Origin of the sequence: Zhouia amylolytica (assembly GCF_900116365.1) — a bacterium.
Taxonomy (GTDB): domain Bacteria; phylum Bacteroidota; class Bacteroidia; order Flavobacteriales; family Flavobacteriaceae; genus Zhouia; species Zhouia amylolytica.
This window is the reverse complement of the sequence record NZ_FPAG01000008.1, coordinates 115,343-230,685: the sequence shown is the minus strand read 5'-3', so window position 1 is coordinate 230,685 and position 115,343 is coordinate 115,343. Positions and strand designations below refer to the sequence as shown.

Annotated in this window: 97 protein-coding genes and 1 tRNA gene (2 of these 98 running past the window's edge); 31 read left to right on the top strand and 67 right to left on the bottom strand. The window is 36.1% G+C overall.

Going from position 1 to position 115,343, the window contains the following annotated elements; all coding sequences use genetic code 11:
• Both BM361_RS14410 and BM361_RS14405 read right to left on the bottom strand, forming a co-directional pair.
• Positions 1-23, bottom strand: the 5' portion of a protein-coding gene (locus BM361_RS14410; RefSeq protein ID WP_074979761.1) for a TIGR00266 family protein. It extends 778 nt beyond the left edge of the window; only the first 23 of its 801 coding nucleotides appear in the window; the start codon lies at positions 21-23; the stop codon falls past the left edge of the window.
• Positions 24-344: 321 nt separating this feature from the next.
• Entirely contained in the window at positions 345-770 is a 426-nt protein-coding gene (locus tag BM361_RS14405) for a DUF4442 domain-containing protein (RefSeq protein WP_082436071.1), read from the bottom strand.
• Positions 771-987: 217 nt separating this feature from the next.
• On the opposite strand from BM361_RS14405, the gene BM361_RS16895 reads away from it, so the two are divergent.
• From BM361_RS16895 to BM361_RS14385, 4 genes are all read left to right on the top strand, one after another.
• A complete protein-coding gene (locus BM361_RS16895; protein WP_074979759.1) occupies positions 988-1,458 on the top strand; it encodes a DUF4870 domain-containing protein in 471 nt (156 codons plus the stop codon).
• A gap of 63 nt (positions 1,459-1,521) precedes the next feature.
• Complete coding sequence (locus BM361_RS16890) at positions 1,522-1,866, top strand: PadR family transcriptional regulator (RefSeq protein ID WP_038262085.1); 345 nt, start codon at positions 1,522-1,524, stop codon at positions 1,864-1,866.
• Positions 1,859-3,589 carry a PspC domain-containing protein gene (locus BM361_RS14390; protein ID WP_074979757.1) on the top strand — a complete coding sequence of 577 codons (1,731 nt, stop codon included), beginning with the start codon at positions 1,859-1,861 and terminating at the stop codon, positions 3,587-3,589. The genes BM361_RS16890 and BM361_RS14390 overlap by 8 nt, the downstream gene beginning before the upstream one ends.
• Before the next feature lie 30 nt (positions 3,590-3,619).
• A complete protein-coding gene (locus BM361_RS14385) occupies positions 3,620-4,348 on the top strand; it encodes a head GIN domain-containing protein (protein ID WP_074979755.1) in 729 nt (242 codons plus the stop codon).
• 76 nt (positions 4,349-4,424) lie between these two features.
• On the opposite strand, the gene BM361_RS14380 is transcribed toward BM361_RS14385, so the two are convergent.
• The 3 genes from BM361_RS14380 to BM361_RS14370 all read right to left on the bottom strand — a co-directional run bounded on the left by BM361_RS14380 (position 4,425) and on the right by BM361_RS14370 (position 6,983).
• Positions 4,425-5,012 carry a YceI family protein gene (locus BM361_RS14380; protein WP_139226729.1) on the bottom strand — a complete coding sequence of 196 codons (588 nt, stop codon included), beginning with the start codon at positions 5,010-5,012 and terminating at the stop codon, positions 4,425-4,427.
• Positions 5,013-5,106: 94 nt separating this feature from the next.
• Entirely contained in the window at positions 5,107-6,378 is a 1,272-nt protein-coding gene (locus tag BM361_RS14375; protein WP_074979751.1) for a hypothetical protein, read from the bottom strand.
• 23 nt (positions 6,379-6,401) lie between these two features.
• Positions 6,402-6,983: a YceI family protein gene (locus BM361_RS14370; RefSeq protein WP_074979749.1), complete on the bottom strand. Its 582-nt coding sequence runs from the start codon at positions 6,981-6,983 to the stop codon at positions 6,402-6,404.
• Positions 6,984-7,249: 266 nt separating this feature from the next.
• On the opposite strand from BM361_RS14370, the gene BM361_RS14365 reads away from it, so the two are divergent.
• Entirely contained in the window at positions 7,250-8,260 is a 1,011-nt protein-coding gene (locus tag BM361_RS14365) for a dipeptide epimerase (protein ID WP_074979747.1), read from the top strand.
• 68 nt (positions 8,261-8,328) lie between these two features.
• Here the strand turns inward: BM361_RS14365 and trxB are convergent, their stop codons facing one another.
• Complete coding sequence (gene trxB / locus BM361_RS14360; RefSeq protein WP_038262066.1) at positions 8,329-9,297, bottom strand: thioredoxin-disulfide reductase; 969 nt, start codon at positions 9,295-9,297, stop codon at positions 8,329-8,331.
• Between the two features lie 200 nt (positions 9,298-9,497).
• On the opposite strand from trxB, the gene BM361_RS14355 reads away from it, so the two are divergent.
• Positions 9,498-9,947, top strand: coding sequence for a hypothetical protein (locus BM361_RS14355; protein WP_038262063.1), 450 nt, complete (start codon positions 9,498-9,500; stop codon positions 9,945-9,947).
• 41 nt (positions 9,948-9,988) lie between these two features.
• On the opposite strand, the gene BM361_RS14350 is transcribed toward BM361_RS14355, so the two are convergent.
• The 9 genes from BM361_RS14350 to BM361_RS14310 all read right to left on the bottom strand — a co-directional run bounded on the left by BM361_RS14350 (position 9,989) and on the right by BM361_RS14310 (position 18,747).
• Positions 9,989-11,338 (bottom strand): Gfo/Idh/MocA family protein, encoded by a 1,350-nt coding sequence (locus tag BM361_RS14350; RefSeq protein WP_074979745.1) that lies wholly within the window; start codon positions 11,336-11,338, stop codon positions 9,989-9,991.
• A gap of 27 nt (positions 11,339-11,365) precedes the next feature.
• Complete coding sequence (locus tag BM361_RS14345) at positions 11,366-12,310, bottom strand: formylglycine-generating enzyme family protein (protein ID WP_175496588.1); 945 nt, start codon at positions 12,308-12,310, stop codon at positions 11,366-11,368.
• A 148-nt stretch (positions 12,311-12,458) separates the two neighbouring features.
• Positions 12,459-13,841 carry an MBL fold metallo-hydrolase RNA specificity domain-containing protein gene (locus tag BM361_RS14340; protein ID WP_074979740.1) on the bottom strand — a complete coding sequence of 461 codons (1,383 nt, stop codon included), beginning with the start codon at positions 13,839-13,841 and terminating at the stop codon, positions 12,459-12,461.
• A complete protein-coding gene (locus BM361_RS14335) occupies positions 13,841-14,671 on the bottom strand; it encodes an ATP cone domain-containing protein (protein ID WP_074979738.1) in 831 nt (276 codons plus the stop codon). The genes BM361_RS14340 and BM361_RS14335 overlap by 1 nt, the downstream gene beginning before the upstream one ends.
• A gap of 21 nt (positions 14,672-14,692) precedes the next feature.
• The gene (locus BM361_RS14330; protein WP_083425964.1) at positions 14,693-15,100 is read right to left on the bottom strand and encodes a hypothetical protein; all 408 of its coding nucleotides are present in this window, start codon (positions 15,098-15,100) and stop codon (positions 14,693-14,695) included.
• Between the two features lie 135 nt (positions 15,101-15,235).
• Positions 15,236-15,841, bottom strand: a complete 606-nt coding sequence (locus BM361_RS14325; RefSeq protein WP_074979736.1) for a nucleotidyltransferase family protein — start codon at positions 15,839-15,841, stop codon at positions 15,236-15,238.
• Entirely contained in the window at positions 15,834-16,859 is a 1,026-nt protein-coding gene (locus BM361_RS14320) for an XdhC family protein (protein WP_074979734.1), read from the bottom strand. The genes BM361_RS14325 and BM361_RS14320 overlap by 8 nt, the downstream gene beginning before the upstream one ends.
• A gap of 354 nt (positions 16,860-17,213) precedes the next feature.
• Positions 17,214-17,390 (bottom strand): histone H1, encoded by a 177-nt coding sequence (locus BM361_RS14315; protein WP_038262043.1) that lies wholly within the window; start codon positions 17,388-17,390, stop codon positions 17,214-17,216.
• 322 nt (positions 17,391-17,712) lie between these two features.
• Positions 17,713-18,747, bottom strand: a complete 1,035-nt coding sequence (locus tag BM361_RS14310) for a LacI family DNA-binding transcriptional regulator (protein ID WP_074979733.1) — start codon at positions 18,745-18,747, stop codon at positions 17,713-17,715.
• Positions 18,748-19,003: 256 nt separating this feature from the next.
• On the opposite strand from BM361_RS14310, the gene BM361_RS14305 reads away from it, so the two are divergent.
• The 3 genes from BM361_RS14305 to BM361_RS14295 are packed head-to-tail and all read left to right on the top strand — an operon-like array spanning position 19,004 to position 23,489.
• Entirely contained in the window at positions 19,004-20,482 is a 1,479-nt protein-coding gene (locus tag BM361_RS14305) for a xylulokinase (protein ID WP_074979731.1), read from the top strand.
• Between the two features lie 2 nt (positions 20,483-20,484).
• Positions 20,485-21,810, top strand: a complete 1,326-nt coding sequence (gene xylA / locus BM361_RS14300) for a xylose isomerase (protein ID WP_074979729.1) — start codon at positions 20,485-20,487, stop codon at positions 21,808-21,810.
• Between the two features lie 11 nt (positions 21,811-21,821).
• The gene (locus BM361_RS14295; protein ID WP_074979727.1) at positions 21,822-23,489 is read left to right on the top strand and encodes a sodium:solute symporter; all 1,668 of its coding nucleotides are present in this window, start codon (positions 21,822-21,824) and stop codon (positions 23,487-23,489) included.
• 65 nt (positions 23,490-23,554) lie between these two features.
• Here BM361_RS14295 and BM361_RS14290 read toward each other — a convergent pair whose 3' ends face one another.
• The 11 genes from BM361_RS14290 to BM361_RS14235 all read right to left on the bottom strand — a co-directional run bounded on the left by BM361_RS14290 (position 23,555) and on the right by BM361_RS14235 (position 35,722).
• Complete coding sequence (locus tag BM361_RS14290) at positions 23,555-24,610, bottom strand: sialidase family protein (protein WP_074979726.1); 1,056 nt, start codon at positions 24,608-24,610, stop codon at positions 23,555-23,557.
• Positions 24,611-24,705: 95 nt separating this feature from the next.
• Entirely contained in the window at positions 24,706-24,846 is a 141-nt protein-coding gene (locus BM361_RS14285) for a helix-turn-helix domain-containing protein (protein ID WP_082436070.1), read from the bottom strand.
• Positions 24,847-25,030: 184 nt separating this feature from the next.
• Positions 25,031-25,396: a hypothetical protein gene (locus tag BM361_RS14280; protein WP_038262024.1), complete on the bottom strand. Its 366-nt coding sequence runs from the start codon at positions 25,394-25,396 to the stop codon at positions 25,031-25,033.
• A gap of 6 nt (positions 25,397-25,402) precedes the next feature.
• Positions 25,403-25,822 carry a GreA/GreB family elongation factor gene (locus BM361_RS14275; protein WP_038262262.1) on the bottom strand — a complete coding sequence of 140 codons (420 nt, stop codon included), beginning with the start codon at positions 25,820-25,822 and terminating at the stop codon, positions 25,403-25,405.
• 17 nt (positions 25,823-25,839) lie between these two features.
• Positions 25,840-27,114, bottom strand: coding sequence for a Glu/Leu/Phe/Val family dehydrogenase (locus BM361_RS14270; RefSeq protein WP_038262259.1), 1,275 nt, complete (start codon positions 27,112-27,114; stop codon positions 25,840-25,842).
• A 336-nt stretch (positions 27,115-27,450) separates the two neighbouring features.
• Positions 27,451-28,776, bottom strand: coding sequence for a sigma-54-dependent transcriptional regulator (locus tag BM361_RS14265; RefSeq protein ID WP_074979724.1), 1,326 nt, complete (start codon positions 28,774-28,776; stop codon positions 27,451-27,453).
• Positions 28,773-29,867 carry a sensor histidine kinase gene (locus tag BM361_RS14260; RefSeq protein WP_074979723.1) on the bottom strand — a complete coding sequence of 365 codons (1,095 nt, stop codon included), beginning with the start codon at positions 29,865-29,867 and terminating at the stop codon, positions 28,773-28,775. The genes BM361_RS14265 and BM361_RS14260 overlap by 4 nt, the downstream gene beginning before the upstream one ends.
• 89 nt (positions 29,868-29,956) lie before the next feature.
• Entirely contained in the window at positions 29,957-33,610 is a 3,654-nt protein-coding gene (locus BM361_RS14255; protein WP_074979721.1) for a metallophosphoesterase, read from the bottom strand.
• Positions 33,611-34,127: 517 nt separating this feature from the next.
• On the bottom strand, positions 34,128-34,943 hold the full coding sequence (locus BM361_RS14245; RefSeq protein WP_074979717.1) for a mechanosensitive ion channel family protein: 816 nt from the start codon (positions 34,941-34,943) through the stop codon (positions 34,128-34,130).
• A gap of 21 nt (positions 34,944-34,964) precedes the next feature.
• Complete coding sequence (locus tag BM361_RS14240; protein ID WP_074979715.1) at positions 34,965-35,147, bottom strand: hypothetical protein; 183 nt, start codon at positions 35,145-35,147, stop codon at positions 34,965-34,967.
• Between the two features lie 2 nt (positions 35,148-35,149).
• A complete protein-coding gene (locus BM361_RS14235; protein WP_275126004.1) occupies positions 35,150-35,722 on the bottom strand; it encodes an RNA polymerase sigma factor in 573 nt (190 codons plus the stop codon).
• 326 nt (positions 35,723-36,048) lie between these two features.
• On the opposite strand from BM361_RS14235, the gene BM361_RS14230 reads away from it, so the two are divergent.
• From BM361_RS14230 to BM361_RS14190, 9 genes are all read left to right on the top strand, one after another.
• Positions 36,049-36,720, top strand: coding sequence for a TetR/AcrR family transcriptional regulator (locus BM361_RS14230; protein ID WP_074979713.1), 672 nt, complete (start codon positions 36,049-36,051; stop codon positions 36,718-36,720).
• Positions 36,720-38,417: a peptidase domain-containing ABC transporter gene (locus BM361_RS17265; protein WP_074979711.1), complete on the top strand. Its 1,698-nt coding sequence runs from the start codon at positions 36,720-36,722 to the stop codon at positions 38,415-38,417. Before BM361_RS14230 ends, BM361_RS17265 begins: the two co-directional genes overlap by 1 nt.
• Positions 38,398-39,750: an HlyD family secretion protein gene (locus BM361_RS14220; protein WP_074979709.1), complete on the top strand. Its 1,353-nt coding sequence runs from the start codon at positions 38,398-38,400 to the stop codon at positions 39,748-39,750. Before BM361_RS17265 ends, BM361_RS14220 begins: the two co-directional genes overlap by 20 nt.
• Positions 39,750-41,159 carry a TolC family protein gene (locus BM361_RS14215; protein ID WP_074979707.1) on the top strand — a complete coding sequence of 470 codons (1,410 nt, stop codon included), beginning with the start codon at positions 39,750-39,752 and terminating at the stop codon, positions 41,157-41,159. The genes BM361_RS14220 and BM361_RS14215 overlap by 1 nt, the downstream gene beginning before the upstream one ends.
• Positions 41,160-41,530: 371 nt before the next feature.
• On the top strand, positions 41,531-42,367 hold the full coding sequence (locus tag BM361_RS14210) for a universal stress protein (protein ID WP_038261993.1): 837 nt from the start codon (positions 41,531-41,533) through the stop codon (positions 42,365-42,367).
• A gap of 311 nt (positions 42,368-42,678) precedes the next feature.
• Entirely contained in the window at positions 42,679-43,329 is a 651-nt protein-coding gene (locus BM361_RS14205) for a dienelactone hydrolase family protein (protein ID WP_074979704.1), read from the top strand.
• Positions 43,330-43,334: 5 nt separating this feature from the next.
• Complete coding sequence (locus tag BM361_RS14200; RefSeq protein ID WP_074979702.1) at positions 43,335-43,964, top strand: phosphoribosyltransferase; 630 nt, start codon at positions 43,335-43,337, stop codon at positions 43,962-43,964.
• 97 nt (positions 43,965-44,061) lie between these two features.
• Positions 44,062-46,449, top strand: coding sequence for a phosphoenolpyruvate synthase (gene ppsA / locus BM361_RS14195; protein ID WP_074979700.1), 2,388 nt, complete (start codon positions 44,062-44,064; stop codon positions 46,447-46,449).
• 8 nt (positions 46,450-46,457) lie between these two features.
• Positions 46,458-47,489, top strand: coding sequence for a zinc-dependent alcohol dehydrogenase family protein (locus BM361_RS14190; RefSeq protein WP_074979698.1), 1,032 nt, complete (start codon positions 46,458-46,460; stop codon positions 47,487-47,489).
• 20 nt (positions 47,490-47,509) lie between these two features.
• Here the strand turns inward: BM361_RS14190 and BM361_RS14185 are convergent, their stop codons facing one another.
• Positions 47,510-48,265, bottom strand: a complete 756-nt coding sequence (locus BM361_RS14185; RefSeq protein ID WP_074979827.1) for an SDR family oxidoreductase — start codon at positions 48,263-48,265, stop codon at positions 47,510-47,512.
• Positions 48,266-48,423: 158 nt separating this feature from the next.
• On the opposite strand from BM361_RS14185, the gene BM361_RS14180 reads away from it, so the two are divergent.
• Positions 48,424-49,260 carry a universal stress protein gene (locus BM361_RS14180; RefSeq protein ID WP_074979696.1) on the top strand — a complete coding sequence of 279 codons (837 nt, stop codon included), beginning with the start codon at positions 48,424-48,426 and terminating at the stop codon, positions 49,258-49,260.
• 57 nt (positions 49,261-49,317) lie between these two features.
• On the opposite strand, the gene BM361_RS14175 is transcribed toward BM361_RS14180, so the two are convergent.
• Positions 49,318-49,998 (bottom strand): hypothetical protein, encoded by a 681-nt coding sequence (locus tag BM361_RS14175; protein ID WP_074979825.1) that lies wholly within the window; start codon positions 49,996-49,998, stop codon positions 49,318-49,320.
• Positions 49,999-50,219: 221 nt separating this feature from the next.
• On the opposite strand from BM361_RS14175, the gene BM361_RS14170 reads away from it, so the two are divergent.
• Positions 50,220-50,660 (top strand): nicotinate-nucleotide adenylyltransferase, encoded by a 441-nt coding sequence (locus tag BM361_RS14170; RefSeq protein WP_254785840.1) that lies wholly within the window; start codon positions 50,220-50,222, stop codon positions 50,658-50,660.
• Between the two features lie 367 nt (positions 50,661-51,027).
• Positions 51,028-51,723 carry a Crp/Fnr family transcriptional regulator gene (locus BM361_RS14165; protein WP_074979694.1) on the top strand — a complete coding sequence of 232 codons (696 nt, stop codon included), beginning with the start codon at positions 51,028-51,030 and terminating at the stop codon, positions 51,721-51,723.
• Positions 51,724-51,787: 64 nt separating this feature from the next.
• On the opposite strand, the gene pfkA is transcribed toward BM361_RS14165, so the two are convergent.
• Both pfkA and BM361_RS14155 read right to left on the bottom strand, forming a co-directional pair.
• The gene (pfkA, locus tag BM361_RS14160) at positions 51,788-52,774 is read right to left on the bottom strand and encodes a 6-phosphofructokinase (RefSeq protein WP_074979691.1); all 987 of its coding nucleotides are present in this window, start codon (positions 52,772-52,774) and stop codon (positions 51,788-51,790) included.
• A 396-nt stretch (positions 52,775-53,170) separates the two neighbouring features.
• The gene (locus BM361_RS14155) at positions 53,171-53,917 is read right to left on the bottom strand and encodes an LOG family protein (RefSeq protein ID WP_074979689.1); all 747 of its coding nucleotides are present in this window, start codon (positions 53,915-53,917) and stop codon (positions 53,171-53,173) included.
• Positions 53,918-54,254: 337 nt separating this feature from the next.
• Between BM361_RS14155 and BM361_RS14150 the strand changes: the two genes are divergently transcribed.
• Positions 54,255-56,201, top strand: a complete 1,947-nt coding sequence (locus BM361_RS14150) for a M1 family metallopeptidase (protein WP_074979687.1) — start codon at positions 54,255-54,257, stop codon at positions 56,199-56,201.
• Between the two features lie 96 nt (positions 56,202-56,297).
• Here the strand turns inward: BM361_RS14150 and BM361_RS14145 are convergent, their stop codons facing one another.
• From BM361_RS14145 to BM361_RS14115, 7 genes are all read right to left on the bottom strand, one after another.
• On the bottom strand, positions 56,298-57,926 hold the full coding sequence (locus BM361_RS14145; RefSeq protein WP_074979686.1) for a sulfatase family protein: 1,629 nt from the start codon (positions 57,924-57,926) through the stop codon (positions 56,298-56,300).
• A gap of 28 nt (positions 57,927-57,954) precedes the next feature.
• Positions 57,955-59,937 carry a glycoside hydrolase family 97 protein gene (locus tag BM361_RS14140; protein WP_074979684.1) on the bottom strand — a complete coding sequence of 661 codons (1,983 nt, stop codon included), beginning with the start codon at positions 59,935-59,937 and terminating at the stop codon, positions 57,955-57,957.
• Positions 59,938-60,084: 147 nt separating this feature from the next.
• Positions 60,085-61,683: an arylsulfatase gene (locus BM361_RS14135; protein WP_083425961.1), complete on the bottom strand. Its 1,599-nt coding sequence runs from the start codon at positions 61,681-61,683 to the stop codon at positions 60,085-60,087.
• An 18-nt stretch (positions 61,684-61,701) separates the two neighbouring features.
• Positions 61,702-63,330 carry a discoidin domain-containing protein gene (locus BM361_RS14130; RefSeq protein ID WP_139226727.1) on the bottom strand — a complete coding sequence of 543 codons (1,629 nt, stop codon included), beginning with the start codon at positions 63,328-63,330 and terminating at the stop codon, positions 61,702-61,704.
• 156 nt (positions 63,331-63,486) lie between these two features.
• The gene (locus BM361_RS14125) at positions 63,487-64,308 is read right to left on the bottom strand and encodes a discoidin domain-containing protein (RefSeq protein WP_074979680.1); all 822 of its coding nucleotides are present in this window, start codon (positions 64,306-64,308) and stop codon (positions 63,487-63,489) included.
• 16 nt (positions 64,309-64,324) lie between these two features.
• On the bottom strand, positions 64,325-66,199 hold the full coding sequence (locus tag BM361_RS14120) for a RagB/SusD family nutrient uptake outer membrane protein (RefSeq protein WP_074979678.1): 1,875 nt from the start codon (positions 66,197-66,199) through the stop codon (positions 64,325-64,327).
• A 12-nt stretch (positions 66,200-66,211) separates the two neighbouring features.
• Positions 66,212-69,370, bottom strand: coding sequence for a SusC/RagA family TonB-linked outer membrane protein (locus tag BM361_RS14115; protein ID WP_074979676.1), 3,159 nt, complete (start codon positions 69,368-69,370; stop codon positions 66,212-66,214).
• Between the two features lie 278 nt (positions 69,371-69,648).
• Here BM361_RS14115 and BM361_RS14110 point away from each other — a divergent pair, with 278 nt between their 5' ends.
• Positions 69,649-73,809 (top strand): hybrid sensor histidine kinase/response regulator transcription factor, encoded by a 4,161-nt coding sequence (locus tag BM361_RS14110; protein WP_074979674.1) that lies wholly within the window; start codon positions 69,649-69,651, stop codon positions 73,807-73,809.
• A gap of 23 nt (positions 73,810-73,832) precedes the next feature.
• Here the strand turns inward: BM361_RS14110 and BM361_RS14105 are convergent, their stop codons facing one another.
• The 13 genes from BM361_RS14105 to BM361_RS14045 form a co-directional block, all read right to left on the bottom strand.
• Positions 73,833-74,540: a GDSL-type esterase/lipase family protein gene (locus BM361_RS14105; RefSeq protein WP_083425959.1), complete on the bottom strand. Its 708-nt coding sequence runs from the start codon at positions 74,538-74,540 to the stop codon at positions 73,833-73,835.
• A gap of 7 nt (positions 74,541-74,547) precedes the next feature.
• Positions 74,548-75,939, bottom strand: a complete 1,392-nt coding sequence (locus tag BM361_RS14100) for an alpha-L-fucosidase (protein WP_074979822.1) — start codon at positions 75,937-75,939, stop codon at positions 74,548-74,550.
• Between the two features lie 112 nt (positions 75,940-76,051).
• Positions 76,052-77,119, bottom strand: coding sequence for a glycoside hydrolase family protein (locus tag BM361_RS14095; protein ID WP_074979669.1), 1,068 nt, complete (start codon positions 77,117-77,119; stop codon positions 76,052-76,054).
• Positions 77,120-77,274: 155 nt separating this feature from the next.
• Positions 77,275-77,502 carry an SHOCT domain-containing protein gene (locus BM361_RS14090; RefSeq protein WP_074979667.1) on the bottom strand — a complete coding sequence of 76 codons (228 nt, stop codon included), beginning with the start codon at positions 77,500-77,502 and terminating at the stop codon, positions 77,275-77,277.
• A 55-nt stretch (positions 77,503-77,557) separates the two neighbouring features.
• A complete protein-coding gene (locus tag BM361_RS14085; protein WP_139226726.1) occupies positions 77,558-78,034 on the bottom strand; it encodes a hypothetical protein in 477 nt (158 codons plus the stop codon).
• 263 nt (positions 78,035-78,297) lie between these two features.
• Positions 78,298-79,746, bottom strand: a complete 1,449-nt coding sequence (locus BM361_RS14080; protein ID WP_074979664.1) for a carbon starvation CstA family protein — start codon at positions 79,744-79,746, stop codon at positions 78,298-78,300.
• A 26-nt stretch (positions 79,747-79,772) separates the two neighbouring features.
• Positions 79,773-82,340: a hypothetical protein gene (locus BM361_RS14075; RefSeq protein WP_074979662.1), complete on the bottom strand. Its 2,568-nt coding sequence runs from the start codon at positions 82,338-82,340 to the stop codon at positions 79,773-79,775.
• A 106-nt stretch (positions 82,341-82,446) separates the two neighbouring features.
• On the bottom strand, positions 82,447-84,204 hold the full coding sequence (locus BM361_RS14070) for a RagB/SusD family nutrient uptake outer membrane protein (protein ID WP_074979660.1): 1,758 nt from the start codon (positions 84,202-84,204) through the stop codon (positions 82,447-82,449).
• A gap of 12 nt (positions 84,205-84,216) precedes the next feature.
• Positions 84,217-87,627 carry a SusC/RagA family TonB-linked outer membrane protein gene (locus BM361_RS14065; RefSeq protein ID WP_074979658.1) on the bottom strand — a complete coding sequence of 1,137 codons (3,411 nt, stop codon included), beginning with the start codon at positions 87,625-87,627 and terminating at the stop codon, positions 84,217-84,219.
• A 172-nt stretch (positions 87,628-87,799) separates the two neighbouring features.
• Entirely contained in the window at positions 87,800-88,966 is a 1,167-nt protein-coding gene (locus tag BM361_RS14060; protein WP_074979657.1) for a FecR family protein, read from the bottom strand.
• Positions 88,967-89,114: 148 nt separating this feature from the next.
• Complete coding sequence (locus BM361_RS14055) at positions 89,115-89,705, bottom strand: RNA polymerase sigma factor (RefSeq protein ID WP_074979655.1); 591 nt, start codon at positions 89,703-89,705, stop codon at positions 89,115-89,117.
• A 394-nt stretch (positions 89,706-90,099) separates the two neighbouring features.
• On the bottom strand, positions 90,100-92,328 hold the full coding sequence (locus BM361_RS14050) for a TonB-dependent receptor (protein ID WP_074979653.1): 2,229 nt from the start codon (positions 92,326-92,328) through the stop codon (positions 90,100-90,102).
• A gap of 104 nt (positions 92,329-92,432) precedes the next feature.
• Positions 92,433-92,864, bottom strand: coding sequence for a hypothetical protein (locus tag BM361_RS14045; protein WP_139226725.1), 432 nt, complete (start codon positions 92,862-92,864; stop codon positions 92,433-92,435).
• Positions 92,865-93,252: 388 nt separating this feature from the next.
• Between BM361_RS14045 and BM361_RS14040 the strand changes: the two genes are divergently transcribed.
• Entirely contained in the window at positions 93,253-94,533 is a 1,281-nt protein-coding gene (locus BM361_RS14040) for a hypothetical protein (protein WP_074979649.1), read from the top strand.
• A gap of 1,523 nt (positions 94,534-96,056) precedes the next feature.
• Here the strand turns inward: BM361_RS14040 and BM361_RS14035 are convergent.
• The 14 genes from BM361_RS14035 to BM361_RS13965 form a co-directional block, all read right to left on the bottom strand.
• Positions 96,057-96,851, bottom strand: a complete 795-nt coding sequence (locus tag BM361_RS14035; RefSeq protein ID WP_074979820.1) for a cation efflux transmembrane domain-containing protein — start codon at positions 96,849-96,851, stop codon at positions 96,057-96,059.
• 1 nt (position 96,852) lies between these two features.
• Entirely contained in the window at positions 96,853-99,036 is a 2,184-nt protein-coding gene (locus BM361_RS14030; RefSeq protein WP_074979647.1) for a TonB-dependent receptor, read from the bottom strand.
• A gap of 66 nt (positions 99,037-99,102) precedes the next feature.
• Positions 99,103-99,513, bottom strand: coding sequence for a Fur family transcriptional regulator (locus BM361_RS14025; RefSeq protein WP_074979645.1), 411 nt, complete (start codon positions 99,511-99,513; stop codon positions 99,103-99,105).
• A gap of 51 nt (positions 99,514-99,564) precedes the next feature.
• Complete coding sequence (locus BM361_RS17170) at positions 99,565-99,771, bottom strand: GDCCVxC domain-containing (seleno)protein (protein ID WP_074979643.1); 207 nt, start codon at positions 99,769-99,771, stop codon at positions 99,565-99,567.
• A 3-nt stretch (positions 99,772-99,774) separates the two neighbouring features.
• Positions 99,775-100,377, bottom strand: coding sequence for a mercuric transport protein MerTP (gene merTP / locus BM361_RS14015; protein WP_074979641.1), 603 nt, complete (start codon positions 100,375-100,377; stop codon positions 99,775-99,777).
• Between the two features lie 11 nt (positions 100,378-100,388).
• Entirely contained in the window at positions 100,389-100,760 is a 372-nt protein-coding gene (locus BM361_RS14010) for an ArsR/SmtB family transcription factor (protein ID WP_074979639.1), read from the bottom strand.
• A 283-nt stretch (positions 100,761-101,043) separates the two neighbouring features.
• Entirely contained in the window at positions 101,044-102,063 is a 1,020-nt protein-coding gene (gene mobB / locus BM361_RS14005; protein ID WP_074979637.1) for a MobB family relaxase, read from the bottom strand.
• A 3-nt stretch (positions 102,064-102,066) separates the two neighbouring features.
• Positions 102,067-102,630 carry a BfmA/BtgA family mobilization protein gene (locus BM361_RS14000; protein ID WP_074979634.1) on the bottom strand — a complete coding sequence of 188 codons (564 nt, stop codon included), beginning with the start codon at positions 102,628-102,630 and terminating at the stop codon, positions 102,067-102,069.
• Between the two features lie 640 nt (positions 102,631-103,270).
• On the bottom strand, positions 103,271-103,606 hold the full coding sequence (locus tag BM361_RS13990; protein ID WP_074979630.1) for a single-stranded DNA-binding protein: 336 nt from the start codon (positions 103,604-103,606) through the stop codon (positions 103,271-103,273).
• Positions 103,607-103,974: 368 nt separating this feature from the next.
• Positions 103,975-104,337, bottom strand: coding sequence for a hypothetical protein (locus tag BM361_RS13985; RefSeq protein ID WP_139226724.1), 363 nt, complete (start codon positions 104,335-104,337; stop codon positions 103,975-103,977).
• Positions 104,312-104,668, bottom strand: a complete 357-nt coding sequence (locus BM361_RS13980) for a hypothetical protein (protein WP_074979626.1) — start codon at positions 104,666-104,668, stop codon at positions 104,312-104,314. Before BM361_RS13980 ends, BM361_RS13985 begins: the two co-directional genes overlap by 26 nt.
• A 9-nt stretch (positions 104,669-104,677) precedes the next feature.
• The gene (locus BM361_RS13975; protein ID WP_074979624.1) at positions 104,678-105,028 is read right to left on the bottom strand and encodes a hypothetical protein; all 351 of its coding nucleotides are present in this window, start codon (positions 105,026-105,028) and stop codon (positions 104,678-104,680) included.
• 5 nt (positions 105,029-105,033) lie between these two features.
• On the bottom strand, positions 105,034-106,113 hold the full coding sequence (locus BM361_RS13970; RefSeq protein WP_074979622.1) for a hypothetical protein: 1,080 nt from the start codon (positions 106,111-106,113) through the stop codon (positions 105,034-105,036).
• Between the two features lie 18 nt (positions 106,114-106,131).
• On the bottom strand, positions 106,132-106,449 hold the full coding sequence (locus tag BM361_RS13965) for a hypothetical protein (RefSeq protein WP_074979620.1): 318 nt from the start codon (positions 106,447-106,449) through the stop codon (positions 106,132-106,134).
• A gap of 133 nt (positions 106,450-106,582) precedes the next feature.
• Between BM361_RS13965 and BM361_RS13960 the strand changes: the two genes are divergently transcribed.
• Positions 106,583-106,990 carry a helix-turn-helix domain-containing protein gene (locus BM361_RS13960; protein ID WP_074979618.1) on the top strand — a complete coding sequence of 136 codons (408 nt, stop codon included), beginning with the start codon at positions 106,583-106,585 and terminating at the stop codon, positions 106,988-106,990.
• A 149-nt stretch (positions 106,991-107,139) separates the two neighbouring features.
• Here BM361_RS13960 and BM361_RS13955 read toward each other — a convergent pair whose 3' ends face one another.
• Together BM361_RS13955 and BM361_RS13950 are read right to left on the bottom strand one after the other, a co-directional pair.
• Positions 107,140-108,384 carry a site-specific integrase gene (locus tag BM361_RS13955; protein ID WP_074979616.1) on the bottom strand — a complete coding sequence of 415 codons (1,245 nt, stop codon included), beginning with the start codon at positions 108,382-108,384 and terminating at the stop codon, positions 107,140-107,142.
• A 225-nt stretch (positions 108,385-108,609) separates the two neighbouring features.
• Positions 108,610-108,684 (bottom strand) — tRNA-Pro (locus BM361_RS13950).
• Between the two features lie 157 nt (positions 108,685-108,841).
• Here BM361_RS13950 and BM361_RS13945 point away from each other — a divergent pair.
• Positions 108,842-109,954: a PQQ-dependent sugar dehydrogenase gene (locus BM361_RS13945; RefSeq protein ID WP_074979614.1), complete on the top strand. Its 1,113-nt coding sequence runs from the start codon at positions 108,842-108,844 to the stop codon at positions 109,952-109,954.
• Between the two features lies 1 nt (position 109,955).
• On the opposite strand, the gene murQ is transcribed toward BM361_RS13945, so the two are convergent.
• On the bottom strand, positions 109,956-110,768 hold the full coding sequence (gene murQ / locus BM361_RS13940) for an N-acetylmuramic acid 6-phosphate etherase (protein ID WP_038261682.1): 813 nt from the start codon (positions 110,766-110,768) through the stop codon (positions 109,956-109,958).
• A gap of 73 nt (positions 110,769-110,841) precedes the next feature.
• Here murQ and BM361_RS13935 point away from each other — a divergent pair, with 73 nt between their 5' ends.
• The 5 genes from BM361_RS13935 to scpA all read left to right on the top strand — a co-directional run.
• The gene (locus BM361_RS13935) at positions 110,842-111,918 is read left to right on the top strand and encodes an anhydro-N-acetylmuramic acid kinase (protein WP_074979612.1); all 1,077 of its coding nucleotides are present in this window, start codon (positions 110,842-110,844) and stop codon (positions 111,916-111,918) included.
• 43 nt (positions 111,919-111,961) lie between these two features.
• Positions 111,962-112,573 (top strand): uridine kinase, encoded by a 612-nt coding sequence (udk, locus tag BM361_RS13930; protein WP_038261677.1) that lies wholly within the window; start codon positions 111,962-111,964, stop codon positions 112,571-112,573.
• A 23-nt stretch (positions 112,574-112,596) separates the two neighbouring features.
• The gene (locus BM361_RS13925; RefSeq protein ID WP_038261675.1) at positions 112,597-112,917 is read left to right on the top strand and encodes an FtsB family cell division protein; all 321 of its coding nucleotides are present in this window, start codon (positions 112,597-112,599) and stop codon (positions 112,915-112,917) included.
• Between the two features lie 98 nt (positions 112,918-113,015).
• Positions 113,016-114,383, top strand: coding sequence for a methylmalonyl-CoA mutase subunit beta (locus tag BM361_RS13920; protein WP_074979610.1), 1,368 nt, complete (start codon positions 113,016-113,018; stop codon positions 114,381-114,383).
• A 47-nt stretch (positions 114,384-114,430) separates the two neighbouring features.
• A protein-coding gene (scpA, locus tag BM361_RS13915; RefSeq protein WP_074979608.1) for a methylmalonyl-CoA mutase crosses the window boundary here: on the top strand, positions 114,431-115,343 show its 5' portion. It continues 1,208 nt past the right edge of the window; only the first 913 of its 2,121 coding nucleotides appear in the window; the start codon lies at positions 114,431-114,433; its stop codon lies off the right edge, out of view.

Sequence of the window (115,343 nt, the reverse complement as noted above, 5' to 3'; positions counted from 1 at the left end):
AAATCAATTTCGTGTGCTGTCATGTTTATTATTTTAAAGTTTATAATCAATTAGTCAACAAAAAAGCGACGGTGTTACACCGAAGCCCATATCAATACACTATGGTGATGGACTTTTATTTTGTTATTGTAAAACATATAGGTAATAAGCCTGCAAAAAATTTATGCTCAGTAACATGTAAAACAACTTACAAAATACATTACCCATCGACTCATTAACATTATAAATGTTCTGTTATACAGAATAAATGTATAAAATCATTTAATACAGGAATAGAGCGTTAACCAACACTTTTAACGCCTTTTTGAAAACTATGACTATTTTTAAATTAAATCCCTTTCCCCCTACTTGTTGGTTTTAGCCTTTAGCGTCCACTCGAAGTTAAAGGTTGATACCACATCGCCATTTTCATCCACACCTATGGATTTCATCCAAATGGTCTGACCTTCTCCAGTTTCAATTGCTTCCTTAATGGCGGTATTTACCAATTTTCCATCTTTACAAGTAAACGTAATTCTTCCTACTGCCTTCTTTGAAAAATTAGCGTTCATATTTAGAACCAACATTGAAATCGGCTTTTTATTTTCTTTTATTTGGTTCATAACTAAGACACCTGTGGTCATTTCTGCAGCCATTCCCTGGACGGCCCAAAACATAGATTTGAATGGATTTTGATTAATCCACCGATGTTTCACACGTACTTTGCAATGAGATTCATTTATTTCTTTCACTCTTATACCACATAACCAGGCTGATGGCAATTTAAACATTGTAAAAGTATTTAGTTTACTCGGAGTCATAGTCTATTTGGAATATTTCGTTGCTCTAATGTATTGAATTTAATTGAACTAATTATCATCTCTAAAATCTTAATATTTTGTTAAATTTTAGTACTTTGTTTTGCATAATACCTTCTTTTAGATATATATTTGCATAAGAAATTAATAGGTAAACCATAAAACAATAAATTCAATCAATCAAAAACTAATGAACTCATCAATCACTAAACATCAAAAAACCTTGTCAGCTATTATCCACCTGTCGACATTTTCGAAGTATTTTATTCCTTTCGGGAACTTTATTCTTCCATTGATACTTTGGACTTCGAATAAAAATGATTCCGATTTTGTGGATTACAATGGCAAACAAGCATTAAATTTTCAGATCAGTATCCTATTATACAGTTTAGCGCTTGGAGCCATTTCTGTTATAATAGCATTATTCTCAGCATGGGAGTTCGTTCATTTCGTTGATATATTTGAACACAACACGCATCAAATCGATATAGATTTGGATAATATCTTTCATCTAGGTAGTGGTTTGTTTTTTATTGGCATCATTGGCAGTTTACTTCTGGGACTTTTGGTCCTGGATGTATTTTGTACCATTTTGGCTACCATTAAAGCTAAGGATGGCATAGCTTATAAATACCCGTTAACTATTAATTTTTTAAAATAAATTCATCAATCACAACATCATCAATCAAAAAACGAACAGTTTAACTTAAAGCATTATGAAACCATGAATATAGAAAACACAAAGGCACAAATGCGAAAAGGGGTACTGGAGTATTGCATCTTATCCATTTTAAAAGGCGAAGACAAATATGCTTCAGAAATATTAAGTACTCTTAAAGACGCAAAGATGCTTGTGGTAGAAGGTACCATATATCCGCTGCTAACAAGATTAAAGAATGCTGGATTACTCAGCTATCGCTGGGAAGAATCTACATCTGGTCCACCTAGGAAGTATTATTCTTTAACCGAAAACGGTAAAATCTTTTTAAAGGAACTAAACAATACGTGGAACGAATTACGAAACGCTGTAAACCTAGTAACTAGCCATAAAACTCACGACAATGAATAAGACAATAAACATAAATCTTGCAAACACGTTTTTTCATATAGATGAAGACGCTTACGCAAAACTTCAGCGATATCTTGAAGCAATAAGAAGGTCGTTTACTGACTCTGAAGGACGCGATGAAATTATAGCTGATATAGAAGCGCGTATAGCTGAATTATTCACAGAACGTCAGCAACACGACCGCCAGGTAATTTCAACCAAAGAAGTGGATGAGGTTATAACTATCATGGGACAACCGGAAGATTATCTTGTAGATGAAGAGATCTTTGATGATGCTCCTAAGGCTAAGGCTAGAACTAGAGGCACACATAAAGAACAGAAGAAACTTTACAGAGATACTGACAACAAATACATTAGTGGTGTTTCCTCTGGTTTAGGACATTACCTAGGTATAGACACCATTTGGATTCGACTATTATGGATCTTACTAACATTCGCCTCAGGCTTCACTTTTATATTTGTTTACGTACTGTTTTGGGTGTTAGTTCCCGAAGCAAAAACAACCGCCGAGAAATTAGCTATGACCGGGGAAGAGGTAAACATTAGTAATATTGAAAAAAAAATTAAAGAGGGTTTCGATAATGTTGCCGACAAAGTTAAAAATGTAGACTATGAAAAAGTAGGGACGAAAGTAAAAAGTAGTACAGACACCTTTTTCGATGCAATAGGAAATGTCTTTATGTTCATATTTAAGATTTTCGCAAAACTCATTGGTATATTATTGCTAATCATTTCAGCATCTACATTAATAGGGTTATTTATTGGATTATTCACCGCGGGCACTATAGACATGTTTGGTATGGGACAACCTTGGATGGAATTTGTTCAGGCATCAGTAGAAGCTCCTATCTGGTTAATTTCAGCCATGATGTTTTTTGCGGTAGGCATCCCTTTCTTTTTCTTGTTTTATTTAGGCCTAAAAATCCTCGTAAGTAATGTAAAGTCAATTGGAAGTATTGCAAAGTTTACTTTACTTGGTTTATGGATTATTTCGATTATCGGTTTAACAATTTTTGGACTAAAAACCGCTTCGGTACACACCGTTACAGGTAGTGAAACAATTAATGAAGCTTTATTCACGGATCCAACCGACACATTGGTAGTTGAAATGGTTGTTGCAGAAAACATCGATAACAGATATTACCGTAATTCAGATTTCGACATCATCAGAGATGGCTCTGAAAGAAAGATATACTCAGAAGACGTACACTTTCAGGTTAGATCCACCACAGATTCGGTTGCTACCATCAAAGTAATAAAAGAGTCTCATGGAATGAACTATGACGATGCTAATCGAAATGCAACAGCAATTGAATACGATTACTCAATATCCGGTAATACCTTAAAACTGAACAACTTTTTAACAACCGATTACGCTAATAAATTTAGAGATCAAGAAGTGAACATTGTCATTTATATCCCAGAAGGAAGTACCATATACTTTGACAAAACAACGAAGCGAGGTATAAGCCGAATGTATAATAACGATCAAGGATTTCATAGTGGATATGCAATATCAGAACATTACTGGAGAATGAATGATGACACACTGGAATGTCTCGATTGTGAGGAGAATGATGATGTGAAGGAGGAAGAAAAAGACACTGTAATTAACAAAATTAAAATTGATGCCAAAGGCATTGATATCAATGTAAAAGATAAAGCAGGAGACTCATTTAAAATGAAAGTGGATGAGTCTGGTGTTCAAATTAAATCAAACTAATCAATTCATCAATCAAAAAACAAACAGATCATGGGAACTTTAATTAAAGTATTAGTAGTAGCTATTCTATCAATACTATTGTCATCATGTCAATTCGATTTAAATTTAGGATCGGGAGAAAAAGGAAATGGCAATGTCGTTAATGAAGATCGTGTTGCTTCAGAGTCATTTACAATAGTAGATGCATCGGAAGGACTTGATGTTGTCATTATTCAAGGAGATAACACTTCTGTTAAGGTTGAAGCTGATGAAAACATCATTAACCTTATACAAACAGAAATCAGTAATAACAGATTAAAAATACATACTTCATCACCAGTAGGCTGGGCTAAATCAAAAAAGGTCATTGTCACTTTACCGATTGTTACGGCCCTAGAAAGTTCAAGTGGTGCTGATATTGAAGTGGAGGGGGAATTAAACTCAGACCATATAAAACTCGATGCCAGTAGTGGTTCAGATATTCATGTTACTTTAAAAGCAAATAAAGTAGAAGCCAGTACGAGCAGTGGTGCAGATATTAAGATCTACGGTTCAACCGAAAGCCTTTATGCGAATGCCAGTAGCGGAAGTGACATTAAAGCAAGTAATCTAACGGCACTAAATGCATATGCCAAAGCAAGTAGTGGTGCAGATATTAGTGTAAATTGCACGGAATTACTTGATGCGAAATCTAGCTCCGGAGGTGATATTCACTATGACGGAAATCCCAAAGTCATAGATAAAAAGGGATCCTTTGGAGGTGATATCCAAGGAAATTAAAACTATAGCCAACCAAGTAAAAAAGGTTGAACCATATCTGGTTCAACCTTTTTGATTTTTGAATATAATGAAGCGTTTAAGTGTCTTTCAGAATGAGTCGAAAATCAATATTTATAATATCATCCACTTTAATAATACCAAACATTTTTTTCGGTGGTTCCAGTTTAAAATCACTGATGTTCAATTTTAGAACCCCTGAAACCTTTAAGTTATTTCCATTCAATTTTGTAATACCAACCGGCACTCTATAAGACTTGGTTATCCCGGCAATCTTTATATCAGTTAAAACATCTGCTTCAGTCCCTCCAATATTTAACACCTTATCTATCTTTAATAGAATTCTTGGATGTTGGTCTGATTTCACCAAAATATTAAAATCACGGTTAATGGGTTTACTCCCACAATCAAAACAATTGTTATCCAATTTTAGAACTGTTTGTCTGAAATCTAAACTTTTTTGATTTTTTTGATACACAACTGTTATAGGACCCGTTAACTTTTCAATCTTATAGTTACATTCAAACCTATTTATATTAGTTGACCCTGAAATTGTCAATTCACTCTCGTTAGCTATTTTCACAACCTTTTCATTAAATAATGCGGGTTTTAAAGTTGTAAAAGCCATTCCAAAATAAATTATTGGGAGTAAGAGTAAACTTTTCATAACTGTTAATTTACAATTTTCTGGGGAGCTCCGCAATGCCTAAAGTATTGCGGAGCATCTATTTAAAATTAAGTGGATTTGACTAATTCCATTTTTAGAAACTAATAGCAGCCTCAAGAACAAATCCGTTAAATTTACCATCCTCAAGAAGATCTCCAGTAGGATAATCGTTGTAGTTCTGAGTTACATATTCTGCTTTCATTAGTATATTCTTTGTCATAAACCAACCTCCTCCAACATTGAATCTGTTGATTGACACATCATCTCCACTTGCCAATTCAGCATTCACTGTATTGTATCGAGTTCCGATATAAAAGTTTTCAGAATTTCCGAATCTGTATAATAATTCACCTGCGTATTGTTGAGTATTTCTTCTATCAGTCTCCCCTAGGGCTTGTCCATTAGTTAATTCAACGGTTCCGAAAAATTCTAATCCGCCATATTTTAAGAATGGATTGAACATGATGGCAGTAATTTTATTTTTAAATCCAGGATCAAAACGGCTTGCTCTAAAATTATCGCCTGAAGCCCCTTCTGCTTGCATAACATTGTAGTATCTGGCACCAGCTCTGTCTGCTGTATAAAGATATACACTTGGAGCATATCCTGTGTTATAAAGTGAACCGGTTAATCTGAATCTAAAATCTTCATTAATTTGCTTGTCATATCCAAGTTTGGCTAAAAATGCAGCACCACCTGTTGTACCGTTAGATTCTTTTACACTTTGGTTTAGTTTACCGTTACTGAATCCTAACATTCCAAACCAAGGACCTCTGAAATAGTATACCTCTGCTCCAACCTCTGTTGTAAATGAATCCATAATCAAGTTACCTACGAATGGATTGTATAAAGACATTGAGTTATCAGATCTTCTAAAGTGGGCATCGCCATAGTTGTTCTCCATATGTCCGATTTTAATTCTCATATGGTCCATTAAATCACTGGCAAAACCTTCTTTTATGAAATCCAATTTGTCAATTTGAAAATACCCTCCTTTTACATAAGGTTCATGGTGGTGTCTAGATGATAAATAGGTTCTTAAATGCATTCTTACACCATCATAAAGAGCTACATCCAAATCAAGATTTGCAGTCGCCAGGTTAAAATTGCTTCCAATTTCTTGCAATGGTACCGTTCCTGAATTTTCATTATCTAAAGCTTGGAATTGTAAAGTTGAAGATCCACCAATTCTTACGTGTACTCCATCAAAATTTGAAGTACTATTATCTTTTACGGCTTCAAAATCATTAATACCTCTTTGATCGGGTTGTCTAAAATTGTCTAAATCACGATTACTCTGGGCATACATATTGACACCTGTAAATATGAGCACAGCAATGACTAAATTCTTGATAATTGATTTCATAGATGTTTAATTTTTAATTTATACTATTCGGTTAGGGTTGTTTTTATTTTTATTGTTACTTCATCACCTGTTGTTATTGTTCCAAATAAGGCTGTAGGTGGTTCAATATTGTAATCTGTCATCTTTATTTTCTTGGAACCAGTCAATTTTACAGTTCCTGCATTAATTTCCATCTGCAAAGGCAAGGTGATGCGCTTTGTGGTCCCGGAAATGGTTAAATCCCCTTCAAGTTTTACGTCATACTTGTTATTTCCTTTTGCAGTGGTTTCTTTTACTTTAATCAGGTTAAACTTTATAGTTTTATACTTTTTAGCATTTAAAGCTTTATAAGTATTTTTATCCATCCCAGACTTTCCACTCTTCAGACTTTCTGTTTCAACACTGAAATTTAATTTCGCAATTTCCGCATTGTCAATGGACTTAAAAGTTATTACTCCCGATTGATTTTCTGCCTTAATTTCCCAATCATGTATATTTGAAGTTCCTTCAACAATTAATGCTGAGGTCTGTTTTGCAACTTTGTATTCTTGAGCTACGCCCAAATGAACTCCCATGATCAAACAGAAAAGAATTAATAACTTTGATATGCTGCTTTTGTACTTCATGACTCTAATAGATTTATGTATTATTTACACTACAAAGATTTTCATAATGCGTGAAGGAAAAGATGATATTTGTCAGTAATATGATAGAACTGATATATGTCAGTTTACCCATGTTTTAACAAATTCAGGTTTGTTTTATTCAAAACTTAACTATGGAAGATTACGTACAGCTAATCCAAAATAAATTTAATACTCTAAATCAACAAGTTGGATGATAGAACAATAATTTTAGCTATCTTCCTTAATCAAAAAGAAGTACTCTTTTCATGGAAATTGTTTTAAAAAAATATGTTTTAGAACTAAAAAATACATTTGGTATTTCAAGGCAATCACGCGATTATCAAGAGAGTTTAATAGTATGTTTAAGTTTAAATGGTAAAACTGGTTATGGTGAAGCAGCTGCTAATTCCTATTATCATATTACAGTTGATGAAATGATCGAGGAATGTGGTTCTTTAAAAAACGATCTGGAAAATTACAACTTTTCAACTCCCTCTGATCTGCACAATTGGCTTAGTTCAAAAAATCTTTCGAATTTTTTAAGGTGTGCCATAGATCTGGCAGCCTACGACCTCTATGGTAAATTACAGCAAAAACCCTTGTATAAAATATGGAACACCTCTATTGATAATTATCCAATTACAAACTATACCATAGGAATAGCCCCCATTGAGGAAATGATTGATAAAATGTTAAGCTTCCCATGGCCTTTATATAAAATTAAATTAGGGACTAGTAATGATCTGGAAATAGTTGAAACACTAAGAAAGTATACAAAAAGTACCTTTAGAGTCGATGCAAATTGTGCCTGGGATGCAGAAGAAACTATTTATAACTCGAAGAGTTTAAAAAAACTAGGAGTTGAATTTATAGAACAGCCGTTGGAAGCTTCAAATTGGACAGGCAATAAAAAAGTATTTAAAGAAAGTGCTCTGCCTATCATTGCAGATGAAAGCTGTATAACCGAAAACGATGTTGAAAAATGTTATGGACATTTTGATGGAATTAACATCAAACTTACCAAATGTGGAGGACTTACCCCTGCCCTTAGGATGATAAAAAGAGCCCAAAAACTAAAATTAAAGACGATGGTAGGATGTATGACTGAATCTACTGTTGGAATATCAGCCATAGCGCAACTCCTTCCTCAATTAGATTACGTAGATATGGACGGGGCAATGTTACTTAAAAATGATATTGCTAAAGGAGTGCAAATCACAGACAATGGAAAAGTTATTTTCCCCTCCCTGGGAGGAAGTGGAATCAGCTTACTTTAATTATTAAAAAAGTCGCATTTGATTTAAATCAAATGCGACTTCATATGTTATTCGGTAAAACTTATAAATTATCGTTCAACTTCTTCGAAAGACTCTTTAGCGGCCAAATACCTTTCTGCGTCAAGGGCAGCCATACATCCAGTTCCAGCAGCTGTTACCGCCTGCCTGTATACATGATCAGCAGCATCCCCTGAAACGAACACACCTTCTACATTCGTCTTTGATGTACCTGGTTCATTTATAATATAACCCGTTTCATCCAAATCTATATAACCCTTAAAAATATCTGTATTTGGCTTATGTCCAATTGCAACAAAAAATCCGGTAGCTGGTAATTCTTGTGTTTCTCCAGTAACATTATTCTTTACTCTAACTCCGGTTACCACTTGTCCATCTCCTAAAACCTCATCGGTTTCAGTATTAAACATAATTTCTATATTCTGGGTATTTCGAACTCTGGCTTCCATAATTTTAGAAGCTCTGAATTCATCTCTTCTCACCAACATGGTAACTTTTTTACAAAGCTTCGATAAGTAATGTGCTTCTTCGCAAGCTGAATCTCCAGCTCCAACAATTACAACTTCTTGGTTTCGGTAGAAAAATCCATCACATACAGCACATGCCGAAACACCACCACCTAGTTTAAGATATTTTTGCTCAGAAGGCAATCCTAAATATTTAGCAGATGCCCCTGTTGAAATAATTACGGTGTCACAATGTATTTCCTTAGTTTCATTAACCCAAACCTTATGGATAGGTCCGGAAAAATCAACTTTAGTAATCCACCCGTCTCTAACATCAGTTTCGAAACGCTCAGCTTGATTTCTCAACTCGACCATCATTTCAGGCCCTGTAATACCCTCAGGATACCCTGGGAAATTTTCAACTTCATTGGTAGTTGTTAATTGACCCCCCGGTTGAGAACCTTGATATAAAACAGGTGACATGTTAGCTCTGGCAGCATAAATAGCCGCTGTATATCCCGCAGGACCAGAACCTATTATAAGACACTTAACTCTTTCAATTACTTCAGACATAATTTAAATATTTACTATCTCGGACAAAAGTAACTTTTTGGTTTATATAGCAATGTTAAAAGTTATTAAAAGTTATTATTTCATTATTGAAAACAACAATCATAGATAAAATTGCTACATCCAAAATTTAAAGTTTAAACAAAAATTCCGTAAATTTAAGAGAATAACACGCTGATAATGAACACTAATAATATATCACTATGAAAAATTACCTATTACCATTTATCATCTTAAGCGCACTGTTTCTAATTAGTGCCACAAGTCCAAAAATTCAACCACAAAACCATACGCTCGAAGGAGCTTGGGAACTCATAAGCTTTTATAACTACAACGAAGACAATGAAATTTCTGATACCGTTCCAACCTCTGAAGGTTATAGACAAATAAAAATGTATCAGGCCGGTAAGGTAATGTGGACCCGTTATGTCCCTAAAGACTCCATTGAATGGTTTGGATATGGATCATACACCAACACAGATAGCGAACTAGTCGAAACTTTAGAATACGGTTCTAATTCTATGATGAGAATTATTGATACACTAAGAGTATTTAAATTTGAGCTGGTATTAGGAAAGGAGCACTTTACACAAATTACGGTAGATGATGATGGGCAACGCGTTTTTTCTGAAAACTATAAACGTCTTAATTGAGAAAAAAGAAGGGATAAGGCTTGTACCTTATCCCCATATACCTACATTACCTTCGTTTTACCAGGTGAAGGAATTATATAAGTTCCATCAGACGTTGGCTTAACCGGAGCTTCAGAATTCCAGTCTAGATTGTCAGGCACCAAAGCTAAATCAGAATTTAAGGCTTCCTCCCATTTAATTACTTTCCCTGAATAAGTAGCCATTCTTCCCATTATCGCAGTCATGGTACTTTTTGCTCCATGTTCTGCATCCGCTATTACGCCGCCATTTCGTATCGATTCAAATAATCTGTTGTGTTCTTGTTGATAGGGATTAGGATCATTGAAACCGGCATATTTATAGACCTCTTTTCCATCTAAGCCTTTAATATAGGTTGCCCCGGCATCATTTGTTTCTATAAATCCTTTCGTCCCTTGAAATACCTCTCCAACCTTATACATCGTACCAGGTTGATGACGACATTGACTTGAAATAACCGCTCCATTGGCATATTTAAACTCTACAAAATGATGATCAAAAATCTCTCCATATTCTTTTCCTGTTCGTACCTGGCGTCCACCCATTCCCTGTGCAGAAATCGGAAAATCTCCGACAAACCAGTTTGCAATATCAATATTATGAATATGTTGCTCCAAAATATGATCTCCGCATAACCAATTAAAATAATACCAATTACGCATTTGATATTCCAATTCAGTTTGCTCTGGCTTACGCTTTCGAACCCAAACACCTCCTCCGTTCCAATATACCTGCCCTGATACTATCTGACCAACTGAACCCTCTGCTATTTTATTGGCCATGTCAATATAATTATTTTGGTATCTACGCTGCAATCCTACCACAACGTTTAGCTTCTTCTCTTTCGCCAACCTCGCTGTTTCCAATACTTTCCTTACTCCAGGAACATCTGTTGCTACGGGCTTCTCCATAAACACATGCTTCCCTGTTTTAATAGCATATTCGAAATGTTGCGGTCTAAAGCCTGGAGGGGTAGTTAAAATAACCACATCTGCCAAATCCATCGCTTTTTGAGCAGCATCAAAGCCAACAAATTGATTTTTCTCTTTTACTTTTATCTTTTTTGTTTCCTTAAATTCTTTAGATAAATTCCTTAAACTTGATTGCAATCTATCTTCAAACGCATCTGCCATCGCTACAAGTTCTACATTATCATCTGCTTTAAGTGCCTGGGCAGCAGCTCCAGTACCTCGTCCCCCACAACCAATTAGAGCCAATTTTAGCTTTTTATTATTAAGGACATTAACCATACCATGCATTTGCGACATAGGCAACATCATCCCTCCTAAAAGAAGAGAAGTATTTTTACAAAAAGTTCTTCTGGAGTTTCCCTCCGATAGTTTAGATAAAATTAATTCATCACTTTTGCTCATAATTTAATTGTTATAGTGGTTAATATTTTATTCGATCTCTTTAGGTCCCCAAAATTTTTCGTAATCTTTCGTATCAGGCACCTCTTTAACTCTAACGATCCTAAATCCAACATGTGGTGCGTCTGTATGCCACCATTTACTTTTCGGAAATTGAGGATCCCTGCGCTTCCATTGATCTGTAGAAGCCAGACGGAAAGCACTGCGTAACGCGTTGGGCTCATCTATCCATGAACCACCTCGAACTACTGTAGGATATTCATCTTCCGGGAAGATAATCGGATCATCAACCTTCTTCTTTTTAAACTTTTTATATGCTTCTTCCTGGTATCCGTCTAAAACCAATTCTGCTACATTTCCGTGCATATCATACAATCCCCATGCATTTGGTTCCTTTTGTCCCACTTTATGATAACTTCCACCACTATTACTCTGATACCAGGCATGGTCATCTAATTTTTCATTAGATGCACCAAAAGAATACGCTGAATTTGTACCTGCTCTACAGGCATACTCCCACTCAGCCTCGGTAGGCAGTCTGTAGAAATGTCCTGTTTTTGCAGAAAGCCATTCACAAAATTTAGATGCGGCCAGCCGCGTAACATTTACAATGGGTAAACCACTCCCTGTACCCATTCCCATACTCATATCAACATAAGGAATTGTAGCGCCAGAAATAGCATCTATGTCTACTGACACTTCCGCTTCCTCCGAAATGCTTCCTACATTATCAATCTCTCTGTTCAAATACAAATAGAATAAATCCCATGTAATTTCATATTTAGACATCCAAAATGAAGTAATTTCAACTTCATGGCTGGGAGATTCATCATCTTTTGCGTTAACATCTTTTGAAGAACTGCCCATCTGAAATACCCCTCCCGGGATTGACATCATATCTATTTTTAAATCAGAACCTGAAATATCCTGAGTGTATCCATCAGGATTTTGTGCAAACGAGATATGGCAAAACATTAAAAAAATTAATAAAGAGAGTGTAGTTTTAAACATTTTGTTAGTAGATCTTAGATTAATCAAGATCTAAAAATGCACTTTTTTTGCCAAAAAAGCAATTATTCAAAAGAATACCACTTAATTAGAAAAGAAAAAGATATTTTTCACATTACGAATCAATCGATAAAGATACAGATTCATATAATTTAGGTATATAAACGTTATACTGATACCGTTTATGAATTTCAGTTTTTAGCACTTTCATAGCTCCCTCTTCTCCATGAACTAAGAAAAGCCTTTCGGGTTTTTTTTCAAGGTTGGACAACCAATTAAGAAGCTCGTTTTGATCTGCATGAGCAGATAAAGAAGATATCGATTCAACTTTAGCTTTCACAGGATAATATTTCCCAAAAAACTTAAGCTCCTTTACACCTTCCTGTAAAGCCCTCCCACGAGTACCCTCTGCCTGAAAGCCAACTAATAATATAGTAGTATTTTCCTCGTCAATGAGTTGTTGTAAATAAGTCAAAACTCGCCCCCCGGTAACCATTCCACTTCCTGCAATTATAATTTTGGGCTGTTTATTGTCGATAACCTCCCATGTTTCGCGGTAGGAGGAAACAAAATTCACATGATGAATCATAGCTTTAAACTCTGAAACATTTATCTTATGCCAATTATCGTAATTTAGGAAAACATCCAACACCCGATCTCCCATAGGGCTATCAACAAAAATAGGAATGTTAGGAATTTTATTTTTTTTATACATTCTCCAAAGAATAATAAGCAATGTTTGAATTCGTTCTACTGCAAAACTTGGTATTATAAAATTCCCCCTATTATAAATAGTTGAATTAATGAGATCTACCAACTTATTTTCCACAGGCTCTCTGGAGTGCAATCGGTCTCCATATGTTGATTCAAGAAACAAGTAATCTGCTTTTTCAGGTTTCTCCGGAATATCAAGCAATACATCCTGTTCCCTTCCTACATCTCCTGAGAAAACAAAATACTTCCCATTTATAACTAGCTCCACAAAGGTTGCTCCTAAAATATGACCGTTATAACGAAATCTCACTGAAACTTGCTCAGCGAGATTAATCCAATTATTCTTTGGTTGAGATTGAAATAATGAAAGTGTATTTCCCACATCCTCCAGAGTATATAAGGGTAAGGCCGGATGATGTTTAGAATAACCTTCCTCATTAGCCTTTTCTGCTTCTTCTTCTTGTATTTTTGCGCTGTCCTCAAGAATTATCTTGGCAATTGCTAAAGTTGGTTCCGTGCCAAGTATTTTACCTTGAAAACCTTGATTAACGATCTTGGGTAAATAACCTACATGATCCAAATGACCATGAGTTATTAATATATAGTCTATAGAGCTTGCATCAAAAGGTAAATCCTTCCAGTTCTCCTCACGCAATAGCTTTTCACCCTGAAATAATCCACAATCTACCATAACAATACAGTCATCGAGCTCTATTAAGTATTTCGAGCCTGTAACTGTTTGAGCGGCACCATAAAAATGGACTTTGACCTTATTAGTTTTCATCAATCACATAACTGTTTCATATCAGAAATAATCCGTTCCTTCCGTTCTTCAGAAATACCTAGATGATCTAACATAAATTCTTGGTTAATTAAATCACGACATAGCACAATTCCGTGTTCCAGAAGAAAATCTTTTTCTCTCCCGGATAGTAAAGAAGAACAAGTAACCGGATGCAAGCCAAGACGGTTAATTCTATCCTTTAAACTGTTTTCATTTGGATAGTCCCAACTCATTAAATATAACCCGGCACAAATACCAAATTGAATTGCATCAGTAGTAAATCTAGTGTTCGTAACAACCCAACCCTCCCTTAAGGTTCGGTCATCTTTCCAGGTGGCTTTAACATCATTGTACCGTGAATGAATATAAAGAGGAACTTTAACATTACATTTGTTAGTACGGTCAGAGTGAAATTTGCATTCCACTAAATACCCCGAATTATTCTTAAATGCAACAACATCAATTTCATGATCTACACAGGCTCCTTTAACAATCAACCCTACCGAGCACTCATAACCCGAATAAGTAAGAATTCCTGCTATAAACCGTTCAAAGGGAAATCCGGTCGGTCCTAATTCATAAATTGCTTTTTTCAATTTATATTTCGATGCATATACCTCCTTATTTTTTTTTAACATCGCATAGGCACGATTATAAATTTCTTCGGTGGTTATACCCGTATATAGCTCATCGTAAACTGTATCTACTATTTTAGAAATCAGATCGTGTCCTGCCCCTGTATGCTTTAAAGAAGCTCTAAGCTTATCGAACGAAAAATTTACTACTTCACCTGATCTTTTCTGAACCTTAAAAACTTTTTCAGTTTCCATACCAAAAGGATTAATTACCTTTTAGGAGTTATAATAGTCATTCACTAATGCCATAATTTGGTTTTCGGTCATACTATCAGCCTTCTCTACGCCTTTAATTTTGGAAGCCATAGATTTGTAATGGCTCTGTATATGTTTGGCTAATTTCAAATTAGTATCAGCAGGACCAAACAAAGCTATAGCATCAACATTCTGTAATTTTTCAACTATATCATCAAAATACCTTTTTAACTGATGCTTTTCTCGTTCTGAATATTTACTATCCTGAACCACATCTTGAGGCCCCCATTTATTTTTAGATCTCGATCCGCCTACAGGATGAAAATTTTCAACTTCAGAATTAACAATTTCCATACTCCTTTCTGTACCTTTTAGGTAAACAACATATGCTTTCATTTTGTCAACCCATATACCAATATTCGTTGCCATAATCTTAAGGATTTATAATTAAACATTTATTCGTGAATTTTTAATAGAACTACCAAACCAAAATTAAAACATCTTAACTGTTTTTAGTATGACATTCCTCACCTAAAAACAACTAAGTCTTTATTTTTCATCAAGTTACAACTTAACAGAATGATTTAAAAATTTTTGATAATCTTCAGGAGTATCTAAGTCATCCAGTAATCCAATTTCATCAATAACTTCGATATGATCACTATTAATTTCCTTCAAAAAATGCTTAGCCCCTTTATCACCACTTAACTGAGTTAAGCAACCAAAATACTTTAAAGGAAATAGTACGGGAACTCCATTACCACTTTTGTATTTAGAAGCGATTATTTTAGAAGGATCTTCCTTGAATAAAGCAATAAGTTTATTTATATATTTAAAATCAACTTTTGGTTGATCACCTAATATTAGTAGTAGACCACTAATTTCCTCTTCTAATGAAGAAATTTGTTCAACCCCAACAGCAATACTCGTTCCCAATCCATCTTGCCATTCTGAGTTATACAAAATCTTTACGCCATTCGGCAATCCGGTATTTTCAATCTCCTTCGCATATGCACCTAACACACAAAATACTTTTTTAGCGGAAGATTTTAAAGCATTTTCTATAACGGTATTAATAAGGTTTTGTTTTCCTAAAGACAATAACTGTTTAGGCTCACCCATTCGGGAAGAACTACCGGCTGCCAATATAAGGATTGCTACATCAGTCAATTTTACTAATTTGATTTGATTTCAATTTCTTAAGCGAATAGGATTCCTTGTTTCTTGTTACACTCAAAATTTCGGATAATATTGAAATTGCAATTTCTTCAGGAGTCTCAGATCCTATATTTAACCCCGCTGGACTACAGACTTTCTCTAAAAATGAAAATGAAATATCGGGTATGTAATTTAATAGCTCATGTTGAAGTTGCTCCCACCTTTTGAAAGAACCTAGCATTCCCAAATAACAAAATTCTTTTTCATGCAACTTAATTAGATATTGTAAATCAGTTACAAAATTATGATTCATTAATACCACCGCTGTTTGCATATCCAAATCAGTTAAATCGATCATTTCCGGATTCTCCGCCAGTACTCTGGTAGCTCCGGGAAAATCAGAGATTGACTTTGGATCCTTAATAGATGAAACAACGGTTACCTCCCATCCCAATAACGAAGCCATGGTACAGAGCTTAACCGCATCATGCTCAGCTCCCAGAATTAATAATTTGAATCTTGGCTTGAACGACTGTTTGAAAAGATCATTATCCGAAATGGAAATTTGTTCCTTGGAAAACTTAAAAGATTGCTGATCCGAAAAGGACAATACCGATCCAAAATCTCCGGTGATTTCCTCTTCTTGCCTTTTGAAATAAGAAGTTATTTGAAATGAATTTCTTGCCTCCATTTGAATTAAGAATTCAAAATAAAACGATTTCGAAACATCAAATGGTTCTATGAGTATGTATAAGACACCTTCACATCCAAGCCGATAACGACCATCATAAGTAATCACTTTTGATCGGTTAGATTGAAAAACACTTTGAGCTCTCCTGCATATTTCCTTTTCTACACATCCTCCACTTACAGCTCCAGTAAAATTTCCATGTTCATCTATTAACATGCGTACTCCTGGCTTTCGATAAGAAGATCCTTCTAAATGCACTACCGATGCTAAAACACATTTAATGCCATTTTCTTTTTTATTTCGGGCTATTTTAACCAGTTGAAGAAACTCGTGAGTCATACTTAACCATCTAAAATTATATCACCCTAAGATAGTAATATTAAACCATAATTATGAAATAATAAGAAATTGAGAGGGAAAAGATCAAACTCCCGAAAGGTAATAACCTTAAATTAAAGGAAAAAAAATACGGGCGCAATGTTTACCCAAACTTACCCGGCGCCCGTATAGAAGTGAACATTAAATCTATTCGGTTCGAATATAGTATTTCAAAATCAATGAGCATGCCTCTGTATCGATGAAATGCACAAATTTTAGATTAAAATATTAAAAGCCTTTGATTCGTTTAATTGAAGATTCAAATAACGTGGTTAGTTTAAAAAAAAAGCCGGAATTTAAATTCCGGCTTTTTAATTATTTTTTAGACTCTTCTACAGAAACTTTTCTAAACTCTTTAAAAAGTTTACTTAATTCAAGAGCAGATTTACGAGCCCTTGTTCCTGCAGCTTTATTTCCCTTTTCAACTTGCAATGCTGCTTCACTTTTAAAAGTCTCAATTTCCGAGTCAATCTTTTCTAATAAATCTTTCATGTAAATACGTGTTTTAAATTTTTATAGTGCGAAAATAAATTTATTTAGCATTCTTGAGAGTTGAATCTAAAAGAATTCTTCAACAATATTAGTAGGCTTGGAGCTAACTATTTTATTATCAAAAAAATATTAAAAAAAATAATACCCCAGACAACTCCATATTTATCCCTATCTACTTCAAGCCAGCTAAAATATTAAGTTTCTTAAGGCGTTTCAGGCCTTAAAATAGCTCGTAACACATCAACTACCTTACCAATAAAAGACATGTTTATAAAATACGTCTTCAAAAATTAACACCATAAAAATGTCAAATGAGTACTTCTTAGAAGTTCAAGGGTTTTGTAGATTCCCTTATTACAAGAGATGTTTTCAGTTTTTGAGTGGAAAACTCCTCCATACTATCCTCTTTGTTGTTTTCAATACGTTGTATCAGTTTGTGGGTCGCTTGCTCTCCTATAAATTTCCCATGTTGACTAACAGAAGTAATTCTTGGAGACACATATTGCGGAAGTTGACCATTTGTAAAACCAATTATAGATAAATCCTCTGGAATTTCATACCCCAAAGACATCGCTATTTTCATTGCATTAATTGCACTAAACTCTTCTAGGCCTAATATCCCATCGACTCTGTTTCTTGTTAAAAGTGCCCTTACCTCAGCTTCAAAAAGTTCTTCTTCAAATATTTTAATGATTAAGTTTGGATTAGGTGAGAGTCCATTTTTCTCTAAAGCTGTCAGATACCCTTTGAGTCTTTGTTTACCTATATTTAAATTATCAAGAGGCGAAATAATTGCTATATTCTTACATCCGGTTCTAATCAAATGTGTTGTAGCCTCAAATGCACCATTAAAGTCGTCAATAATCACCTTATCACATGCAACCAAATCGGTTACCCTATCAAACATAACAATAGGGATGCCGTTGTCGGCAAACGACTTTAAATGTTCATAATCCCCAGATTTTTCCGTCCCTTCAGATAGTGATATCAATAACCCGGATACCAAACCTCTTTCCAGTATTTCAATGGTATTCTTTTCTTTTGCCAATGACTCATTTGAAATGCAACTGATTAAATTATAACCATTTTCATTAGCAACCTTTTCTATCCCACTAAAAACTTGAGCAAAAAAATAGTTGAGTATGTTGGGTATGACCACACCTATCGTCCGATTGTCTTTCTTCCTAAGGTTTCGAGCATAAGGGTTAGGGCGATAGTTATTACTTCTTGCATACTCCTTAATTTTTGCTTTAAGTGCAATGCTAATATCATGGCTATCATTTAGTGCCTTCGATACCGTTGAAATCGAAACATTAAAATGCAGTGCTATATCCTTTAAAGTAATCGATCTTTTCACATGTTAAATATAAAATTTCTAATTGAAACAACTAACCCTACGCTCTTCATTCCATTTTTTACTCAACCGATTTAGTAAACGACCTTCTCAACCCTACAAACAAACACAATTTACTAATTAACAGCACCCTAGAGTTAATCTCAAAACAAAATACCATCAAATTAAAATCACCTTAAATAGTTACCATAATCTCATTTTAGTAGCATTAATTCTACTTATATAATAATTTTATAAGGAATTTATTGAAATACACATAATGTACGCAATTGGATACGATATAGGAAGTTCATCTATCAAAGCAGCCTTAGTTAACCTCAAAACTGGTAAATGTGAGACGATAGTTCAGTTACCCGAAAAGGAAATGGATATTATAGCTAAAAAAATCGGGTGGGCCGAGCAAAATCCGGAAATCTGGTGGCGATATGTATGTCAGGCAACGAAACTTATTTTGCAAAAAACTAAAATCAACCCAAATAACATCACGGATATCGGTATTTCTTATCAAATGCATGGCCTTATTACATTAGATAAAAATGGAAATCCTGTTAGAGATGCAATAATTTGGTGTGATAGTAGAGCCGTTGATATTGGACAGAAAGCTTTAAACGACTTGGGATCGGAAAAATGCGCTTTGAACCTTCTGAATTCACCAGCTAATTTTACTGCATCCAAACTCCGATGGGTAAAAGAAAACGAACCTGATAATTTTTCTAAGACATTCAAATTCATGCTGCCTGGTGATTATATAGCCTATAAACTATCAGGTAGTATGCAGACAACAGCTTCAGGTTTATCAGAAGGAATTTTATGGGATTTCAATAATAATTCCATAGCCGGCTTTTTATTGGATTATTATGGAATTCCCGAATCAATGATTCCTGAACTAGTTCCTACCTTCTCCAGTGCCGCTAAAGTTTCTAAAAAAGGCGCTGCGGAGACCGGACTGGTTGAAGGAACCAGAATAAGTTACAGATCGGGCGACCAACCTAATAACGCTTTATCATTGAACGTATTTAATCCAGGAGAAACCGCAGCTACAGGTGGTACATCCGGAGTTGTTTATGCAATAACAGATCAACTGTCTTCAAAAGAAATAACACGAATAAACAGTTTTGCTCATGTTAATCATTCAGCCACAGAATCCCGCATCGGGAAACTCTTAAATATCAATGGAGCAGGAATTTCGTTTAAATGGTTGAAAAGTATTTTAAATATTGATGATTACACTTTAATGAATCAGGAAGCCTCAACTTCTGAAATTGGAAGTGCTGGCCTATGTTGTTTTCCTTTTGGGAACGGCAGTGAACGCATGTTTTATAATCGACAAGTACATGGACACTTTCATGACATAAACTTTAATATTCATGACAGATCGCATTTAATACGAGCTACACTGGAAGGGATTGCATTTTCATTTGTATACGGTATGGAAATTTTAAAACAAGAAGGTGTAAGTATGGACATACTAAAAGTGGGAAATGATAATTTATTCAGATCGGAAATATTCTCCAATACTATCGCTCATACTGCCAATATTCCAATTGAAGTCTACAATACAACCGGAGCAATTGGTGCTGCCCGGGCTTGTTTAATGACCATCAGCTCATATGACGAATTCTCTGAAAAAATAAAAGCAAATGATTATATAAAAACTTACAACCTACTAGCGCCTAATATTCCCTATAAGGACGCCTACGAAAACTGGAAAAATAAACTTACTAACATACTTAAATAACTATTATGAGTACAAGTAACAAGAACTACTTTAATAATATTTCACATATTCCTTTCGAAGGTAGAGAATCTACAAACCCTCTGGCATTCAAATATTATGATCCGGAACACGTTGTAGCCGGAAAAAAAATGAAAGACCATTTTAAATTTGCAATGGCCTACTGGCATACTCTCTGTGCAGATGGAACCGACCCCTTTGGTGCACCGACCTTATCTCAACCATGGAATAAAAGTTCAGATCCAATTCAAAGAGCATTCGACAAAGTTGATGCAGGTTTTGAATTTCTAACCAAAATGGGATTCGAATATTACTGCTTTCACGACGTAGACCTGGTCGATGAAGCACCATCCCTTTTGGAAACAGAAAAACGCCTGGAAAAAGTTGTTGAATACCTAAAAAGTAAGCAAAAAGAAACTGGCATAAAACTACTTTGGGGCACCTCTAATTGCTTTTCTCACCCTCGGTATATGAATGGAGCAGCAACGAACCCCGACTTCAAGGTATTAGCCAGAGCTGGAGCCCAGATTAAAATAGCAATGGATATTACAAAAGAACTTGGAGGTGAAAACTATGTCTTTTGGGGAGGTCGCGAAGGTTATATGTCTTTACTCAATACTGACATGAAAAGGGAGCTAGATCATATGGGACAATTTTTATCCATGGCAAGAGATTATGGTCGCAGTCAGGGTTTTAAAGGAAACTTCCTGATTGAACCTAAACCAATGGAGCCCACTAAGCATCAATATGACTTCGATAGTGCAACCGTAGTAGGGTTTATTCATGAACATAATTTACAAGAAGATTTTAAAATAAATGTAGAGGTGAATCATGCTACCTTGGCTCAACATACTTTTCAACACGAATTACAGGTTGCTGCAAATGCTGGCCTCTTGGGAAGTATCGATGCCAATAGAGGTGATTATCAAAATGGCTGGGATACAGATCAATTTCCAAATAATGTTCTGGAAATCACCGAAGCCATGTTAGTATTTCTACAAGCAGGAGGCTTGCAGGGAGGCGGTGTAAATTTTGATGCCAAAATCAGAAGAAACTCTACAGATCTGGAAGATCTGTTTTTCGCACATATTTCAGGGGCTGATGCTTTTGCCAAAGCCTTGCTGGCGGCAGATGCGATTTTACAACATTCACCCTACCAAAAAATGGTTTCAGATAGATACAGTTCTTTTGATTCAGGAAAAGGAAAAGAATTTGAACAAGGAAAATTGAACTTAACTGAACTTTACAATCTTGCCCATGATTTTGGAGAACTTGAACCAAAAAGCGGTAAACAAGAACTATTTGAAAGTATCATCAATCAATACGTATAAAATAGAAACATATGCAATCATACTTAGAAACCGCTGACTGGATAGTTTTAGGAATTTACCTATTAGCACTAATTGGCGTTGCTGTTTGGGTAGTTTTACAAAAAAATAAGAATACCGAAGATTACTTTTTAGCGGGAAGAAATGTTGGCTGGTTTGTAATAGGCGCCTCCATTTTTGCTTCGAATATAGGATCCGAACATGTAGTAGGTTTGGCAGGTACAGGTTTTGAGTCCGGAATGCCTATGGCGCATTATGAATTACACGCCTGGATTGTACTCTTATTAGGATGGTTATTTCTTCCATTTTACATTCGAAGTGGTGCCTTTACTATGCCCGAATTTCTCGAGAAAAGATTTGATAGCCGTTCCAGATGGTTCCTGTCTGTCTTTTCCTTGGTGGCCTATGTACTTACGAAAGTATCAATCACTATTTATGCAGGTGGTATTGTAGTTTCAGAGTTATTAAGCATACCTTTTTGGTATGGTGCCATTGGTATTGTGATATTTACAGGTCTTTATACTGTAATTGGAGGAATGAAAGCTGTTATATACACCGAAACATTGCAAACCATTGTCCTGATCTTAGGTTCATGTATTATAACTTATTTGGGACTTCAGGAAGTTGGTGGATGGAGTCAGCTAACAGAAACGGTTAGAATTAATAGTCCTGAACATTTTAACATGTGGCGACCAATGAGCGACCCCGATTTCCCATGGACCGGATTACTTTTCGGAGGCACCATAGTGGGGATTTGGTACTGGTGTACAGATCAGTATATTGTACAACGAACCCTGGCTGCACATAACTTAAAGGTAGGACGCAGAGGGGCTATATTTGGAGCCTATCTTAAGCTTTTACCTATATTTATTTTTCTCATTCCGGGCATCATTGCATTTGCACTATCAATCCAAAACCCGGAAATTTTTGGTTTAGAAAAAGCAGATCGAGCATTCCCGATGCTGGTCACCAAATTGCTGCCTGTTGGGTTAAAAGGCCTTGTAGCCGGTGGATTAATGGCTGCACTTATGAGTTCATTAGCTTCCGTATTTAACTCGTGCTCTACTATTTTTACAATTGATATCTATAAAAAACTTCATCCGGGAAAAAGTGAACGTCAACTACTCTCCATTGGTAAAATTGCAACAGCAATTATAGTACTATTGGGTATTATATGGATTCCTATTATGCAAAAAATAGGTGGTGGAGTTATGTATCAATACCTGCAAAATGTACAGTCGTATATTGCCCCGCCGGTAACAGCAGTATTTCTGTTGGGTATTACATGGAAAAGAGTGAATTCTAAAGCTGCAATAACCACTCTTATGGTAGGATTGTTTCTCTTAATACTTCGTTTGGGGTCAGAGATTTATTTTCAACAAGATATTTTACAATTCAAAAGCACGGGATCTCATTCCGCCTCTGGAATATTATATGGCTTTGCATCGATAAACTTTGCACACATGGCCATTTTTATGTTTATATTTTCTGTTATCCTATGTATTTCAATCACACTGCTCACAAACCAACCTAACTACCAATTAATTAAAGGATTATCTTTCGGAACACTTTCACTCGAGGATAAAAAAATCACGAAATCAAGTTATGGCACTATCGATATAATACTATCCATAATTCTCGTAATAATAGTGATTTCAATTCTTTCATATTTTACAGGCTAGAGGAAGGTATCAATTAACTAAATATTATAAAGGCCTCTTGAACTTATAGAGGCCTTTTCAATAAATTATTCCTTCTGGGAATTTAAATTTAATACCACATGTTTGATTTTGGTTCTGTTATGAGTATAAGTTATAAATACATTACCATTGTTCATCTGAATTATAGCAGGATAACTATACTCCCCATCCTCTTTCTCCTCTAGGGTATAAATATTTTGCCAGACATCACCATCTTTTGAATAGGCTAATTTTAATTCATTCCTGCCTTCCCACCAGTCTTTACCGCTAACCATAGGATTGTATACTAATAAGTGACATCCATTTTTCAGGGTTACCGCATCAATTCCAGAGTTAGGATTTGCTACAGTGGTCTTTTTAAGATGAGACCAGGATTCACCTCCATCGAAACTTTCACTTTCCAAAAGTACATTTTGATCACTGCGGATTAAAGCTTTAATACTACCTTCATTCAATTTTAATAATGTTGGCTGAATTGCCCTGAAGTCAGACTTCTGATCTACCAATACCTTCTCCCAATGATAGCCCCCATCTTTAGAAATTTCCATATGTACCTTCCAAACAGCTCCATCTTCAGTACTCGATGGACTTACTATAGTCCCATTTTCAAATTGGAATGGCTTATTCTTAATTGGTCCCAAAATACCCTTAGGAAGTTTTTTGCTTTCCGTCCATGTTTTTCCTTCGTCCTGCGATGTTTTATACATTCCCCACCAATCACTAGGAGATGGCCCTACTTTATAAAACAAAAATAAAACGCCGGATTTGTTTTTAAATAAAACCGGATTCCATGTCGGATATCGATGGGTATCATCTACAAGGCCATCAGCTACTTTTACTGGTTTTGTCCAGGTTGACCCATCGAAGACAGCGGTATAAATACTAACATCTACATGCCTCTCGTGGGTACCACCAAACCATGCGGCCATAATTGTACCGTTTTTAAGCTCAACAACGGTAGAGGAATGACATTGGGGAATTGGAAAATTATTATAAATAAATCCCTCTTTTAAAATTTTTACTTCCGGTAGTATCTCAATCTCTTGTGCCTGAAAAAATTGAGAAAAAGCAATAAATAATAGTGATAATAAGTGTTTGTTCATCCTCGAATATAAACATTCACGGAATATTTACGGCATCCACTGATGTAAAATAACAAATATCAGTTGCTGTATTAAACAATCAATATAAAACCCTATTACCCATAAGTAACAATCCAATGGTATAAAGTTTTTTTATCGATGTCAAATTTCTTGGCGATAGCCTGAATACTTTTACCATCTTTATTTTCCTTAACCATTGCTAATATTTCATCCATAGTATATGGTTCCTTTTTCATAGAAGACTAATTTCTTGGTTTGGTTTGGTTCATGTAATTTGTAAAAAAATACCGGGGCCCTGTAATTGAATATGAAGAGATAGTATACCCAATAAACTACTGATTTATAGAACTTTTTAAAAAAGACCCCGGCTTGATGGTAATTCAAAACAACTTTAGTCACTAACCTAAAACTAACTCTCGCCTAGAGATTACCAATTACTTTATTTTTTAATCGTTTATACTTATCGACAGTTTCATGATATTTTTCTCTTATCGACTCGTGATGTTCTTTATAAAAAACATCACAATCCACATCCTGACACTCCTTCTGCCCTTCCAGAGTAAAACGATAGTTATATAAAGCACTTATATCGCTTCTGTTTTCCTCCAAATAGGCATCAAAAGAATATTCCAGGGCATGCTCAACAAGATATTGTTGTGCAATGTCTTTTAAAGTCATTAGTTCTTTAGCTATAAATTCTAAATGCTCAATCCAATTAGAGACTTCAGTATAATCTTTTCTAATCCTATCTATTTCAAAAGAGTCCTCTGTATTTAAAATATTCATTGTCTTTTATAAAATAATATTTGCATCAATAAATCCTGAAGGCTGCTTAACTTCCGTGATAGTAATTTGCTTTGACCCACCTGGAAATTCCCAATCAATGATGTCTCCTTTAGCATATCCAATTACTGCGGCTCCCATAGGCGTTAAAATCGATACTTTATTGGTTTTAAAATCACCATCACTCGGCATTACAAGGGTAAATTGCTTTTGCCAACCATCAGTTGAGGCAACAGTGATTACTGAATTAAAACGAATAACATCCTCTGGCATAAATTCCTCGCTGTAAACTAAAGCGGTTGTTAGTTCCTGCTTTAATCTGTATATAGATTTACCACGAGCATCTTCTTGACCATAACCTGCCGTATTTAAAAGACGTTTCAGAATTACAAACTCCTTTTTTTCTATAACAATACCCTCATATTTCATAGCTACTTTTTTATATATCATGGAAATATACCACGTTGAATATAGGCTCTTTCAATTCGCTCAATCGCAATGCTAAATGCAGCATTACGCATACTAATATTTCTTTCTTGAGAAGTATCCCATACATTTTCAAAAACCGTTCTTAATTTCTTTTCTAGCTTCTCAAGAACCTCATCTAACAACCATAACTCGCCATTCCTGTTTTGCAACCATTCAAAATAACTGGCAATAACACCTCCTGAATTACAAAGAACATCCGGTATGATCTGAACCCCTCTTGCTAAGAGCATTTGCTCTCCTTCATAATTAGTTGGTCCGTTAGCTCCTTCAGCTATTAGATAGGCCTTGATTTTATCAGCATTCTCATCAGTAATTTGATTTCCCAGTGCAGCTGGTATACAGATATCAGCACTAATTTCAAAAAACTGATCCTGAAGCAAAGTAGAGGCTTTTGTATAACCCTTAATCATCCCGTCATTACTTTTGGAATAATTCAATAAATCCTCAACATCTATACCCTCTTCATTAGAAATAGTAGCATAAGCATCCTGCACACCTACTAAATGTGCTCCCTCCTTTTCTAAAAAATAAGCTGCCCAGTATCCAACATTTCCAAATCCCTGAACAATAAATTTTTTCCCGCTAAGGTTTAGGTTATTCTTTTCCGCCCAGAATTTTATATTTAAAAACACACCGTATCCTGTTGCCCTGTCTCTTCCTTCCAAACCTCCTGAACCAACTGGTTTACCCGTTACTACATGTTGATTTTTAGATCTTTCCGACGGCGCTTTAGTAGACATATACGTATCAGCTATCCATGCCATAGTTTGCTGATTGGTATTAACATCAGGTGCAGGTATATCGTGCTCAGGTCCTATATTTTCCCCTAAAGCATAGGTAAACCTTCTGGTAATTCGCTCCAGTTCAGCTTGTGAATATTTTGACGGATCTATTTGAATCCCCCCCTTAGCACCACCATAAGGCAATCCGGCCAATGAAGTTTTCCAAGTCATCCACATGGCTAAGGCCTTTGCTGCATCGATATCTACCGTTGGATGATACCTTAGCCCTCCTTTATATGGACCTAAAGCATTATTATGCTGTACCCTGTATCCTGTAAATATCTCAACATCTCCATTATCCATTTTCACTGGAAAACGTATAATTAATTCATTATTAGAAATACTTAGAATCTTTCTAATATTCGGATTTAAATTGATCTGATCTGCGGCAGTATTGAATTGCTGAATAACATTCTCAAACATGCCTTTCTTTTTCTCTTTTGTAACCATTTCAATAATTCTTTTATTCAATTTGTTTTAAGTAGTATGTGTCTAATTGTTCTCGACTTCTGAATTAAATTCACTACATGACCAAATCATTCCTTTCCCTTGAATAAACACACAATCAGAAAAGTTGGTACAGGTAGCACAAATGTTAATTTGATTTTGCATGGCCTTTAAAAATTATTTCTATGTATAAGGCAAGCTATATGCCATAAAGAATAAAACTCAGTCACAACAAAATTCAAACAACTGAAAAACAGATGTTTGAGTGTTATTTTATTTTTAGGAAAGAATCTTGTTGTGGGGATAATTTCCCCAGGTGGGGAGATTTCCCCCTATAAACTATTGTATTTTTTGTCGTAGTGTTTTACGATCTATTTGAAGAATTTCAGCGGCTTTGGTCTTATTATTATCGACTGCAGCCAAGACTCTTAAAATATATTCCTTTTCCATTTCTCTTAAAGGCAACCATCCTTCTTGTGAAAAGTTAATTTTATATTTAAGATGATCCGGAAGATCCATTACCTCAATTGTTTTATCACACATAATAATAGCTCTCTGAACAACATTCTCCAGTTCGCGTATATTACCAGGCCAATCATATCTTTCCAGAACTTCCAGCGCAGCTTTTGATATTGGTGTAATTCGGTCTTTATACTCCGGACCATATTTTTTAATAAATCTATCCACCAATAAGGAAATATCAGACTTACGCTCCCTTAAGGGTGGTACATTAATTTGTACCACTGATAAACGATAGTATAGGTCCTCTCTAAATTCATTTTTTGCAATTAATTCCTTCAAATCACTATTAGTAGCGGCAATAATGCGCAAATCAACTTTCTCTACCTTTTGTGATCCTATTCTGGTAATTTCTTTCTCTTGAAGTGCTCTTAAGAGTCTCGATTGAACAGCTAAAGAAGCATTACCTATTTCATCCAAAAATATAGTTCCATGATTTGCAGCCTGAAAAAAACCTTGCCTGTTCTCATCAGCACCGGTAAAAGCTCCCTTTACATAACCGAACAACTCTGATTCCAACAAATTTTCAGGAATAGCCCCACAGTTTACAGCAATAAATGGTGCGCGGGAAAACTTACCGGAGTAATGAATGGCTCTTGCTACGAGCTCCTTACCGGTACCACTTTCACCATTAATAAAAATTGTAGCTTTGTTGTCCTTAACACGATCGATGATTTCAAAAACTTCTTTAATTTCCGAGGATTCACCGATGAGCTCCCCATAATTCGAACTCGAACTAAAATCTCTGGGCTTACTGCTAGTTTTTATCTTTTTACTGCCTTTAAATGATTTTAAGACAGCTTGCTTTAATTCTTCATGTGTAAATGGTTTTACCAGATAATCTATAGCTCCTGATTTAATAACATTCAAAGCATCATTTACAGATGGATAACCTGAAACTACTAATATTGGAATTAACGGATAATTTTCGGCAACATACTTAACTAATTCATGTCCGTCTATTCCGGGCATCTTTAAGTCTGTAATGAGTAAATCAATATCCGTTTCCCGCAATATGGCTACTGCCTCTTTCACAGAAATAGCATTATAGGTATGATAATGAAGCGACTGTAAATGTCTTTGCAACATTTCAAGTATATTTACATCATCATCAACGATAAGTATATTTTCTCTCTGTAAACTCATGAATTACTTTTTGGGAAATCAACCACAAAAATAGTTCCTTTTGGATGATTCTTCCGATATGTAATAGAACCTTGGTGACTTTTTATTATTCCATGAACAACGCTTAGACCTAAACCCGATCCTTCACCTACCGGCTTCGTCGTGTAAAATGGATCAAATATTTTTTCCGCATCAGCAATTATACCCGGCCCTTCATCGCTAATAAGTAGTTGAATATTTTCTGGATACTCTTCCAGGGTTATTTTTATAAACCCTTGCTTGGGAGAAAAATAAATGGCATTGAGAACAAGGTTAAAAATAACCTGGGTCAATTGAATCGTATCAACCTTCAAATAGATACGATCATTATTGTGATCGAATTGATGTCGAATTTCTTTTTTGGCAAAAACAGGCTTCAAAAGCTCAATGGCTTCTTCAATAACCGGAACGATATTTACCTCATCTTTTTGCTGTGGCATTTCGCAGGCAAAAAACATGAGCTTTTTTACAACCTCCCGAGAAAAAATTGCACTATTGATTATCTTGTCCAGATCAGAGATCAAGGCTGGTTCATTTTGTATTCTGTTTTTCAAAAGCTCTGAATACCCTAATATGTTTGCTAAAGGTGTATTGAGCTCATGAGCAATTCCAGCGGTAATTTCTCCTAAAATACTTAACCGATCATTTCGCTCGATCTGTCGCTGAATCTTTTGCTCATTTTCTTTGATTTGTTTTCGCTCAAGAACATTGCCAATCTCAATACCTATATTCTGAAGCAAAAGGGCCTCTTCAGGAAGAAAATCTGCCAAAGTGTACAACTCCGACGGATAGAAAACGGTAATGGCTCCTTCAACTTTATTAAAAACCTTTATTGGCATTTGTTGGAAAACACTCGAACTACTAAATAGTTCAGTTTTTACCTGATAGTCTCCAGTTTTTATTTCTACACTGGTATCCTCAGGATACCTCCAGGCTTTCTTTACACAAAATGCTATAGATACAAGAGAAGACTCAATATCATTATAATTAGCATTTGCCACGATCGATGTTACCTCATATAAACAGGTAAGTTCTTTAATCCGTTCTTTTAATTTTTCCTCCGTTGAAGTCATAAAACAAGTAGGGTATACTGTTAGACAAAGATACGCCCTTAATTTAACCAAAAAACATTAAGATCGTAATCAGATGCTGTGATCATCAATTAGAATCCAAATCCTAATGAAAAGGCAATTCGCATTCCATCCGAAGAATCAAATACACCCAAATTGGCCGTAATCATTTCTGTTGCATTCATGAAAAAACCGCCCCCATAAGAATTATGCCATTTACTTGATTCATCATCTTTCAACCAAATTCGTCCATAATCAAACGAACCATAAATACCCACACGTACAGGCACTAAAGCTGTTTTCACCTGACTAAAACTATATCTTAGATCTGTATTTTGATAAACGGAATTTTTACCAGTAAATCGTTGATTCCGATACCCTCTTAAACCATCTGTTCCTCCTATCGAAGCTGCCTGATAAAATTCGTAATCATCTCCTAATATGAAATGTCCTTTCATTCGGGTTCCTAAAACCAGTTTTCCTGAATGTTCTACCTTTTGAACCAATACCAAATCAGGAATCAAATACCCAAAACCACGATCGTTCATATCAAGGTTCTTTTTATAACCTGCTTCCAAATGAAACTTAATTCCATTGGTAGGATATGCCCTGTTGTCATAATTAATAAAATCATATTGGGCATGCACCCCTGCATACTGTACTTCGTCAAATAAGTAGACGGGTAATACATTGATTTCAGAAATAAATCGATTCTCAGTATCATCTACCTCAATAGATTCATAATTAATCCCTAATGTTACCTTAGAACCGCGTTCTGAATTCCATATAAGTTGTGGCATTAGACGAAATGTTCGAGTTTTAACCCGATTATAATCAAGCCCGAGTTCATCGTCAGGGTTTCCGGTTTCATTACCAAAACCAAAAAAGTTAAGAGTAAAATTCGGACTGTTAAATTGGGCTTTAATACCCAAATTAAATTCACCCAATACATGAGCAAACTCTCCGGAATAATTAAGCTCATATCCATTGGTAGCAAAATAATAAGCTGCATTAAATCTATGTTGCGAAGTAAATGGGTTTCGCTCAAACCCAAAGGTAGTATAGGTGTCAACGAACCCTAATTTTAAACCATCATCAGGATTAGCCCCCAATAAGGGAACAATCTGATTCGTATTTGCTTTAAGCTTCTTGTAATTATAAACATTAGTCTCATAATCATCCGTTAAAATCACCTTAGCTTTGGTAGCATTATCGAGATTGTTTTTTTTTGATTTGTAATCATAAATTACAATTTTCCTCCCTTCTTCAACCATATAATCATCATTATTCTGCCCACCAATCAACCGTATGGTTATATGCCGGTTCTTTCCCTTTACGACAAAAGTGTCATCATCATCTAATCCATAAATCCATAATTCTTTAGTTTGTCCAGGATCATATTCCTTATGATGAAATCGATCTTTGATAGTATCATCTTTCTTTCTAAATATGGAAACGGCCACATTACCATTGTCCAGAGCGGATATCTCTATATAATCATCTTTATTGGTACCCGTAATAACTCCATACTTACTAATTAACTTATAATAACGGTTGGCTATTTTCTGCAAATTAGCCCTTCGTTGCCTGAGCAATTCTTTAATTTCAAGTACCGTCTCATCTTGAACCTCTGAAGGCATAAAGGCCATGGCTTCTTCAATAACCTCATCAGTAACATTCTCTTCTATAAACCTTACCTGAGCATCCCATACTTCTTTACCAATATCTGTTAAAAACGCCATGTCCAAAGGATAAGGTTCCATATTAACTCCTTTTACATCTTTAAGATCCGGACTATACTTGCGTAATAATCGTGCAGCTGGAATTAAATTTACTCCAACCCCTAACATAAGTCCATCCGACATTTTAGAAAAGGCCTGATCCCGGTCTCGTGGCAGTGGTCTGTAGACCTTTTTACCAGCTTCCTTAAACTCCATCCACCTCCATTGATCATGGTGTCTGTCCCAGTCTCCAATCAACATATCAAATAATCGGGCTCTTATGTAATTAGTCTGATCAATCACAACATCTTCATCCGAATGTATCTCTTTAATCACATCAAGAGTACTGATTATGTCTCCTGTGAAATTTCCTTCAGCCAAATGTAAATGCCCCTCCGAAGCATGTTCCTCCAAAAGATAAAGCTCATTCCCAAATTCAGAATTAAAGTTCCCCAAGGCCGGTTGTTTTGGCACATAAAACAACTGTGGATTAAGATGATAAACACCAGCAGCATCAGACAAAGTTGCTATGGTAAGCGGGGCATAAGGATGTGAACCTGTAAAAACATACTCAATTAGCTTTTGCGTTTCTGTATGTTCATATTGCCCCTTCAAATAATTATCACTGAACACCGCCGCCTGAATATATTGGGTTGCACTTTTTCGAACAGCCCTCATGACGAATCGCTTTCCTTCAGAATCTTCGAAATGTAATGATTTAGATTGTGTCCCGCCCCCTTTCCTTGTTGGTTTCAATCCACCATATAAAGTATCTAACAATACTGTTTTAGCCTTAACCGGGGTACTAAAATATTTACTGTATCTGTCACCCCAGAAAAATTTATATAATTTAGATTTCGAAGTCTCTTCCTTACTATATACTTCTGAAATAACAGAATCCTGATACTGTTGTGGAAAATCAAAAGTAGAGGCTTTTGTTGATTCCTTAATTTGTCTTTCAAATACTATAGAATTTGTACTACCGTCAATAAACCTTAGATCTATTGAGCCATTCTTGTACATGGTCATCATAGCGTAACCATGGGCAGGATACCCAAAATCTTGATTATTTCGCTTCCTTACCGGAGTACTTTTAGAACCCGATCCACTGACAACCTGTTTTAAATTATCAGAAGCGATGTATTGTAAACTATGTTCATGTCCTGAAAGAAAAATCACATTCTCATTGTGTTGTGCCGCAGTAATTAATTTTTTACGCAAGTCATTGTAAAAACGGTTAGACATATCAGCATTCACAACTCCTGTGGTGGTTCTCAACACATTCTTTAAGGTTCCTAAAATAGGAATTGGCTTTAAATGGTCATTAAAAGAATAACTTCCTCCATGAGGTCCATTACTATACATGGGATGATGAATAGCTACTAATGTAGTCTTACCACGTGCCTTCTTAATTTCACTCGTAAATTCATCTAAAAAATGATCTCGTGTCTTTATTTCACATTCATCATTAATGGTAGGATGCCGATCCCAGTTAGTGATATACCAGTGAGAATCGACAATTAACAGTACTGTTTTATCATCGATATTCACCTTTTCGATGGGACAACCATTCTCTGGTAAAAAAGAATCTTTTCCTAATGCATCCTCTACATACTTTTCTTGTCTTTTTAACCCCTTAACACCACTATACCAATCATGGTTTCCAGGAATAAAGTACACACTGCCGGGAAATTTTTTTGCTGCATCAGTTTGAAGCTTCAAGGCCAATTCCGCTTGATCTCTTTCTGGATTATCATCTCCAGGAAGTCCATCCGGATAAATGTTATCACCTAAAAATATCAAAAAATCCTCCTTAGATGCCGATGCAAATCGCTCTGTCATCGCTAGTAATGCTTCAGGTTCTTTCCCGTTTTTAGGATAACCCGCATCGCCTATAAGATAAAAGGTATGGGCTATTTCATCATAATGATCAACATGATTATTAGAATCCTTTTCAGCGTTAATCTTATAAGTGGCGCATGATGATAGGATAAAAAGTACCAATACAATTAAAAAACGTCCCATAAAAAAATGTTTAACCAACCTTAAAAAATTAGAAGTTCCCAATGTCAGAAATACGAATACTTTTAACAAGAGAGTACCTTATTTTATATAAAGTTACATCAAAAAAAGAAAGTAGCGGAAATTTCGTAAAAACTGTAATTGAATGGCTCATAAAAAATAAGGCCCAACAAACGCTGGGCCTTAAACCAAATAAACCAAACTACATAGTTATAAAACCATGTACTCTTAAATATTATAAATACGAAGTAAAATCTTTTTGTTTTATGATATCAATACTTTGCATATTCAAATATCTCTCTTTTAGTCTTCTATAATCAATAACGCTTTTTATGCTAAAAACAATCAAAATAATAAGTCCTGTTATTTGTAGTAATGATACTATTAATAAGATTGCGTTTTCCAAGGGCTTTAGTTTTTTTAATTCTCTTATATCTATTAAGACACAAAAAAGTAGAATTGGTCACATTGTTATAAACTTTATTCTAACAAATTCCTCAACACACAATGAATAAACATATTAACCTTCTAAAATCTCCACTTTCTTACTGGCAACCTGTTTAATTGGGTATACTGTTTTTTGATTATTGCTCATCAACACCAAACAAATATTATCAATGGCTATAATTTCACCCTCGACATTATCTATCTTTATTCGCTGACCAATTTGAAAGTTCTTTCTTGAGTAAAAGCCAAGCAAAAGCCTAAGAATAACATCTCTCGATCCCAGTCCCAAAGCTAAAGTGAAGGCCAACAAAAAAGCACCCATAATTAAAAACATGTTATTAGTAATAACACTCGTATCGATTCCAGCCTGACTCAAAGACATGATTGCAACAATCACAAATAAAATATAAAAAACAATCTGACTTATGGCTTTTGAACCATTCAAATCAAATGCCTTAATAAGACTTGCCAGGGCATTTCGGAGGAGTCCGGCTCCATAAATTCCTAAAACAAATATTAGAATGGCACTAAAGAATTTTGGAAGATAGGCTATTAATTTTCCGATCTCATTTGATATCATTGTTAATCCAAGCATGTCAGCCCCAATAATTACAAAAACCAAAATTAAAAACCATTTAGCAAAGAATAGAATTACTTTGGTTGGCTCTAATTTTATCGTTGATAATAGAATGGGATTATTTTCGTAAAACTTTTTAGCCAAATCATCTATACGCGTTAATTTCAATGACTTTTTAATCACAAACAATATCATTTTCAATGCAAGCCAGCCAACAATAATTAGTACAATCCCACCTATTAACTTGGGGGTAACTTCATAAATACTCTCTAACAAATTCTCTAATAATCTTAAATCAATGGTAGTTTTCATTATCTAACAGGTTTTACTGGATTAATTATTTTTATTTCTTCTGGCAATCATTAATAGTTCTTCCAAAGACTCTGGATATTTAACAGCAAATAAATCGGCCATGTCTAGAGTCAACTTAATCATGGCAACATCGCTCATTACCTTATCCTTAATTACTTCAGGTAATTTCTCGTTATGTATTACTTTCTTAAAAGGATTTTCCATAACTAAAGATTTTTATAGATTTCAATCAATCGGCTCTTGGCCCTACTCAAACGCATCTTAACTGCACTCTCTCCAATATCTAATGATTCTTTTATTTCTTTAATACTAAAATCATCCTGATATTTCATCAACAATATCATTTTGGCATCAGGGTCTATTAACTTTAGAGCCTTCTCCAACTTATCCGATTTAAGATCAAATATATCTTCATCACTAATCTCAACAGACTCGCCGGAAAAGTACCCCATCTCTTCTGAGCTTATAAATTTCTCTTTACGTTTCTTGAGTTCCCTTTGTACATAGTTGACACAAAAATTATATGTAAATGAATACAGCCAGGTGGAAAATTTAGATTTACCCTTAAAAGTTCTCAACTTAACGAATAAGTGTACAAAGACATCATGAGTGAGATCTTGGGCTTCCTCAGTTGATTTTGAAAAACTCAGGCATTTGTTATATACAACATCAGCATAACGATCGTAAAGTACAGCAAATAAATGTGTGTTATTCGTTTTAACAATGCGGCCTACAAGATCTTCATCCGTTAAATTCTTATCAATTTTTGCTTGTTCCAAACTTATGGATTATTAACATAGTGCTATCACTATATTTTGACACATAAGATTTAATTAAGTCACTTTAAGAAAAATATTATTTGGGTAGGGTATGAACGATTAGTCCAAGATATCTAAAATTCCTTTCATTTAATTTTTAAGTATTGAAGCGTCTAAAAGCAGTAGGCTGCTTAATCCCTGAATTGGCATTTGGAAAAACACATGCTTATCTATTTAATAACAAATTTTCATAAAACTATCATAAATTTAATAGTAATACTATTATTGATAAGACTATTACTTTTATTTCTAAAGGAATTGTATTTTATTTGCAAAAAAAATGAGCCATGAATACACTATTACGAGACTTAAAAATTTCAATTAATGAAGGTATTTATCTCAAAGATCCTCAAAGTACAGATCTTGGAAGACGAATTATTCAACATTCAATAGAATTAATAGATGAAATCGGATTTGAAGATTTCACCTTCAGGAAGCTGGGGAACAGAATTAAGTCTAATGAAAGTTCTTTATATCGCTACTTTGAAAATAAACATAAACTCTTGGTATACCTCACCTCATGGTACTGGGGATGGAAAGAATATCAACTTGTATTTACAACAAATAGCATATCCGACCCCAAAAATAAGTTAATTAAGGCCATTGAAGTACTTAGTGAAGTTGTTAAGGAAGACGACAAATTTGAACACATAAACGAGGTAAGTTTAAATAATATCATTATTAATGATTCCGCTAAATCATTCCTGACAAAAAACGTAGACAAAGAAAATAAAGAAGGGTATTTCCAAACCTATAAAAGACTGGTGAACAGATTAAGAGAAATGATTTTAGAAGTAAATCCTAAGTACCCTTATCCTAGTTCATTGGCCAGTAATATAATTGATGGATCAATTCATCAACACTTTATCATCACCCATTTTAAATCCCTTCATGAATACGAGGAGTATAAAAAACCATCTGACTTTTTTGTTGACATGGTTGATAAAATTTTAAATTAATGGAAGAAAATAATTCTCAAAAACTAAATACCTGGAAACGACTTACTGGTTTATTAAAACTGGATAAAAAAGATTTCCTGCAAATTCTATACTATGCGATCCTGGCGGGGTTACTTAGTCTCTCTGTTCCCCTGGGAATTCAGGCGATTGTTAATCTGATACAAGGCGCCAGAATTTCAACCTCGTGGATTGTCTTAATACTGTTGGTAACACTCGGTGTTTCCTTTGTTGGAATATTCCAGTTGATGCAGGTTCGAATTTTGGAAAATATTCAACAAAAAATATTTACCAGAGCGTCTTTTGAGTTTTCATATCGTTTTCCAAAAATCAAAATGGAACAGCTCAAAAATTTCTATCCGCCAGAACTGGCAAACAGATTTTTTGATGTACTTACTATTCAAAAAGCATTACCAAAGATTATATTGGATTTTCCTGCAGCCCTGGTACAAATAATTTTCGGACTGATTTTACTGTCGTTGTATCATCCACTCTTTATAGTTTACGGTTTCCTAATGGTGTTTCTTATCTATGTGGTATTTCGATTAACAGCTAAAAAAGGACTGGCAACGAGCATTGTAGAAAGTAAGTACAAATATAAGGTCGCTCACTGGTTTCAGGAGATTGCCAGAACATTGGTGAGCTTTAAAATTTCCGGTAATACCAATCATGCGATAAATAGAAATGATGAACTTGTCTGTCATTACCTTGACGCCAGAGAAAGTCATTTTAGAATCATACGGATTCAATTTATCTTAATGATAGGATTCAAGGTATTGGTCACCGCAGGATTGCTAATTATTGGTGGAATTCTGGTGCTGAATCAACAAATGAACATCGGCCAATTTGTGGCGGCAGAAATTATAATTCTCTTAATTATTAGCTCTGTTGAAAAAATGATCACAGGTCTGGAATCATTTTATGACATACTAACCTCGTTAGAGAAACTTGGTCAGGTGGTTGACAAAGAACTCGAAAGTCAGGAAGGTGAGGCTCCGTTTGCCATAAATCAACCTATATCTATTCAACTTCATAATGTAGCTTTCAAAGGCTTTAATAATAAAACGATCCTGGAAAATATTAATCTAAAAATAAACCCTAATGACAAAATACTTATTCAAGGTAAAAATGGCTCTGGAAAGTCCACGTTATTAAAACTAATAGCTGGTCTTATAGAACCCTCAAGAGGAGATATATACCTGAATGATATATCTAAACATAGTATTAATCTCAACCATTACAGGGCTCGTTTGGGTCAATCCCTTAGTGAGGAAACACCTTTTGAAGGTACCCTCTATGACAATCTGACCTTTGGAAATAAAGACATTACTACAGAAGAAATACATTGGGCAATTAAAAACATGAGGTTACTTGATTTTGTAAGGAAATTGCCTGATGGGTTAAACACTGTACTTTATCCTGAAGGTTTGGGCATTCCTTATTCTGTATCAAAAAAGATAGTATTGGCCCGAAGTATCCTTAGAAAACCTGCTGTACTTATTTTGGACGATCCACTAGATCAAATGGATTTTGAAGAAGAAAAAGGAATTATTGAGTTTTTATTTAGTAAAGAGCACAATTGGTCAATCATCGTAACTAGTAGAGACCCGATTTGGGAAAAATACTGCAATCAGGTTTTCGAACTTGATAATGGAATATTAAACAAAACATCTGGAAGTCATGTTGAATATAACGCATAATGCTTTAAATGAAAAGGTCGACCTTCGAAACTTCAAAGCTGGTAAAAAGGTTTTGAAAGATCGAAAGTACAAACCATTTAACAGGTTTGTGATCATACTTAGCATCCTGGCTATTATGATCCTTTTCATACCTTGGACACAAACCGTCTCAGGAGCCGGATACGTTACGACATTAAAACCAAATCAACGTCCACAAACCATTCAATCACCAATCCCTGGAAGAATTGAAGAATGGTTTGTAAGTGAAGGTGATTTTGTAAAAAAAGGAGATACCATCTTATTCATATCCGAAGTAAAACAGGAATACTTTGATCCAAACCTAATAAATCGGACAGAGCAACAATTAGATGCAAAAAAACAATCTGTAGGATCCTATGAACAAAAAATAAAATCGTTAAGGTCTCAGGTGAATGCTTTGGTTACCGAGAAAAATTTGAAGCTAAAACAAGCTAAAAATAAAATTGAGCAAACAAGGCTAAAGTTGGTTAGTGACAGTATCGACCTCGAAGCTGCCAAAACCAATTTGTCCATTGCCGAAAGTCAATACAATCGTACAGAACAACTTCAAAAAGAAGGGTTGAAATCCGTTGCAAGTGTTGAAGAGAAAAAACTTAAGCTTCAGGAGACTCAGGCTAAATTAATTTCACAAAAAAACAAACTTCTGGCAAGCCGCAATGATTTGATTAATGCAGAACTCGATATCAGCAGAATTTCAGCTGCCTACAACGACAAAATAAGTAAGGCTGAAAGCGATCGTGCAACAGCCGAAACAGACCGATTTCAAACCATTGCAGATGTTAGTAAATTAGAAACCTCCTATGCTAATTATCAAAAAAGGAATGATCTGTACTATGTAAGAGCCCCACAGTCTGGTTATATCAATAAAGTTCTTCAAAGTGGAATTGGGGAAACATTCAAAGAAGGAGAAAAATTAGTGAGCATTATGCCCGCTGATTATGATATAGCAGTGGAAACTTATATCAGCCCAATCGATTTACCACTCCTTCATTTAGGAGAGAAGGTGAGAGTTCGTTTTGATGGATGGCCGGCAATAGTATTTAGTGGTTGGCCAAATATATCTTATGGAACCTATGGAGCTAAAATTGTTGCAATAGAAAATTATATTAGTGAAAATGGTAAATACCGTGTTTTACTCGCTCCTGATGAAGAAGAACAGGAATGGCCTCAACAAATGCGTATCGGAGCCGGAGCCAGCACCATTGCGTTATTAGAAAATGTGCCTATCTGGTATGAATTATGGCGTAAATTAAATGGCTTTCCTCCAAATTATTATACCCCAAAAAGTTCACAATCTGAAAGCAAAAAAGGTTAATGAAAAAACTATTATTGATAATATCTGTACTTTGTTTCTTCCCATGGCCTGTAATGGCACAGACCAAGGATACGCTATACTTGGGTTTTGAGGAATACCTACAATTAGTTAAAGCTTACCACCCCATCGTAAAGCAGGCAAAACTTATAGACGAAACTGCAAAGGCTAAACTTCGTAAAGCCAGAGGCTCCTTCGACCCAAAAATAGAGGGAAGCCTGGCTAAAAAACAATATAAAGATCAAAAGTATTACGAACTTCTTAACACCAGTTTTAAAATCCCAACCTGGTTTGGTGTTGAGCTTAAAGCAAGCTATGATAAAAATTCTGGTGCGTATTTAAATCCTCAAAACACCCTGCCGGACGACGGTATGATAACCGCTGGAATCGCCATCCCAATAGGCCAGGACCTTTTGATTAATGAAAGAACAACAACCCTTAAACAAGCTAAACTATATCAGGAACAAGCTAAATTCGATCAGGATATAGCTATTAATGAAATCCTTTTTAATGCAGCTATAACGTATTTTAATTGGCTACAAACTTATACTGAGGTAAAAATATTTAAGAGTTTTACTAAGAATGCCGAAGTAAGATTAAAAGGTGTTGTTCAGAGCTACAATGCAGGTGATAAACCTGCCATAGATACCGTAGAAGCAGGTATTAGTCATCAAAAACGTTTACTTGAGCTGGAGCAGGCCAATTTAAATTTGAAAAAGGCTTCCCTAAAGTTGTCTGGTTTTTTATGGGCTGAAGAGAATACACCTATTGAGCTCAAGGAGAACATCTACCCAACAAAAGTATCACATGATCAATTAGAGGAGGTCCTTGAAACCAATCAGGTTTTACAATCAGAAAACATTGAAAATCATCCCAAAATTAAATCTCTTGGGTTGAAGATTGAATCCCTGGAATATGAAAGACGATTAAAACTAAATAAATTATTACCGGATATAGATCTTCAGTATAATTTTTTAAACGGAAGTAATCAGTGGGATTATTTTATAAATGATAATTACAAGATAGGCGTTCAGGTTAGTGTTCCCCTTTTTTTAAGAAAAGAACGAGGAGAATTAGAGCTTGCAAAACTGAAAAAAGCAAATGCTAAGTTCGATTTGATCAACACGGAAATTATTCTGGAAAACAAAATTAAGAGCATATTGATTGAAATCAATACGCTCAAAAAGCAAATAGAGCAAATGCAGCTCCTAGTAAAAAGCCATCAAACAATGGTGAACGCAGAAAATCGCAAATTTGAATTAGGCGGTAGTAGCTTGTTCCTGATAAACACGAGAGAGAACAACCTAATAGAAGCCAATATGAAACAGATTCAACTAAACAATAAATTATTAAAACTTCAAGCTGAATTATTCAGAGTGTGGGCTATCATACCTCAATTTACAGAAGGCTGAAGACCCCATTGAATATTCTCAAATATCTTGATTACAAAACACAATTAGTGTAGCAGCTTCAACATACCCTTCAGCAAGTAATTGATCGTTTAAATCACACCCTTTTTGATGATGTTAATGTTTGGAACTATACTTAAATTTATATATTAAGCAGGGACTATACTATTTTTGAAAAGCATTACACTTTTATAATATAAAAACAGCACCTGGAACCTAGAAGTTTACACTTCTTGCGTCACAATATTTTCCAACCCCCTCATACCAAAAACACACAACACACTTAAAATCAGCTAACTATATGATTTAAATCATAGTTATAAGAAATTGAAGGTTGTAATTTTAAACAGCATTAAACTTATAAATAATAGATTATGAAACGTGTTTTATTACCAACCGACTTCTCAGAAAGTGCCTGGAATGCGATTCATTATGGTTTGAAACTTTTAAAAGATGAAGAATGCCATTTCTGTTTACTAAACACTTTTGACGTTTTATATGCTTCAAATTTGGTTAGCGCCAACCAGGTGAGCCCTGCCTTTGATACAGCCATGAGCGTAAGTCAGGCTTCATTAAAAGAGACTTTACACAAATTAGAACTTTTAGAGAATCCTAACCACAGTTTCGAAATAATATCCAGAAACAATTTCTTTTTAGATGCTGTTAAAGATGTGGTGGAAGAAAAAAACATCGAATTGATCATTATGGGAACTAAAGGATCCCGAAATAATAAAGGAGTAGGATTTGGAAGCAATGCCGTATTAGTGATTGAAAAAGTAACAAAATGCCCGGTATTAGTAATTCCAAAAAAGTCTAAATTTTATGGATTCAAAGAAGTTATTTTACCATCCTCCTATGAAGAAGCCTATACTGACGATTCGTTAAAACCAATCAAAGATATAATTACAAGATATCAATCGAATATCAGAATTCTGCATATTCGGGAAAAAGACGAATTATCAGAAGAACAAAAAGCTAACAAATTTGCACTGGAAGATCAATTAGAAGGTTTGCATTATACATTCCATGCTTTATCTAATATTGATCCAGCCATGGGAATTAAATGCTTTACTGAGAGCATGCAAGGTGATTTAGTGGCACTAATAAGTAAAGAACATAGTTTTTGGTCAAGATTTAAAGAGTCTCTAACCATTAAGAGTGTTAATTATCATCCAAAAGCTCCACTATTGGTAATACACCAGGCATCATAAATTTTCATAAAAAAGCAGGGGCTTTAAAAACCCCTGCTCCACAGGAAATGTAAATTCATTTTTTTCTCGGTGTAAGGTCAACTCAGTAGTCGACAGTACGCTTTTCCATTTCAAAAATGCATTTACTCTCCTGAAAGAATCATTTATTTAATCACAACTTAAAACCAAATCAAATATAATATCAAAACGAAGTTTCAACTATGACAATTATCAATAACAAAGCATTTTTTTAAAATAATTTCCTAATGGTAAATGCATCCTCAATTTTTACGAAGCTGGCTTTATTTTATCAAACTTTTTAAAATTCAATTATGCATGCTGTTAACCAAAAAAATATTCAAATTCCGGTAAATGGTATTAGTCTCCCAGGAATCCTGACTCTGGTTAGCAACCCAAAAGGGATTATTATATTTTCACACGGAAGTGGTAGCAGCAGGCTAAGTCCACGAAATACTTTTGTTGCCAATGAATTGAACAATAACGGATTTGCTACCCTGCTATTTGATTTGCTAACCGTTGAGGAAGATGCCATATACGAAAATAGATTTAACATTGACTTGCTTACTGATAGGTTGGTTATCATCACCAGGTGGATACAGCATCAAGAAGAAACTTCTAAACTACCCATTGGGTATTTTGGAGCAAGTACAGGCGCTGCTTCAGCTTTAAAAGCCACCGCCTTATTAGGTACCGATATTCGTGCTGTGGTCTCTCGGGGAGGTAGACCGGATTTAGTTTTGGACGCTGAACTTAATAATGTAAGATCACCTGTATTATTAATTATTGGCAGTCTGGATCACACGGTAATCAACTTAAATCAAAAAGCTTTCCGTGCAATCAATGGAATTAAGAAAATAGAAATCATTCCCGGAGCAAATCACCTATTCGAAGCCCCGGGAAAATTAAAGGAAGTAACCAAACATGCCACTTATTGGTTTACTAATTATGTACCTAAAGAATAGTTGTTATGTTTAAAAACAGAATTGAAGCCGCAACAATGCTCGCAGAAAAATTACTGTCATATAAAGAGCGGCCGGATACTATCATCTTAGCCATTCCTAGAGGTGGAATACCCGTAGGAGCAACCATTGCAAAAATCTTACAACTACCAATGGATATTGTATTAACTAAAAAAATAGGACATCCATACAACCCGGAATTTGCAATTGGAGCCTTAAGTTTAGAAAGTGTTGTATTAGGTAAAGATGCCGAAAATGTATCCAAGAATTATATTGATAATCAAATAATTCATTTACGCGAGAATTTGCAAAAAAGATACGACACGTATTATCAAGGCTTAAAACGAAAAACATTAACCAATAAAACTGTTATTTTAACAGATGATGGAATCGCTACCGGAAATACCATTATAGCTACAATTAACCTGATTGCAAAAGAACGCCCTTCCAAAATAATAATAGCAGTACCTGTGTCCTCTATTTCCGCTTTCAATAAAATCAAGAATACACCTCATGTAGATCAAATGATCGCCTTAGAGCAGCCCGCTGACTTTTATGCAGTAGGTCAATATTACAAAGATTTCAGTCCGGTTAAAGACAGTGAAGCCATCAAACTTTTCAAAGAATTTTCAAATTAGTTATAACAAACACCCTATGGAATGACATCCCTCATTTTAATCACAAATCATTGAAAGTAAATTAGTTACTGACAAAATTCATTTAAAAACAATAATAATGAGCCTCAACATAAAAATGTTCAAAGACATATTGTTAAGCGATATAGCAAGTGTAGGTGGTAAAAATGCATCATTAGGTGAACTTTACAATGAGTTATCGGAAGAAGGAGTGAATGTACCAAATGGCTTTGCGACTACAGCAGCGGCCTATTGGAATTTTTTAAGCGAAAATAAAATAAACAAAAAACTTGAAATTACTCTAAAAGAACTTGATAGAATAAATTACTCCAACCTATCCGAAATTGGTGCTAAGGCTCGTCAACTTATTTTAAATGGTCAGTTTTCAAATCAATTTAAAAACGATATCATCAAAGCGTATCATGATATTACCGATAATAAGCAAGCTATTGAAATGGCCGTTCGAAGTAGTGCAACGGCAGAAGACTTACCCAATGCCAGTTTTGCCGGACAACACGATAGTTTTCTGAATATGAAGGGGAATGACCAATTATTAATTACCGTAAAAAAATGTTTTGCCTCCCTATATACGAATAGAGCTATTAAATACCGTGAAGATAATGGATTTAAACACGAGGATGTAGCCCTCTCTGTTGGAGTTCAAATAATGGTTCGTTCTGATAAAGGTTGTTCGGGAGTAGGTTTTACCTTAGATCCTGAATCTGGATTTGATAAGGTGGTATTACTTTCAGGTGTTTGGGGCCTGGGTGAAAATATGGTACAGGGAACGGTAAACCCAGACGAATTTATAATACATAAACCTACACTACTAAAGGGTTTCTCAGGTATTATTCAAAAAAAACTGGGACTAAAAGAAAAAACCATGATCTATGCAACCTCCCAAGATCAGGCTTCCACTATTAACATAGATACTCCCATTCAAAAACAAAGTGAATTTATATTGTCAGATGAAGAAATAAGACAACTGGCTCATTGGAGTATCTTAATTGAACATCATTACCAAAAACCCATGGATATCGAATGGGCGAAAGATGGAAATAATAATGAATTATACATCATTCAAGCCCGCCCGGAAACGATTCATAAAAGTCAACAAAAAACGACCTATACCAGCTATAAATTAAAAGAAAAAGGAAAAATGCTGGTCAAAGGGAATGCCATTGGACGAAAGATTGTCCATGGAAAAGTTAGATTGCTGTCTTCCCCGGCTGAAGGATACAAACTACAAACAGGAGACGTTATCGTTACTGATGCAATTACACCAGATTGGGATCCCTTATTAAAGAAAGTAAATGCCATAATCACCAATAAAGGCGGACGAACAAGCCATGCTGCTATTGTAGCGCGTGAATTAGATGTGCCGGCTATAGTAGGATGCATAAATGCCACAGAGGTTGTAACAGATAATCAGGAAATTACAGTCTCATGTGCCTCTGGACATACCGGATATATTTACCCGGGCATTATACCTTTTGAAGAATCTCATCTTGATTTCTCAACCATTGATAAACCTAAAACAGAAGCGAAACTAATTCTCTCAGACCCCGATAAAGCCTTTGAGTTATCATTCTATCCAAACGATGGGGTAGGCCTGTTAAGAATGGAGTTCATAATTACCCACCTCATCAAGGTTCATCCCATGGCATTAATTGCATTTGAAATTATAAAAGATGAAGCTGCAAAACAACAGATCAAAACTATGACAAGCAGCTATAATTCTAAACGAGAATATTTTATCGATAAACTTTCTAAGGGAATTGCAACAATTGCTGCTGCCTTTTACCCAAAAGAAGTGATAGTACGCTTAAGTGATTTCAAAACAAATGAATACGCAAATCTTATCGGAGGAAAGCAATTTGAACCCTCTGAAGAAAATCCTATGCTGGGTTTTCGTGGAGCCTCTCGCTACTATAGTGACGCTTATAAAGAGGGATTTAAACTCGAATGTCAAGCCATTAAAAGAGTTCGTGATGATATGGGGTTTACTAATTTGAAGGTTATGGTCCCCTTTTGCAGAACTCTTAGTGAAGGTAAAAGGGTCATTGAAATCATGAAAGAGAATGGCCTTGAACAAGGACAGAACCAATTAGAAATCTATTGTATGCTTGAAATTCCTGGCAATGTAATCCTGGCCGAAGAGTATGCCGCCATTTTTGATGGTTTTTCAATTGGCTCCAATGACCTTACCCAATTAACCCTAGGAGTAGATAGAGATTCAGCTCTGATATCCGATCTCTTTAATGAAAATGATCCTGCAGCCAAAAAAATGATTGCTATGGCCATTGCAAAAGCGAGAAAATCTCATACTACAATAGGCTTATGTGGACAAGCTCCAAGTGATTATCCTGATTTTGCCAGGTTTTTGGTCCAATCTGGTATTAATAGTATATCCTTTAATCCCGATGCATTGATACAAGGAATTCAGAACATTAACAAAGCCGAGGCGATTACACTTAACAAAGAATAACTTAGCATATGAAAGCAATGATCCTAAAGGAACTCACCTCCCTGGAAGAAAACCAAAACCCCCTGGAACTGGTCGATATACCAATCCCGGTTCCAAAACCCAATGAGCTGCTCATTAAGGTTTCATTTTGCGGGGTATGCCACACGGAGTTAGATGAAATTGAAGGACGAACCCCTCCTCCCCGATTACCCATAATACCCGGACATCAGGCAATTGGTGTGGTTGAAAAAATTGGACGCGATTGCTCCAAGTTCAAGGTCGGTGATCGTGTAGGTGTAGCATGGATCTATAACGCTTGTGGTACATGTTGGTACTGTTTAAGTGGACAAGAAAATCTATGTGATCACTTTCAGGCTACAGGAAGAGATGTTAATGGTGGCTATGCTGAGTATATGACTGCCAATGAAAAACATACCTACAGTATTCCATCCAATTTAACTGCCCCTGATGCCGCTCCATTATTATGTGCTGGAGCGATAGGCTATCGATCTTTATTACTAAGTGGTGTAAAAAACAATCAAATTTTAGGACTTACAGGATTTGGTGCCTCCGGACATTTGGTAATGAAATTAGTAAAACACCTTTATCCACAAACAAAAGTTTATGTTTTTGCACGTAATGAATCTCAGAGAAACTTTGCAAGATCAATGGGAGCAGAATGGTGTGGCGATATCACAGAAAAGGCCCCCGAAAAAGCCAATGCTATCATCGATACGACCCCGGTGTGGAAACCTGTGATCGAAGGCCTTGATAACCTTCAAAAGGGAGGGCGTTTCATTATTAATGCTATCCGTAAGCAAAATACAGATAAAGAATATTTACTCAAACTTTCTTATAAAAAACACATGTGGATGGAAAAAGAAATTAAAACTGTTGCTAACATTACAGGTAAAAATGTAGACGACTTTTTAAAAATAGCAAGTATTGCAGCCATTAAACCTACCAATGATATCTATCCCCTAGAGCAGGCAAACGTAGCACTCCTTAAAATTTATAAAGGAGCGTCAAAAGGTTCAAAAGTCCTGCAAATCAACCCATAGAAGTTACTTTTATTTGGTTCCTACTGAGCAAGCCACCCTCCGTCTACTGCCATGGCATGACCTGTTATGAAAGATGCAGCATCAGAACAGAGAAAACAAACGGCTTCCGCAACCTCCTCCGGAAGGCCCATTCTTCCAACAGGTTCCAAATTTTCAAACTTCTCCTCCTCCTCTTTTATTTTTCCGGTTACACGATCTATCATTGGGGTTTTAATTACGCCTGGACAAACTGCATTCACTCGAATACCTTCTCTTGCATATTCTAAAGCAGCAGTCTTTGTCAAACCTATAATTCCATGCTTGGAAACAACATAAGCAGGCATTCCCATAAAACCCATCATTCCAGCAACCGAAGATGTATTCACTATCGAGCCTTTCTTTTGTTTCAACATAAATGGAATTTCATACTTCATACATAACCAGATCCCCGTCAAATTTATATTCAAAACCTTATTCCAGTTTATAACGGTGCAATCAGCAGTCTTAGCTTGTTCTCCCTCGACACCAGCATTATTGAAGGCAAAGTCCAATTGCCCGTAAACCTCAGCTACCCTGCCGATCATAGCTTTTACTGCATTTTCATCAGCTACATCACATTCAATAAAAATAGCTTCTCCTCCCAACTTTTTAATAGAATTCAAAGTTTCATCATCCTTTACACAATCCACAAGAACCACCTGAGCTCCTTTTTGTGCAAAAGCCACCGCAGTGGCCTTTCCTATACCAAAACTGCTTCCTGTAATTAAAGCCACTTTATTTTTAAAAAGGAGTTCCATTATCATTTTATAAAAGACCAATTTAATCCGACTAACCAAAAATTAAAATGACTAAAAAAAGGCTCTGGAATGATTTAAGTCACCTCAACAAAAACTACAATACCGTAATTTTATTAAGCTGAATTACAGATAAATAAACGTATAAAATAATTATTCCCATGAAACGAGTTTTATTACCAACTGATTTTTCAGATGGCGCATGGAATGCCATTCAGTATGCCGTAATGTTATTGCAGCATAAGAAATGTACATTTTATATTCTCAATGTTTTTTCAGTCCCCTTTACAACAGCCAACATGATGGCTCCAGAACCCGGAAACCCGTCATACGATGAAGCCTCAAAGAAATCCAATGAGAAATTAAAAATCATATTAAAAAAATTGAAGTCCAAAGAAAATCCCAGACATCATTTCATCCTGGAGTCAAAAAATAATTTCCTTATAGATGCCATAAACAACATCGTAGAACAAAATGCTATTGATTTGATTATTATGGGAACAAAAGGTGTAAAAAATATTAAAGGTACTTCATACGGCAGCAATGCCGTTGCTGTAATGGAAAAAACAATGAATTGTCCGGTAGTCGTTGTTCCTGAAAAAGCTAATTTTAAAGGGCTAAAAGAAGTTGTATTCCCAACATCATACGAATTTGCCAGTAAAAGTGGAGAAATAAAAACCTTTATTGATTTCATCAAAGACTATGAATCTACAATTAAGGTCTTACATATCAATGAAAATGAAGAATTATCCAACACTCAAATTGAAAACAAAAAACTACTCGAAGAAAAACTTAGTGGTTTGGAATATACAGTTCATGCCCTTACAAATATTGAGCCTGCATTAGGAGTAAGTTGTTTTGCTCAAAGTCGGGAAGCCGACCTTATAGCACTGGTAAACAGAAAACATAGCTTCTTTTATAGACTGATGGAAAAACAAACATTAAAAGGTATTAGTCATTACAGTAATATACCTCTTCTGATAATGCATCATTCATAATTAATTTCATCTGTTTAAAATTAAACATAAGAAGCTCGAAAGGCATTTAACTTCAAATCAATTTCCTTTGCTCACAAGTATACCCTCTTTTTCAAGGGCTTTTACCATGTTTTCAACATAGTCATTAACACTAGACCCTAGATCCTGAGGATCCACCATATCAAAATTTGCAACCCAGACTAGGGAAGATTCGCCTGAAAGTGGATTTAAATGAAACAAAGAAGATTCTATATGATAAACATTATATTTTTCATAATAACCCGGATTGTAATAAATATCCTGATAAACGAAATAATACCCTTTAAATCTCCTCCAATAATAATCCGTCTTGGCGTACCCTTCACTATAAGCTTGCCTTTCATCAACACCTCTTACCGCAGTTACCAGTATTGCATCAAACTCCTGATCTAATAAATTGTCAATTTCTTCTTGAATCTGTAACTCCGATTGCTTATTTTCTATAAACCTTTCCGGAAAAATTAAAGTACTTGTACTTGCTAAAATGCCCCTTAATCTGAACTCATTTGCCAGCTTATCTTCAAATATCATTTGTGCAGTTAAATTAGGGGTAACACCAATGATTAAAATTTTTTCGGGAATGTATTTCTGGTAAGATTCATTCCTCCAACTACCTGTCATTTTCACTGAAGAACAGTTAAGAAATAACAAAGTCAAACTAATCAATATTAGATCCTTATAATACCTGATAAGTTGCCGTATTTTAAAAGAGCTATTCATAATCCCCATGGTTAAATGAAGTGAATTCTTGAAATCTAAATTACAACCGACAAACTGATAATAAAATGACTAACATCACTTATTAAATAAAACTTCCTTCATCACTAGATCATAAAACATTAATCATTACTCAGACGATATAGATCATTCTTTTCAACTAGAAGGTTAGCTAATTTTGAAATGATACTTGAAAACTTTTTAAGTACCTAAAACCTGGAATCATGAAAAAATTATGGAGCTGGATGATCATTGCAATCGTTGGTTGTATGACCACAACATGGGCACAAGACATTGAACTATCTGAAGTGGTAGTAAGTGCTGTTAACTATAAATACCTTCAAAGTATTGGTTCTGAAGATGCGGCTATTCCAGTAAAATTACTGGAAGAAAAAGTAGCGCATTACGACCTTAAAGGTTCAGAATTATACAGTGATGAATACGACACCTACACCGTTTCATTTTACATCCCACAAGGTACCATTGTGGCTGTTTATGATAAAGATGGTAATATTATTAAAACCATTGAAAGGTTTAAAAATATTAACCTCCCTAAAGAGGTAAATCAGGCATTGTATAAAAGATTTCCCGGATGGACAGTAAAAGGAGATGTATACAGGGTGAGTTATCGACAGGGACAAGAGGTTTCTAAAAAAATATATTAATTGAAACTGGAAAATGGCGACCAACTCATTAAAGTGAAATCAGATGAGAAAGGTAATTTCATGTAATATAAACACAAAGGGTGTTTTTTTAAGAAGTCTCTTTTCCTAACCATTGAGGCGATACAAAAAATTTGAACACTTATTCAAATAATATCAAAAAACATCCTTTTCATATCATCCTTTCTTATGAAACCATATCGATATAATTCAAATTTCGACCACATCAACAAAATCGATCGAATTCGTTTCAACAACCTCACTTTTAGTAATTTAAATCAAGACAACATGAGATATATCATTTTCACCAATGATAAAAATCACTACTTTCCAGTTAATTAATTAAAGTGCCATTAAAAAACAAGTAGTGATGTGGAAAAGTGACGTATTTGCAGTTAATGGACAAAGTTCTCCATTGACTAAGGCCGTTAATTGGAACCTGGTTGAGGATATCGATGATATACTTCATTTTAAAAAAGGACAGTATATCTATTTCCAGGGCAGCTCTCCTCAGGGAATTTTCATAATAAAAAATGGAACTGTAAAAATTAGCAGAAATGCTTGTAATGGGAAAGAATTTGTAGTCAAAATAGCCTCAGATGGTCATATGTTCGGCCATATCAGTTTATTAAATCACAGTCGATATAATAATTCTGCAGTAGCACTAGAAGATACTACAGTCCTATTTATTCATAAAACTAATTTCTTAGAAACTATTAAAAAACAGGAAGGTCTGTTCGAACATTTTATACAACAGTTATGTTCCCATATTATCAAAATTGAACAAAAAGCGACCAACATGGCGTATAAACCTGTTAGAGGAAGGCTTGCACAACTATTATTATCACTAGATAATCAGTTAAACAATGATAGTACAGATGAAGAAATACCACATAGTTTATTTATGACCAGGGCAGACATGGCTGGATTAATCGGTACAGTCAAAGAAACGGTAAACAGAATCCTTTCGGAATTTCGACAAGAAGGTATCATAGACACCAATGGTACCAAGATTTATATCTTAAATGCCCAAAAACTTTTAGAAATTTCACATCTATATGATTAACAGATGTAGCTGACAAGAAAAAAATATTGTATAAGTCAGCCTTTAAGAATATTTCATGTTATTTTCATGAAGTCATGATTTCCAACAACTTCAAGGCTTTTTCATTTAGAGACATGCTCCTTCTCCCAACATCCTTTAAAGGTATAGTGATAATTTCTTGTCTTTGAAAACCAACCATTACATTTTTAGCACCCTTATTTAAAAAGGTTACAGCCATATTACCTAATTGAGTTGCCAGAATACGATCAAAGGCTGTAGGAGATCCACCGCGTTGTATATGACCTAGAATGGAAATTCTGATTTCCTTATTCCCTAAATAGTTCGTTATTTCCTCTGCCACCCTTCTTGCACCACCGGTTTCATCACCTTCAGCAACAATTAAGATTAATGAACTTCTCTTCTCATGCCAATTTCGTCTCAGATTATCTAGTAAATAAACATGATCCATATGAGTCTCTGGAATCAAAATTCCCTCGGCACCTGTCGCAAGACCAGTTCCATAGGCTATATATCCCGCGTCACGACCCATAACTTCTACAATAAAAATACGATTATGGGACTCTGCAGTATCACGTAGTTTATCCACTGCTGAAACAGCCGTATTTAAAGCCGTATCATAACCAATGGAATAATCGGTACCCGAAATATCATTATCTATTGTTTTGGGAATTCCAATAATGGAAATGTCATTGTACTCCTTTGAAAAAATGCTAGCTCCCTTCAACGACCCGTCACCTCCAATAACAATTAAATGATCTATGTCCTTTTGTTTTAGTTGCTCATATGCTAAAAGTCGACCTTCCTTAATCTTAAATTGTTCACTACGAGAAGTCTTTAAAATGGTCCCTCCTAAGTGTATGATGTCATTTACATCAGTAAGGTCAAGTTTCATAACTCGTCCGGTAATTAATCCCTCATAACCATCTCGAACTCCTAAAACGCTATAGTTATAATATATCGCAGTCCTTACAACAGCATTGATACAAGCATTTAAACCCGGAGCATCCCCGCCGGAAGTTAAAACAGCTATTTTTCGTTTTCTCTGCTCCATTTTTACCAAAGTCTCAAAAACAATTTGTCAGATACAAACAGTAAGCGGGAATTCGTAAATTCCCGCTTAACTTAAAATCTCACTTTTAAGTATGATTTTAAACTTCAAGCTACTGTTATTATGGCTTTATCATCCAACCATAGTGTTTTCAGAATCTAACTAAGAATCATAAGACTTATTCCAATAAGTGCAAAAACAACACCTAAGTTTCAAAAATCAATATAACACCTAGCCTGACTAAGAGTTAGTCAACCTTTTATCCCTAACTTGATACTATCAAAGATAGGTGTCAGAATAACATGAATACAATGACATTCATTATATACATTAGTGATTCTGATCATTCTAATACAGTGATTTTATAAATTTAATTTCGTAAAGATTACTTTGATGTTATTACGTCTCGCCAAACCACCATTTAGGCTTCGCAGATTTCTCCTTTAGATCATACTTCTTAATTGCAAACTTATCGATATGTCTTATTAAATCATCCACAGAATCAGTTACAAAAAGTAGCTCTCTGTCTTTTTTGCTGATACTCTCCTCCTCTTCCATACGGTGAATATGGTGGCATAGCTCTTTGTGATAATCAGAATCAAAAATAACCACAGGAAAATTTTCAATTATTTTCGTCTGTATGAGCGTAAGAGACTCGAAAAGTTCATCAAGAGTACCCATCCCTCCGGGCATTACCACAAAGGCATATGAATATTTGACCAAAATAACTTTACGAACAAAAAAGTAAGGGATATTAATCCATTTATGTAAATATGGGTTAGGAATTTGCTCTAACGGTAACTTAATATTACACCCTACAGATTTTCCTCCGGCCAGATAAGCCCCTTTGTTCGCTGCCTCCATGATCCCCGGGCCACCTCCGGTCATTACTGTAAAACCCATTTTAGCCAAAGCTGCTCCAATGTGCTCAGCATTCTTGTAATGCTCAGAATCTTTATTAAATCTTGCAGAACCAAATATGGTCACACAAGGCCCAACAAAATGCATCGCCCGGAAAGCTCTTATAAAATGATATTGTACCCGGAAAGAAAACAACAACTCCCTCAATCGGGATAAAGGACCTCTAACAAATAATGATTCGCTGGATACAAGGGTTTTCTTCGGTATGGTATTCATTTTATTCATATCAGCGCGAATTAAATGATTTCAACAACTAAGTTATTTATAATCAACCTGATTCTCAATGACATTTATCCATGCTTTTTATTTCATTCAATTTTGGGGATCCCGGCAAGAAATCTTCAACAATAAGAAGTGAAGTACCGATAATCAAAGTAGTACATAAATCATTTAATTTTCAACCCTCATCTAAAATTTAACCGATGGCCTATAGACAATGAATGATTCGTCTAAAATAAGGTGATTTTTGATCAAAATATGTTAATGAGGTAGGTCTTCCTTCTTAGTCTTTACAAGAAAGCTTAATTTGTGTGCCAACAAATATTATTAATAATTAATCCATATGAAAAAGATAGTAAGTAGAGCTATTGTTGTCTTGCTCCTTTGGCCCCTTTTGGGTATAGGACAAGAAGTGGTTAAAAACAATCAGCAAGATTTTGATCCCATTATGTATAGGCAAGGATCGGCATATAGAGCGGCATCCGGAGAGCCGGGACCTGAATATTGGCAAAATGAAGCCGATTATAAAATCGATGTTTCCTTAAATGATGTAACACATACAATTTCTGGAGAAATAAAACTAACCTACACAAATAATAGTCCCCAAGACTTAGATTACATTTGGCTATACCTATCCCAAAATCGATTCAAGAAAGAATCCAGAGGAACGCTTACAACTCCTATACAAGGAAACAGGTATTCTGGTGATACCGATAAAGGCTATACGTTCTCAGACCTTAAGGCAAAAATAGGACGAAGTGAAGCCCTCAATTCCTACATAATTACAGACACCAGAATGCAGGTCACATTAGACAAACCAATACCTGCAAATGGAGGGGTTGCAACTATTAGCATGAATTTCTCCTATGAAATTCCGGAATCTGGAATGGATAGAATGGGACAACAAAAAACTAAAAACGGAATTATCTATTCCCTGGCGCAGTGGTATCCGAGGGTTGCTGTTTATGACGATGTTAAAGGATGGAATACCGAACCTTACTTAGGGGCTGGAGAATTCTATTGCGAATATGGCGATTTCGATTATAAAATTACTGTGCCTTACAATCATATCGTGGCTGGGTCAGGTAAGTTACTCAACGAAAAAGAAGTAATGACCAAAACGCAAATAAACAGAATGCGCCAAGCAGAAAAAAGCCAGAAATCAGTTTATATAATTACACCTGAAGAAGTAACCGACTATGCAAATACACGTCCTAAACAAAAAGGAACAATTACATGGCATTTTGCAATGGAAAACACCAGAGATGTAGCTTTTGCTTCTTCAAAAGCATTTGTCTGGGATGCCGCAAAAATTGAGCTTGCCAGTGAGAACAAATGTGTCGCACAATCTGTGTATCCAATTGAAGTTTCTGGTAATGATGCCTGGGGACGCTCAACAGAATACACCAAAGCCGCCATAGAACACTATTCTAACAAGTGGTTTGAATACCCATATACCAATGCCGTTAATGTTGCTTCGAATGTTGGGGGAATGGAATATCCCGGACTCAGCTTTTGTAAAGTAACAGCAAAAACTAATGGCCTTTGGGGAGTTACCAATCACGAGTTCGGACATAACTGGTTTCCAATGATCGTAGGATCAAACGAAAGACTATACCCATGGATGGATGAAGGATTCAACAGCTTTATCAATACCTATGCCCACTTAGAGTTTAACAACGGAGAGTATAAAGGCAATGCCAGAAAACCAAGAGCCAACTTAACTTATTTTTCTAAAAAAACGAGAGAAGGTATTAATACGTACCCTGACATTGTGGATACCCGAAATTTAGGAAATACGGCATACTACAAACCTGCTTTAGGACTCTATATGTTAAGAGAATATATTTTAGGTCCGGAACGTTTTGACTATGCATTCAGAACCTACATTAAAAACTGGGCTTATAAACATCCGCAACCTTCAGACTTTTTCAATGCCATGGAAAATGCTTCGGGTGAAAATTTAAATTGGTTTTGGAGAGGATGGTTCTATGGTAATGGGAATATTGACCTCGCCATAACAGGTGCCCATAAACAAAATGGAGGGTATATCATATCCTTAAGTAACCTTGGTGAAATACCAATGCCCGTACATATGAAAATCTTGTTTGAAGATGGAACCAATAAAACCCTGGTGATGCCGGTAGAAATTTGGCATCGAGGAGATACCTGGAATTATTTTTATAAAACAGATCACGAAATAAAAAGCATCCAGATAGATCCCGAAAGGCTTATACCTGATATCAATAGTGCTAACGATAGTTGGCCATCAAATTCTTCAGGAAATTAATAAATACATAAAAGAGGCTTCTAATAGAAGCCTCTTTTTGATTTTAACTTTAAATATCCCCTGCTTTCAATTCATATTATTACAGATATAATTCAGTTATTCATTAATTTTAACTTGTTCTGAAGAAGCCTTCAACGAATCGAGATTCTGAAAATCGGAATCATTCACCCAACTCCATACTAAACTTGAATCTCCCTCCATATAACGTGAATAAAAATGCACACCTCTTTTATCAGCATATTTATAAGAGTCAAACACATCTCCTTGCCCTGATACTCTCGGATCACTTTGTTGTTTCAATCGATCAAACAACTCCGCTTTAAGACGTTCCTTAGAAGAATTATAATCAGTGTTACTAACAAGATTTTCTATACAACCCGGATCTTTGGAGAGATCATAAAATTCCTCTTGGGGTCTTTTTCCGAATGACAACTTCCAATATTCCGTTAAACTTCCATCTTCAATTTGATTCAATATAACCGTTTTGGTAGCCCCCCCATCCACATTCAAATATCCGGTCTCAGGGTTCCCAGCTGGCCATCTGTCAGTTTTAAAATTATGAAGATATAGGAAGTTATCTTTTATGATTCCTCTAATTGGATAACCCTGATCATCGGGCCTACCTACATCATGCCTTTCCTTCCCTATCAACACAGTATTCCTGGTAGAGTCAATAATCCCTTCCTCTCTGGCATAAAAAATATCGCCAAGACTCTTGCCCGTTAATGGCTTCATACCTGTGTCATTCACATCTACTCCAGCAAGTTCAAGGAAGGTAGGCGCAAAATCAATAAAACTAACTACATCGTCAATTTGCCTTCCTTTATACTCGATACCTTCTTGCCACATGATAGCAAGTGGTAAATGGTTAGAATATTCATATTCTTGTCCTTTTACTCTGGGAAAAGGCATACCGTTATCAGACGTTACAACAATAATCGTATTACTTAATTCTCCAGCCGCTTCCAGCTTATCGATCATTTTACCTAATTGTTTATCAAAATATTCGATCTCATAAGCATAGTCCAGTAAGTCAGTTCTAATCGAATCGTTTTTAGGCCAAAATTCAAATATTTCCGAGTCTTCTATATCATTAAGTTTTTTATTTCCTTTTGCAATACCGGATCCATATTCATAAGACCTGTGAGGTTCCCAACCTCCATACCAAAAGAAAAAAGGTTCTTCTCCTTTTTCACTCAAAAATTCATTAAAGTTTTCGGCATAATCCGTAATACTTATACCAGAAGTAGGAGGCGATAGTACGTTCTCATTATAAGATTGAACTAACAGATCTCTTTTCGTACCATCCTCATTAAATGCACGTCCGGGAGCCCATCCTTTTCCAGTATAACCCACTTTATATCCATTTTCAGCTAAAACTTCCGTAAACACCTTAAACTTCGTCGGGAAATAAGCCCAATGATTTCCCGCTTCCTCCAGTTGCCATGAATTTCTCCCCGTCAAAATGTTCGCTCTTGAAGGACCGCATTTAGCATTGGGTGTATAAGCCCTGTTGAATAAGATCCCATTATTAGCCACTCTGTCAAAGTTAGGAGTATGAACCCAGGTACAACCATAGGCAGACATATGCTTGTAAGTAGCATCGTCCATGATTGCGAACAAAATATTAGGGGATTTAACTAATGGTTTTTTCGCTTGATTGCAACCAACAAAAACAAGAAGTAACGATAAAAAGAAAAATAACCTTCGAATTGAATTTAACATGATCTATTTAATTTATGATTCTTAAGATTTACTTTTTCTTTATGATAGCAGACCATCCGCCTCCCTTGGCTAACTTAGCTGTTATAACTGTTTGATTATCAACTTCAACTTTTTCCAACACATAATCCTCGGCATAAGTTCCTGCATTCAATCCATCTTTGTAAATTAAGGCCTCATAAGTACCCTCTTGTAGAAAAGAAAAGTCTATTTTAAGGTCTCTTGAGTTCGTATCAGTCATTGCTCCAACATACCAGTCATCTCCATTTTTTCGGGCAACGGCTATATACTCACCGATTTTTGCATGAAGAACTTTTATCATGTCCCATGTAGAAGGTACCTGTGTAATATAATCCGTAGTTTCCTGTTCCTTCATATAAGCACTCGGCGTATCACAATACATTTGAAGTCCACTTTCAAAAACCATGTACATAGCTACCTGATGCGCTCTTGTTCCAATACTCACAGGACGTTCGAAACTAATATGATGGTTTTTCAGGTGTGCGTTCCTCATAGCACCTGGCGTATAATCCATAGGCCCTACTGCCATTCTTATAAAAGGTAAAGTTACATTGTGCGTTGGTGTTAAATCTTGCGACCATTTATTGTGCTCGTTCCCTTTAACCCCTTCATAACTGATCACATTCGGATAGGCACGACGTAGTCCGGATGGTTTATAAGCCCCATGAAAATCAACTAGTAATTCTCGCTTAGCACATTCAAGAGCGATTTGTTCATAAGAATTAACCATATACTGATCCGCACGTTGCATAAAATCAACTTTAATCCCTTTTGCTCCCCATCCAGCATAAGTATCTAATATTTCTTTCATATTTTCATCCAAAGGTTTCCATAAACACCATAAAATAATCCCTACTCCTTTTTGTTCTCCATAACGGATAAGCTCCTTAACGTCCATATCAGGATTAAAATCCAGGATTTCAGTAGTAGACTTAGTCCAGCCTTCATCCAGTATCACATATTCAATTCCTTGCTTCGAGGCAAAATCTATAAAGTACTTGTACGTGGCCGTATTTAATCCAGACTTAAAATCCACATTAAATACATTATTAGCATTCCACCAATCCCAGGCTACACGGCCAGGCTTTATCCAATCTTCATTTTTTAATTTACTTGGAGACGAAAGCTTCAACACCATATCCTGCTCAATGAAAGTTGCATCGTTCTTACTGATAACAAAAAATCGCCATGGAAAATTTCTTTTCGCCTTTGTTTTAGCTATATAAGGATGTTCTTCAGTAATAATCACATTTCTATCTATGCGGTTTCCCGGTTGGGGTATTGTTTTAGCAACAGCCTTCGGAAACTTAGTTATAAGGCTATTTCCTTTATTCCCGTTTAAAAACATATTCGGATAATCATAGACATCCGCTTCCGAAAATAGAATATGTGTTTGATCGTCATTTTTAAAAAACACTGGTAAAGAACAAAACTCACCATTAGATAGCGTATCGACCTTGGTGGGTATATAAGATCTTTCATAATGCGAATAGGTCGACTTTTCTAACGGAAACAATGAAGTGGTTTCCGGGTTAAAGCTAATTTTCATAGTCTCATTCTTAACCACAGCTTCATTCCCTTTTAGCCCCTTAAATCGATAGGCAACTCCCTCATTATATACTCTAAAATCAATGGCAAAACCTTCTTTGAATTTCAGGGTTAATTGATTGTATTCATCTTTAACAACTTTATTTTTTAATGGAACAACCACTCCAAATTCACTCTTAACATCCTCAGTAGTACTAGACTTTAATTTAGAATTATTCCCCCACTGAACACCATTAACCTCCATTCCAATGACTACCTGAGGAATAACCACAGCCCCGTTCTTAGAAACAGACCAGCTTAACTGATGCTCATTTGTTATAGAAATTACGGTTTCCCTATCTGGTGAACTTACACTATAATTCTGGCCCAACATGGTATATGGTAATAGTAAACCAAGAAATAGGATATGAAATCCACAGAACCTCCTATTTTTCATTCTTTTCATTTTATTAATGTTTATTTTAATTTATAATTCAATCTGATTCTAATATTTTAGTTGATTACTGCATTTGGAAAACATGTCCATCCCAAAAGGAATGGACATGAATTCACTAACAAATCAACTATTCACAAACCATATTTTCACATCCATTTATTGATCTTTTATCAAAAGACTTTCAGATATTAATGGTATGGAAAATACTTTTAAGTCCGGTTCTTCATATTGTTCATCAAAAAGTTCAACAGCCTTAGCTACAATATCGGGATACTTCTGAGCGACATTATATCGTTCCGCTTTATCCTGACCTAAATTGTACAATTCCAATGTTGGTGCTTTTTGATCGTTTAGATGCTGTCTCACAAGTTTCCAGTCATCCATCCTGATGGCAGCCTGACCTCCATATTCTGGATAAGCCCACATTAAAAATTCATGTTCCAATTGCGACTGTTGATCCCCATATAAAGTAGGCAAAAAGCTGATTCCATCTGACTCTGGCATTTGAAAACCCAATAGATCGCCCAAGGTAGAGGCAAGATCATATTGAATAGAAACATGATCCGTTTTTGTTCCTGCTTTAATCCTTTTTGGCCATGTTGCAATCATCGGAACCCGAATACCTCCTTCATATACAAATCCTTTCCCTCTTCCAAACTCACTTTTAAAAGGCTTCGCACTATCAAAATAAGTTGGCTCTGCACCTCCGGCAAAAGATGGTCCGTTATCCGAAGAGAAAACAATAAGAGTATTTTCGTACAATCCTTTACTCTTCAAATAAGAAACCAATTTTCCAACGTTTTCATCCAAATAAGAAATCATTGCTGCATAGGTCGCATGAGGGTTTTTACTTGGAAAATACCCCTTCTGTCCTAAATAAGGCTCCTCATCTCCAAACTTTTCAACATAATAATTTACCCAACGTGCTGGTGCCTGAAGTGCGACATGTGGCAATGGTGTTGCCCAATACATAAAAAATGGTTGATCTTTATTTTGATTAATAAACGAAAGAACCTCATCAAACATAAGATCCGGACTGTACAAACCCTTATTAAATTGCTCGTAACTCTTAGCATCATACGGACTTGCGCCTTCTTCCAATTTTGTACCAGGAGGAATAGTATCATTTTTTAAATATACCCGTTTATCGTTTTTATATAAATGAACAGGATAATAGGTATGTGCTTGCCGCTGGCAATTATATCCATAGAAAAAATCAAAGCCCATTTTTGTTGGTATCGCATCCGTATGAGGAGCTCCTAATCCCCATTTTCCAACCATACCAGTTTTATATCCCTGCTCCTGAAGCATCTTAGGAAACAAAACAGTTTTTGATGGAATTGGCCGCTGCCCCTCTAAAGTTGAATCAGCGATAGCTGCTTTATAATTCCAAACGTCACCTCGCTCTTTCCATCCGTCATTCCCCCTGATAAAAGAATGCCCCGAATGCTTTCCAGTTAGCAATGAAAATCGCGCGGGAGCACATACTGGGGCACTACTGTAATGCTGTGTAAAAAGCATCCCTTCCTTTGCTAATAAGTCAATGTTTGGCGTTTCAATAAATTCCTGTCCATATACCCCAAGATCACCATACCCGAGATCATCAGCCAGAATGTATATAATGTTTGGCTTACTGCCTTTAGCTGCTGCACCATTATTTACTGATTTTACATCTTTAGAAATTCCCCCGGTACAGCCCACAAATACAACTGCTATGAAATATAAACAACTAAGATTTTTAGTACTGTTCAACATAATTTTTTATTTAATCTTTTAATAAGCTCCTATTTCAGCTAATGCACACGTATCTTTCTCATACGTAGAGTTTACTGTAATCTTCAAAAACCTAAAAGATTGTTCAGTATCAAAAATATTGTATTGTTTGTTTACTAATTGATATAAAGCATACTCACCCAATTGAGTCCAGGTTGATCCATCCGTACTAACAGCCACCTCATAATCTTTTACATGTACTTTTAAAGGTCCGTCATTTGCAGCATCAGTCTGCTGTCGTTGTACAAAGGTCAACCCCTTGACTGTCATAACTGCTCCCATATCTATAACGAAATTCTGTGGTAAGGTAGAAGCCGGGTCAGTCCATTTACTGTGCCAGAAAGTCGTAATATCGCCATCTATCAAGGCTTCCTTAGGAGCAAAAGATTCATCAGAACTTGCTGAAAGAACTTCCCATGCCGATTTATCAAATTCCTGTACATCTTCTGATGTTATGTTTATATCAATGTTAGGCTTTCCTGCTTCAATCGTATAAACGAAATTTTTATTGGTTCGGCTTCCGTCTTCATGAATAAACTTTAATTGCATGCGCAATTCGGATCCTTCAATTAACATCTCAGGAAAAAATTCACGTAAAGGCATTTCCATACGTACCTCTCCATTTTCATTAATGGCTCCCAACCAATTGATCGCATCATAATCCTGATTAATAATGTAAGGTGCCTTATCGTGAAATACCCCAAGATATTTAACCTTTGAAGATGAACTCACCTTTGCTGATAAAACGATCACATCCTGATCATTAGTAGCTACTTGCAACTGTTCTATGTTAAGGTCAGGATCACCGTAAAATGTTCCATCCGAATTAAAGACCTCCGATCTGTCCAGAACAGCACAGGCAGTTTTGGTAATATGAATTTTACCTGCTGACTCTTGTCGGGATATCTTTCCTCCGCCTCCGCTCATTACACATTCCCACTCCTGGCCATAACGCTCCCGATCATGCTGTATATTAAATGAATGAAGAATTTCATGCATCGTTGACCCTACCTTCAGACAGTCGCCTTCAGTCGTACCTGTTCTAAAATGCCTCATATCCAACTCTTTATAATCAACAACAAATCCCCAATTATTGATTCCCGTAAAAGGTAATGCTCCACCAACATTAAAGTTACACCCCGATTCTCCAGTCACACTTGGTTGAAAAATAACGGTATGGGAACTTGATTCTTCCTCAGGATGGGCATCAAAATAATTTCTAACCTCTTGTCGTGTTTTACTATACGCATTGGTATAGTCTGTTTCATTTCCTTCAATTGGGATTATTTTAATCAATGAATTATCTCCTGTATCCCGTTGTAAACCAAATTCCTTTCTTTCAAATCCGTAATTTTCGAGTTCATCGGCCAGAAAACCTTGTATATAGTCCATTATACCCGACAATCTTTTATGATAATTAGGTAATGGAGTCGTTCCTTTTGGGTAAAAATATACCACATTCACATTCTGAGTTTTATCAGAGGTATAAACCCCTGTTGCCTTTATCTCTTCTTCAGCAATAGGATCATCCTCCCCTATTTCCTTATCCTTACTACAGCTGCACGAAAGGCTTATGGTAATAAACAATAGAAGTGCTAACGACTTTATAGATTCATTAAATTTTATCATTTCTTTTTCTTTTTTCAATCATTTTTTTTGTGACCCAGGCATTGTGTTACACTGGGTCACATTTTAAAACTATAAAACAAAAACATGTAAGTAATACATAACCTTACCTATTGGTTTATTCCATTAAAATTGAATAATAATGGTTTGTACTTTAGATTAGAAAGCTTTTATTTCAGCAATAGCAGTATAAACACTATTGTAGGCTGTCAATACGGTCACCCTGAAATACCTGAATTCTTCCGTACCGGTAACTGTTAAAGTAACGGCCTGGGTTTCATCTTTCTGCTCCAATTGTGCTTCAAGCAATGGCATCCAGGAGTTATTGTCGACACTTCCTTCCAGCACAATATCCTTAGCGTGAACATTATAAGAACCTGCACGACCATTATATTGCCTCTGGGTTATCAGAAACCCGGAAACTGCTTCTATGGCACCCATATCGATTACAAAATCTTCGGGAAGATCACCAAAAGGTTCTTCCGACCATCTGCTATGCCAAAATGTATTTACATCCCCATCAATTAAATATTCCTTTTCCCTTCCCGATTGCTCAGTAGTTGCCGAATGAACAGTCCAATTAGTTGTTGATAATGGCCGGTCTGGACTACCATAAATAGGTGGGGCGCTCACCGTAATATGATCCTGTCTCCTTACCTCCGATTTACCATTTTCATTTCGAACTATTAAATTCACATCATAAACACCCGGATCATTGTAGGTAACCTCAGGGTTATAGTAATTACTCACAGACGGAGAGCCCCCTTCAAAATACCAACTTGCCTGTGTATATTCACCTTCGGTAGTATTATTAAACGTTATAGTTTCACCAGTCTCAATCGTTATATTTGAAGCTTCGAAAGAAGCCTCAGGTAATCCTCCCACTACAATTTCAGAATCGTCCTCCGAACATGCTGTAAAGCCCAGTATGAAACCAGACAAAACAAACACTCTTATAAGCCTGCAATATTGTTTTTTCATGATTTATCCTTTTTAATTATTGCTCCCAACCTGGGTTCTGTGTTAAATTAGAGTTTAGAATTAATTCATTAATCGGAATCGGTTGCAGATAGTAATATTCCGGCCAAACTGGTGGAACCCCATCCATTGCGATATAACCTTTATCTGCTCCGTTTTGAATCGGCATACTTGAAAAGAAATAGCCCGTATTTAAATTAGTACTGGTTTTGTCTATCCATCTCCCCAATTTTTGTTCATTGAGATAAGATCCTTTTCTCCAACGTCTGATATCATCAAACCGAAACCCTTCCGCCATGAGCTCGATAGCCCTTTCACGACGTATTTCCCAAAGTGTCGGTGTAATATCTGAATCACGGGTCGGATCCGATGGCTCGGCTCCTACAGCAAGGTGAGCAACACCTCCACGGTCCCTTAATAAATTTATGGTTTCGTCTGCAACTGTTTGATTAAATCTCCCCAACTCATACATAGCCTCAGCATAGTTCACCATAACCTCTCCTATTCTAAAAATCGGAGCATCATTGATATCCACATTATTGTTTCCGGTTACAAGCCTGTTGTAAAATTTCCAACAACGATAGCCGGTAGCAGTAGTATTCCATCCTTCTAAAGGATTCAATACAAAATTTGGTTGAGCTCTTGTTAAGGAACCTCTCCAGTCATCAGAAGGAAGAGTTTTATGTAAGTCATCTGATAAAGACTCCATAAATGGGAAAAACTCAGCGTCAGAAGGATTGGCCGTCGGATTCCATTGCCCGCCATTAAGGTCAACAATATATGGTGGTGTAATGGTATAATAAAACCGTAGATCCCGGTTACGGGTCTCTGCATTGAAGGAATCATCCCCCTCAAACAAAGTACTGGTCCAGCGTGTTTGTCCGTCGGTCATTAAGTAAAGATCCGCAGCTTTTTTTGTGAGATCCTCTCCAGCATTTCCATTTCGGGTTTCCTGAGTAGTTCGATGTACTGTAATTCCTTCCTCATAACGCTTGTAAAGAATAATGCCATTAACTCCGGATAAATCCTCACTGTTAAAAACCTCATCATAATTGGGATGCAATTGATATTTCGGCAATAATTCCTCCCCGGCTGCTACCGAAGCCTCCAGATATTTATTAACCTCTCCCAAACCGTGATACTTCCTCCAGGTACCTTCACGCAATCCAAATCTGGAAATAAAGGCATTTATAGCATCCCTGTTTATAGCATTTGAATGCTCATTAAACGAAGACTCAACATGATCTCTTGCCCAGATTAAGTCACCTAAAATCATAGAGGCTACTTCATCTCTTGGTGTTCTTGCTGCATATAATTCATCACTGGCATCGTTAAGTAATTCATCTACATAAACTATATCTCCATAACGGTTCAATAAATCTGAATGATTATATGCCCTGAAAAAGAGACCTACAGCTTTCCAATGGTTTAGTTCCGCCTCCTGTAATGCGGTAGATTTTTCCAATCCATCCAGCATTAAGTTAATAGCTCTTATATTTTGGTAAGCAGCAGAATAATCATAACTCGAATTCGGTGTGTCCACACGATTCCATATCCAATCAGACTCAGTATTCTGGCCACCCCTCATCATTAAATCAGAATCATTATCCGCCCACATGGCTAGATTACTAACTCCTCTTCTTAACTGAATGGTAGATTTACTACCATGAACTTGATCAGTGCCCCCATACCAACCACGTTGGTCGTAGGCAGGAAAGGCATCATAAAACTGCCAGGCATAAGTTCTGATACTTCCGCTATTATTAAATACATCTTGCCCTGGTAATTCCTCTCGCGGTGATCGGTCTAAAAACTCCTCTGTATCGCACGAGACCATTAAAATTAATGCTAAGGCAACCAACAGCTTATCTATATATTTTATATTATTCTTCATCTCTTCTATTTTTTAAAATGAAACATTAATCCCGAGACTATACTTTCGAAGCAACGGATACCCCGCACCAGCACTCTCTGCCTGCAGATCACTCGCTACACCCTTAGGAAGGTTATCAAAAGTGTATAGGTTCTCTCCTGACAATGACAATCTTAGTTTTTTAATATTCATCTTATCCAAAAACGCTCTCGGAAGTTCATAGGCAAGTGAGATATTTTTAATGGTTAAATAAGAAACGTCAAATAAATATCTCGAGTTAGGTGTACCAGCCAATCCGTAATTTCTACTTAAAATCCGCGGGTAAAATGCATCCTGATTTTCTGCAGACCATGCATCTGCCTGATGGGTAAGTATCCCCGAATAAAATTCAGAAATTATAGGAAACATCACAGGAGTATATATGTTTCTGTTTCTCTTTCCTACACCTTGTAAAAAGAAGGATAATGAAAAGCTTTTATACGCAGCCGAACCTGTAATTCCATATTGATATCTCCTTCTGTTATTACCTATACGTCTAAGATCTCCATGATCTTCCAAAGTCCTTAATCCATCGTTTACAACACCATCGCCATTCAAATCTTTAAAACGAACATCGCCCGGCAAATGATCCCTGTTTTCAAATGGAGCAATACCGTCCTTTAAAGTGAAAAAATCTGTGAAAGCCCCAGGGATAGCCTCTTCAAAATTATCAACGCTGTAAAGTCCATCAGCCTCATAGCCCCATAATTCGCCTAACTCTTTGCCTACATAAAGACCGTCAATAGTCCCACTCTGATTTTCAACACGTGTTATATAAGATCTGCTATCATATAGATTTCCTCCGATAGAATATTTAAAATTCTCTCCAATTCTGTCCTTCCACTCCAGTGTCAGATCCCAACCTTTGGTCTCTAAATCCGCAGCATTTTGAAGAGGAGCGCCCGTACCTAAAACGGTCGGTAATTCAATTGCTTCATTTAGCATTCCCAAAGTCTCTCTTTGATACCAGGAAAATGTACTGGACAATCGATTATTAAAAAAGGCTAACTCTGCCCCTACATCAAGTGTTCGAACGGTTTCCCATGTAAACCCGGCACTTACCAATTGTGGAGCAAACAAAGTAACAAAGTTTATATTTTCATCATTAACCCATTCCGATTCCCCTACCGGATAGGTTGGTAAATATGGGTAGTAATCCTGTACACCAAATCGGGTCACTCGTTGATTCCCGATTTCACCATAAGATCCTCGGAATTTCAAATAAGAAATAGCCGGTTTAAGAGCTTCCATAAATGACTCATTCGTAACTACCCAACCCGCCGATGCCGATGGCAAAAACACATAGCGATCTCCTTTCGCAAAACGGGACGATCCGTCATATCTGGAGGATAATTCCAATAGATACTTCTCTTTATAATTATAGTTTACCCTGGCAAAATAACCGGCAACAGCCCAATCATAATAACTGTCGCCTACAAAAGGTTGACCGGTAGCCGTGCTTAATGCAGGAAGATCAATATTTATTAAATCTTGTCTGCTGGCATTAAATCCTTCACGTTCTGCTTTTTCATAATTCAAACCAATCATGGCTCCAAAATTATGGTCACCAAAAGCCTTTTCGTAATTGGCTCTCAGGTTCAACGAATGATAATTTACCGTATTGGTTGACTTATAATAATTTGTGTTCTGACCGAAGATCACGTCCTGAGTACCCACCGGATCCTTATAGACACTTCCCGTTGTAACACTATTTCTATTATTAGTGGTCTTATTAAAGGTATATGCCGATCTGAATGAAAGTCCATCCAGAGGTTTCCAGGTTAAACTACCATTTAAACGAATATCATCTCCAAAGTCACGAACCACAGGTTCCAACCTAAGGAAATTGTTTGGGGTAGCATACGGAATAGATTCTCCGGTTTGAGCATCATCATAATAACCTGAATTTGCCCATGGTCCGGTCAATACCCCATATCCAAAAGCTCTCCACATTACATTCGGAGTCTTTCTTAGATCATTTTTATAAAAAAAGCTGGCACTCATAGTAATCTGATCAGAAAGATCAGTATTAAGGGTAGCATTCAAATTATAACGTTTATACGAATCCTTTCCGGTGATCAAAATACCATCCTGATCAGTATAACCTACGGACACTCTGTAGTTGGTGTTTTCACTACCACCTGAATAATCAAAATTATGAATCGTTTCTAATCCTTCGGTAAAGGCTAAATCCCACCAGTCCCTGGTAGGTCTGAGCGGATAATTTGTACCGAACTGGTCTACCGCAAAACCTTCTGGATAATTAGAGGGGTTAACAGCATAATCATCTAAAAATGACACCCAGGTATCGACATCTCTTCCGGCCTTATTCTGTATTTCCCATTCTTGGTATTTACGTACTGTAGCATCTAATCCAAGTTTTTCGGGTAAATCCGTACCATAAGTCATCGCAGTATTCACAGAATAATTAACCGTAGGTTTTGTATTTCTCCTCCCCTTTTTGGTCGTTATTAAAACAACACCAAAAGCACCTCTGGCTCCATAAATAGAAGCAGCTGCTGCATCTTTTAATACTGATACAGATTCAATATCATTTGGGTTGATATCATCGATAGAAGGTACCTCAGCATCATCTACCAAAATAAGCGGGTCACCTCCGTTGATAGAAGTAAATCCCCGGATATTAATAGATGACCCCTGACCAGGTCTTCCTGACCCCGTTACAATCTCCAATCCAGGAGAGGTTCCCTGGAGTACCTGGGCAGTACTCGATACAGGTCGGTCCCCCAAAGCTTCTTCCATATCAACAGTAGCAACCGAACTGGTTACATTAGTTCTTTTTTGAGTTCCATATCCTACTACTACAACTTCGTCGAGTTGAGAAGCTTCAATAGTTAATGAAACATTAATAGTTGTTTGGTTTCCCACAGTTTGCTCCAGGCTTTTGTACCCCAAATAAGTAAATACCAAAACATCATTCGCATTGGCATCAATAGTATAGGCACCATCAAAATTAGTAGTGGTTCCTCGACTTGTGTTTTTAATTAAGATATTTACACCCGGTATTGGTACACCGGTTTCAGAATCTTTTACAACCCCTGTAACTTGTTTTTCCTGTGCATTTACAGATACAAAACTCATCAGAAGTAATAAGCCAAAAAGCAAAAAGACCTTATTAGTCAGCTTTCTCATAGTTAATAATTTTGTTATTGGTTAATTTTGTTCTCAATTCAATTCAGAATTTTTAATATCACATCAGAAGTCTTAATGTTCTATTAACATTCAAATTGACTGTTTACAAATCTTTAAATTTTGTTGCGCGAAGAGGCAGGATATTTTCATCAAAAAACCATGACATATTCATTTATCCCCCCTAAAACCAACTCAAAACATGGATATGTGAAGTTTTTTACAAATATTTGTTAAGGAATTATTAGTGCGAAATCCATTAATATTTTAACCAAATATTCATGAATACGGAAAAAACAATCTTAAGAAACATCATTATAAATTATACCCTGAATTTTCGGGTTGGGTGGATTGTTTTAATACTGCTAATAAGTAGCATAAAGTTTTCAAACGGACAAACCAACAACAATTTTAAACATTTAAATAAAAAATTCAATCTGACATCGCAGATTGAAACAGACGCTAATGGATATATATGGATAACCGATTTAAATGGGATCTATAAATTTGATGGTTATGATTATATCAAATTACCCTACACCCATTTTTTTGGTGAAAATTATACCGGTAACAGAGAAGTAGAGTTTGAAAAAGACCATAACAATAATTTTTGGCTGGCATCTCGAAGCAGTCACCTGGTTAAATTTGATGAATCATATAACATAGCGGACTTTTCCAAATACATTAACACAGGTAATATCACGAGTATAGCCTCCAAGGCACAGGAAGAAGTTTGGTTTGGATCGAATGCCGGGAACTTATATTCATACGATTACCAGAACGACACATTTAAACACCAATTAACACTTCCAAAAAACAAGAATTATATAGAAGGAATTGTAGATTTAACTTTTACTACTCCAAAGATGTTATGGATTAGCACTACCGATAACAACATTTACAGCTTCAACTTAAAAACAAAGGAATTAATTCAATTAGAAACTCCCATAAATAAAAACCTGTTCGACATCATCTTTTTGACGGCAGATCAAAATGATAAACTCTGGATTGCTACAGAACAAAACGGATTGTTATCATACGATCCCAAACAACAATCCTTCAAGCAACACGATCCTGTCCAAAATAACACCAATACAAACAGACATACCATGTTTCGAACTGTTTTCTGTGATTCAAAAGGTATCATTTGGGCGGGTACAGATGGAGATGGAGTTTTTAAGATCGATCCTGACTCCGACGAAATAGAGATCTTCAAGCATCAATACCAAAACAAATATTCATTAAGTAATAATACTATAAGACATATTGATGAAGATCATTTTGGCAACCATTGGATCGTAGTTAAAGGAGGCATCGTTAACATATTAGCCAACAATAAATTTCAAATAAATTATTTTAGTGGCTTACCTGACAACACCCCAACAAGAGTTCTTTCAGTTTGTAAATCAAACGACCAAACTTTATGGATAGGTACAGATGGTGAGGGGCTTACCAAAGTCCTCAAAAACGGGAAAAAGATCAATTACAACAACAACCAAAATAATGAACTGTATTTCCCGGGTAGGTATATTCAAAAAATGACCGAAGATGAAAAAGGTAACCTGTGGATTGCTACGTATCAAAACGGATTACACATTCATAACCCTAAATCAAATACCTTTAAAAAACTCGCCCTGGAAGAGCACATACCTGATATAAATGTAAACAACGTTCTCGACCTTTATATAGATTCAAAAAATAGAATTTGGGTCTATACTTTATACGGAATTCATGTCTTTGATAGTAACCAAAACCTCCTGGCTAACTATAGTAAAAATTCAAACGGTTTAAAAGGAGCCTTTGGATTAACATTCTTTGAAAGTAAAGACAAGACCATTTGGATCTCTGTAATCGGTGGTGGGGTTTTCAGGTTCCATGAAAATGATACCAACCTGCAAGAATCAAATTTTAAATTTGCTAACTACAGACCTAAAAATAATGTAGACGGACTACCACGTTATAATATTTATGGAATTGTAGAGGATGGTCAAGGTAATTTATGGTTTAATACGGGACCTGGTTATTTAATCCGTTTTGATCCGGAGACAAACACCAGCTTCTCATTTCGGAATCATGAAAAGTTAAAGAACATAAATATCAAATCCGTCGAGATCGACACCAACGATAACCTTTGGCTATCCAGCGAACAGGGAATCCATAAATTTAATTCAACCAAAGAATCATTAGAATCCTTTTATGAAGCGGATGGGTTGCAAGGAAATCAGTTCATCATTAAAAGCTCATTTAAATCTTCAGATAATACACTGTTCTTTGGAGGAATCAATGGAGTTAATTCATTTGATCCTAACAACATGATCAAAGAAAAACAGGCTCCTAAACTTTTTATCAATGAGATTGAGATCCTCAACAAACCAGTACATGAAATTATCAGCGAAGGACTTCCTAATAATCCTGAAGAAATTGAAAAACTAACATTAACAGCAAATCAGTCCTCTTTTTCCTTTCGCTTTTCAGCTATTTATGATGTATTAAAACCAAGCTATGTTTATGCTTACCGTTTAAAAGGATTTAACGATAAATGGATTACGGCAAAAGATCAAAGAATTGCCACCTACACCAACATCCCTTCAGGAAATTACACTTTTGAAGTAAAGGCCGGAAATAATGAAGAATCATGGAATATCCCGCAGCGGTCTTTAGATATTAGAATCAAACCATTCTGGTGGCAAACCAATGTGGCCTATGCACTATACCTATTACTTATATTATCAGCCATAACAGGAGTATTCCTTTGGTACAAAATGCGTAACAGGCTCATAAAAGAAGAGTGGCAATACAATCAGGAAAAAGAACTCTATGCGATGAAAATGAATTTCTTCGCCAAAATGTCTCATGAAATTCAAACACCACTTACACTAATTCTTGCCCCCCTGGATGATATGTTCAGGAAGGTCGATCAGAACAATAAACAACTATTACAACGTTTAAAACTCATCAAATATAATGCCCAAAGGCTTTCAAGAATTACCACCGAACTTACCACCATCCGTAATAAGGAACTCAATCAATTAAAGATTCATGTTTCTAAGCAAGATATTAAAGCAGACCTGCAACAAATTGCATTATCTTATAGTGAACATGCAAGAATAAAGAATATCGATTTTATCTGGGAATTCCCCGATAAACCGGTTTATCTATGGTATGATATCGCAAAGCTTGAACATATTATATATAATTTACTTTCCAATGCTTTTAAATTAACACCCATTGGTGGACAAATAATACTCAGGTTAACCGTTCTTCCTGAGCATAAATCTGTAGAAATTTCTGTGATTGATTCAGGACCGGGAATACCGGAAGATGAGATCAGTAATGTATTTAACCTTTTTTATCAGGCTGAAGCCGGTAAAAAAGCGAAAGGGCTAGGAGTCGGACTTGCTCTTTGTAAAGAACTTATAGACTTGCATCATGGGCAACTTGAAATTATCCCGATGGAAACTAAAGGAGCCCATTTTAAAATTACACTCTCTACAAATAACGATTTGTTTGAAAATGATGATAAGGTGATTATCATTAATAAAAATGAACAAGAATCAAACACTGAAAAACTATTAAATCAACACCTCAACACGGAAAGAAAACCAGAGTGGGAGTACCCTGAATACACCAATACTATTAATAAAAATATTAAAATATTAATTGTAGAAGACAATACAGAAATGCAGTTATTTCTACAAGATTTGTTGGCTCCCTATTATACGGTACTAACGGTGGAAAATGGATTGCAAGGACTCAAAACAGGCAAAGAAGTACAACCCGATATCATTATTAGTGACATAATGATGCCGGAAATGGATGGGATAGAAATGGCTAAAAAGCTCCTTAAAATTAAAAGCATTGCCCATATTCCTATCATATTACTGACTGCTAAAAATGCAACCGAATCTAAAATATTAGGCTTAAGTACCGGTGCCATTTCTTATATCCATAAACCCTTTAACCCCTCAGAGATCCTTGTAAGAATCGAAAATTTGATTAAAAGAAATAACGCTATTATTTCAAAACTTAAGGTCGATTCCCTCATTGAACCTACCATGGATTCTGAAAAAACTAAAGACATTTTATTCATTGAAAAACTAACGAATGTTTTAAATGAAAAAATAGACGACCCTCAGTTCAAACTGGAAAATTTAACCGAAGAACTCTCTATGAGCTATTCGGTTATTTACAAAAAATGTCAGGAGATAACAGGTAAAAATCTCAAAGAGTATTTTAGAAAACTAAAACTTAAGAAAGCTGCGATGCTCATTTTAAATCAAAAGTATAGAATTTCCGAAGCCTCTTATATGGTGGGTTACAATGATGCCCAATATTTCACCCGATGTTTCAAACAAGAGTTTGGTTTATCTCCTTCAGAATTAAAGAAGATGAGTCACAAAAAAGGAATTGAAGAAGCTATAAATTACCTTCAAAATTTATAAGCATGCAATAATCTTGTCAAAAATTAGTCCCCGATAGATTTTATTTTTTCATAGATCAACTGGGCTATTTCAAGATACCCAGCTTTATTGGGATGAACGCCATCCTTTTCTGTAAATAATTCTGGTCTATGTTGCAAAGGCGTATTCAAGTCCATGAACACCACATCCTTTTCCTTAGCTACCCCCTTAATTATCTTTATCAGGGTTTGAAGACGAGGTTTCCTTATAATCAAACCATTTTTTCGTGTATCACTCAACCCGGGAGTTTCCAAAACCATAGGAGTTGGAGCACATATAATAATCTCTGGTTTGCTTGGCAATAATTCTAATCGATCAATTAGATCCCGATAGTCATCGGCAAATTCATCTTGGTACTCCCAGCACTTACGATCACCACAAGTTCCCATTCCACAAGTATCATTGGTGCCCAGACTTATAACAATTACATCCGGATTTGAAGCTTCTATTTTAGATAGCTGATTCCATACAGTAGGCCTTCCCTTTCTGAGCAGCGTACAACTACTAATTCCAAAATTCTCTACTTCATACCCCGCTCCCAATAGCGTCTGTAACTGGGCAGGATAAGAGTGTAAATCTCTTTGTTCCAATCGAGCACCAAAGGTAATACTATCCCCTACACATGCCACTTTAGTAGTTTTGGTTTCATCCTCTCCAAATAAAAAGAAGGTCGATAGCACAATACATCCAATAACTTTTAATGGATTCATCATTAGTGAATTAATTATTAATATTAAAAACTTCAAAACTCTCTATCTGCGGAACCCCTGCCGATTCTTTAACCTTAAGACGTATTTTAGAAACCTCGAGCCTATCAAAAGAATGAATAAACTTATGACCGATAACCGATCCTTCAAAGAGTATTTCCCACCCACGTTCAGTCTGTGCTTCAACTATAAATGCACGCACACGTTCTCCTTTCGATATATCTTCTTTAATTATAAAATGGTTGATTTCCTTGGGCTTCTTAAAGGACATCGTTAATTTCTTTCCAGTTCCATTAGTGTTAGCTAAAGGCTCATTAAATCTTCGCTTAATTTCTTTTCCCCACTCCCTTAATCGCTGTACATCCGGTTCAGGCATCAATCCATCCGGATTTGGCGTAAGACCCATAATTAAAGTTGAATTTCTACCCACCGATTTATAATACATCTCCATCAAATGTTCCAAAGGAAAAATATGTGCCTCGTCTCCTGGTTCCCAAAACCATTCATGTCGCCCATTGTATCCTCTTAATGGGGCATCACTCATTGCCGGCATATAGTATTTCCCTTCTGGAAAACCATGCTTTATAGGCTTGAATCCCACATCATCTCCACGATTTGCAAACCACGAAGGTTGATTGTAAGTTCCCCAACACGGATAAGGTACAGTCCCGCTTTCAGATCCACCCCATCGAATATCAGAACGATCTAAATTATGATAAAAAATAGCTCCCGGCTGATTGCGCTCAATGATAGAAAGCACATCAGGTCCGCCTTGTTCAGGCCCATGAGCCCCGCCATCGAACCAAATAATGGCTAGATCACCATAGTTCGAGGTTAATTCCTCCACCATCCCCTCACACATACGATTGTAATGTTGTTGTCTGTTCTTTGAAAATTCACTATTACCCTGAACTTTAAAATCGTGAATTCCATAAAAAGAATTCCAGCGGATCCCAATATAAATACCCGGTTGTATACCATATTTACGGCAAGAAGCTACAAAGTCACGAACAATATCACCTTTGCCCTCCTTAAAATTAACCGCTTTCATACTGTAAGGGTTCACCTCAGATTGGTATAATGCAAATCCTGTCTCATGAGTGGCAGTAAGGATAGCGATCTTAGCCCCCATATCCTTGGCTGCCCTGATCCACTGATCAGTATCTAACTTTTCGGGATTAAAAATATTATGATTAGCAATCGGAGTAATCCTGTTTTTTCTCTGGTTGTATTGCTCCCCATCAAAAACATGAAGATCATAATGAAAAACAGTCACAAGCTCAGCCTGCTGCCAGGCCAATTGGGCCTTGTTAGGTAGAGGAACAATACTTTCTGTTGATTGCCCCGTAACATTCTGACTTACAATAAAAGATATGACAATTATTAAGTAAAGGCTATACTTCATTTTTTTCTTTTGAATATCAACAATTAAACCCAATTAGCAAGATTGATAAAATGCTTTAAAAAGGCCAAACTAAATATTTTAGTACAAAAGACCTAATTAATTATAACTTTAATTAAAGGTTGATCTTGAAAACATAACAAACAGTACGTTCATCACCATAAACATTCCAGCCACTCGGACCGTATAAATAAGCGGGCTTTCCATCCATCATAAGTATCTTGGGTCTTTCCAGCTTCGGAGCTGATCCGTATATTTTAACAACCTTTTCAGGATCATACCCATCATAATATTCAGGTAACCTTAAATATCCAACCGAAGCATCTTTGATGTCGAAGGTAATTCCATCCTGAGATTTCCACAGGGTACCTCCTCCCACAACACCGGTATTATGACCATGATTATCGGTGGTTAATAAATAAACTGAATCATTATAATAAAAAACCACCCCATCTTCCAGGGTTCCATTATTAGCCGTCACCGGTTTGTCCTGAATCACATAAGGTCCTTCAATATCTTCTGCAATAGCCAACCCATATTTGAGACCTGATGGTCCCATAGATTTAAAATACAAATAATACCTATTGTTAAAAACTAATAGTGAAGGATTCACTATGCCATTCCCTGACTTATAATTCCATTTCGAAGCATCTTCGGTATTTAAAATAAGTCCATCCTTACCAACCTTTTTCCAGGGGCCGTATGGAGATGCTGCAATAGCCATCCCTATTGACTGATTGGCCGGATGTGGAGGTTGATGATAATCGGTATTACCGATATATAATAAAACATATTTTTTACCAATTTTCCTGATTTCCGGATTATGCGGTGCAAAACGATCCCAGGTATCCCTTCCGGTTCCCTTAAGAACCACATCAGAAAATTCAAAAGGTCCCTCGGGATGATCCGCAACATAGTGAGCTATTTCAGAAGACTTCCTCCATGCCGGATCTACATTTTTCTCCGGCCATCTTGCCAAGAACAGATGTACTTTCCCGTCATCACCAATAACCGGTGAAGCGCCCCATAATGTATAGTCTTCATCTTCAACCGCAACACCTTTCCACTCCAGGTTCTTAGCTATAAAAGAAAGTTGATGAAATGAGTTCTGAGCACTAATAGAACTGTTTATTGATATAATTAATACGCAAACGATTAATCTTGTAAAATTCCTTGCTTTCATTCTCTTCAATTTAAATTACAGCTTTGGTGAAGCCTAAATATATTACTATTTCGTTTTCAGAAAAAACTGATCTGTAAGAATTCATAAAACCCGAGAAACAAAAAAAATCGGACTTTAGTCCGATTTTGATGCTATCATTATTACTCAAAAACATATCAGGAAATTCGTTCTTTAGCCTCATCATACTCCTCTTTGGTGATTTCTCCTCGGGCATACCGCTTCTTCAAAATCTCCAGTGCTGAATCTTGAGTCGAACTATTATTTATACCCTTCCTTGAAGCACTTCTTAAACTGAGCCATACAACAATTAATATAATTGCAATCCAAAAGACCCAACCGATTCCATGCATCCCCCATCCGTGCCAATTCCATTCATTCATCATTACCCCTTCATTATGTTAGTGTATTAACTATTAATGCTACGCCGAACACCTAAGCTTAATTATCATGTTGATGTTGTTCCATGTGCATTTGCGAGGTTTTACCATTCCCCATCATTCCCTTTTCATGCATGAGGTCTTGCATCATACGCATCATATGTTCATTACCCATCATCATACTGCCCATAGCCTTGCATGCCGTGGTATCTTCAGTAGCCATTTTCATCATATGCTGCATCATAGTTCCCATCATTTTTGGGCTTCCTCTCATCAAATCAACCATTTGGTTACCCTGCATCATATCATACATCATAACAGAATCACCACGCATCATTTGCATGGCATGATCGTTCTTTTTAATATGGTCCATCATATTCATCATCATTTCATGATCTTCTACAATAGCTGTCATAATTTCATTTTGTTTCGTTTCGTCTTTTAACATTTCATCTGCCTGAACATTTTTTTCCTGAGCACAACCCAGCAAAACCATCGTCATAATGAATGCCAAACAAAATCCGATTTTAGTTTTCATTGCCTTTGTTTTTATAATTTAAACAACACAATTTAACAACTAAACACCTGAATTAAAATGACTTACAACACCGCAAAAACTAATCTTCCATACAATATTTGATTTCATTCAAAACCAATTAAAAAGTTTCGGCACGAGTGACCTGTTTTAATGCCCATCTGAAAATCACCTTAAATTCACGAGTGTTAAAAGAATGGTGAAGAAATGGAAATATAAAACGATCAATTTATCTTTTTAATAGTACCCTTAGAATCTTATATGAATTATATTTTTAATGGAATTACCAGGCTTTTACCCTTTTTACGAACAAACCAGCTAAAAAGTATTATAACACATAAGAGTATTATAAATCCTCCATAGTAAGCCACATCATTTTCGAGATTAAACCCTTCAGGAGCAACTAAAATATAAGTACCGCAAACAGCAGTCATAAAAGCTGCAGGTATAGCGCTAATAAAATAATTCTTATTGTTGTAGATTAAATAAGCAGTTGCCATCCACAATACTATGGTTGCTAATGTTTGATTACTCCATGCAAAATAACGCCAAATGATTCCAAAATCTATTTGAGTGAGAAGAAATGCCACCATAAATAGTGGCAAGCTAATTATCAATCGATTTTTGATTTTCTTTTGATCCCATTTAAAAATATCTGCCATAATCAATCTTGCCGACCTGAATGCAGTATCTCCTGAAGTTATAGGGGCTGCTACAATACCCAATATGGCCAGGACACCTCCTATTTTACCCAGCATTCCCAGAGAAATTTCATTGGCAGCCCAGGCGGCATTATTACCGTTGGCTATCATTGCACCATTAAGCCCTTCTATGTTTCCAAAGAAAGACATGGAAGCTGCTGCCCATATTAATGCAACAATTCCTTCTGTAATCATTGTACCAAAAAAAACCTTCTTTCCCTCTTTTTCATTTTTCATACATCTGGCCATTAAAGGTGATTGTGTTGCATGAAACCCAGATATAGCTCCACAAGCTATGGTAATAAAAAGCATAGGAAATAAGGGGGTATCCTCTGGAGAAATTGTCATATTTCTAAGGTTATCAATCGTAATTTCTGGAATCGTATAAGAACCCCGTAATAATGCTACAAATAATCCCATTGCCATTAAAAGCATGGCTACTCCAAATACAGGATACAATTTACTAATGAGCTTATCAATGGGCAATAATGTAGATAAAACATAATAAATCAAAATGATAAAAACCCATGTCCATACCCCGAAGAGACCACTGGTCATTCCGTCTATGATCTTTGCCGGGCCCATCATAAAAACAGTACCGACAAAAATAAGGAGTATGATGGTAAAGAACCGCATAAAGTGTTTTACATAGGGCCCAAGGTATATCCCGACTACCTCACTTATACTTAAACCATCATGCCGAACTGAAAGCATTCCAGACAAAAAATCATGTACTCCTCCTGCAAAAATACTTCCAAGAACGATCCATAAAAAAGCAGACGGACCATACATGGCACCTGCAATAGCACCAAAAATAGGCCCGAGACCTGCTATATTTAAAAATTGAATCAAAAAAATTCGCCATAGCGGTAAGGGCGTATAGTCTATTCCATCTTCCAGGCGTATGGCTGGTGTAACCTTAGCTTCTTTAATACCAAAAATACGTTCTACTATTTTACCATAAGAAAAATAACCTATGATAAGGGTTGCAACTGAAAGAAGAAATGAGATCATAGTCCTAATTTAAAACAATTAATAGTTTATTTATAAACAAACCAAGCAGTTAGATTTGCATCTTTACTTGACTTTAACTGTGCCCAATGTGCGCTAAAATCATCAGGGAATTCATACACAAATTCTTGATTTGCTTTTAAGTCGAAAGTCTTATATTCAAAAGGCTCTTCCAGATAAGGGTTAACATGAATTAATAAAGTAATCTTAGTATCCCTATCAGAAATTAAAGTTAGGGTCTTCCTATCAAAACCAGTCATTAAATACATATCTGAAAGTTCGTGAGCCTTAACTGCTTTATCTTTCCATGGACCACCTTCACCTATAGGTTTCCCAAAACTCCATATATCATCGATACCTCCGAACCATAATAAAGTCTCACCATCTTCAGATGTATAGATATGCTCTGATGGTTCGGCATTTTTTTCTATACCACTTAAAACCAACAATCCGTTCCAGGTATTAAAATCAGATATTTGCTTTCCGTGAGACGATACTGGTCGCATCATATCATAATAAGGTTCTTGCCCAACTTTAAACAATGGAACCTCATAAAAAGTACCGGCAATATTAGCCAACTCTCTTTCCGATTCAACCTCCCTTATATTTCTAATTGCTCCAGAAGGGAATTTCTTTGCCACAGTTTGATTCATTACAGGCAATCTTAGTCTACCTCTTTTAGTGTCTATATAGACTGAAGCATCATCTGTATTCCATACAACCTCATTTTCCAAAACTCTTTTCGCAGTAGTATCTTTAACCCCTTCTTTAAATTGAAAATCAAATTTGGTAAATTCCAGATCTTGTTCAACTTTGAATTTACCGTTGCTAATTTTTCCATTAAATACGCTTAAGTTATAATTGAACTTATTACTATATAATTTAGAATGACTAACTTCTCCCTCATAATCCATATCTGCAATCCCTTTAAATAGATCCAAATCCTTACCCGGTCTTTTCAATGCGCTATCTGTAAAGTGGAAAGATGCAGTTAATAAAGCACTCTTATTTGACGTGATACGTAGCCATTCTGCTTTTAAGTCATTATGTAACACCTCTAACCTATAGGCCATTGCATCTAGGTTAATATCTTTATATACAGTCCAGTTTCCGTCACCTTTTTCATCTATCTCTAGAGTTAAGACAACATCCGTATTTCCGTAATTCTTTAAATGAATAATTCGCTTATCAAAACCAGCTACTAAAAATGGTAACGAAGATTTATCGGCTTCAACATTATCCTTCAACCAAATAGCCCCATAAGCAGATGCAGGCCCCCAATTAGATAATTCATCATAATCTCCAAACCAAAGATTTGATTGTGGTTGGCCCGACAAGGGGTTACCCTGTATGGAGGTTTCATCTGTAGCCAATACAATTTGACCATTCCAGTTTAAAAAATCAGGAATATAACGAAGATGAGACCCCATTGGACGAATTCCCGCGGTATTACCAACCGAAAATGATTCTGGGAAATCAAAAAACATACCATGCATATCCATCATCATTTTTCCATTCCCCACAGATCTGATTCTCGGCCATTCGGTAAACCAACCATGAGCAGGATCATTATTATATGTCGCTTTAGGTAATAAATAAGTAGTCCATTGATCATTATCTAACATTTTTAAACGTACTGAGCGTTTATCCCACCCAATACTCCATAAAGGTGCTTGCTCGTTTGGAATGGCGTATATTCCATTTTTGGTAGTAACATCTGTAAACTGATGTCTTTCTACAATCTTAAAATCCTCGCCGTCATACTCGGCAAGAACTCCTAAATTTTCTGGCCCGAAAACCCCCTCATCAGGAACCATCCAGGAATCCATCCATATATAATGTTCGCTACCCCAATCATCATTATCATGAGTTACTCTTCCCTCACTTGCATGCTCTCCATTATTTGCCAACACTAATTTACCCTGACTCGTATATGCTCCCTTCCCATGCCAACCTGGTAATGGATCTTGAAACAATTTGTTAACTGTTAAAGTATGTACATTTACCTCATATAACATCCCCTCCATATCATAATAATACACCATGTTTTCCGGATCTTTTAAATGTCTTGCAATTGCGGTTAGCCTACCAGGCATCTCCTTAACCGGAATAACCCTGATCCCTCCCTTATCGTCAATGACATATGGGCCGATAAAAAGCTGATTAGACTCTTGATGTACCAATCTTGCAGCGGGTGTACCTCCTATACTACCCTTAAACATTTCCATTCTCTTGTCCTTATCGACAATATATAACTGGTGCTCACTCCCTTTGGGCTGATGAGCTGCATAGTTAACCATATACAAATCTTCATTCCAAACAGCCAGTGCTCCAATTCCACATTCATTTCCAAACTCATACGTTCCATCTTCACGATTATGCGAATAGGTCGTAAGATGAGGGTAAATTCCACTAATTTTTCTTTTTCCTTCAATGGATCGGATTTTTCCATCCTCAAACTCAACATAAGTCTCATTTTCTTCAGATAGACTCTGAGTCGCAGAGTTACAACCCGTTATAGAGTTACCACCCGTAAAAGCCACTAAAAGTAAACATGCACTAGAAAACAGGGATTTATTCATTTTATTTTTGATCATAATAGTTTTACATAATTGATAATAGAAATCGAATCTGATTCGCTTATAAAAAATAATTAGATAACTATGACCTCAAAAAACTAAGAGGTCATATGTACTTTTAAGACTAATACCCCTCATTCTGAGTGAGATTTTCATTAATTCGGCGTTCAGCAGCCGGTATAGGCCATAAATATTGTCTTCCAGGAAATGATATCTGATTCAACGATCTTGCATATCCTAATTCAAGAAACTCTGAAAAATCTGGCAATCCGTCTTCGTCAATCTCTGGAACTATAGGCCAAAAATACAAGTCCGGATTAACTATTACATCCATTAAAGGGCCTGTAGGCTGTACATCTGCATTGGCATTGGTCGATACATTCAACATCCCTATCAAATTCCCTGTCAAAACTTTATCTGCCAATTTCCATCTTATTAGATCCATGTATCTTAAACCTTCAAAAGCAAGTTCCATCCTCCTTTCAGTTCGAACAATTAATCGTAATTCCTCCTGGTCAGTAGTGGTTACTTGTGGATAAGGAGTTCCTGAATTAGCATAAGCTCTGGCTCTTACCTGGTGAATAGCATCAATTACCGAGGCGTCAATTTGATTAAGCTCGATTTTTGCTTCTGCATACATCAACAACACATCTGCATACCTCATAATAATCTCATCCTGATCGGTTTCAAGATCTACCCAGGACTCATCTATACCCTTCTTCCAAATTAAACCATTAAAACTTGCAAACTGCGCAACAGATCTTGTATCGTTGTTTCTAACCTGTGTGTTGTTCGCAAAGTTTAAAATTTGCTTTTTTTCCGGATGCGGGGTATACTCACGTTCTAACCAAAGCGAACCATCACTCGGCAACAACCCGTCTCCATCCTCTAAAGAACCAAATGGAACAATTGTCATAGCACATCTCGGATCCCTGTTTTTAAAGGGGTTTCTGGAGTCAAAAAGAGGAGATTCGTCTATAGGCAACCCATCTGTACATAAGTAAGAAGCCAATAATTCCCAGGTTGGATTTCTTGCACCATATCCTCCTCTGTTTCTTGGTAAAAAATCTTGAACATCCAGCCCGGAATACACAATATTATAGTCTGCACTTCTGGGTAAATGAAATATGGTTTCTACCGAGTTCTTGGTACTCGGCAAGAATAATTGATCGTAGTTAGGATACAACTCATACTCATTTAGATCAATACAATTCTTTGCAGCTGTTGCAGCGGTTTCAAAATCTCCCATATATAAAGCAATTCTGGCTTTAAAAGCTGCAGCAGCGCCTTTAGTCACATATTTTAATCCATTATATGAGGGCTGTAATTTATTGAATGCATTATCATAATAGATATATATCTTTTGCAAAATTTCTTCCTTTTCTGTACGTGATATGAGGTAAGATTCTTCAATAGAAACTTCCTCTTCATAAAATGGTACATCGCCATAGTGTGAAATTAAATAAGACCAATAAGAAGCAAGAAAAAAATCTACCTCACCACTAAATTGTTCGTAATCTGGCATTGTTAAAAAAGTCTGACTTTCTAATTGATTTTTCACTACCAACATCCTGGTAATTCCCTTATAAAGATTACTCCATCTCGTAAGAGATCTTCCGTCTTCAGAATCTATGGTCCCTGCCTTAATAGCATCTAAAGCATCTCTTCTCATCCAATCATCAGACATCCCATTCCCCGATTTATCTATAGGCCAGAATTCTCGTCGGTATCCTTCGCTAACAGATTCTCTAAACTGATCTTTGGTTTGATACCATGTAGCTGAACTTGCTGCATCCTGTTGCTCCAGATCCAGATCATTACATGAAAACAATATTGTTACCACAAACAGTGATAAAATGTATTTTATATAGTATACTCTCATGATTACAATTTTTTAAAAGTTAGCTTTAACACCAAATATTAAAGATTTAGTAATTAAATATCCCCCTCCTTGTTCCGGATCAATTCCTTTAGGTAACTTATCAAACGTAAAGAAATCATTGGCTGCCAGATAAAGACGAATACTCGAAATTGCAGTGTCTTTAAATACATCATTATTCAATGTATATCCTAAGGTGATGTTCTTAATTCTTAAATATGAACCATCTCTTAACCAATAATCAGAAAATCTATAGTTATTCCCTACTGAATTTTCAGATAACCTCGGATATTTGGCATTCTCATTAGCCTCACTTGTATTATACAAACTCCAGTAGCTGCTGGCATACTCTGCATTTGGGGCTCTCCAGGCGGCGATAAATGGCATAATATCTCCACTATCCTGATAATATTTCCTTTTTCCAACCCCTTGAAAAGCAACTCCCATATCAAAATTCCTGTACCCTAAATTGAAGCCTCCTCCAAATTGTAATCTTGGAAGTGAACCCGCAAGTACAACTTGATCTAATTCATTGATTTCCCCATCTGGTATTCCATCCGGACCACTAATATCCTTATACTTAATGTCACCCGGGCCAACCGACGAATTGGTAACTGGAGAATTATCTACTTCATCTTGAGTTTGAAATATTCCATCTGACTGATAGCCATACCAGGAATTGAACTCAATTCCTTCCTCAGAAAGTCTGTTCCCATTAAATAATCTTTTTTCCCTTACATCCCCGATAATTGATTTGGAATCGAAAATGTTAAAATTAAATGAGTACCGCAGATCTCCAATCTGATCCTTCCAACGTGTGTTAAATTCCCATCCTTCAGTATTCATACTTCCAACATTATCCCTGGGATCTTCATATCCACTCAAATTTGGAATACTCAAATCTAACAGCATATCTGTTGTTTTCTTTTTGAAATACTCCGCCGATAAAAACCATCGGTTATCAAACAAAGACATATCAACAGCAAGGTTAACTGATGAAGTTGTTTCCCAGGTTATATCTTCTATCGCTAAGAAACGTTGGGCAGCAGATCGAACTGCCTCTACATTGCTTCCATTAGGAAGTAAGACGTCATTAGTAAACTGTAATACAGAACGGTATAAATAATTCCCCAGCCTGTCATTACCCAAACTACCATAGGAAGCTCGGAATTTTAAAAAATTAACGGTAGGTTTTATAGATTCGAAGAAACCTTCTTCAGAAACCACCCATCCTCCTGAAATAGATGGAAATGTTCCCCATCTATAGTCTTTGGCAAATCTTGACGATCCATCGCCTCTTAATGTAGCTTGTAAGTAATACTTCCTGTTGAAATTATAAGAGACTCTACCAAAATACGATCGGTATGCCAGCTCTGAATAAGAAGTTCCCGAATTAAAAACCTTATCTAATGGTGCTTGATTTAGAAACGGATACTCATTACTAGCGTACTCCTCACCTCTAACTCCGAGGTTATTCGTTTTGCTGTAAAACTCTTCATATCCCGCATCCACATCTAAACTATGTAAATCAAATTCTTTCCTGTAGTTAATCAACACCTGACTTGTTAAGGTGTTAGTATTATTTCTTACTTCTGCCAATGCCCTGTTGATTGGATTATAACCTGTAATGTAATTCGGGTCTTCTTGTTGATTTGGATCATCAAAATCCCAATATGGAATAGACTTCCTAAAAGTTTTAGCATTGTAAAAATCAAAATTAGGAGCAAGATTCACTGAAAGTTTTAAATCATCTATTGGTTTAAAATACAATCCGATCTTTCCATAAAACTGGTAATTATCATTATTAGAAAATCCTCCATTATGAAATTCGGCATATACATTCTCTCCGGCTTTACCTCCTGCCAACCTTCCATCACTCCATAATGCCGGGTATACCGGTGCGTAATTTAACGCTCCGCTAATTGGATTGACAATAGATGATTTTTGCTTTATCAACTTAAAAGCTACATCTATATTTCCCCCAAACTTATCTGATATTATGAGATCATTATTGATTCTGAAATTATATCGTTTCCAACTGAAATGATCGTACAAAGCATTTTGATGCTCATACCCCAATGATGCATTAGTTCTTACTTTTTCTGAACCTCCGGATAGTAAAACATTATGTCTGTATCCAGTTGCACTTTTTTTAATTAACAAGTCCTTCCAGTCTGTATTGGGAAACTGATCAGGGTTTATCGCATTTTGTGCTAAATAGTCGTTTATAACATCTTCACCCCATATGGGATATTCATTAGCACCATTACCATTATCGTTCCATGTCTTCTCATTCTCCATTTGCATATATCTAATAACATTTACAGGATTACTGACTTGGGTAGGTGTATTGATAATGTGCTCACCAGAATAGCTAAACCTGTATACTCCTTCTTTGGCGCGTTTGGTGGTTATAAGAATTACACCAGCCGCAGCCCTTGATCCGTAAATCGATGCAGACGCCCCGTCTTTTAAAACAGATATACTTTCTACCTGCTCTGGATTTACATCATTGATACTCTCAACCGGAACATTATCGACCAGGATCAATGGACTAGTGTTACCCTGAAGTGTTGTGATACCCCGAACTCTAATGGTGTTCCCAGATCCTGGGGCAGAACTGTTTCTTGTAACACTTACTCCAGCAGCAGCTCCTTGTAAAGCATTAGAAACGTTCGTTACACTTCTTGATTCAATATCCTCTCCAGAAACAACTGATACAGAACCGGTTATATCCCTTTTTTGTTGAGTACCATAACCAACAACAACTACCTCAGTTAGTCTGGAAGCTTCTTCTCTAAGGGTTATATTAATCTTAGTTTGTTCTCCGACTGGAACTTCTACTGTTTTAAATCCAACAAATGAAAAAACAATTATAGAAGCTTTACTAGATATGCTTAATGTATAGTTCCCGTCAAAATCAGATGACACTCCGTTGGTGGTCCCCTTTTCTATGATAGAGGCTCCTACTATAGGGATGCCATTTTGATCGACCACCTTTCCGCTAATTAATTTTTCCTGGGTTTTTCGTTGATCCAATTCGGCCTCTAAAGAAGCGGCCTGTTCTTTAGCCAGAAGATAGATCTGGTTTTTATATTCCTTGAAAGTAAAATGCGATCCCTTAAATAATTTTTCCAATATCGAAGTTACTTTTTCATCTTTCGTCTTCACTTCGTATTCTTTGGTCAAATCTATATCCTTGGTTTTGAATATAAAGTAATAATCCGTTTTAGACTCAATGACATCTATTAAGCGTTCTAAAGTAACATTATCGTAATTCAATGATACGGTTGTTTTTTGCGAATAGGTCGTATTCGCCTTCGCTAAACATAATGCTATAAACATAAAAAGAGCGCTTAATTTCATCTTTAGATCAAATTTTAAGCAATAGGAATCTGTATCCTTTGCATAAAGATTTTTTTTCATACTTTTAAAATGTTTTGATGTTAGTAATGCATCACTCAATTTTCAAACCGGAAGATGGCTCCAACATCTTTCGGTTTTTCGTTTTAAATAAGTGATATTTAGTTGATTGTAAAATTTGTTAGATGTTTAGGTTTTCTTCATAAAAGTTCAATTTTTAATTTGGTTGGTTATTTTATTTGATTGTTATAATGTTCTCCTCGATGGTATAAGAAATGTCATAGGTATTTTTTAATCCTTGAAGCACATCTTCTATTGGCTTATTACCAAAACTTGCATTAAATCGTTCCTTGGCTAAAGTTTGATTATTTAGCACAAAAGACACAGCATATTTACGCTCCAGACTATTCAATATGGCTCGAAAACTTGCATTTCTGAAAACTAATTCCCCTTGCATCCATGAAGTATAAATATCCGTTACAACCTCTTTGGTTTCAATCAATTCACTCTCTTTATGTAAACTTCCTTTCATTCCTGGTGATAATAACACTTTCCCGTCAGGTACTTTTTGTTGATGCATACTTACTGATCCCTCTACCAGCACTACATGCTGAACCTCCTCTTCTGGGTAATTTGATATGTTAAACTGGGTTCCATATACCTCTACATCAATCTCATTGCCATGAACAACAAACATGTTATTGGGATCTTTCGCTACATCAAAAAAAGCTTCTCCTGAAATAAAAACCTCTCTTTTTTTACCATCGATAAACATCTCGGGAAAACGGATTGAAGTACCTGAGTTAAGATGAACCACTGTACCGTCAGACAAAACTATTTGCATTCTTTTTCCATTAGGTACATTTAATGTGTTGTATACCAGTTTATGAGCCTTTCCCTTATTACTGAATACCAGCTGACTTTTATTTTGATGAACAATTACAGCATTTTGATTTTGAATAAGGACACCGGTACTTGTAGTATCTAATACACGTATTTTTCCTTGACCATCAATAAATGTGATTTCACTTGAACTTATAATTTCCTCTTTACTGGTCCCATCAAATAACTTAAAGAACACTGTTAACCCAACCAAGAACAAAAAGATTGCTGCAAGCCTAAGAAAAGTATTGTTTCTAAATAATGGCCTTTTTTCTTTATAGGTGAATTCTGCCTTACCTATCTTTTCTTCCAGTCTTCTATAAATTCGATCTTTATCTTCAAGCCTTAATTCTACCTTGGCAGAAATAATATCGAGAACCTCATCAACTGAAGGGAATTCTTCAGTAACATCATTGTGTTTTATATAATCTAAAAGGAATTCAGCCTCTTCAAGACTTATCGTATTATTGATATACTTAAGAAGTAATTCATTAATGTTATGTGAACGTTTTAGTGTCATCTTTCCGTTTTAACTATATATAATACAGTTGAAAGCGATAACACGACTACTCGAATTTTCATTTTTTTTTATAATTACAAAAACACGAGAATTCGTCTACAAAAAATATAAGGATGGATTCCTGAATATAAAGGTGAATAATGTAAATTTAAAGGAAGGAAATGAATAGTAATAATGTAAAAGTAATATCCGAGTGTAACAATAAATACTCCCTTATACTATTTAATGCAGAGGTCATTTGATTTTTTACGGTGTTTTTAGAAATACCCATTTTTTCACCTATCTCCTCGTGAGTTAAACCTTCGTTTCTGGACAATTCAAAAATTAACCTTCTTTTAGGAGAAAGAACTTCTAAAGCCTGCCGCTTTAAATCCTCATAATAAGCAACATCAATAGTGTTCTCTTCAAAACCACTCAAATTGGAAATATTCGTCAGTAATTCCTGAGCTAGTCGTTTCTCATTGGCTATTTTTTGAAGAAGATTTAAAGTTTGATTTCGAGTAATAGTAAACAAATAAGACTTGATAGATTTTTCATGATCCAAAGAAGCTCTATTTAGCCACAATTTCAAAAAAACATCTTGGGTTATTTCCTCTGCATATTCCTTCTGCTTAATAATACTGTATGCAAAATTATAAATATCCGTAACGAAGTGATCAAACAATTTTTTGTAAGCAACTTTGTCACCTTTCTTTAATTGTTTGGTTAAACAAGTCATATTTAACGCTTTGCAATTCATTACATTTTTAATGAAATCAAAATTCTAACATTGATTTTATGCCAAGTGTACAATTTTTTTAGCAATAAATTAACAATTTCATACCGATTTTTTCATTTTGATAGACATCCCAGCCTGTTCTATACTAAAAAGTTTGAGCGTTAGAAGCGTTTTACCTATGTAAAACATTATTCTTTCTGGGTTGAACAAACTATGGCGTAAATTTTCAAAAAGTTCTAATGTTCAGGAATCTTCCCAAACCAATAAAAGAGAGAAATTGCCAAGCAGGTGTCTAGCGTCAACTTACTACCTACCCCCTATTGGCAAACTCCTCCTCTATTCATTTACAATAAAAAAACTCAGGTAACACAAAGACTACCTGAGTTTATAAATAGTAAATATATTACTGAAAAAATTAGAATCTTACACTAACCTTTCCTCTCAAATAAAAAGGTGTTCCCGGAGTAAAGTGAATTTCCTCAACGGGTGCCGGTTCATCGAATAAACGACTTTCAGTGGCAAATTGAGTTTCGTTCCACTCGGTATTAAACAGATTCTCTATAATAATACCAAAGGTCCAGTTTCTCAGTGAATAATTAACATTAAAATCCGAAACAAAGTAACCTTCAGCAACAATAGAGTCATCTTCATTAGCAGGACGGTCGTCCACATACTTATAGGTTAAACTTCCCGAAAAATTCCCCAGATTATCAATAAGCAGCCCTCCAACCGAAGTGAAGTCCGGCGCCAAAGGAATGTAATTTGCTCCTTCTGGTGCACCCACACTTCTTCCTTTACTTAAATTAACGTCAGCATATACGTAAAGCCAGGGAAGTGCCTGATAACGAGCACCAAAATCAACACCAAGTCTTCTGGTTTCTCCACTAGGTTCTACGATAGCTGCATCACCAACATACACAAACTCCTGATCCAGGTACAACCACCACAAAGTAGCATTCAGTGCAAGCTTATTAAAGGGCTTATAAATCGTTCCTAAATCAGCACCATAGGCGGTTGGCAAAATATCTTCTCCCTCATTAGCTACTACCACTCGGGCATCATTAGAATGGAAGCCTAAACCGGTTTTTAAAAATAATTGCCAATTTGAATTTACAGAATAAACAGTGTTCAACTTCGGACTTAATGCGACTTTAGATTCACTTTTATTATCGTAGACTTCCGTTAACTTGTTGTGATAATCAAACTTAAAATAATCAACCCTTAATGCCGGGTTAATCATCCACTTTCCGACCTTGAATTCAGTATTCACGAAACCATAGGTATTCACCTCGTCAACATCTCCGTAAGCATATCTTTCCAGAATTTCCTTCCTGTTCAAGGTATGCGAAAGTTGCACATCATCAACATTATCATATCGAAATCCTACGCCTGCCTGATAAGCAAAATCAATGGTTTCAGTCAGCGATATACGTTCTTCCTCATAGGTACTTTCTGCACCGGCAATCAACCTGCTTTCCTTCTGCTGAATTTGATCTCCATTAACCGGGTCTTCAAGAAAAAAAGTAAAGTTCGAGAATAATTCAAAATCGTACTGCGATATATATGCCTTTGTTTTTACCGCCTTACTTTCGTCTAATAATTTAATATGATTAAGTAAAAAATTAGTTCTGCTGGTCGATCCCCCTTCAGTATCATCAATGGCACCAAATCGATCGATGATTCCATTGTCTACCGCCCTCTGGGGTATTTGTCCTGAGGCATCCCACTTACTTTGAAAATGAGACAACGTTAACAAAAATTCTTCATCATTGCTAAGCTTGTAATTATAACGCCCCATTACATTGATTCGATTAAAATCCTGTGGGGAATCAAACGGACCATCAGTTAAATACAGTTCAGAAGCTACATAAGCATTGCTCTTATCCGTATCTAAAAGCTTAAACATACCGACAAAACGATTGGTGTTGAACTGACCTGCTTCTATAGAGATTAAATTTTGGTCTATTGATTTTCGCAGGTGTAAATCGATATAACCTGCAGTTGTAAAATCACCGTGATCGGCATAATACGGACCTTTCCCGAAATTTATGTCTTCGAGGGTTTCAGGAATAACAAAATGCAAATCGGAATATCCCTGGCCATGTGCATGTGAAACCATATTTACAGGCATCCCGTCTACACTTATAGACACATCTGTACCATGGTCTATATCAAAACCCCTTAAAAAAATTTGCTCTGCTTTTCCGCCCCCAGCGTGTTGACCGATGATAAGGCCTGGAACTTTTCTCAAAATCTCTTGAGAAGATTTTATTGGATTGGTTTGTATATCGACGTCTACAAAACTATTTAATGAATTCACCTCCGAAACCAAAACGATCTGATCTAAAGAAATATTAGCGGCACTTAATATAATATCCCTTTCTGAAGATAAATCCCCTTTAGTCACTACCATATATTTTGAAGCATATCCCAATCTGGAAAACACAATAGAGTCGCCGGTAATGGTTTTATCTAATACAAAAAGACCTACTTCATTCGAATGCGAATGACTTCCGGAAGTAATATTAAAAACACTTACATCAGATAGCTGTTCATCCGATTCATTAAATACTCTTCCTTTTAAAGTTTGAGCATAAGACATGCTCATAGTAAGCATGACGATTGCTCCTATTATTTTTTTCATTAATAATGGATTAAAAAAATTAATTATAGAGTTTCCTCCCAACTTATAAATTGAATGTATAGTCTACCTTACCATATAAATGGCAGACAACTATTTTTAAAAATTTAGAAAGCTCTTGGCGGTGGAATAATTATAGGGAGGTCAATGGAAAAATAATTAGCGATTACACCCCAATTATTTTTTCTCTGAACAGCCGTATGGCTAAATAATACATTATAAACACCCGATGGATAATGCTTGTCGAGCATTTCAAATACAAAAAATTCTTTTTGCTGGTTTTTACGATCTTCTTCTGGAGAAAACAAAGACGCTATCAAGGAAAGGCGGCTATGATCATGATTATCAGCAGTTTCATGATAATGAGAATCATCTTTTTCTAACTGAAAATCATGAGTATGTTTTTCAGTATGATGGTGATGATTGTTTAAAACATTTTCAATTCCATGAGATAAACTATGGACTACAGTAATGACCTGATTTTTTAAAGGCATAAATAGATAGGCAAAGAGTACAATGATTAACAACCATCGTAACATGACATCCCTTATATTGATAAATAACCTGGCTATAGTATTTTAATTTTATCTCGGGGTAAAAGCGAGTACCTGCAAAGGTAATCGCAAGATTTAATCTTAAAGCAGTATTAATCATAAAAATGATTAAATCTTTATGTTGGGCAAAAGGAAACTGCACAACATACAGCACATTCCTGTTCTTTTCTCAAGGATCATCAGAACATGGTATAAGGAAGTGATAACTTGTAAACTTATTGATTCAACTGAGTCCTAAATTGGGTAGGACAACAATCACGCTAGAAAAAAATGCCTTTTTCTAACCTTTGGGCAAACATATTTTTTATTTTGCGAACCATTCTCAAAATTTACTGAGAATAAATTTTTACTAAGACATAACCCAATCAAAACCATGAAAAAAGCGTTTCCGACATTTTGCTTGTCATTATCAATCATAATAAGTGTGATTTCATGTAATTCAAAACCAAAAGAGAAGAAAAATAAAGAACACAATACCACGGTACAAAAAATTAATTTCGACCAGGGAATGAACATTTCCTTGCCCTATATGGTTTCTACCAATGAAACGACCCTGATGTCGTGGGTGACAAAAGTAAACGATTCCATATCCCAGCTTAATTATGCAACCCTTGAAGATGGTAATTGGAGTAGTCCAAAGAAAATTGTCCAAGGACAAAATTGGTTCGTCAATTGGGCGGATTATCCTATGATTGTTGAAAATAACGGAACGTTATTGGCTCATTTCCTCAAGAAATCATCAGATGAAAGCTTTGCCTATGACATCAAATTGAACTTACAAAAAAGTCAGGATTCAACCTGGCAAACCGAGTTGCCACTGTATTCAGACGAAACCAAAACCGAACATGGTTTTATGACCCTGCTTCCTTATAAGGAGCATTCATTTTTTGTTACCTGGTTGGATGGTAGAAACATGGCGGCAGATCCTAAAAAAGAATCAGGACATGCAGGTCACCATGGAACGATGAGTATAAGAGCTGCCGAAATTGATAAAGATGGAACGGTTTTAAGTGAACAAATTCTGGACAGTAATACCTGTACCTGTTGCCAAACTACAGCAACCATAACCAGTAATGGTCCCATTGTACTTTATAGAGATAGGACGGATGATGAGATAAGGGATATTGCAATTACCAGGTTGGTGGATGGAGAATGGACCACCCCTAAATTTATCCATGATGATGGCTGGGTAATAGGTGGGTGCCCTGTAAATGGACCGAAAGTCGATGCTATTGGTGATGATGTGGCCGCAGCATGGTTTACTGCAGCTAATGATCAAGCCCAGGTAAAGGTCGCTTTTTCTGAAAATGCCGGAGCGTCCTTCCTAAAGCCTATCCTGGTGAGTAATGTCGGAACACTAGGAAGGGTTGACATTGTGATGACAGATTCAGACCATGCAATCGTAAGCTGGATGGAATCCATTGATAACCTAACCTACCTCAAGGCGATGAAAGTAAACAAACTTGGGGAAAAATTTGAGCCGATAATCATCTCTAAAATGGATATGTCCAGAAGCTCTGGATTCCCTCAAATGGAGCGTACGGGAAACAAAATTTTGTTTGCCTGGACCAAAGTTGGTGATGGCACTTCCGAAATTGAAACCGCTTCAGTCGAATTAAACGCGTTTTCAAACCAATCCCTGAATACTTTATAACAGAAAAAACAAAGCAGCGGGGTTCAATACCCTGCTGTTTTTATTTTCAAACACCAATCTTCAATACCCCTACTAGCAAAAGTAACGATTGTCTTGTCGTAAGCAAAAATGAAGAGCAAATAGGCTCCTATCAGATTTAGACCTATAACTTACCCCCTATATTTTTTGCTTACCAACATTTACAACCTTAATCCATTTATCTTATGCATCCTTTCTTAATTATTTAATGGTTCCAACCTGCACGAATTAAAACATCATTTTTAGCCGATTTTGCATCTTATTGCCGTGAAGTATAAAATGATATATAAAAATACAAACTCTTTCCTTAGCTTGATATTTGATCAATATTCAAGCATGGAAACACCCCATTTCAGGCATAGTTAAGGCATGGTTGAAGCATAGTTAAAGTATGGATAAAGTATGAACACATCGATTCAGATTCAATCAAGTATAAAATGTTTCCAAACTTTCTCATAACCTCCCGTGATCCTGAATTCGTTTTGTTGGGATCAATCTCAAAAGTTGTGTGCGAATTGAATAATAGATTAAGATCTTTGCTAAAAAATAATAGTATTCGGATTATTTCTAGACCTCTTATACCTGATACTGCCAGAAGTATTAATCACCCACTTCAATCTGGTTTCCCATCAAACAGACCAGGGATCACTACATATGTATTTTGAAGCAATATGATTTAGAATCCATCTAACTTGTCATTCTGTACCTATTATGGAATCCATTAATATAGTAACCGGAACCAGACCACTCTGTTCTCTCCCAATGTCATTCCGCACCCAATGTCATTCCGCATTTATTGCGGAATCCACTCTCCACTCATCACTCTCACATGTAATTCCGTACCTGTTCCGGAATCCTTTAATATAGTAACCAGAACCAGACCATTCTGTTCTCTCCCAATATCATTCCGCACCCAATGTCATTCCGCATTTATTGCGGAATCCACTCTCCACTCATCACTCTCACATGTAATTCCGAATTCGTTGTACAATCTCGTGATGCGATGCTTAATTCATTTTTCCTTCAATAATCAATCACAATTTTTGCACAAACACAAAATTAGGCATGATCCGTTTGTTGCGCATCATCTCTGAACAAAGCTCGCGCTTTAATTCCTTCTCAAAAAAATGAATAACTTCAATGGATGGATTACCTCCAGTGATCCTGAAGTGGGGTCGTTGCTCATCATCGCTGAACAAAGCTCGCGCTTTGCATCTTTTTTTATTTATTCCTGCGCTCGAAAATATATTTTCGGCTAGGTATAAATAAAAAAAGCTGAACTCTTAAGTTCAGCTTTTCTGGTCGGGGTGGCAGACTTAATTTAAAACTACCTTACCCCTTATTACCACTGCTATTTCGTAATATTCATGTTTTCATGCACACCTATTTGCACACTAAAACTATATAAAGAACTTTGAAGATATAATTTGGTCTTCTTTGATATCTTAAAGATACAAATTTTATTAAACAAGTTATTAAAACTACTTACAGATTAACAATTCTGTTTACTTGCTCAATTTCAAAATTCTAAATGCTCCTTGGATAACCAATACAAAAACGATTGTTCCAATAATCAAATCAGGTTTTGAAGAGTTCAACCAATTTACCAAAAGTCCCGCGATTATCACTCCCAAGTTGATAATAACATCGTTTGAGGTGAAAATCATACTTGCTTTCATGTGTACCTCTTCTTTGCTCTTTGACTTTTCTAAAATGTAGAGGCAAATTCCATTTGCGATAAGTGCTAAAACCGAAACGATTATCATTGTCGAAAAGTCAGGTAGTTTTTCTGTCCCAAAGAATCTTCTTAACACTTCCACAAAGCCAATAACAGCCAGTGTGATTTGAAAATACCCCGCTATTTTTGCAATCCGTTTTTTTCTTATCAGCGTTCCACCAACCGCAAACAAACTAATTCCATATACAAAACTGTCGGCAAGCATATCCAAACTATCTGCAACAAGTCCCATTGATTTTGAAATAAGCCCTGTTGTCATTTCGATAATGAAAAAGACAAAATTAATTCCGAGTACAGTCCAAAGTAACTTTCTCTGGCTTGTGGTTTCTTTAAAATCGGTTTGTTCAGTTTGTTCTGTTGAAATTTTCTTTCCGCCTAAATTCAGTTCAATAATTGACTTTTCGATTTGGTCAATTTTTCCACTGTGAAAAACGGTCAATTTTCGTTTTGGAATGTCAAAATCAAGGTTTTTAATTTCTGAAATCCCATCTAATTTCATTCTGATTAGATTTTCCTCCGAAGGACAATCCATTTTTGTTATTTCAAAAATTGTCTTATTCATTTTAGTCGTCATCTTCATTTCCAAACGGTTTTATGATAACTCCAACACTAAATATAAATCCATCAGTTGGTGCATATATCTCGGGGAATTCTGGATTATCGTGTGGTGGTGAAACTAAAGGTGAAAATTTGCTTTGTCTTCTGTTCGTGAAATTTTCAAAATTTACAAACGTTGTTCCCCATTTGAAGTTACGCATTGCCACAAAGCCCATAGTCACAAAATCTGTTGTTTCTGTTCCGTTGGATAAAAATTGTTTTCCTGTGTAAAAGGTTTCATAGCCTATGCGCCATTTTTCAGATTCGTACATCAATACACTACCTGCATTGTGCTTTGCCGTAAGTGGCTTTTGCGGATTGCCAGCCAAATAGTTCAACTTCGTGTCAATCAGTGCATAATTTAAGAACCATCTAAAATCTTTGTAAGTAAATTTAATGTTGGTTTCAGCTCCTTTGCTCAAAATTTCATCGGCTGCATTTTCAAATTCAAAAAATCCATTATCGGTTGAATTCAGTAGAAGTCCGTTGTCAATTGCTGAAACATAGAAAAGTTGATTGATAGAAAAACCTACTGCATCAAACAATCTCGTTTGATAGTTCACATCAAAATTAACACCATAGGAACGTTCGGCTTTAAGTGAAGATTTATCTATGGCAAGTACATTCTCAAAGTTGATGTTTTCTGCCTCTTCGGTAAAAACATCTGGAATTTTATAACCTAGTCCACCACCAATTCTACTCGAAAATCCGCTGTTGTCCTTGTAAAGCAATGATATTCTCGGAAGTGGAAAGAACCCAAAATCGGTATTGTAATCTGCCCTTAATCCTGTTTCCAGAATCCAATTATCTGAAAAATCATGAATATTGTTTATAAACGCACCATACGTAAGGTCTTTTTGGTCACGTTGTAAAGGAGCATTATCATTTTCATCAAAATTGGATGAATATAAATTTGCTCCAATTATCCAATCTGTTTTTTTGGATGTTCTATGGTAGTTGATTTCCGTAAAGGTATTGGTTTGTTTTCCGTCAAAATTAAAATCGGAAATTGATAGTTTTCTGTCGAAAAAAGAGACACTATTTTTGATGTTTAAAGAACTATTAGAACTTAATTGGGTTTCATAAACCACTTGACTGCTCAATCTTTTCGATAGGTTTTCTTCGGTATATTGGTGAATTCCATTTTCGCCTCTTTCAATTTTTGTGACGTCTCCACCAATTCGGTCATCATAAGTTCCGTTGACACCTATCCAAAACGTTGTTTTTTCTGAAGGATAATAAAAGAATTTTGGGTTGAAAGACAATGAAGTTGTTTTTGGCATATTGCTGAAACCGTCATCTTCTGGGTCATACGCCTTTTGGTAATGACCAGAACCGTATAACGAAACCCCAAACTTTTCGTTCCGCTTGCTATAAAAAATATTTGCCGTACTACCCAACGCTTGTGTTTGGGTTAGCATAATATCCAAAGACGGTTCTTCTTCAGGTGTTTTAGATACCATATTTATCAAACCTGCAATCGCTCCACCACCATAAAGGGTTGATGAGCTTCCTTTTATTATCTCAAATTGTTGTAGGTCTAAAGGTGGAATTTGTAAAATACTTAAACCGCTCGAAAAACCACCGTACAAAGGAAATCCGTCTCTTAAAAGTTGGGTATACCGACCGTCAAGTCCTTGAATTCTAATATTGGTATTCCCACTGCTTAATGAGGTCTGTTGCATTTGTATTCCCGTGCTTTCACGAAGTACCATTGAAATGTTTGTAGGATTCATAACCGCTTTTTCTCCTAATTCCTCTGCGCCGATAAATTCTATTCTCGTAGGGATTTTTTTTACGGTTCTTGTACTTCTTGTGGATTGAACAACAACTTCATCAAGTTCATTTCCTCCAGATTCGAGTTTAAAAGAGAATTCCTTTTTTGTACCAACTTCAATAGTGGTTTCGATGGTTTCAAAACCTATATAAGAAATTTTAATTATATGGTTGCCGTACGGGATTGCTGTAAACGTTGCAATTCCATCAAGATTGGTTACTGCTCCTTTCTCTAATTGTTCAATATAGACGGTTGCCCCCAATAAAGGCTCGTTTGATTCCGCATCGCTCACAGTGATGGAAATATCGCTTGTTTGCGCGATTGATATAATTGATACTATTAAAAAAAATGTAGTTAAATATGCTTTTTTCATCTGCTTATTCTGGTTTATAAGAACATGCAAATGTATTCGGCTTTTAGTGCAACTCGATTGCAAAGATTATTTGTTGCAGTTGTCGCACAAGCCCTTTACGACCATATTTGCCTGTTGTAACTTGAAGTTTTCGGGAAGTTGAATATTGGGAATAGGAACATCAAAAAGACAAAATGTTTTATTGCAATTCATACAATAAAAATGATAGTGCAAATCCTTTGGGTCGCAATTGCAGCCTTCGGCACAGACCGCATATTTGGTCATTCCAGAACCGTCTTCGATACTATGGATGACTTTGTTTTCCTCAAATGTTTTCAAGGTTCTAAAAATAGAACTTCTGTCTGTGTATGTTAATGCGTTTTCAATATCCTTTAAGGATTGGGCTTTTTCTTGGCTTAAAAGATGGCGCAAAACCACAGTTCTAACTGCGGTATTTTTTACTTTTTTTATTTTTAGGATTTCTTCTTCGGTTTGCATTTTCTAAATATATATTTTCAAGCGTTGGAAAACATCTATTTTTTGTTTTTTTTAACAACAGCTTTTATTTTCTTGAATAGATGGACAAGGTACAGTCCCGTATGAACAATATACACAACAATCGCCCTCGTTTGGTCTTAATACTTCTTTACAATTTTCGCACTCATAAAAGAATTGACAGGATTCTGTTGGCATATCTTCCAGTTTTTTGTGTCCGCAGTTTGGACAAGTGATTTCTGATTTTAGTATAGTTTCCATTTATTATTCTTTTTTATCGGTTACTTTATAACCTGTTGAGTTAATTGCTTTTTCAATGTCTTCCGTTGATGTTTTTGTATTATCAAATTCTACTTTGGTACTACCCTTTTCAAAAGAGGCTTCCACATTTATGATACCTTCTAATTCGTTGACCGCATGTTTTACATGTTCTTCACAAGAGGCACATGTCATGCCCTTAACATCAAAGTTTACCGCTTGAATATCTGATTGACTAACAATGACAACATCCTTTTTATTGTCTGGATAAAAAATTGAAGAGTAATAAGGGAAAGTAATCGACAACCCTGCCAACAATGTAATGCCAATTAAAAAACCTTTAGTTTGATACCATTTCGGTTTTGCATCAACTTCACAGCAGCCATCTTCATTTTTAGGTTTTAAGTAAGCATACCATGCGTAACCAATGGCAATTACTGCTAAACCAATGAGGTAAGGTCTAAAAGGTTCCATCCATGATAATGCAGAGGCACTACCGCCAACTCCTGCTATTAAAGCAACTATGGGTGGTATACAACAAGATGAGGCTGCTATAGCTGCAAATATACCCGTATATGCGGCATTTTTTGACGTTTTTATTGTACTCATAACTATAAGATTTATGCTATTTTTCTTTTTAATTTTATCGACTTAAAGATGTTATCCAAAATATCTGTTTCATCTTCATTTAATGAATAATACAATGTTTGCCCTTCACGCCTTGCGGTTATAATACCAGCGTCTTTAATCTTTCTAATGTGCTGCGAAACTGCTGGAACACTCATTTTTAAAATATCAGCTAAATCACAGGGGCATAGTTCTTTCTCCATATTTAATAGGTATAGAATTTTTAATCGTACTTCATTACTTGAAATGGATAATAGCTTTGATATTTTTTGAAAACTCTCTTCCATTTTATCTAATGTTTCCATACAGTTTTGTAACTGCTTTTGATTTGCTTCTGCTCTCGTACAGGTTATTTCTAATTCCATATTTTATTTATTTAGGTCGTACAAATTTACAATTAATTACGTATTTAAGCAAATGCTTAAATATGTGGTCTTTAAACGTTGAGAACGTTTTAGCTCTTTGGATATTGTTAGCCATGAGCTTGTATGTCGGAAAAAAAAAGAAATCACAAAAAAATGTGCGATGGCTTTCAGTTTATGGAACTAGCTATATATGGGTAAACATAAATATCCTCGTCTAAATACTGTGAGATAAAAAGCAAGTATTGTTCTCGTATGGTTATTTTTTAGTTTCCATTGGCAACATTCAAATCTCTATCCCACCCGAACCGATGCTCTTTTCAATGCCCCTTTTGAGCTTCATTAATGCCTTGAACGCCAATTGCGCCTTGTTCGTGGGAATGTTGGGAATGTGTACCCCTGATTTGTGCAGTAGCTTAAAGGCTACTTGTTTTTCTGTGGTGGGAAGCCCTGCCATGACGGCAAAGAATTTTTTGGGGTCTTTTACAAACAGGTTCTTGCCCTGATAGCTCTCCACAAAGTTCCGATTATAGCCAAACTTCTTGTCAAAGGTCTTTTCGGCTGCCTTAAAGAACTTGTCCCTATCAAAGCCCCGTTTGACATCCTTGCCGTTCAGCTCCGTTTCGGATGCCCTGTACTTTGAGCCAGGGGAAAGGCTATAAGAATTGGTCATGTCCCTTCTGCTGACAATGATATGTACGTGGGTCTGGTGTCCTTCCTTTTTCATGCCGTTTACTATACGCTTTCCGTTTTGTTGGTGTGGGGCTTCCCGTTCCAGTTTGGCTATCCTCAACTTTAACCTATCGACATTTCCATTGCCCTCGCCACGTTCAATCTGCCGTATTTCTTTTTTAAGTTCCAGTATCTTGTTGGCATAGGCTTGGTTCTCCTGTATTTTCTTGTCAGTTTCTTTGTATAAGCGTGCATGTTCAATCTTGGCGTAGTACTTAATATCGTCCACGGTCTTTTTGGGGTCTCTGTTAAACGATTCGGCATAGGATTTCATAAGTTCCCGTGTATATTCCCGCAATTTCTCTGGGTCGTTACCGATATGCCGAAGCTCCCTTTGTGTGGGACTGACCACCATTGAATAGAATTTGGGGTCATTCTTTCCCAGTTTTGCTGTGTTCCTGTCAATATCCTGAATGACCTGCTCTATCTGTACCTCGTCTTCATATTGGTTAAAGAACTGTTCTTGTTCCTCTGGCGTTTTGCCCTCGTTCTCTTTCTCTAGGTAATTGGCAAGGCTGCGAACGCTCCCCTTAAAATTGCCTCCCTGATATTGTGCTGTAATGGCGATGTACATCGTTTATAGATTTTTTAGTGTCCTCTTGAATTTTTCTATTTCTCCCTCGGTAAGCTCCAATCTTATGTGCTTCTTTCCAAAACTGCTTTTTACCACTTTGACCTTACCCAATACATATCCAAAATCTTTTCTTATTGAACCCATTCTGTCCTCCAAACGTTCATAGCGGACTTTGGGTACTGTGGTTTCACCAAACCATTCTTCCTCTGGTTTTCCATCGGGAAATTTTTTCTCGACAAAATCAAAACTATCGTCAAAGTCAATGTCATTGTCCTGTCCTTCTGAATTTTGTTCGAACAGGGATAGCAACATGGCATTGGTCGGCTTGGTCTGGCTCTTTTCAATATCCTTTATAATGGCTATCGTCGCATCGGTACGCTTTCGGTTCTTGATGATTTCCTCAACTACACTCTTTCCAAAACGGTCTGTGGGTAAAAACCCGTGCCACTCAAAAAAGTTCATGACCATATCCAAAGTCTTGGAATAGCTGTTACTGACTTTCCTTGAAAACTTCTTGAACCTTAACAGGGTCTTCTTTTTTATCCTTACTGTTTTAAAATCATCCATTTGGGCTTTGTTCTATACTATATTGTTACAATTTTTTTCAGTGTTTCTGGGGCTTTCCAAAGGTTTTGTGACAATTTATTTTGACATTCCAAAACCTCAAAAATCCCTAAACCCCTGTAAACTGGGGCTTTGCGGAGCAAAATAAATACGTAACGGGGCGTCAGCCCGTTACCCTCTTGCTCTACAAATTCCGTCATGCTAGGGCATGACAAAATTCTCCGACAACTGATTTACCTATCAGTTGCTTTTTTTACGGAATCAAAATTCCGTTATCTCTTCTTGATGGGTACGGTCATAAGGAAAGTCAAATCAAAATTGGTTTGACCGTACTAAAAATTGCTAAAATCCAGCTCTATAAATGTAACCTATAATTTGTTAAAATGAAAATGGCATTTGTTCCCAAATGGTACGTTTTGGCACTAAAAAATATGATTCTGGAAATGTAGGACATTCAAAGGGCGATTTTGGAATGACTGGACACCCAATATTGCGGTAGTTCTATCAGTTGAGAATTGGTCAAGGCTTAACCTAAAATTTGTTAACTTTGTGTTTCATTGTTGTTTCCCATAGGAATCAATAATGAAATAAGAGGGCGCATACTACTGATTGAAAACTGGTTTTAGTGCCCTCTTTGCTTTTTTCAGTCCTTATTTCCCAATAACAGGATTTCAGAAACCACCACTTCGGTAATATGGTGCTTGTTGCCCCGTTTGTTCCGATAGCTGCGCGAGGTCAATTTTCCCTCTAGGGCAATTTCCTCGCCCTTGTTTACATGGTTCTCGATAAAATCGGCAATCTTTCCCCAAGCTACGAGGTTATGCCAGTTCGTATTGGTCTGTCTTTCACCTTTACTATTGGTATAATGCGCATTGGTTGCCAATGGTACACGGGCTAATTTTTTACCGTTTTCCAGTGTTGTAACCTTTGGTTGCTTTCCTATATTTCCGATTAGCTGTACTTTGTTCTTGATTCCCATGACCAAATATTTAGATTTACAATTTCCTGAAAATTTTAAGGGGTGTTTGGTTGGTTTCCCTCACTGACAACGCAATAAATGAAGTGGGTTTTGTCAAGACTTTTAGGGATAAATCAGGAGTGTCTGCAACGTCGGTTTTTACCAACGGGCTAAAAACAAGGAAGTAGAAACCTTATTTATTTCTAAAACTCGCTACGGTCTTGACAAGTTCCACAAGGGTATTAGAAATTCTTTTAAGGGCATTTGCGAAGGGAGCGTACAGGGAGTTAAGCGACACGAGCCAATGCCCTTAAATTAGAATTACTTATACCGTGCCCTGTTTTTCGCTGTCCCGAAAAACTACAAGGGCTTCATTTATTACAGACCCCTTAAAATTTGTGCTGCTCGATTTCTTCACCTGACAATAATAATTCTTCTATTTTATCATAACTTTTCAATTGGTCATGTGGTAGAATATCATTTATCAATTCTAGAACCATTATTATTGCCGATTCGTTTGGGGCATAAGGCATCCTTGGAGAACCTAAATCACCCTCACCAGACTCTATTGCCATTATACTTACTCTTAAAAGACAGGAGATAACATAACGTAGTTCGCAATTATCCCTGACCTTAAAGGTTACTTCTTGGTGTGATTCTCTATCAATTCTTGTTCTTGGGCTTAAAAGCTCTGTTAGAGCCTCTAGCTTTTCCTTATCCGATTTTCTATGGTATTTCTTTTTTTTCATCATTGTTGGCTTTATTTTGTAGAACTTCATTTATACGGTCTAGGCAGTGCATTTGCCCGTGTGGCAGGAGCTGCATAATCAGTTCTATGACCTTTGTAACACTGTACTCTGCAATAGTGCTCCTATATGCAGGGGATACGAACATCCCATTGCCATCCAAACAATAATAACAGACTTTCAAAAGTTCAGAAATGTAACTGGTTATATCTTCGTTACTGGAAACTTCAATACGGATGGTTTTCCGTATTCGATTCCCATAGGGTTCGCTTTTTATTCCTTCATGGCTATCGAGCAAGCCTTTTATCGCTTTGAGTTTTTTGGTCTTGTGTTTCATACGTTTTTCTCATTGGTTGTTTTCATCGGATAGCATCAGTTTTCGCATTTCATCCAGATAAATGCCCTCTTCCAAAGGGATTAGACATTTAGCGAACTCCAACACTCTTATTACATCATCTTCCTTGTTTTTTATGTCCAAGGTCAAATCTATCTGACCTTCCAAGGAAAGGACACATACATTGACTACGGATTTTAAAGTGCGGAATAATTCCGCATAGCCATAAATCCGAACATAGTTCATGTAATAATCTCCTTCCTTGCCACCTGTCGGGGACAAAAGCACAAAGTTTTCGTTGCTCAACTGTTTAATCTTTTCAAAGCTTGCAAGGGCTTTTTGTAGTTCTTTCTTGTTCTTCATGGTTTCTAAAGGCTTGTTTCTCTCATGGGTAAAAGTTTTACCGCCAATTGCAACACTTCGTTTATGCTATAATCAAAGCCATTTACGTGCATTGGTGGGGCAACATCATCCTGTAAACAGGTAGCGCAAACAATCATCAGGGATTTAGCCATGCAAAGCATTTCAAAGCTGTTGTCGAATTCGAGTTTGCGGAATAGGTATTCTGGTTCTTTTTGGTTGGTTGGTGGTTTTAAAACCTGTTTGGGACGGTGGTCAAGTTCTTCTTCTGTTATGTTTTGCTCAAAAACGGACAGCTCATGCCTGAACCAAAACTTAATCTCCTTGATAAACAGCCCCAGTTTTTGTGAGAGCTGCTCTATCTCCTGTTTGCTTATATCATAGCTGTTGGTATATCTCGCCGATGAATAGGCATCATCCAATAGGTCAAGTAGTTTGCTGTCCAGATTGGATTCTATCTGGAACGTGCCTTCGAGTTTGCTCAATGTTTTCAACACATAGGTCTGGTGGTTCTTGATACTGTGGCATATCTTGACCTTGCCACAAATGAAACGCTCCAAAATCCTATATCCCTGCTCAAAGGTCTGGTGTACCATAAAGGCACTTTGGGGGAGTCTCTTTTGTGCTTTGAAATAGTGGACACCTTTTTTAAAGGACTTCATTCGGGACATGTCCCTTTTAAAATCCTTCTTGATGTTTTCGTACAGTTTACTTGGTTCTCCATTGGGATAAGCCATCTGTAAACTATCAATGTTTGCTTTATAGACTAGGTCGCTTTCATGGCAGTTATTTATAAAATATAGATTTCCCTGTGCTATTTCATTGCACGCATAAGTGAACGTAAAGACACGGTGGCAATAGTCTGGGTACTGCTGTAAAATCGAATTGAGAAGGGGTCTTATCTGCTCTGAAATATCATTTTGGGCTACCCGTGTAATAATGTTCAATCGATAGGTAAACGCATGTCTGTCCGTTCCCCTGTTCAGGTAAATGTGTTCGACCTCTATTTCCTCCACTATTTTGGCAATGATTTCATTAAGCCCTTTTGGGGCTTCCCCTGTTCTGGTCTTGATGTCTTCGGTTTCCATGATGTTCGTCTTAACTTGTTATTGTTGATTTATTAATTGGATAATCTTTGCCCTTGATACCGAGCTTTTTATCATCTCCCTAAACCCCATGCGTTCCCAAACGATGCCCTCGCTCAACCTTAATACTTCTTCAAAACATCCCAGTTTCGATATTACAAAGGGCACAAGGTTAAAAGGCATGTCAATTTCTTGGATATGGTTGTGCTTCTTGTCAAACCACAATAGCGTATATCGCGCTTTGGCATAATCATTCGAGAATATTGACCATTCGAAATATTTTATGATGGCGATAGGTTCTTGGCTATTGATTATGTCCTTTATTTGCTTGGAATCCATTTTGGTTCTCCTTTTGGTTTTTATAAAGGAACTGCTACATTTTGAGGTATCGAACCAAAACCACTTGTAAACCACCAATGGATATTTGTATTTTACTTATCAAACTTTTTGTTAAAATTCTTATATTTACGGAATGGAAACAGCAACAAAGAACAACCATATAGGAAGAAAAATAAGCCGTATCAGGGAGCTACGGGGCATGAAACAAGAAACTTTGGCATCGGAGTTGGGTATTAGCCAACAATCGGTCTCAAACCTAGAACAGAGCGAGACCATTGAGGATGAAAAACTGGAACAAATAGCAAAGGCTCTGGGTGTAACAAAAGAAGCGATAGAAAATTTTTCAGAGGAATCTGTACTAAATATAATTTCAAATTCCTTTCATGATAATTCCGTTTTAAACGGTGTATTATATCATCCGACGTTTAATCCTATTGACAAATTAATGGAAGCCTATGAAGAGAACAAAAAGCTATATGAACGTTTGTTGCAGGCTGAAAAGGATAAAATCGAATATTTAGAAAAACTGCTAAATAAGTAATCGTTTTTCCAACAAAAAACATAACGAATTTATATTCCTTAAATTTTTTCAATTTATTTAATTTTAAAATTCCCTTTCAATACACTTCCGCTTATCTGTGAGAAGCGTATTGAAAGGGAATTCTATTTTTAGGCAAGAAACAATTTTATTTATGCACTTTTATTGTCCTCTTTTCTCTTAAACCGTTCAAGTAAATTATTAATGTCCTCACTTATCTTGGTTTCTACTACTCTGGCATATATTTGTGTAGTAGATAATTTAGCATGCCCCAGTAATTTTGACACCGTTTCTATGGGTACGCCATTGGACAACATGACCGTAGTGGCAAAGGTATGTCTTGCTACATGAAAGGTTATGTTTTTGTGGATTCCACATGATTTTGCTACCTCCTTTAAATAGGTATTGGTCTTTTGGTTGGAGCTTATGGGGAGTACACCCGTGCTAAAATCTACCTTTTGCTGCGCTCTGTATTTTTCTAGTATTGTCCAAGCTTTTGGTAGGATAGGGACTTTTACAAGTTCATCCGTTTTCTCCCTTCTTGTATATATCCAGTTATTGTTATCGATGCCCTTTACAATATTATCCTGCGTAAGTTCCTTTACATCTATATAGGACAATCCAGTGTAGCAGGAAAAAACAAAGCAATCTTTTATCTTTTCTAACCGTTCGCTTTTAAAATTTGTATTCTCCAATAACCCCAATTCCCTTTCGTTTAAATACGCCCTGTCATATTTGTCGTATTTCAATTGGAACTGGTCAAATGGATTTTTATGCATCCATTCCAACTTGATGGCTAGGTTTATGATTTTCTTGAAACGTTCCAAGTGTTTCATAACCCCATTATTGCCCATTGTATGCTGTTTTTTGGAATTCTTATAATTCCGCAAATAATGCTCAAAATCGGAGATGAACCTAAAATTTACCTGTTTTAGATAAATATCCTTTTGTTTTCTTTTCTTTAACAGGAACTTGTGCAGATATTTTTCGGTGGTATAATAGTTCTTCATGGTTCCCGCTTTCAACACACGAACCATGTTGCCATTGTGATAACTTATTAGTTCCCGCAAGGTCTTACTATTGTCGTCTTCTCCCAGATATCGGGACTTTATGGCATCGGAGGATATGATTTTATCTTCCTCTAACAGTTCTTTATGGGATTGGAGGAGTTTGGCATACACTTGGTCTAAATAAGCGTTTAAAGCTCTTATTTTTTCCGTGTTTCCCTTGCCTTTGTTTTTGTTGGCATCCCATTGGCTGTTGGCAAGGCTTCTTTTTAAACTGATTTCTGCTCGTTTGCCCGCTACGGTAATGCGTACATAAATAGAAATTTGTTCGGGGTTGCTTCTTGATTTTCTGGTAAAGAAAATCACCGTGAAGGTGCTTTTTGTTTTCATTTTAAATGACTTTTGTTAAACAATAGTTTGTAAATACGAAAGTCAAATCATGCCTTAAAGCTCTATAAAGTTAATACAATTTTGGTGAAACATTGCACACCTAATTGCACACCTTTTTATTGGTTTTAAATGGTTTTATTTGGCATCAAATAAAATGTGCAAAAACAAAAAACACTGATAATCATACGATTAACAGTGTTTTGTTGTGACCTATTTCTAGGTTCGTCGGGGTGGCAGGATTCGAACCTGCGACCTCCTCGTCCCAAACGAGGCGCGATAACCGGGCTACGCTACACCCCGAAAAAATTTCAATATGTTGGTATTAATTTAAATAAGGATTTAAACCATACCCCCGAGTCATTTTCGGAGTGCAAATATAGTACATTAATCGATAAAAAAAACTTTTCTGTTTAGTTTTTAAGAGACATTATTTGTAATTTTCCAAAAAAGCTTGGTTATGAATAAATTCCACCAATATATCATCCTGGGAATTACCCTGGTATCCTGCGCCCAAAACAAGGACACCGAAATAAAAACACCTGAGAATATTAACTATAAAACTGAGTTGGTAGTCTCCGACCTCACTAACCCCTGGGGTATGGCATTTCTTCCCGATAATAGCATCCTGATCACCGAAAAATCAGGAGAATTAATTCATTTTAAAAACGGAGAAAAAACCATCATAAATAACACCCCTACCATATACAACCGAGGACAGGGAGGCTTATTAGATATCGCTCTGCACCCTGATTACAGTGAAAACGGATGGATCTACCTATCATACGCATCTGAAATGGGAGAAGGTTCCGGTGGAAATACCGCGATTTTAAGAGCCAAACTACAAGGGAATTCTTTAGTAGAAAATCAACTCTTATATAAAGCTGAACCAAACTCCACAAGAGGACAGCACTTTGGATCCAGAATTGAATTCGATAATCAAAATTACCTATATTTCTCCGTTGGAGACCGAGGGAATCGCGATGTAAACCCTCAGGATATTACCAGGGATGGCGGTAAAATATATCGCCTGAACGATGACGGTTCAATCCCTACAGACAATCCTTTCTATGAAGACCCTACCGCTAAAAAAGCAATATTCAGCTATGGCCATAGAAATCCACAGGGAATGATTAAACATCCGCAAACCGGTGAGATATGGACCCATGAGCATGGACCACAAGGAGGTGATGAAATCAATATCATCAAAAAAGGCGCTAACTATGGTTGGCCGGTTATCAGCTATGGTATCAACTATGATGGGTCGTCCTTTACCGATATTACCGAAAAAGAAGGTATGGAACAACCCCTATACTATTGGGTACCTTCCATTGCCCCCTGCGGAATGGATTTTGTAACCTCCGATAAATATCCCGACTGGAAAGGAGACTTACTGGTAGGCTCCCTGAAATTCCAATACCTGGAGCGACTTATTCTTGAAAACAACGAAGTAGTAGAAAGAATTAAACTCTTTGATGGTATCGGAAGACTGCGAAATGTAAAGCAAGCACCTGATGGATATATATATGTCGCCGTAGAAAACGAAGGCCTCTATAGAATTGTTCCTGAATAAATTATTTTTCAGCGTCTATTGCCGCCTTTACAGAGCCATATTTTTTCAGTAATGCAAGAGCACGGTCTTTATCAATATGCAATTCCTCCATAATAAAACGGGCACCACGATCAACTAATTTATTGTTGTTAAGTTGCATATTCACCATTTTATTACCCTCTACCCTCCCTATTTTAATCATTAAAGCCGTAGAGATCATATTTAAAACCAACTTCTGAGAAGTTCCACTCTTCATTCGCGTACTCCCCGTAACAAACTCTGGCCCTACGTTCACCTCGATAGGAATGTCTACCGATGTTGCCAAAGGAGAGCCCGGGTTATTGGTAATACACGCTGTTAAAATCCCATTCGCACGAGCATCTTTAACACCTCCTATAACGTATGGTGTAGTCCCGGAGGCTGCTATACCCACCACCACATCTTTAGCTGTAATACGATGCTCCTTAAGATCAATCCAGGCTTGTTTGGTATCATCCTCTGCAAATTCTACAGCCTTCCTGATAGCTGTATCTCCTCCCGCAATCAAGCCAATGACCCTTTCATGAGGCAGTCCAAAGGTTGGTGGAATTTCAGAAGCGTCTAAAATCCCCAGTCTACCACTGGTTCCGGCACCTATATAAAAGAGCCTGCCCCCATCCACAAATCTAATGGCCAGTTCATCAACCAGTTTAGATATGGCAGGAACCACCTCGCGAACAGCAAGTGCCACCTTTTGATCTTCATTATTCATATTCAGAAGAATATCATCAGTCGACATGTTCTCTAACTGATCATACAATGATGTTTGCTCCGTGATTTTATGGTATGCGCTCATGAAATATAAAATTAGATTCTTTTGTTACAAAGTTATAAATTTGAAGAAAGCACTTTAATAAATTTATTTTCCTTTGAAAAACACCTATCATGTTATCGGATTAATGTCCGGAACTTCACTCGACGGACTCGACCTGGCCTATTGCAAATTCAATAAAAATGACCAGCAATGGAGTTTTGAATTACTCAAAGGGAAAAGTATCGCCTATAAAGAAGCCTTTAAAGCCATACTTAAAAACACAATAAACCTTCCGGCTTCAGAACTATTACACTTTAATAATCAATATGGAACCTGGTTGGGAAAACAAGTAGATTTGTTTATTAAAGACCATAACTTGTCAGTAGATTTTATAGCAAGTCACGGACACACCGTTTTTCATCAAACCAACATTGGCCTAACCTATCAAATCGGTTCAGGGCAACACCTGGCCAATACATCGGGTATAAAAACCATCTGCGACTTTAGAACAAATGATGTAGCCTTGGGAGGCCAGGGCGCTCCTTTAGTACCAATTGGCGATGCACTCTTGTTCTCTGATTATAAGTTTTGTTTAAATCTCGGAGGAATTAGTAATATTTCTTTTAATGTTAATAATGAAAGAAATGCATACGATATCGCTCCGGTTAATATGCTTCTTAATTACCTGACCAATAAGATCAACCTCGACTATGACAAAGGTGGAGCAATCGCAGCAAAAGGAAATCTAAATCCCGAACTCCTCGAGAAACTGAATGCTTTGGAATTTTATAAATTACCATATCCCAAATCCCTGGGCTATGAATGGTTTTCAGAACAAGTGTTGCCCATAGTGAAATGCCTTAATGACACCTCTGAAAACCTCCTTAACACCGCCGTACATCATATTACCGATCAAATTGCCAAATCGATAAACATGATAAAATATACCCCAAAGGATAAACTTTTAATTACCGGTGGAGGAGCGAAAAATAGCTTTTTAATTGAGGTATTAGCAAAGAAACTACCCCGGGTAGATATTGTCGTTCCAGACGAAAATATAATAGATTTTAAAGAAGCAATTGTATTCGCCTTTATGGGCGTTTTAAGAGACCTTAATGAAATAAATTGCCTGAAATCAGTAACCGGCGCTCGTAAAGACTCCAGTTCAGGAGTTATCTTTTACCCGAGCTAATTATTAACCTCATTTTTTTACATTTGCAAAAACAAAACACTTTATGCTCATCATAGGTATTGCAGGAGGGACAGGTTGTGGTAAAACAACGGTTGTAAATCAAATTATTAATGAATTACCGGAAAATGAAGTCGGGGTTATTTCACAAGACTCTTATTACCAGGACACCTCGCATTTGTCTTACGATGAACGTACTAAAATAAATTTTGACCATCCAAGAGCAATCGATTTCGGTCTCTTGGTACAACATCTGAAAGAACTTAAAGAAAATAAACCTGTACATCAACCTGTATATTCCTTTGTTAAACATAACAGAACCCAGGACACCATACTTACCCACCCCAGAAAGGTTATGATTGTTGAAGGAATTCTTATCTTAACCAACAAAGAGCTAAGAGATATGTTCGATATTAAAATATTTGTACATGCAGACTCTGATGAAAGACTCATCCGTAGAATAAAAAGAGATATTAATGAACGAGGCAGAGATATTGAGGAAGTCCTTACGCGCTATCAAACAACACTAAAACCAATGCATCAGCAATTTATTGAACCAACCAAAGAATATGCTGATATTATAATTCCAAACAATAAATACAACACGGTAGCTGTTGATATTGTACGTACAATCATTAATGAGCGTATTTCATTATAAGAACACGGTAATACTTGAACACAGTGAAGTTTAAAAAGTTAAAAAATAAAAAGTGGTTTTCATTCGTAAGTAACATTTATGTACTTATACTTACCGTCTTTGTTATATGGATGCTATTTTTTGACGCAAATTCACTTTTGACACATATTGAACTTCAACAGGAAATTAATAAATTAGAGAAACAGAAGGAACACTTGCAAAAAGAGATTGCAAAAGATAAGAAGACTATAAATAAGCTTAAAAACGAACAAGAGCTGGAACGCTTCGGAAGAGAAGAGTATTATTTAAAAAAGGATAACGAAGAAATTTATATCATTGAAAATGCAGACAGCCTGAAAAAATAAAGGCCTGGTAAGGCTTGAGAAGGTTAAATACACCTTCATCTTGAAGTATCGTTCAACAGTTTAGTCGACCTATCACAAACCATTAACACACACAACTAATGAGTAAAAAACTTTTTAACGAGTTTAGTGAGATAACTTCTAAAGAGTGGAAACAAAAAATACAGTTCGATCTTAAAGGTGCAGATTATAACGAAACTTTAATTTGGAATACCCCTGAAGGGATTGATGTAAAACCCTTTTATCACGCTGAAGATTTTGATCAGCTCCCTCCCACTTCAAATACAGATGTTACCAACTGGAATATTGGTCAAAAAATATATGCTGGCAATGAAAAATTAGCCAACGAAAAGGCGCTGGACATAATTGAAAGAGGCGCAGAAAGCCTGATCTTTACAATTCCATCGAAAGATATTGATTTTGATTTACTCCTTCAAAATATCAACTTAAGATTAATCCCTGTTTATTTGGAGTTTGAATTCTTGTCCGTCGATGCAATTAAAAAGTTAAAGTCCTTTATCTCCGGAAAAGAAACTCAGATTTATCTCTATATTGATATCATAGGACACCTTGCCAAAACAGGAAACTGGTATCAAAATTTAAAGAATGATTTTAATACCCTTGAAGAGATTCTAACCATAAGCAAGGGAGTTTTTAAAAGTACGATTAATGTAAATCTGTCTTTATATCAGAATGCTGGTGCGAACATGGTTCAACAACTCGCATATACCCTGGCACATGCTAATGAATATTTAAACCGATTTCCTCAGGAAACAATTACGTTTAGTACAGCCATAGGCAGTAACTACTTTTTTGAAATTGCCAAACTAAAAGCGCTCAGATTATTATGGTCGTCACTTGCTCCGGAATACAATAATCAATCGGAATGCCATATTATAGCTACGCCTTCAAAACGTAACAAAACCCTATACGATTACAATGTAAACATGCTGCGAACCACTACAGAATGTATGAGCGCTGTATTAGGTGGAGCAAACATGATTTATAATGCACCCTACGACAATATTTATCATAAGGATAATGAATTTGGGGAACGCATAGCAAGAAACCAACTCCTTATCCTTAAATCTGAAAGTTATTTTAATAAAGTCTCAAACCCTGCAGACGGGACTTATTACATCGAAAGCATTACGGATCAATTAGCTGAAAAAGCACTTGATTTATTTAAACAGATTGAAACAAGCGGCGGATTTTTAAAACAACTTAAAAACCATACCATTCAGAAAAAAATAAAAGAAGCTGCAGAAACAGAAGAAAACCTGTTTATCAATAATAAGGAAACTCTAATTGGCACCAATAAATATCAGAATCCGGAAGATCAAATGAAAAATGATCTTGAACTATATCCGTTCATGAAAAGACAATCCGGTAAAACTTTAATTGAACCCATTCTGGAAAAAAGATTGGCCGAAGCCCTGGAGCAGGAAAGATTAAAATCAGAAGCCTGATAGAAATCTATAAATAAAAAATTCTGTATCAACCACACACTAAAACAATGAGCAGAAAAGACATTCAACATATCACTATAAAAAAGGCTGCCAAACGCAAAGAAGTAGCCTACACTCCATTTAAAACTGCGGAAGGAATAGGAATTAAAAGCACCTACACCCCTGAAGATATTAAAGAGCTGGAGCATATTAATTTTGCGGCCGGAATCCCCCCTTATCTGAGAGGACCATACTCCACCATGTACGTAAGGAGACCATGGACGATCAGACAATATGCAGGGTTCTCCACTGCAGAAGAAAGCAATGCTTTTTATAGAAGGAACCTGGCGGGAGGTCAAAAAGGACTTTCAGTAGCTTTCGATTTGGCTACCCACAGAGGATACGATTCAGACCACGAAAGAGTGGTGGGTGATGTCGGGAAAGCAGGAGTTGCCATAGACACCGTAGAAGATATGAAAATTCTCTTCGATCAAATTCCTTTGGATAAAATGTCCGTGTCCATGACCATGAATGGAGCTGTATTGCCGATAATGGCCTTCTATATTGTGGCAGCAGAAGAACAAGGTGTAAAGCCTGAATTACTTTCCGGAACCATACAAAATGACATCCTGAAAGAGTTCATGGTTAGAAATACGTATATATACCCACCCAAACACTCCATGAAAGTCATTGCTGATATATTTGAATTTACCAGCAAAAACATGCCTAAATTCAACAGTATCAGTATTTCGGGATACCACATGCAAGAAGCTGGGGCAACCGCGGATATTGAATTGGCTTATACCTTGGCTGATGGTTTGGAATATATAAGAACCGGACTTAAAGCGGGTATGAACATTGACAAGTTCGCTCCTCGCCTATCCTTTTTCTGGGCGATCGGAATGAATCACTTTATGGAAATTGCCAAAATGAGGGCAGGAAGAATGCTATGGGCTAAACTGGTAAAACAATTCAATCCGG

Bases quoted from the DNA above. Each gene is read 5' to 3' on its own strand.
- BM361_RS14025 (WP_074979645.1), bottom strand. From the start codon at position 99,513: ATGCAAACCGAAGAAGAAATCCTAAAAATAAAAAAAGTAAAAAATACC.
- BM361_RS14140 (WP_074979684.1), bottom strand. From the start codon at position 59,937: ATGAAAAGAATGAAAAATAGGAGGTTCTGTGGATTTCATATCCTATTT.
- BM361_RS14135 (WP_083425961.1), bottom strand. From the start codon at position 61,683: ATGTTGAACAGTACTAAAAATCTTAGTTGTTTATATTTCATAGCAGTT.
- BM361_RS14070 (WP_074979660.1), bottom strand. From the start codon at position 84,204: ATGAGAGTATACTATATAAAATACATTTTATCACTGTTTGTGGTAACA.
- BM361_RS14370 (WP_074979749.1), bottom strand. From the start codon at position 6,983: ATGAAGTACAAAAGCAGCATATCAAAGTTATTAATTCTTTTCTGTTTG.
- BM361_RS14405 (WP_082436071.1), bottom strand. From the start codon at position 770: ATGTTTAAATTGCCATCAGCCTGGTTATGTGGTATAAGAGTGAAAGAA.
- BM361_RS14220 (WP_074979709.1), top strand. From the start codon at position 38,398: ATGTTGAATATAACGCATAATGCTTTAAATGAAAAGGTCGACCTTCGA.
- BM361_RS13955 (WP_074979616.1), bottom strand. From the start codon at position 108,384: ATGAAAACAAAAAGCACCTTCACGGTGATTTTCTTTACCAGAAAATCA.
- BM361_RS14185 (WP_074979827.1), bottom strand. From the start codon at position 48,265: ATGGAACTCCTTTTTAAAAATAAAGTGGCTTTAATTACAGGAAGCAGT.
- BM361_RS14155 (WP_074979689.1), bottom strand. From the start codon at position 53,917: ATGAATAAAATGAATACCATACCGAAGAAAACCCTTGTATCCAGCGAA.
- BM361_RS14130 (WP_139226727.1), bottom strand. From the start codon at position 63,330: ATGATAAAATTTAATGAATCTATAAAGTCGTTAGCACTTCTATTGTTT.
- BM361_RS14260 (WP_074979723.1), bottom strand. From the start codon at position 29,867: ATGACTTCAACGGAGGAAAAATTAAAAGAACGGATTAAAGAACTTACC.
- BM361_RS14040 (WP_074979649.1), top strand. From the start codon at position 93,253: ATGAAAAAAGCGTTTCCGACATTTTGCTTGTCATTATCAATCATAATA.
- BM361_RS14075 (WP_074979662.1), bottom strand. From the start codon at position 82,340: ATGATCAAAAATAAAATGAATAAATCCCTGTTTTCTAGTGCATGTTTA.
- BM361_RS13990 (WP_074979630.1), bottom strand. From the start codon at position 103,606: ATGGGAATCAAGAACAAAGTACAGCTAATCGGAAATATAGGAAAGCAA.
- BM361_RS13980 (WP_074979626.1), bottom strand. From the start codon at position 104,668: ATGAAACACAAGACCAAAAAACTCAAAGCGATAAAAGGCTTGCTCGAT.
- BM361_RS14105 (WP_083425959.1), bottom strand. From the start codon at position 74,540: ATGATGAATCCATTAAAAGTTATTGGATGTATTGTGCTATCGACCTTC.
- BM361_RS14100 (WP_074979822.1), bottom strand. From the start codon at position 75,939: ATGAAGTATAGCCTTTACTTAATAATTGTCATATCTTTTATTGTAAGT.
- BM361_RS14060 (WP_074979657.1), bottom strand. From the start codon at position 88,966: ATGACACTAAAACGTTCACATAACATTAATGAATTACTTCTTAAGTAT.
- BM361_RS17265 (WP_074979711.1), top strand. From the start codon at position 36,720: ATGGAAGAAAATAATTCTCAAAAACTAAATACCTGGAAACGACTTACT.
- BM361_RS14390 (WP_074979757.1), top strand. From the start codon at position 1,859: ATGAATAAGACAATAAACATAAATCTTGCAAACACGTTTTTTCATATA.
- BM361_RS14010 (WP_074979639.1), bottom strand. From the start codon at position 100,760: ATGGAATTAGAAATAACCTGTACGAGAGCAGAAGCAAATCAAAAGCAG.
- BM361_RS14050 (WP_074979653.1), bottom strand. From the start codon at position 92,328: ATGAAAAAAATAATAGGAGCAATCGTCATGCTTACTATGAGCATGTCT.
- BM361_RS14315 (WP_038262043.1), bottom strand. From the start codon at position 17,390: ATGAAAGATTTATTAGAAAAGATTGACTCGGAAATTGAGACTTTTAAA.
- BM361_RS14245 (WP_074979717.1), bottom strand. From the start codon at position 34,943: ATGAAAACTACCATTGATTTAAGATTATTAGAGAATTTGTTAGAGAGT.
- BM361_RS14045 (WP_139226725.1), bottom strand. From the start codon at position 92,864: ATGTTACGATGGTTGTTAATCATTGTACTCTTTGCCTATCTATTTATG.
- BM361_RS14240 (WP_074979715.1), bottom strand. From the start codon at position 35,147: ATGGAAAATCCTTTTAAGAAAGTAATACATAACGAGAAATTACCTGAA.
- BM361_RS14080 (WP_074979664.1), bottom strand. From the start codon at position 79,746: ATGATCTCATTTCTTCTTTCAGTTGCAACCCTTATCATAGGTTATTTT.
- BM361_RS14035 (WP_074979820.1), bottom strand. From the start codon at position 96,851: ATGAATAAGACAATTTTTGAAATAACAAAAATGGATTGTCCTTCGGAG.
- BM361_RS14090 (WP_074979667.1), bottom strand. From the start codon at position 77,502: ATGATGAATGAATGGAATTGGCACGGATGGGGGATGCATGGAATCGGT.
- BM361_RS13975 (WP_074979624.1), bottom strand. From the start codon at position 105,028: ATGAAGAACAAGAAAGAACTACAAAAAGCCCTTGCAAGCTTTGAAAAG.
- BM361_RS14285 (WP_082436070.1), bottom strand. From the start codon at position 24,846: ATGAAAAAGGAACCATATACTATGGATGAAATATTAGCAATGGTTAAG.
- BM361_RS14200 (WP_074979702.1), top strand. From the start codon at position 43,335: ATGTTTAAAAACAGAATTGAAGCCGCAACAATGCTCGCAGAAAAATTA.
- BM361_RS14115 (WP_074979676.1), bottom strand. From the start codon at position 69,370: ATGAGAAAGCTGACTAATAAGGTCTTTTTGCTTTTTGGCTTATTACTT.
- BM361_RS14255 (WP_074979721.1), bottom strand. From the start codon at position 33,610: ATGGGACGTTTTTTAATTGTATTGGTACTTTTTATCCTATCATCATGC.
- BM361_RS14365 (WP_074979747.1), top strand. From the start codon at position 7,250: ATGGAAATTGTTTTAAAAAAATATGTTTTAGAACTAAAAAATACATTT.
- BM361_RS13945 (WP_074979614.1), top strand. From the start codon at position 108,842: ATGAATAAATTCCACCAATATATCATCCTGGGAATTACCCTGGTATCC.
- BM361_RS14165 (WP_074979694.1), top strand. From the start codon at position 51,028: ATGTGGAAAAGTGACGTATTTGCAGTTAATGGACAAAGTTCTCCATTG.
- BM361_RS14265 (WP_074979724.1), bottom strand. From the start codon at position 28,776: ATGAGTTTACAGAGAGAAAATATACTTATCGTTGATGATGATGTAAAT.
- BM361_RS14065 (WP_074979658.1), bottom strand. From the start codon at position 87,627: ATGAAAAAAAATCTTTATGCAAAGGATACAGATTCCTATTGCTTAAAA.
- BM361_RS14120 (WP_074979678.1), bottom strand. From the start codon at position 66,199: ATGAAGAATAATATAAAATATATAGATAAGCTGTTGGTTGCCTTAGCA.
- BM361_RS14030 (WP_074979647.1), bottom strand. From the start codon at position 99,036: ATGAAAAAAGCATATTTAACTACATTTTTTTTAATAGTATCAATTATA.
- BM361_RS14145 (WP_074979686.1), bottom strand. From the start codon at position 57,926: ATGTTAAATTCAATTCGAAGGTTATTTTTCTTTTTATCGTTACTTCTT.
- BM361_RS14345 (WP_175496588.1), bottom strand. From the start codon at position 12,310: ATGTTTTGCCATATCTCGTTTGCACAAAATCCTGATGGATACACTCAG.
- BM361_RS14055 (WP_074979655.1), bottom strand. From the start codon at position 89,705: ATGAATTGCAAAGCGTTAAATATGACTTGTTTAACCAAACAATTAAAG.
- mobB (WP_074979637.1), bottom strand. From the start codon at position 102,063: ATGTACATCGCCATTACAGCACAATATCAGGGAGGCAATTTTAAGGGG.
- BM361_RS14170 (WP_254785840.1), top strand. From the start codon at position 50,220: ATGAAAAAATTATGGAGCTGGATGATCATTGCAATCGTTGGTTGTATG.
- BM361_RS14295 (WP_074979727.1), top strand. From the start codon at position 21,822: ATGCAATCATACTTAGAAACCGCTGACTGGATAGTTTTAGGAATTTAC.
- udk (WP_038261677.1), top strand. From the start codon at position 111,962: ATGCTCATCATAGGTATTGCAGGAGGGACAGGTTGTGGTAAAACAACG.
- BM361_RS14330 (WP_083425964.1), bottom strand. From the start codon at position 15,100: ATGGCAACGAATATTGGTATATGGGTTGACAAAATGAAAGCATATGTT.
- BM361_RS13920 (WP_074979610.1), top strand. From the start codon at position 113,016: ATGAGTAAAAAACTTTTTAACGAGTTTAGTGAGATAACTTCTAAAGAG.
- BM361_RS14150 (WP_074979687.1), top strand. From the start codon at position 54,255: ATGAAAAAGATAGTAAGTAGAGCTATTGTTGTCTTGCTCCTTTGGCCC.
- BM361_RS14335 (WP_074979738.1), bottom strand. From the start codon at position 14,671: ATGGAAACTGAAAAAGTTTTTAAGGTTCAGAAAAGATCAGGTGAAGTA.
- BM361_RS14205 (WP_074979704.1), top strand. From the start codon at position 42,679: ATGCATGCTGTTAACCAAAAAAATATTCAAATTCCGGTAAATGGTATT.
- BM361_RS14375 (WP_074979751.1), bottom strand. From the start codon at position 6,378: ATGAAATCAATTATCAAGAATTTAGTCATTGCTGTGCTCATATTTACA.
- BM361_RS14385 (WP_074979755.1), top strand. From the start codon at position 3,620: ATGGGAACTTTAATTAAAGTATTAGTAGTAGCTATTCTATCAATACTA.
- BM361_RS13985 (WP_139226724.1), bottom strand. From the start codon at position 104,337: ATGATGAAAAAAAAGAAATACCATAGAAAATCGGATAAGGAAAAGCTA.
- BM361_RS14350 (WP_074979745.1), bottom strand. From the start codon at position 11,338: ATGAGCAAAAGTGATGAATTAATTTTATCTAAACTATCGGAGGGAAAC.
- BM361_RS14000 (WP_074979634.1), bottom strand. From the start codon at position 102,630: ATGGATGATTTTAAAACAGTAAGGATAAAAAAGAAGACCCTGTTAAGG.
- BM361_RS17170 (WP_074979643.1), bottom strand. From the start codon at position 99,771: ATGGAAACTATACTAAAATCAGAAATCACTTGTCCAAACTGCGGACAC.
- ppsA (WP_074979700.1), top strand. From the start codon at position 44,062: ATGAGCCTCAACATAAAAATGTTCAAAGACATATTGTTAAGCGATATA.
- BM361_RS14125 (WP_074979680.1), bottom strand. From the start codon at position 64,308: ATGAAAAAACAATATTGCAGGCTTATAAGAGTGTTTGTTTTGTCTGGT.
- BM361_RS16895 (WP_074979759.1), top strand. From the start codon at position 988: ATGAACTCATCAATCACTAAACATCAAAAAACCTTGTCAGCTATTATC.
- BM361_RS14180 (WP_074979696.1), top strand. From the start codon at position 48,424: ATGAAACGAGTTTTATTACCAACTGATTTTTCAGATGGCGCATGGAAT.
- BM361_RS14230 (WP_074979713.1), top strand. From the start codon at position 36,049: ATGAATACACTATTACGAGACTTAAAAATTTCAATTAATGAAGGTATT.
- merTP (WP_074979641.1), bottom strand. From the start codon at position 100,377: ATGAGTACAATAAAAACGTCAAAAAATGCCGCATATACGGGTATATTT.
- BM361_RS14280 (WP_038262024.1), bottom strand. From the start codon at position 25,396: ATGAATATTTTAAATACAGAGGACTCTTTTGAAATAGATAGGATTAGA.
- murQ (WP_038261682.1), bottom strand. From the start codon at position 110,768: ATGAGCGCATACCATAAAATCACGGAGCAAACATCATTGTATGATCAG.
- BM361_RS14110 (WP_074979674.1), top strand. From the start codon at position 69,649: ATGAATACGGAAAAAACAATCTTAAGAAACATCATTATAAATTATACC.
- BM361_RS13970 (WP_074979622.1), bottom strand. From the start codon at position 106,113: ATGGAAACCGAAGACATCAAGACCAGAACAGGGGAAGCCCCAAAAGGG.
- BM361_RS14305 (WP_074979731.1), top strand. From the start codon at position 19,004: ATGTACGCAATTGGATACGATATAGGAAGTTCATCTATCAAAGCAGCC.
- BM361_RS14275 (WP_038262262.1), bottom strand. From the start codon at position 25,822: ATGAAATATGAGGGTATTGTTATAGAAAAAAAGGAGTTTGTAATTCTG.
- BM361_RS14380 (WP_139226729.1), bottom strand. From the start codon at position 5,012: ATGAAAAGTTTACTCTTACTCCCAATAATTTATTTTGGAATGGCTTTT.
- BM361_RS14355 (WP_038262063.1), top strand. From the start codon at position 9,498: ATGAAAAATTACCTATTACCATTTATCATCTTAAGCGCACTGTTTCTA.
- BM361_RS14340 (WP_074979740.1), bottom strand. From the start codon at position 13,841: ATGAAAACTAATAAGGTCAAAGTCCATTTTTATGGTGCCGCTCAAACA.
- BM361_RS14215 (WP_074979707.1), top strand. From the start codon at position 39,750: ATGAAAAAACTATTATTGATAATATCTGTACTTTGTTTCTTCCCATGG.
- trxB (WP_038262066.1), bottom strand. From the start codon at position 9,297: ATGTCTGAAGTAATTGAAAGAGTTAAGTGTCTTATAATAGGTTCTGGT.
- BM361_RS14175 (WP_074979825.1), bottom strand. From the start codon at position 49,998: ATGAATAGCTCTTTTAAAATACGGCAACTTATCAGGTATTATAAGGAT.
- BM361_RS14085 (WP_139226726.1), bottom strand. From the start codon at position 78,034: ATGAAAACTAAAATCGGATTTTGTTTGGCATTCATTATGACGATGGTT.
- BM361_RS14320 (WP_074979734.1), bottom strand. From the start codon at position 16,859: ATGACTCACGAGTTTCTTCAACTGGTTAAAATAGCCCGAAATAAAAAA.
- BM361_RS14095 (WP_074979669.1), bottom strand. From the start codon at position 77,119: ATGAAAGCAAGGAATTTTACAAGATTAATCGTTTGCGTATTAATTATA.
- BM361_RS14190 (WP_074979698.1), top strand. From the start codon at position 46,458: ATGAAAGCAATGATCCTAAAGGAACTCACCTCCCTGGAAGAAAACCAA.
- BM361_RS14290 (WP_074979726.1), bottom strand. From the start codon at position 24,610: ATGAACAAACACTTATTATCACTATTATTTATTGCTTTTTCTCAATTT.
- BM361_RS16890 (WP_038262085.1), top strand. From the start codon at position 1,522: ATGAATATAGAAAACACAAAGGCACAAATGCGAAAAGGGGTACTGGAG.
- BM361_RS14270 (WP_038262259.1), bottom strand. From the start codon at position 27,114: ATGGTTACAAAAGAGAAAAAGAAAGGCATGTTTGAGAATGTTATTCAG.
- BM361_RS13965 (WP_074979620.1), bottom strand. From the start codon at position 106,449: ATGGATTCCAAGCAAATAAAGGACATAATCAATAGCCAAGAACCTATC.
- BM361_RS14210 (WP_038261993.1), top strand. From the start codon at position 41,531: ATGAAACGTGTTTTATTACCAACCGACTTCTCAGAAAGTGCCTGGAAT.
- BM361_RS13960 (WP_074979618.1), top strand. From the start codon at position 106,583: ATGGAAACAGCAACAAAGAACAACCATATAGGAAGAAAAATAAGCCGT.
- pfkA (WP_074979691.1), bottom strand. From the start codon at position 52,774: ATGGAGCAGAGAAAACGAAAAATAGCTGTTTTAACTTCCGGCGGGGAT.